The organism is Planococcus sp. VCh962 (assembly GCF_057748275.1).
Genome location: NZ_JBYLHS010000007.1, coordinates 1 through 115,343 on the forward strand (window position 1 = coordinate 1; position 115,343 = coordinate 115,343).

118 protein-coding genes, 1 tRNA gene, 1 rRNA gene, 1 other RNA gene and 2 riboswitches (1 of these 123 running past the window's edge) are annotated in these 115,343 nt (G+C 42.5%); of the genes, 25 read left to right on the top strand and 96 right to left on the bottom strand.

Annotated elements, in window-relative coordinates; all coding sequences use genetic code 11:
- Positions 1-74 (bottom strand): 16S ribosomal RNA (locus AC3AQ9_RS15940); the annotation flags it as partial.
- Positions 75-411: 337 nt separating this feature from the next.
- Positions 412-1,314: a DMT family transporter gene (locus AC3AQ9_RS15945; RefSeq protein ID WP_488308484.1), complete on the bottom strand. Its 903-nt coding sequence runs from the start codon at positions 1,312-1,314 to the stop codon at positions 412-414.
- Positions 1,315-1,434: 120 nt separating this feature from the next.
- Between AC3AQ9_RS15945 and AC3AQ9_RS15950 the strand changes: the two genes are divergently transcribed.
- Together AC3AQ9_RS15950 and AC3AQ9_RS15955 are read left to right on the top strand one after the other, a co-directional pair.
- A complete protein-coding gene (locus AC3AQ9_RS15950) occupies positions 1,435-2,166 on the top strand; it encodes an MgtC/SapB family protein (protein WP_488308485.1) in 732 nt (243 codons plus the stop codon).
- A gap of 12 nt (positions 2,167-2,178) precedes the next feature.
- Complete coding sequence (locus AC3AQ9_RS15955; protein ID WP_488308486.1) at positions 2,179-3,174, top strand: cation diffusion facilitator family transporter; 996 nt, start codon at positions 2,179-2,181, stop codon at positions 3,172-3,174.
- Between the two features lie 38 nt (positions 3,175-3,212).
- Here AC3AQ9_RS15955 and AC3AQ9_RS15960 read toward each other — a convergent pair whose 3' ends face one another.
- The 4 genes from AC3AQ9_RS15960 to pruA form a co-directional block, all read right to left on the bottom strand.
- A complete protein-coding gene (locus AC3AQ9_RS15960; RefSeq protein WP_488308487.1) occupies positions 3,213-4,376 on the bottom strand; it encodes an iron-containing alcohol dehydrogenase in 1,164 nt (387 codons plus the stop codon).
- 107 nt (positions 4,377-4,483) lie between these two features.
- Positions 4,484-5,728, bottom strand: coding sequence for a Glu/Leu/Phe/Val family dehydrogenase (locus AC3AQ9_RS15965; protein ID WP_488308488.1), 1,245 nt, complete (start codon positions 5,726-5,728; stop codon positions 4,484-4,486).
- An 83-nt stretch (positions 5,729-5,811) separates the two neighbouring features.
- A complete protein-coding gene (locus AC3AQ9_RS15970) occupies positions 5,812-7,005 on the bottom strand; it encodes an ornithine--oxo-acid transaminase (RefSeq protein WP_488308489.1) in 1,194 nt (397 codons plus the stop codon).
- Positions 7,006-7,082: 77 nt separating this feature from the next.
- Positions 7,083-8,627, bottom strand: coding sequence for an L-glutamate gamma-semialdehyde dehydrogenase (pruA, locus tag AC3AQ9_RS15975; RefSeq protein ID WP_488308490.1), 1,545 nt, complete (start codon positions 8,625-8,627; stop codon positions 7,083-7,085).
- A gap of 139 nt (positions 8,628-8,766) precedes the next feature.
- Here pruA and AC3AQ9_RS15980 point away from each other — a divergent pair, with 139 nt between their 5' ends.
- Entirely contained in the window at positions 8,767-10,080 is a 1,314-nt protein-coding gene (locus AC3AQ9_RS15980; protein ID WP_488308491.1) for a sigma 54-interacting transcriptional regulator, read from the top strand.
- Positions 10,081-10,131: 51 nt separating this feature from the next.
- Here AC3AQ9_RS15980 and yugI read toward each other — a convergent pair whose 3' ends face one another.
- Together yugI and AC3AQ9_RS15990 are read right to left on the bottom strand one after the other, a co-directional pair.
- On the bottom strand, positions 10,132-10,506 hold the full coding sequence (gene yugI, locus AC3AQ9_RS15985) for a S1 domain-containing post-transcriptional regulator GSP13 (RefSeq protein ID WP_300992142.1): 375 nt from the start codon (positions 10,504-10,506) through the stop codon (positions 10,132-10,134).
- Between the two features lie 87 nt (positions 10,507-10,593).
- Complete coding sequence (locus AC3AQ9_RS15990; protein WP_488308492.1) at positions 10,594-13,209, bottom strand: RNA polymerase sigma factor; 2,616 nt, start codon at positions 13,207-13,209, stop codon at positions 10,594-10,596.
- Between the two features lie 149 nt (positions 13,210-13,358).
- Here AC3AQ9_RS15990 and AC3AQ9_RS15995 point away from each other — a divergent pair, with 149 nt between their 5' ends.
- Together AC3AQ9_RS15995 and AC3AQ9_RS16000 are read left to right on the top strand one after the other, a co-directional pair.
- Entirely contained in the window at positions 13,359-14,699 is a 1,341-nt protein-coding gene (locus tag AC3AQ9_RS15995) for a sodium-dependent transporter (protein ID WP_488308493.1), read from the top strand.
- 90 nt (positions 14,700-14,789) lie between these two features.
- Positions 14,790-15,011, top strand: a complete 222-nt coding sequence (locus AC3AQ9_RS16000) for a helix-turn-helix domain-containing protein (protein ID WP_488308494.1) — start codon at positions 14,790-14,792, stop codon at positions 15,009-15,011.
- Between the two features lie 38 nt (positions 15,012-15,049).
- Here AC3AQ9_RS16000 and AC3AQ9_RS16005 read toward each other — a convergent pair whose 3' ends face one another.
- A complete protein-coding gene (locus AC3AQ9_RS16005) occupies positions 15,050-15,310 on the bottom strand; it encodes a DUF1871 family protein (RefSeq protein WP_488308495.1) in 261 nt (86 codons plus the stop codon).
- A gap of 304 nt (positions 15,311-15,614) precedes the next feature.
- Positions 15,615-16,331 carry a peptidylprolyl isomerase gene (locus AC3AQ9_RS16010; RefSeq protein ID WP_488308496.1) on the bottom strand — a complete coding sequence of 239 codons (717 nt, stop codon included), beginning with the start codon at positions 16,329-16,331 and terminating at the stop codon, positions 15,615-15,617.
- Positions 16,332-16,458: 127 nt separating this feature from the next.
- Between AC3AQ9_RS16010 and AC3AQ9_RS16015 the strand changes: the two genes are divergently transcribed.
- The 8 genes from AC3AQ9_RS16015 to mnhG all read left to right on the top strand — a co-directional run bounded on the left by AC3AQ9_RS16015 (position 16,459) and on the right by mnhG (position 23,652).
- Positions 16,459-17,688 carry an MFS transporter gene (locus AC3AQ9_RS16015; RefSeq protein WP_488308497.1) on the top strand — a complete coding sequence of 410 codons (1,230 nt, stop codon included), beginning with the start codon at positions 16,459-16,461 and terminating at the stop codon, positions 17,686-17,688.
- Positions 17,689-17,897: 209 nt separating this feature from the next.
- Entirely contained in the window at positions 17,898-20,312 is a 2,415-nt protein-coding gene (locus AC3AQ9_RS16020) for a Na+/H+ antiporter subunit A (protein ID WP_488308498.1), read from the top strand.
- Entirely contained in the window at positions 20,299-20,721 is a 423-nt protein-coding gene (locus AC3AQ9_RS16025) for a Na(+)/H(+) antiporter subunit B (protein WP_488308499.1), read from the top strand. Before AC3AQ9_RS16020 ends, AC3AQ9_RS16025 begins: the two co-directional genes overlap by 14 nt.
- Positions 20,721-21,068, top strand: coding sequence for a Na(+)/H(+) antiporter subunit C (locus tag AC3AQ9_RS16030; RefSeq protein ID WP_488308500.1), 348 nt, complete (start codon positions 20,721-20,723; stop codon positions 21,066-21,068). Before AC3AQ9_RS16025 ends, AC3AQ9_RS16030 begins: the two co-directional genes overlap by 1 nt.
- Positions 21,061-22,542, top strand: a complete 1,482-nt coding sequence (locus tag AC3AQ9_RS16035) for a Na+/H+ antiporter subunit D (protein ID WP_488308501.1) — start codon at positions 21,061-21,063, stop codon at positions 22,540-22,542. Before AC3AQ9_RS16030 ends, AC3AQ9_RS16035 begins: the two co-directional genes overlap by 8 nt.
- Positions 22,543-22,548: 6 nt before the next feature.
- Complete coding sequence (locus tag AC3AQ9_RS16040; protein WP_488308502.1) at positions 22,549-23,028, top strand: Na+/H+ antiporter subunit E; 480 nt, start codon at positions 22,549-22,551, stop codon at positions 23,026-23,028.
- Entirely contained in the window at positions 23,025-23,306 is a 282-nt protein-coding gene (locus AC3AQ9_RS16045) for a Na(+)/H(+) antiporter subunit F1 (protein ID WP_488308503.1), read from the top strand. Before AC3AQ9_RS16040 ends, AC3AQ9_RS16045 begins: the two co-directional genes overlap by 4 nt.
- Positions 23,307-23,325: 19 nt before the next feature.
- A complete protein-coding gene (gene mnhG / locus AC3AQ9_RS16050) occupies positions 23,326-23,652 on the top strand; it encodes a monovalent cation/H(+) antiporter subunit G (protein WP_488308676.1) in 327 nt (108 codons plus the stop codon).
- Between the two features lie 39 nt (positions 23,653-23,691).
- On the opposite strand, the gene AC3AQ9_RS16055 is transcribed toward mnhG, so the two are convergent.
- Positions 23,692-25,185, bottom strand: a complete 1,494-nt coding sequence (locus tag AC3AQ9_RS16055) for a leucyl aminopeptidase (protein WP_488308504.1) — start codon at positions 25,183-25,185, stop codon at positions 23,692-23,694.
- Positions 25,186-25,333: 148 nt separating this feature from the next.
- Between AC3AQ9_RS16055 and AC3AQ9_RS16060 the strand changes: the two genes are divergently transcribed.
- Positions 25,334-25,810 (top strand): divergent PAP2 family protein, encoded by a 477-nt coding sequence (locus tag AC3AQ9_RS16060; protein ID WP_488308505.1) that lies wholly within the window; start codon positions 25,334-25,336, stop codon positions 25,808-25,810.
- Between the two features lie 47 nt (positions 25,811-25,857).
- Here the strand turns inward: AC3AQ9_RS16060 and AC3AQ9_RS16065 are convergent, their stop codons facing one another.
- The 6 genes from AC3AQ9_RS16065 to AC3AQ9_RS16090 form a co-directional block, all read right to left on the bottom strand.
- Entirely contained in the window at positions 25,858-26,187 is a 330-nt protein-coding gene (locus tag AC3AQ9_RS16065) for a YuiB family protein (RefSeq protein ID WP_488308506.1), read from the bottom strand.
- 663 nt (positions 26,188-26,850) lie between these two features.
- The gene (locus AC3AQ9_RS16070) at positions 26,851-26,976 is read right to left on the bottom strand and encodes a YuiA family protein (RefSeq protein WP_488308507.1); all 126 of its coding nucleotides are present in this window, start codon (positions 26,974-26,976) and stop codon (positions 26,851-26,853) included.
- Between the two features lie 142 nt (positions 26,977-27,118).
- Entirely contained in the window at positions 27,119-27,616 is a 498-nt protein-coding gene (locus AC3AQ9_RS16075; RefSeq protein ID WP_488308508.1) for an NUDIX domain-containing protein, read from the bottom strand.
- A 55-nt stretch (positions 27,617-27,671) separates the two neighbouring features.
- Positions 27,672-28,886: an NAD(P)/FAD-dependent oxidoreductase gene (locus AC3AQ9_RS16080; protein WP_488308677.1), complete on the bottom strand. Its 1,215-nt coding sequence runs from the start codon at positions 28,884-28,886 to the stop codon at positions 27,672-27,674.
- Between the two features lie 328 nt (positions 28,887-29,214).
- Entirely contained in the window at positions 29,215-29,577 is a 363-nt protein-coding gene (locus AC3AQ9_RS16085; RefSeq protein ID WP_488308509.1) for a HesB/IscA family protein, read from the bottom strand.
- A 119-nt stretch (positions 29,578-29,696) separates the two neighbouring features.
- On the bottom strand, positions 29,697-29,933 hold the full coding sequence (locus tag AC3AQ9_RS16090; protein WP_300992117.1) for a NifU family protein: 237 nt from the start codon (positions 29,931-29,933) through the stop codon (positions 29,697-29,699).
- 83 nt (positions 29,934-30,016) lie between these two features.
- Here AC3AQ9_RS16090 and AC3AQ9_RS16095 point away from each other — a divergent pair, with 83 nt between their 5' ends.
- Positions 30,017-30,343, top strand: a complete 327-nt coding sequence (locus AC3AQ9_RS16095; RefSeq protein WP_488308510.1) for a YuzD family protein — start codon at positions 30,017-30,019, stop codon at positions 30,341-30,343.
- Between the two features lie 277 nt (positions 30,344-30,620).
- On the opposite strand, the gene AC3AQ9_RS16100 is transcribed toward AC3AQ9_RS16095, so the two are convergent.
- Together AC3AQ9_RS16100 and AC3AQ9_RS16105 are read right to left on the bottom strand one after the other, a co-directional pair.
- Positions 30,621-31,943: an MFS transporter gene (locus tag AC3AQ9_RS16100; RefSeq protein WP_488308511.1), complete on the bottom strand. Its 1,323-nt coding sequence runs from the start codon at positions 31,941-31,943 to the stop codon at positions 30,621-30,623.
- A gap of 861 nt (positions 31,944-32,804) precedes the next feature.
- Positions 32,805-33,872 (bottom strand): NAD(P)/FAD-dependent oxidoreductase, encoded by a 1,068-nt coding sequence (locus AC3AQ9_RS16105; protein ID WP_488308512.1) that lies wholly within the window; start codon positions 33,870-33,872, stop codon positions 32,805-32,807.
- Positions 33,873-34,023: 151 nt separating this feature from the next.
- Here AC3AQ9_RS16105 and AC3AQ9_RS16110 point away from each other — a divergent pair, with 151 nt between their 5' ends.
- Positions 34,024-34,260: a YuzB family protein gene (locus AC3AQ9_RS16110; RefSeq protein ID WP_300992112.1), complete on the top strand. Its 237-nt coding sequence runs from the start codon at positions 34,024-34,026 to the stop codon at positions 34,258-34,260.
- Between the two features lie 20 nt (positions 34,261-34,280).
- Here the strand turns inward: AC3AQ9_RS16110 and AC3AQ9_RS16115 are convergent, their stop codons facing one another.
- From AC3AQ9_RS16115 to AC3AQ9_RS16160, 10 genes are all read right to left on the bottom strand, one after another.
- On the bottom strand, positions 34,281-35,045 hold the full coding sequence (locus tag AC3AQ9_RS16115; protein WP_488308513.1) for a TIGR01457 family HAD-type hydrolase: 765 nt from the start codon (positions 35,043-35,045) through the stop codon (positions 34,281-34,283).
- Positions 35,032-35,490: a DUF86 domain-containing protein gene (locus tag AC3AQ9_RS16120; protein WP_488308514.1), complete on the bottom strand. Its 459-nt coding sequence runs from the start codon at positions 35,488-35,490 to the stop codon at positions 35,032-35,034. The genes AC3AQ9_RS16115 and AC3AQ9_RS16120 overlap by 14 nt, the downstream gene beginning before the upstream one ends.
- 85 nt (positions 35,491-35,575) lie before the next feature.
- On the bottom strand, positions 35,576-35,902 hold the full coding sequence (locus AC3AQ9_RS16125) for a YutD family protein (protein WP_488308515.1): 327 nt from the start codon (positions 35,900-35,902) through the stop codon (positions 35,576-35,578).
- Between the two features lie 15 nt (positions 35,903-35,917).
- A complete protein-coding gene (gene lipA / locus AC3AQ9_RS16130) occupies positions 35,918-36,841 on the bottom strand; it encodes a lipoyl synthase (RefSeq protein WP_488308516.1) in 924 nt (307 codons plus the stop codon).
- A 154-nt stretch (positions 36,842-36,995) separates the two neighbouring features.
- Complete coding sequence (locus AC3AQ9_RS16135; protein ID WP_488308517.1) at positions 36,996-37,127, bottom strand: methionine/alanine import family NSS transporter small subunit; 132 nt, start codon at positions 37,125-37,127, stop codon at positions 36,996-36,998.
- A 16-nt stretch (positions 37,128-37,143) separates the two neighbouring features.
- Entirely contained in the window at positions 37,144-38,664 is a 1,521-nt protein-coding gene (locus AC3AQ9_RS16140) for a sodium-dependent transporter (protein WP_488308518.1), read from the bottom strand.
- 192 nt (positions 38,665-38,856) lie between these two features.
- The gene (locus AC3AQ9_RS16145) at positions 38,857-40,434 is read right to left on the bottom strand and encodes a Na+/H+ antiporter NhaC family protein (protein WP_488308519.1); all 1,578 of its coding nucleotides are present in this window, start codon (positions 40,432-40,434) and stop codon (positions 38,857-38,859) included.
- A gap of 116 nt (positions 40,435-40,550) precedes the next feature.
- Positions 40,551-40,733, bottom strand: a riboswitch (Lysine riboswitch).
- Positions 40,734-40,803: 70 nt separating this feature from the next.
- A complete protein-coding gene (locus AC3AQ9_RS16150) occupies positions 40,804-42,147 on the bottom strand; it encodes a bifunctional metallophosphatase/5'-nucleotidase (protein WP_488308520.1) in 1,344 nt (447 codons plus the stop codon).
- Positions 42,148-42,160: 13 nt separating this feature from the next.
- Entirely contained in the window at positions 42,161-42,988 is an 828-nt protein-coding gene (locus AC3AQ9_RS16155; protein WP_488308521.1) for a sulfite exporter TauE/SafE family protein, read from the bottom strand.
- Entirely contained in the window at positions 42,988-43,848 is an 861-nt protein-coding gene (locus tag AC3AQ9_RS16160; protein ID WP_488308522.1) for a DUF72 domain-containing protein, read from the bottom strand. Before AC3AQ9_RS16160 ends, AC3AQ9_RS16155 begins: the two co-directional genes overlap by 1 nt.
- 238 nt (positions 43,849-44,086) lie before the next feature.
- Here AC3AQ9_RS16160 and AC3AQ9_RS16165 point away from each other — a divergent pair, with 238 nt between their 5' ends.
- Complete coding sequence (locus tag AC3AQ9_RS16165; RefSeq protein WP_488308523.1) at positions 44,087-44,764, top strand: DNA alkylation repair protein; 678 nt, start codon at positions 44,087-44,089, stop codon at positions 44,762-44,764.
- 75 nt (positions 44,765-44,839) lie between these two features.
- Here the strand turns inward: AC3AQ9_RS16165 and AC3AQ9_RS16170 are convergent, their stop codons facing one another.
- The 19 genes from AC3AQ9_RS16170 to AC3AQ9_RS16260 all read right to left on the bottom strand — a co-directional run bounded on the left by AC3AQ9_RS16170 (position 44,840) and on the right by AC3AQ9_RS16260 (position 63,319).
- Positions 44,840-45,025, bottom strand: a complete 186-nt coding sequence (locus AC3AQ9_RS16170; RefSeq protein WP_488308524.1) for a hypothetical protein — start codon at positions 45,023-45,025, stop codon at positions 44,840-44,842.
- A 183-nt stretch (positions 45,026-45,208) separates the two neighbouring features.
- On the bottom strand, positions 45,209-46,606 hold the full coding sequence (gene sufB / locus AC3AQ9_RS16175; RefSeq protein WP_488308525.1) for a Fe-S cluster assembly protein SufB: 1,398 nt from the start codon (positions 46,604-46,606) through the stop codon (positions 45,209-45,211).
- 20 nt (positions 46,607-46,626) lie between these two features.
- Positions 46,627-47,067: a Fe-S cluster assembly sulfur transfer protein SufU gene (gene sufU, locus AC3AQ9_RS16180; RefSeq protein ID WP_488308526.1), complete on the bottom strand. Its 441-nt coding sequence runs from the start codon at positions 47,065-47,067 to the stop codon at positions 46,627-46,629.
- Positions 47,057-48,286, bottom strand: coding sequence for a cysteine desulfurase (locus tag AC3AQ9_RS16185; RefSeq protein WP_488308527.1), 1,230 nt, complete (start codon positions 48,284-48,286; stop codon positions 47,057-47,059). The genes sufU and AC3AQ9_RS16185 overlap by 11 nt, the downstream gene beginning before the upstream one ends.
- Positions 48,286-49,590, bottom strand: a complete 1,305-nt coding sequence (gene sufD, locus AC3AQ9_RS16190; protein WP_488308528.1) for a Fe-S cluster assembly protein SufD — start codon at positions 49,588-49,590, stop codon at positions 48,286-48,288. Before sufD ends, AC3AQ9_RS16185 begins: the two co-directional genes overlap by 1 nt.
- Before the next feature lie 18 nt (positions 49,591-49,608).
- Positions 49,609-50,394 carry a Fe-S cluster assembly ATPase SufC gene (sufC, locus tag AC3AQ9_RS16195; protein ID WP_488308678.1) on the bottom strand — a complete coding sequence of 262 codons (786 nt, stop codon included), beginning with the start codon at positions 50,392-50,394 and terminating at the stop codon, positions 49,609-49,611.
- A gap of 264 nt (positions 50,395-50,658) precedes the next feature.
- On the bottom strand, positions 50,659-50,814 hold the full coding sequence (locus AC3AQ9_RS16200; RefSeq protein WP_300992094.1) for a YuzK family famiily protein: 156 nt from the start codon (positions 50,812-50,814) through the stop codon (positions 50,659-50,661).
- Positions 50,815-51,008: 194 nt separating this feature from the next.
- The gene (locus tag AC3AQ9_RS16205; RefSeq protein WP_488308529.1) at positions 51,009-51,539 is read right to left on the bottom strand and encodes a hypothetical protein; all 531 of its coding nucleotides are present in this window, start codon (positions 51,537-51,539) and stop codon (positions 51,009-51,011) included.
- 101 nt (positions 51,540-51,640) lie between these two features.
- Positions 51,641-52,813 (bottom strand): dicarboxylate/amino acid:cation symporter, encoded by a 1,173-nt coding sequence (locus tag AC3AQ9_RS16210; RefSeq protein ID WP_488308530.1) that lies wholly within the window; start codon positions 52,811-52,813, stop codon positions 51,641-51,643.
- A 293-nt stretch (positions 52,814-53,106) separates the two neighbouring features.
- Complete coding sequence (locus AC3AQ9_RS16215; RefSeq protein WP_488308531.1) at positions 53,107-53,925, bottom strand: MetQ/NlpA family ABC transporter substrate-binding protein; 819 nt, start codon at positions 53,923-53,925, stop codon at positions 53,107-53,109.
- 40 nt (positions 53,926-53,965) lie between these two features.
- The gene (locus AC3AQ9_RS16220; protein ID WP_488308532.1) at positions 53,966-54,634 is read right to left on the bottom strand and encodes a methionine ABC transporter permease; all 669 of its coding nucleotides are present in this window, start codon (positions 54,632-54,634) and stop codon (positions 53,966-53,968) included.
- Entirely contained in the window at positions 54,627-55,652 is a 1,026-nt protein-coding gene (locus tag AC3AQ9_RS16225) for a methionine ABC transporter ATP-binding protein (protein ID WP_488308533.1), read from the bottom strand. Before AC3AQ9_RS16225 ends, AC3AQ9_RS16220 begins: the two co-directional genes overlap by 8 nt.
- Positions 55,653-55,735: 83 nt before the next feature.
- A riboswitch (SAM riboswitch) is annotated at positions 55,736-55,840 on the bottom strand.
- Positions 55,841-55,978: 138 nt separating this feature from the next.
- The gene (locus AC3AQ9_RS16230; RefSeq protein ID WP_488308534.1) at positions 55,979-56,284 is read right to left on the bottom strand and encodes a thioredoxin family protein; all 306 of its coding nucleotides are present in this window, start codon (positions 56,282-56,284) and stop codon (positions 55,979-55,981) included.
- Between the two features lie 5 nt (positions 56,285-56,289).
- Entirely contained in the window at positions 56,290-56,628 is a 339-nt protein-coding gene (locus AC3AQ9_RS16235; RefSeq protein ID WP_488308535.1) for a hypothetical protein, read from the bottom strand.
- Positions 56,629-56,764: 136 nt separating this feature from the next.
- Entirely contained in the window at positions 56,765-57,145 is a 381-nt protein-coding gene (gcvH, locus tag AC3AQ9_RS16240) for a glycine cleavage system protein GcvH (protein ID WP_488308536.1), read from the bottom strand.
- Between the two features lie 78 nt (positions 57,146-57,223).
- Entirely contained in the window at positions 57,224-57,577 is a 354-nt protein-coding gene (locus tag AC3AQ9_RS16245; protein WP_488308537.1) for an arsenate reductase family protein, read from the bottom strand.
- Between the two features lie 92 nt (positions 57,578-57,669).
- Positions 57,670-59,451, bottom strand: coding sequence for an acyl-CoA dehydrogenase FadE (locus AC3AQ9_RS16250; RefSeq protein ID WP_488308538.1), 1,782 nt, complete (start codon positions 59,449-59,451; stop codon positions 57,670-57,672).
- Positions 59,452-59,730: 279 nt separating this feature from the next.
- A complete protein-coding gene (locus tag AC3AQ9_RS16255) occupies positions 59,731-60,906 on the bottom strand; it encodes an acetyl-CoA C-acetyltransferase (RefSeq protein WP_488308539.1) in 1,176 nt (391 codons plus the stop codon).
- Between the two features lie 28 nt (positions 60,907-60,934).
- Complete coding sequence (locus AC3AQ9_RS16260) at positions 60,935-63,319, bottom strand: 3-hydroxyacyl-CoA dehydrogenase NAD-binding domain-containing protein (RefSeq protein WP_488308540.1); 2,385 nt, start codon at positions 63,317-63,319, stop codon at positions 60,935-60,937.
- Positions 63,320-63,523: 204 nt separating this feature from the next.
- Here AC3AQ9_RS16260 and AC3AQ9_RS16265 point away from each other — a divergent pair, with 204 nt between their 5' ends.
- The 3 genes from AC3AQ9_RS16265 to AC3AQ9_RS16275 all read left to right on the top strand — a co-directional run bounded on the left by AC3AQ9_RS16265 (position 63,524) and on the right by AC3AQ9_RS16275 (position 64,923).
- A complete protein-coding gene (locus tag AC3AQ9_RS16265; protein WP_488308541.1) occupies positions 63,524-63,844 on the top strand; it encodes a thioredoxin family protein in 321 nt (106 codons plus the stop codon).
- 63 nt (positions 63,845-63,907) lie between these two features.
- Positions 63,908-64,372 carry an STAS domain-containing protein gene (locus AC3AQ9_RS16270; protein ID WP_488308542.1) on the top strand — a complete coding sequence of 155 codons (465 nt, stop codon included), beginning with the start codon at positions 63,908-63,910 and terminating at the stop codon, positions 64,370-64,372.
- A gap of 29 nt (positions 64,373-64,401) precedes the next feature.
- The gene (locus AC3AQ9_RS16275) at positions 64,402-64,923 is read left to right on the top strand and encodes a C39 family peptidase (protein WP_488308543.1); all 522 of its coding nucleotides are present in this window, start codon (positions 64,402-64,404) and stop codon (positions 64,921-64,923) included.
- Here AC3AQ9_RS16275 and AC3AQ9_RS16280 read toward each other — a convergent pair.
- The 11 genes from AC3AQ9_RS16280 to AC3AQ9_RS16330 form a co-directional block, all read right to left on the bottom strand.
- Positions 64,885-65,808 carry a 5'-3' exonuclease gene (locus AC3AQ9_RS16280; protein ID WP_488308544.1) on the bottom strand — a complete coding sequence of 308 codons (924 nt, stop codon included), beginning with the start codon at positions 65,806-65,808 and terminating at the stop codon, positions 64,885-64,887. The genes AC3AQ9_RS16275 and AC3AQ9_RS16280 overlap by 39 nt on opposite strands.
- A gap of 187 nt (positions 65,809-65,995) precedes the next feature.
- The gene (locus AC3AQ9_RS16285; protein ID WP_488308545.1) at positions 65,996-67,492 is read right to left on the bottom strand and encodes a glycine betaine uptake BCCT transporter; all 1,497 of its coding nucleotides are present in this window, start codon (positions 67,490-67,492) and stop codon (positions 65,996-65,998) included.
- A gap of 361 nt (positions 67,493-67,853) precedes the next feature.
- Entirely contained in the window at positions 67,854-69,161 is a 1,308-nt protein-coding gene (locus AC3AQ9_RS16290; RefSeq protein WP_488308546.1) for a CitMHS family transporter, read from the bottom strand.
- Between the two features lie 454 nt (positions 69,162-69,615).
- The gene (locus AC3AQ9_RS16295) at positions 69,616-70,584 is read right to left on the bottom strand and encodes a tripartite tricarboxylate transporter substrate binding protein (RefSeq protein WP_488308547.1); all 969 of its coding nucleotides are present in this window, start codon (positions 70,582-70,584) and stop codon (positions 69,616-69,618) included.
- A gap of 87 nt (positions 70,585-70,671) precedes the next feature.
- Positions 70,672-71,346, bottom strand: a complete 675-nt coding sequence (locus AC3AQ9_RS16300; protein ID WP_488308548.1) for a response regulator — start codon at positions 71,344-71,346, stop codon at positions 70,672-70,674.
- A 17-nt stretch (positions 71,347-71,363) separates the two neighbouring features.
- Entirely contained in the window at positions 71,364-72,965 is a 1,602-nt protein-coding gene (locus tag AC3AQ9_RS16305; protein ID WP_488308549.1) for an ATP-binding protein, read from the bottom strand.
- 188 nt (positions 72,966-73,153) lie between these two features.
- Positions 73,154-74,224, bottom strand: a complete 1,071-nt coding sequence (locus tag AC3AQ9_RS16310; RefSeq protein WP_488308550.1) for an aldo/keto reductase — start codon at positions 74,222-74,224, stop codon at positions 73,154-73,156.
- A 529-nt stretch (positions 74,225-74,753) separates the two neighbouring features.
- Positions 74,754-74,924 (bottom strand): hypothetical protein, encoded by a 171-nt coding sequence (locus AC3AQ9_RS16315; RefSeq protein WP_488308551.1) that lies wholly within the window; start codon positions 74,922-74,924, stop codon positions 74,754-74,756.
- A gap of 50 nt (positions 74,925-74,974) precedes the next feature.
- A complete protein-coding gene (locus AC3AQ9_RS16320) occupies positions 74,975-75,340 on the bottom strand; it encodes an NUDIX hydrolase (RefSeq protein ID WP_488308552.1) in 366 nt (121 codons plus the stop codon).
- Positions 75,341-75,470: 130 nt separating this feature from the next.
- Positions 75,471-75,773, bottom strand: a complete 303-nt coding sequence (locus AC3AQ9_RS16325; RefSeq protein ID WP_488308553.1) for a hypothetical protein — start codon at positions 75,771-75,773, stop codon at positions 75,471-75,473.
- A gap of 533 nt (positions 75,774-76,306) precedes the next feature.
- Positions 76,307-78,088: an AIPR family protein gene (locus AC3AQ9_RS16330; RefSeq protein ID WP_488308554.1), complete on the bottom strand. Its 1,782-nt coding sequence runs from the start codon at positions 78,086-78,088 to the stop codon at positions 76,307-76,309.
- A 187-nt stretch (positions 78,089-78,275) separates the two neighbouring features.
- Between AC3AQ9_RS16330 and AC3AQ9_RS16335 the strand changes: the two genes are divergently transcribed.
- Positions 78,276-78,506, top strand: coding sequence for a helix-turn-helix domain-containing protein (locus AC3AQ9_RS16335; RefSeq protein WP_488308555.1), 231 nt, complete (start codon positions 78,276-78,278; stop codon positions 78,504-78,506).
- Positions 78,507-78,519: 13 nt separating this feature from the next.
- Positions 78,520-79,725: an MvaI/BcnI family restriction endonuclease gene (locus AC3AQ9_RS16340; protein WP_488308556.1), complete on the top strand. Its 1,206-nt coding sequence runs from the start codon at positions 78,520-78,522 to the stop codon at positions 79,723-79,725.
- A 7-nt stretch (positions 79,726-79,732) separates the two neighbouring features.
- Here AC3AQ9_RS16340 and AC3AQ9_RS16345 read toward each other — a convergent pair whose 3' ends face one another.
- Together AC3AQ9_RS16345 and AC3AQ9_RS16350 are read right to left on the bottom strand one after the other, a co-directional pair.
- On the bottom strand, positions 79,733-81,118 hold the full coding sequence (locus tag AC3AQ9_RS16345; protein WP_488308557.1) for a DNA cytosine methyltransferase: 1,386 nt from the start codon (positions 81,116-81,118) through the stop codon (positions 79,733-79,735).
- A 125-nt stretch (positions 81,119-81,243) separates the two neighbouring features.
- Positions 81,244-81,669: a very short patch repair endonuclease gene (locus AC3AQ9_RS16350; protein WP_488308558.1), complete on the bottom strand. Its 426-nt coding sequence runs from the start codon at positions 81,667-81,669 to the stop codon at positions 81,244-81,246.
- A 285-nt stretch (positions 81,670-81,954) separates the two neighbouring features.
- On the opposite strand from AC3AQ9_RS16350, the gene AC3AQ9_RS16355 reads away from it, so the two are divergent.
- Entirely contained in the window at positions 81,955-82,332 is a 378-nt protein-coding gene (locus tag AC3AQ9_RS16355; RefSeq protein ID WP_488308559.1) for a DUF1413 domain-containing protein, read from the top strand.
- A complete protein-coding gene (locus AC3AQ9_RS16360) occupies positions 82,329-82,523 on the top strand; it encodes a hypothetical protein (protein ID WP_488308560.1) in 195 nt (64 codons plus the stop codon). The genes AC3AQ9_RS16355 and AC3AQ9_RS16360 overlap by 4 nt, the downstream gene beginning before the upstream one ends.
- A 211-nt stretch (positions 82,524-82,734) precedes the next feature.
- On the opposite strand, the gene AC3AQ9_RS16365 is transcribed toward AC3AQ9_RS16360, so the two are convergent.
- The 16 genes from AC3AQ9_RS16365 to AC3AQ9_RS16440 all read right to left on the bottom strand — a co-directional run bounded on the left by AC3AQ9_RS16365 (position 82,735) and on the right by AC3AQ9_RS16440 (position 98,463).
- Complete coding sequence (locus AC3AQ9_RS16365; protein WP_488308561.1) at positions 82,735-83,496, bottom strand: hypothetical protein; 762 nt, start codon at positions 83,494-83,496, stop codon at positions 82,735-82,737.
- 333 nt (positions 83,497-83,829) lie between these two features.
- Positions 83,830-84,309, bottom strand: a complete 480-nt coding sequence (locus AC3AQ9_RS16370; RefSeq protein WP_488308562.1) for an HNH endonuclease — start codon at positions 84,307-84,309, stop codon at positions 83,830-83,832.
- 671 nt (positions 84,310-84,980) lie between these two features.
- Positions 84,981-85,955, bottom strand: coding sequence for a tyrosine-type recombinase/integrase (locus tag AC3AQ9_RS16375; protein WP_488308563.1), 975 nt, complete (start codon positions 85,953-85,955; stop codon positions 84,981-84,983).
- Positions 85,956-86,113: 158 nt separating this feature from the next.
- Positions 86,114-86,467, bottom strand: a transfer-messenger RNA (tmRNA) gene (gene ssrA / locus AC3AQ9_RS16380).
- A gap of 82 nt (positions 86,468-86,549) precedes the next feature.
- Positions 86,550-87,014, bottom strand: a complete 465-nt coding sequence (gene smpB / locus AC3AQ9_RS16385) for an SsrA-binding protein SmpB (protein WP_488308564.1) — start codon at positions 87,012-87,014, stop codon at positions 86,550-86,552.
- Between the two features lie 54 nt (positions 87,015-87,068).
- Positions 87,069-89,396 carry a ribonuclease R gene (gene rnr, locus AC3AQ9_RS16390; protein WP_488308565.1) on the bottom strand — a complete coding sequence of 776 codons (2,328 nt, stop codon included), beginning with the start codon at positions 89,394-89,396 and terminating at the stop codon, positions 87,069-87,071.
- Positions 89,397-89,421: 25 nt separating this feature from the next.
- Positions 89,422-90,168: an alpha/beta hydrolase gene (locus tag AC3AQ9_RS16395; protein WP_488308566.1), complete on the bottom strand. Its 747-nt coding sequence runs from the start codon at positions 90,166-90,168 to the stop codon at positions 89,422-89,424.
- A gap of 478 nt (positions 90,169-90,646) precedes the next feature.
- Positions 90,647-90,874: a preprotein translocase subunit SecG gene (gene secG / locus AC3AQ9_RS16400; protein WP_036808196.1), complete on the bottom strand. Its 228-nt coding sequence runs from the start codon at positions 90,872-90,874 to the stop codon at positions 90,647-90,649.
- Positions 90,875-90,972: 98 nt separating this feature from the next.
- Entirely contained in the window at positions 90,973-92,268 is a 1,296-nt protein-coding gene (eno, locus tag AC3AQ9_RS16405; RefSeq protein WP_488308567.1) for a phosphopyruvate hydratase, read from the bottom strand.
- 16 nt (positions 92,269-92,284) lie between these two features.
- Positions 92,285-93,817 carry a 2,3-bisphosphoglycerate-independent phosphoglycerate mutase gene (gene gpmI / locus AC3AQ9_RS16410; protein ID WP_488308568.1) on the bottom strand — a complete coding sequence of 511 codons (1,533 nt, stop codon included), beginning with the start codon at positions 93,815-93,817 and terminating at the stop codon, positions 92,285-92,287.
- Positions 93,810-94,571 carry a triose-phosphate isomerase gene (gene tpiA / locus AC3AQ9_RS16415; protein ID WP_488308569.1) on the bottom strand — a complete coding sequence of 254 codons (762 nt, stop codon included), beginning with the start codon at positions 94,569-94,571 and terminating at the stop codon, positions 93,810-93,812. The genes gpmI and tpiA overlap by 8 nt, the downstream gene beginning before the upstream one ends.
- A gap of 14 nt (positions 94,572-94,585) precedes the next feature.
- The gene (locus AC3AQ9_RS16420) at positions 94,586-95,767 is read right to left on the bottom strand and encodes a phosphoglycerate kinase (RefSeq protein WP_488308679.1); all 1,182 of its coding nucleotides are present in this window, start codon (positions 95,765-95,767) and stop codon (positions 94,586-94,588) included.
- A gap of 112 nt (positions 95,768-95,879) precedes the next feature.
- Positions 95,880-96,884, bottom strand: coding sequence for a type I glyceraldehyde-3-phosphate dehydrogenase (gene gap, locus AC3AQ9_RS16425; protein WP_488308570.1), 1,005 nt, complete (start codon positions 96,882-96,884; stop codon positions 95,880-95,882).
- Positions 96,885-97,928 (bottom strand): sugar-binding transcriptional regulator, encoded by a 1,044-nt coding sequence (locus tag AC3AQ9_RS16430; RefSeq protein WP_488308571.1) that lies wholly within the window; start codon positions 97,926-97,928, stop codon positions 96,885-96,887.
- Positions 97,929-98,036: 108 nt separating this feature from the next.
- The gene (locus AC3AQ9_RS16435; RefSeq protein ID WP_488308572.1) at positions 98,037-98,267 is read right to left on the bottom strand and encodes a glutaredoxin family protein; all 231 of its coding nucleotides are present in this window, start codon (positions 98,265-98,267) and stop codon (positions 98,037-98,039) included.
- Positions 98,268-98,391: 124 nt separating this feature from the next.
- Positions 98,392-98,463, bottom strand: a tRNA-Arg gene (locus tag AC3AQ9_RS16440).
- A gap of 174 nt (positions 98,464-98,637) precedes the next feature.
- Between AC3AQ9_RS16440 and clpP the strand changes: the two genes are divergently transcribed.
- Positions 98,638-99,240, top strand: coding sequence for an ATP-dependent Clp endopeptidase proteolytic subunit ClpP (gene clpP, locus AC3AQ9_RS16445; RefSeq protein ID WP_488308573.1), 603 nt, complete (start codon positions 98,638-98,640; stop codon positions 99,238-99,240).
- 102 nt (positions 99,241-99,342) lie between these two features.
- On the opposite strand, the gene AC3AQ9_RS16450 is transcribed toward clpP, so the two are convergent.
- The 19 genes from AC3AQ9_RS16450 to lgt all read right to left on the bottom strand — a co-directional run.
- The gene (locus AC3AQ9_RS16450; RefSeq protein WP_488308574.1) at positions 99,343-99,600 is read right to left on the bottom strand and encodes an HPr family phosphocarrier protein; all 258 of its coding nucleotides are present in this window, start codon (positions 99,598-99,600) and stop codon (positions 99,343-99,345) included.
- A 60-nt stretch (positions 99,601-99,660) separates the two neighbouring features.
- Positions 99,661-100,611, bottom strand: coding sequence for a DNA-binding protein WhiA (gene whiA / locus AC3AQ9_RS16455; RefSeq protein WP_488308575.1), 951 nt, complete (start codon positions 100,609-100,611; stop codon positions 99,661-99,663).
- A 22-nt stretch (positions 100,612-100,633) separates the two neighbouring features.
- On the bottom strand, positions 100,634-101,629 hold the full coding sequence (gene mgfK, locus AC3AQ9_RS16460) for a gluconeogenesis morphogenetic factor MgfK (protein ID WP_488308576.1): 996 nt from the start codon (positions 101,627-101,629) through the stop codon (positions 100,634-100,636).
- A gap of 4 nt (positions 101,630-101,633) precedes the next feature.
- Entirely contained in the window at positions 101,634-102,515 is an 882-nt protein-coding gene (gene rapZ / locus AC3AQ9_RS16465; protein WP_488308577.1) for an RNase adapter RapZ, read from the bottom strand.
- Positions 102,508-102,993 carry an NUDIX hydrolase gene (locus AC3AQ9_RS16470; protein WP_488308680.1) on the bottom strand — a complete coding sequence of 162 codons (486 nt, stop codon included), beginning with the start codon at positions 102,991-102,993 and terminating at the stop codon, positions 102,508-102,510. Before AC3AQ9_RS16470 ends, rapZ begins: the two co-directional genes overlap by 8 nt.
- A 637-nt stretch (positions 102,994-103,630) precedes the next feature.
- Positions 103,631-104,584 carry a thioredoxin-disulfide reductase gene (gene trxB / locus AC3AQ9_RS16475; protein WP_488308578.1) on the bottom strand — a complete coding sequence of 318 codons (954 nt, stop codon included), beginning with the start codon at positions 104,582-104,584 and terminating at the stop codon, positions 103,631-103,633.
- A 67-nt stretch (positions 104,585-104,651) separates the two neighbouring features.
- The gene (locus AC3AQ9_RS16480; RefSeq protein WP_488308579.1) at positions 104,652-106,178 is read right to left on the bottom strand and encodes a tetratricopeptide repeat protein; all 1,527 of its coding nucleotides are present in this window, start codon (positions 106,176-106,178) and stop codon (positions 104,652-104,654) included.
- Between the two features lie 78 nt (positions 106,179-106,256).
- A complete protein-coding gene (gene hisIE / locus AC3AQ9_RS16485) occupies positions 106,257-106,886 on the bottom strand; it encodes a bifunctional phosphoribosyl-AMP cyclohydrolase/phosphoribosyl-ATP diphosphatase HisIE (RefSeq protein ID WP_488308580.1) in 630 nt (209 codons plus the stop codon).
- A complete protein-coding gene (gene hisF, locus AC3AQ9_RS16490) occupies positions 106,883-107,635 on the bottom strand; it encodes an imidazole glycerol phosphate synthase subunit HisF (RefSeq protein ID WP_488308581.1) in 753 nt (250 codons plus the stop codon). Before hisF ends, hisIE begins: the two co-directional genes overlap by 4 nt.
- The gene (gene hisA / locus AC3AQ9_RS16495; protein WP_488308582.1) at positions 107,629-108,357 is read right to left on the bottom strand and encodes a 1-(5-phosphoribosyl)-5-[(5-phosphoribosylamino)methylideneamino]imidazole-4-carboxamide isomerase; all 729 of its coding nucleotides are present in this window, start codon (positions 108,355-108,357) and stop codon (positions 107,629-107,631) included. Before hisA ends, hisF begins: the two co-directional genes overlap by 7 nt.
- The gene (gene hisH, locus AC3AQ9_RS16500; protein WP_488308583.1) at positions 108,326-108,979 is read right to left on the bottom strand and encodes an imidazole glycerol phosphate synthase subunit HisH; all 654 of its coding nucleotides are present in this window, start codon (positions 108,977-108,979) and stop codon (positions 108,326-108,328) included. Before hisH ends, hisA begins: the two co-directional genes overlap by 32 nt.
- Entirely contained in the window at positions 108,976-109,566 is a 591-nt protein-coding gene (gene hisB / locus AC3AQ9_RS16505; protein WP_488308584.1) for an imidazoleglycerol-phosphate dehydratase HisB, read from the bottom strand. The genes hisH and hisB overlap by 4 nt, the downstream gene beginning before the upstream one ends.
- Positions 109,567-110,844 carry a histidinol dehydrogenase gene (gene hisD / locus AC3AQ9_RS16510; RefSeq protein WP_488308585.1) on the bottom strand — a complete coding sequence of 426 codons (1,278 nt, stop codon included), beginning with the start codon at positions 110,842-110,844 and terminating at the stop codon, positions 109,567-109,569. It abuts the gene before it with no gap.
- A complete protein-coding gene (gene hisG, locus AC3AQ9_RS16515; RefSeq protein WP_488308586.1) occupies positions 110,841-111,467 on the bottom strand; it encodes an ATP phosphoribosyltransferase in 627 nt (208 codons plus the stop codon). Before hisG ends, hisD begins: the two co-directional genes overlap by 4 nt.
- Positions 111,460-112,623, bottom strand: a complete 1,164-nt coding sequence (locus AC3AQ9_RS16520; RefSeq protein WP_488308587.1) for an ATP phosphoribosyltransferase regulatory subunit — start codon at positions 112,621-112,623, stop codon at positions 111,460-111,462. Before AC3AQ9_RS16520 ends, hisG begins: the two co-directional genes overlap by 8 nt.
- A 289-nt stretch (positions 112,624-112,912) precedes the next feature.
- Positions 112,913-113,425 (bottom strand): acyltransferase, encoded by a 513-nt coding sequence (locus AC3AQ9_RS16525; protein ID WP_488308588.1) that lies wholly within the window; start codon positions 113,423-113,425, stop codon positions 112,913-112,915.
- The gene (gene ppaX / locus AC3AQ9_RS16530) at positions 113,422-114,075 is read right to left on the bottom strand and encodes a pyrophosphatase PpaX (RefSeq protein ID WP_488308589.1); all 654 of its coding nucleotides are present in this window, start codon (positions 114,073-114,075) and stop codon (positions 113,422-113,424) included. The genes AC3AQ9_RS16525 and ppaX overlap by 4 nt, the downstream gene beginning before the upstream one ends.
- The gene (locus AC3AQ9_RS16535; RefSeq protein WP_488308590.1) at positions 114,072-115,007 is read right to left on the bottom strand and encodes a nucleoside recognition domain-containing protein; all 936 of its coding nucleotides are present in this window, start codon (positions 115,005-115,007) and stop codon (positions 114,072-114,074) included. The genes ppaX and AC3AQ9_RS16535 overlap by 4 nt, the downstream gene beginning before the upstream one ends.
- A gap of 14 nt (positions 115,008-115,021) precedes the next feature.
- Positions 115,022-115,343, bottom strand: partial view of a prolipoprotein diacylglyceryl transferase gene (gene lgt, locus AC3AQ9_RS16540; protein ID WP_488308591.1) — the final stretch only. Its footprint extends 491 nt past the window's final position; the window shows 322 of its 813 coding nt (coding positions 492-813); its start codon lies beyond the right edge, outside the window; it ends in the stop codon at positions 115,022-115,024.

The following is a 115,343-nucleotide window of genomic DNA, read 5'->3' on the forward strand; positions in this document are numbered from 1 at the left end:
TGGTTCCGCTCGACTTGCATGTATTAGGCACGCCGCCAGCGTTCGTCCTGAGCCAGGATCAAACTCTCCATTATAGAGATTTGACTTGCTCAAATCTTGACTGGCGTCTCGCCATCCCGGAGGATGCGCGAGTCGCTTTGATCTGGTAACCCTGATCAGTAATGTGTTTGCTCGGATCGCTTTGCGACGATCCTCGCAGACAATTCGTTGTCGCGCCAAGGCGCTCCAACCATTGTTGTTGACGTTTTGCTGTTCAGTTTTCAAGGTTCATGTTTTTCATTTTGTAACGCCGCACTCATTGGCGACTTTATTAATATATCCTACTTCCGAAACGTTGTCAATACTATTTTAAAATATTTTTTTCGCTCGTCTTAAGGACATGTATAAATATAAACCGCCTGGCGGATAAAATCAACCCTTTTTCTTAAAAAAGATTGATTTTATTTTTTCGTAATCAGAAACAAATAGAATGATCCCCGCCAATACAACACTTCCGCCCACAATCTGACTTAAAGTTAATACCTCTCCCAATATGAAATAAGCTAATATAGCAGCTCCTACTGGCTCAAAAAGAATGGCAATTGAAATCACATTTGTACTCACCCACTTAAGCGCCCAATTAAATAATGAATGCCCCAACAAGTTTGGAATAATTGCTAGCAATAAAAACCACATCCACTCAGACGCCGGATAAGGACCGAATGATTCCCCTTTCAATATGATATAGAAGAATAATGTTAATGTGCTAAAACTATAAACCACAAAAGTATAAGTAATTAACGATAGCCTTTTCCTTACATCCTGTCCAAATAGAAGATAACCGGTTATTAAAGCACAGGCAATCAAAGCCAATATATCTCCATACAATGCTGATCCACTGATTTTGAAATCTCCGTATCCAATTAAAACACTTCCTAATACCGCTATCATTCCCGACAAAAGAGTCTTCAGTGAAATTCGCTCTTTGAAAAAGAAATAGGTACCGGCAAAAGCAAACAACGGCTGCAAAGTAACGAGTACAGTAGAACTTGCCACAGATGTATAGTTCAATGATTCAAACCATAAGATAAAATGAAAAGCTAAGAAAACACCTGCAACCGAAGTGAAAATCCAATCTCTTTTGCTTAGCTTAGTGATTTCATGGGTATATTTCATAAAGAAGATTGGGCTCATGATAAGAATTGAAAATAACATCCGGTAAAATGCTGTAACGCCAGAGTCTGCAGATGTCATTTTCACAAAAATCGCTGAGAGAGCAACTGAAAAAACACCGATGATAATAGGGATAAAGGGATGAATCGCTGGTCTTTCCATATAAACGCCTCTTTTCTATAATAACTTCTTTCGGAAAATACATATTGTATTTCACACTTTAAATAGTGTGACACGTCCAATCTTCTTTATCAATACTGGAAACGAAAGGAGGCTAAAGATGTGGATCTTTTTTCCGCTCTTGAAGTTTTATCCCTTGAAACTTTTCTGAAATTATTCTTAGCCGCTTTATTAAGTTTAATTATCGGCTTAGAAAGGGAATTAAAAAGAAAGCCCGTCGGTTTAAAAACGAGCATTGTCATCGCTACCTTCAGTTGCCTGTTAACCATCATTTCTATTGAGTCTGCATATATAGCAGAAGGGAGCGAACATGCAAACGTAAATATTACGATGGATCCACTTCGCTTAGCAGCTCAAATAGTTTCAGGTATCGGTTTTCTTGGAGCTGGCGTCATTTTGAAGCGCGGCAATGATTCAATCTCAGGGTTAACAACCGCAGCGATGATTTGGGGAGCTGGCGGAATCGGAATTGCGGTAGCAGCGGGTTTCTATATCGAGGCTGTTGTATCTGTGCTAATTATTCTGATTGGGATTGAACTCCTCCCTCCCTTGCTTTTCAAATACGGCCCGAAACGCCTGCAGATGGTTGAAGCTAACATCAAGCTTATTGTTACTGAAAAAAGCGCAATCTCTTCAATAGTAGAAGAAATTAAAAATGTTGGCGTAGTGATCGAGGCTCTTTCTATTGCTGATCACTGGGAAAAGGACGAATCGCCGAGGCATGAACTGATTATGCGGACTTCCTTTTCCCAAGACAAACAAACACTTTTTCTTTATCAAACGATCGGATCGATCCACTACGTTGACCAAGTGACGATCGAGTTAATTAACTAAGGAGGAAATGGAATGACAGAATTTCTCGGATTACTTAAGAACGGAAACAAACCATCGCTGTACGCAGCCATCACCAATACGTTTATCGCAATTATGAAAGGTGTTGCTTTCTTTTTCACAGGGAACGTAGCAATGTTTGCAGAAACAATGCACTCTATCGGAGATGCAGCAAACCAATATTTTGTCTTCATCGGATCAGCTTTATCAAAAAAAGCGCCTACCAAACGATTTCCTAATGGATTCGGCCGGTTACTGAACATTGTTCTTCTTGGTGCAGTCCTGATAGTCGGGATTATGGCTTATGAAACTATCGTTGAAGGCTGGCATCAATTGACTCACCCGGTTGAAGCGGAAGGATTTATCATCAGCGTTGTTGTTCTATCAATTGCAATTGCATTAGAATCTTTCGTTCTTTATAAAGCCGGAAAAGAAATTCTTCATGAAGCCGGCGTTAAAGGAGGAGCCTTAGCTCCATTGACTACAAGCTTTGCTCATTTAAATAGAGCAAAGCCTGCAACGAAACTTGTGTTTCTGGAAGACCTAGTCGCAACTGCTGGCGGCGTTCTCGCTTTGGTCGCTGTATTGATCGCCCATTACACAGGCTTCCTTGCAGTTGAAGGTGCTGCATCGATTGCGATCGGGTTAATGATGTTTTACGTGGTAATGAAAGTGTTTCTTGAGAATGCACGAGGTGCTATTGGGGAAACCGATGAACAAATGGTCAACCATATCGCCCACTTGCTGAGTGAGCATCCGGATGTAAGGGATATCCGCAAGCTGGAAGTTATAAAAGAAGGTGAATTTCTTCATGTAGAAACGAAAGTTGAAGTTAATCCTTCCTTAAGTGTCGTAGAAGCAGACCAACTTCAAGATCGTATAGCCGAAGTGCTGCTAAGTCAGCCAAGTGTCAATGACGTTGTCGTGTCATTAGATGCAGATGACGGAGTAAAACACTGGACGCATGTAAGTAAACGCCCTGAATCCATGCCTCCTGTAACAGAATATTAAAAAAAGCTTGAGCGCTATTTTATGCGCTCAAGCTTTTTTTATAGAGATGCCTGAAGTATTTCTTTTACATCATTATCTTTTAGCTTGGTGAAGTTTCCAAATTCTCCATAAACCATTGCTTTTTCAACCATTAAATCGATTTTAGAATCATCGATTTCATAATCAATCAAACGTGTTGGTGCTCCTAGGGATGTCCAGAAATCCCTTAAACGATCAATTCCTTCATATGCCGTTTCTTCTTCTGTCTTCCCTTCCGGATTCACATCAAAGACACGGACGGCCAATTGAGCAAATCTGGAAGGATTAACTTTCACGTTATGCCGCATCCACTGCGGGAAAAGAATCGCAAGTCCGCCAGCATGCGGAATATCATAGACTGCGGACACTGCATGTTCGATATTATGCGTAGCCCAGTCTCCGTTATAGCCCATCTGCAAGAAATTATTCAACCCCATCGTACCGGCGAACAAAATCGTTTCCCGGTGTTCGTAGCTTTGAAGATCTTCCATTAATTTTGGAGCAGTTTCAATTACTGCCTTTAAAACACCTTCACACATACGATCTTGGACCGGTGTATTGGTGGCATTATTAAAATATTGTTCAAAAATATGCGACATCATATCAACAATTCCATAAACCGTATGATTTTCCGGCACTGACATAGTATATGTCGGATCTAAAATTGAAAATTTCGGGAAAGAGAACGGGCTGCCCCAACCATATTTTTCTTGTGTTTCTTCGTTGGTAATTACAGAGCCAGCATTCATTTCAGAACCTGTCGCTGCAAGTGTCAACACCGTTCCGAATGGCAAAGCACTTTTCGGCTGTGCTTTCCGCGAAACAAAGTCCCAAGCGTCGCCTTCATATGTAGCGCCACATGCTATCAGTTTAGTGCAATCGATAACTGAACCGCCGCCAACTGCCAGCAGCATGTCGATTCCTTCTTTTTTACAGATTTCGATTCCTCTTCGTGCTGTTGAAATACGGGGATTCGGCTCAACTCCTGATAATTCGAAAATTTCAAGCCCTGCTTCACCGAGAGTTTGCATCACTTCATCGTAAATACCGTTTTTCTTGATGCTCCCTCCACCGTATACGACTAAAACTTTTTTTCCGTATTTAGGCAATTCCTTCTTTACTGCTGCCAATTGCCCTTTACCAAAAATTAACTTAACAGGATTATAAAACGAAAATGCATTCATTTTTCAACCTCCTTTTCAAATTCTATTATGTCCATTTAATGAAAAAAACGCAAAAATTTAGATTAAAAAAACCGTTTGGGAAAATCCCAAACGGTTCATCTTCAGTATTACACCCAGCCACGGAAGCGAGCGGCTTCTGCAGTTCTGCGGGCACCGACCATATAGGCAGCTAAACGCATATCAATATTGCGTGTAGTGGCTACATTGTATATATTTTCAAATGCATCAACTAATTTTTTAGTCAACTTTTCGTCAACTTCTTCTTGTGTCCAGTAATAACCTTGGTTGTTCTGTACCCATTCAAAGTAAGAAACGGTTACTCCACCAGCACTTGCCAATACATCAGGAACCAGCAGGATTCCACGATCAGACAAGATTTTTGTTGCTTCTGCTGTAGTAGGGCCGTTTGCCGCTTCTACAACGATCGAAGCTTTAATGTTTGGCGCGTTTTCTGCAGTGATTTGGTTAGAAATCGCAGCAGGAACAATGATGTCACAATCCAATTCAAACAACTCTTTATTGGTGATTGTATTCTCGAACAATGTAGTCACTGTACCAAAACTATCGCGGCGATCAAGCAAATATTCGATATCCAAACCATCTGGATCATGAAGAGCGCCGTAAGCGTCGGAAATACCAACAATTTTCGCCCCTTGATCATGCAAGAATTTCGCTAAGAAACTGCCTGCGTTCCCGAAACCTTGAATAACGACTCTTGCGCCTTTCATTTCCAAACCGCGTTTTTTAGCAGCTTCATTAAGAACAATCGTTACGCCTTGAGCTGTTGCTTTGTCCCGGCCTTGAGAACCACCAAGAACAATCGGCTTTCCGGTAATAAACCCTGGAGAGTTGAATTCATCAATTTTGCTGTACTCATCAAACATCCAAGCCATAATTTGAGAGTTTGTAAAAACGTCCGGTGCTGGGATGTCTTTGTTCGGTCCTACGATTTGGCTAATAGCCCGAACATACCCACGGCTCAATTTCTCAATTTCATGCATAGACATTTCACGAGGATCGCAAATGATTCCGCCCTTACCACCACCGTAAGGCAAATCAACGATACCGCATTTAAGCGTCATCCACATTGATAAGGCCATAACTTCTTCACGGTTTACTTCAGGGTGGAAACGAACTCCCCCTTTTGTCGGTCCTACTGCGTCATTGTGCTGTGCACGGAATCCAGTAAACACTTTTGTTTTTCCATCATCCATACGTACTGGAATCCGGACTTCCATAATTCGCATCGGTTCTTTCAGAAGTTCATACATCGCTTCTTCATATCCAAGTTTATCCAATGCAGTTTTAATAACGTTCTGCGTTGAAGTCAACAAATTCAAGTTTTCAGCCATTGTTTTAATTCGCCTCTTTATATTTATAGTTATAACTCCGCAACTAGTGTAACATAATTAACTTTACATTTGTCAGTCAGTTCTTATTTTGAGAAGACTTTTTGAATACGCTCAATTGCCCAGTCCAGATCTTCTTTCGAAATAATAAGTGGAGGAGCAAAGCGGATAACTGTGTCATGAGTTTCTTTGCACAATAAACCAAGTTCTTTTAACTGTTCGCAATAAGGACGAGCCGCTTCTGTCAGTTCCATTCCGATGAATAAACCGCGTCCACGCACTTCTTTAATAGAAGAATGATCAATTTCACGCAATTTACTCATGAAATATTCTCCTAACTCAAGCGAACGATCTGCTAATTTCTCATCTTGAAGCACTTCCATAGAAGCAATGGAAACAGCACATGCTAGCGGGTTTCCACCAAAAGTTGAACCGTGTGAACCTGGGTTGAAGACACCTAGGATTTCATGGTCAGCTACTACGCAAGAAATTGGGAATACTCCGCCACCCAATGCTTTTCCTAGTATGTACATATCCGGATTTACATCTTCCCATTCACATGCAAACATTTTACCTGTCCGTGCAAGACCGCATTGAATTTCATCAGCAATGAATAATACATTGTTTTCACGGCAAAGTTCTCTTGCTGCTTTTAGGAAGCCTTCTTCTGGCATGATGATTCCAGCTTCGCCTTGGATTGGTTCGATCAAAAATGCTGCAGTGTTCGGAGTGATGGCATTTTTCAACGCTTCTAAATCTCCGAATGGAATCAAGTTGATGCCTGGTAGCATTGGCCCAAAACCTCTGCGGTATTCAGGATCTGATGATAATGAAACGGCGGTCATTGTACGGCCATGGAAGTTCCCGTTGCAGGCAATAATTTCTGCTTGGTTTTCTTCAACGCCTTTTACATCATAAGCCCAACGGCGAGCTGCTTTGAAAGCGGTTTCCACAGCTTCCGCACCCGTGTTCATTGGCAATGCCATTTCCTTGCCTGAAATTTTGCAGATCATTTCATACCATGGAGCAAGCATATCGTTATGGAATGCACGAGAAGTTAAAGTAACACGGTCTGCTTGATCTTTTAATGCCTGAATAATTTTAGGGTGACGATGGCCTTGGTTCACTGCAGAGTATGCTGAAAGCATATCCATGAATTTGTTGCCTTCTGGATCTTTTACCCAAACGCCTTCTGCTTCAGTAATAACGATTGGTAGTGGATGGTAGTTATTAGCACCGTACTTTTCTGTTGTTTCAATAATTTCCTGTGTTTTTGTCATGTTATTTCCTCCTTTTTTTAAAAAAGGCAGACGAATCGTCTGCCTTATTTTGAATTATTATAACATTTACCGAATAATTATAACATCTCTGAAGTTGTTTTTGCTTGCATATGAAGAGTTAAGTAATCCGGGCCGCCTGCTTTTGAATCGGTACCAGACATATTGAATCCGCCAAATGGCTGGTATCCAACGATTGCGCCTGTGCATCCACGGTTAAAGTAAAGGTTACCCACATGGAAATCTTCACGTGCTTGCTCTAGGTGTTCGCGGTTGTTCGTGATAACTGCTCCAGTTAAACCGTATTCCGTGTTGTTAGCAATTTCAATCGCTTCATTGAAATCTTTTGCTTTAGAAATGCCGATTACCGGACCAAAAATTTCTTCTTGCATGATGCGTGATTTTGGATCTAGGTCAGCAATAACAGTCGGGTTAACAAAGTAACCTTTAGAGTCATCGCCAGTTCCGCCTACTACTAGACGGCCTTCGCCTTTTCCAATTTCAACATAGTCCATGATTTTCTTGTATGCTGCTGCATCAATTACTGGTCCCATAAAGTTGCTTTGGTCAACCGGGTTTCCGATTGTCAATTCTTTTGCCAATTCGATAACGCGATCCAACACTTGGTCGTACACATCTTCAACAATAACTGCACGTGATGCTGCAGAACATTTTTGTCCGCTGAATCCGAATGCAGATTTAACGATGGTTTGAGCTGCAAGTTCAAGGTCAGCTTCTTTATCCACGACCATAGTATCTTTCCCGCCCATTTCAGCGATTAAACGTTTCATCCAGATTTGCCCTTCATTTACTTTAGAAGAACGTTCTGCGATGCGAAGACCAACTGCACGTGAACCTGTGAATGAGATAAAGCGAGTTTGTGGGTGATCAACAAGGTAATCCCCTACTTCAGCTCCTGGTCCTGGGATGAAGTTGACAACGCCTGCTGGCATTCCCGCTTCTTCTAGAACTTCAATGAATTTGTAAGCAACAACCGGAGTTGTAGAAGCCGGCTTCAATAGAACTGTGTTTCCAGTTACCATTGCCGCTACCGTTGTACCAGCCATGATAGCGAAAGCGAAGTTCCATGGAGAAATAACTACGCCCACTCCCAAAGGAATGTAGTCGTAACGGTTATATTCACCTGGACGGCTCATAACAGGCATGCCGTCTTTTAAACGAAGCATTTGGCGCGCATAATATTCAAGGAAATCGATTGCTTCAGCTGTATCCGCATCCGCTTCGTTCCATGGCTTACCTGCTTCTTTTGTTAAAAGAGCTGAGAATTCATGTTTGCGGCGGCGAATAATAGCTGCTGCTTTGAATAGTACATCTGCACGTACTTCAGGCTTTACTTTTTTCCAAGTTTTGAATGCTTCAAGAGCTGATTGCATCGCTTTTTCAGCTAGTTCTTTATTAGATTTAGAAACGCGGCCAACAATTTCTTCTTTGTCTGCCGGGTTGAATGATACGATTTTGTCTTCGGTCATTACACGCTCTCCACCGATGATCAATGGGTAGTCTTGGCCTAAATAAGCTTCAACTGTCTTCAAGCCTGCTAAAAAGGCATTGCGGTTTTCTTCGATCGAAAAATCTGTAAATGGTTCATGTTTGTAGGGAATCATGTGAATCCTCCTTGAGTTTGATAGTTGCGCAAAAAAAATTTGCACTTCTAATATCTTTACATATATAATAATGCAAAAGATTGTTGCATTAATCAAGTATTTTCTATCAAAAAGCTAAAATAATTTTGAGGTGATAAAATTGACCAATGAAGAAATGGACATGACGCCTTTTTTGAAATTTGCTGCTGAGCATGTGGCAGTAGGCATTCATGCAGTCGATCTGAAAGGCAAGACCATTTTATATAATAATAAAATGAAGGAAATTGAAGGATTCGACTTTGAAGAATTAATGGACCGCTCCCTTTTGGAGATGTTCCGTTTTGAACAGCATGAAAGTACGCTTCTTCAAGTGCTGCAAACAGGTGAAGCCGTTTTTAACGCAAAACAAACTTACTGGAATCGTAAGGGGCAGCAAATCACCACCCTCAACGATACTTATCCGGTTTACTCGAAAGGGAAGTTAATTGGAGCAATTGAAATGTCCCGTGACGTCACGACGCTTGAGAAAGTTGTATATCAGCCATTGAAAAAATATGAAGAACCTATTACATTCAACAGCATTACTGCTGTCTCGGACAGCATGAGAAAAGTGCTTGAAACTGCTGAAAAAGCAGCGATGACCAAGTTGCCAGTATTGCTGATCGGTGAATCCGGCACTGGAAAAGAATTGATTGCTGAAGCCATCCACTGGGCCTCTTCGTCAAAAGGACAGTTGTATACCCTTTACTGCCATGGCACAAATGGAAAATTGATCGATCAATTAAATAAGGATTTGACCGGAAAATCCGGTGGCACAATTTATTGTGAACGCATCGATTTACTGTCACGGCCTTTGCAAATTCAGCTACTAAGAATGGCTCAGGAACAAATGAATGGCGACACGTATTTTATTGCGAGTGTTGGCGAAGACCCGGTTGAACTGATTTCTTCTAAAAAATTAGTAAAAGAGCTTTATTACTTCTTTTCAGCGATGACCATTAAACTGGAGCCACTGCGAAACCGCAAAGAAGATATATTGCCATTCATCGAAGATTATTTGTCGCGCCACCGCATGAATTTTGGAACTATGATCAGTGGCATTGATGACGAAGTAAAAAACCTTTTTATGGCGTATGACTGGCCTGGGAACCTGAAAGAACTTGAACTTCTTTTGGATGAAACCACTTCGCTGATCACAACCCAGGAATATATCAGCTTAAATTTGCTCCCGCAACATTTCAAGTCTAAAACTATGAATAAGACCACTTTAACCCCTGAAGATTTCATTATCCGTTCTGGCAAGGAATTATTGCCGCTGGAAGACTATTTATTTGAAGCGGAAATGTATTATTTGCAAAAAGCGATGGATCTTCATGGGGGTAATGTGACAAAAGCGGCAGCGGCTCTCGGTATGAGCCGACAGAATCTGCAGTATCGTTTAAGAAAAATCAAAAAAAACGAAGCACAGACATAAAGTCTGTGCTTCGTTTTACGTTGGCGACCTAAACGGCCGTTTCCGCTTTTCTTATTGCCCTGAACGTTTGATCCATTCTTGCATTTTGTCTTTCAATGAGTTGAATCCTTCAGAATCGTTTTCGTTCACGTGTGATTGAAGTGATTGTTTTGGTTTTTCAGTGCGTTGAGCTGCTGGTGGCTGCTCTTGAAGTGCACGGATTGATAGGCTGATTTTTTTTGATTTTTCATCAACTTCCAATACTTTTACGTTTACTTCTTGGCCTACTGCCAAATATTCGCTAACTTCTTTTACGTAGCCGTGAGTGATTTCTGAGATGTGGACCAATCCTTGAGTTTGATCGTCCAATGCTACAAACGCTCCGTATGGCTGAATTCCTGTTACTTTACCTGTTACTGTGTCGCCTGCTTGATATGTTTTTGTCATGTTCTACCCGCTCCTATACTTATCTAATTATCCTGTACACCTATTGGCATCTGTATATTATAGCACAGTAATAGCCATGTAGTAAAATCAGTACATATTTATATCGCCAATTTTCCAGCCATCCTCAGTTTTCACCATGGTCAACTGATTGCTGATTTGTGAGGTCCCGGTAATGGACTCGAAATTAAGCTGCCCCATCTCCCGCGGGCTATCATAACCGTAATAGGCTGATTCTGTAAAGAAATTTAAGTAATTGACCTCGAATAAAGGAAGTACTCCTCTTTGCGAAAGCTGGCTTTCAAACAATTCCGGCTGTTGATTTTGAATCGATTCTTCAGATAAAGCCAACATCGTTTTCACGTCCCCTTTTTCTCTCGCCAGCAAAAAAACTCCGCCAATTTCACCTGGCGACGCTTTGCGCAGAACACTTTCATCATGCCCTGCAGAAAATGACGCATAAAGCAGTTCTACAGTCTTCAAAAAAGCGTTTTCTTTGTCGGTCAGATCATACGCTTCATACAAATGGTATTGCAGCAGCCATGTTTGTTTGCCAGCAGTAACAAGTGTCGGGTTATTTTGCATCATCAACTGCTCTTCCTTGTAGCTCAAATAAGGCTGCAGGTATAAATTCCCGCCTATCCTGTATACGCTGTTTTCAGGTACTTCCAAAGCCCATAATTTTTCTTCAAAGCTCGGCTGCTGTCTCCAAGTCAAAAGAAATTCATCCAAAGCAGGTTTGGTTTCAGTATCAGCCGTTAAATGCCAAATGGTTACAGCATCTCCAAGCTGATTGGCATAATCAAAAAGAAATAAAATATCCAAAGGCGGTACTCCCTCAAGCAACTTCCGGTCATGATTTTTGGCAAATGCTTCGTAAAGATGAATGATCGGAGCGGAATCGAATTGCTCCATTTTCACCTGTGCCGGCTCTGCTGTCATATCACTGTTCGGCAATCTCTTGGCCAGCTCCCCTTCTTTTTCCAATTCAATAGCTTTCATCAAATCTTCATAAGCCAATGCATCATAACTTTCTGAATGCTTCCAACCGCTTGCTTCCATTTCATTCAAAATCGGCAACATGATATAAATCATCGGATTTTTGGTATGCATCGTCAATTCTTTCCAGACCCGCTGGTATTCTGATTTAACAACCCCTTCTTTATTAAATACTTGTTGATTCTCACTGCCTTTTAAGATCATCCAAAATGCTTGCATGAAAATCGAGGCGTAATCCTCAAAAATTTTGCTCGAGCGCTGTTCCATAATCAGCGCTTCTTCCATCATCATGAGTGAATAAGCCATCCCTTCCACAGGCATAAGCAAGCCTTTATCATCAAAATAAGGTTCATTCATCATTAAATTAAGATGACTGTTGGAATGTATATAATTGCTTAAAATATCATTGGAGTAAAAAGTTTCCATTACCCTTCTTGTGATAAATCGATTTTCTGTCGGATGTTTTGTTATTGTCAGACCTTGCTCCCATAACCCCTCTACTAGATGCTCGATTTCTTCCGGAAAATCTTCATTATTAGCCACTAGCTTCTCAGCAGACATTTCCCCATTGACCGTGACATTCGACATCTCGGAAGCATATAACTCCAGAACCTTTTCGTTTGCCGCTATTAACTCTTTTGTTTTAACTCCATAATTATAAAGAAACGCTTCTACTTCTTCTCCTGTCAAATAAGCATTCGTTAATCCCAGCTCCATGCCTTTTGGGGTTTCAATCTTCAAGAGCAGCTTGTTTACTTCGTGCTGCATTTTCTTCGGTTCGTCTTTCATTTTCTTTATATTTTCTTTCCCTAAGATTCTTTTCATTGCCGCATCCGCTTCTTTAACATAAGCAAATTGCTCGAAAATTTCCTCATCCACCCCAAGACGCTCCGGAGAAGATGCACGGATAGCACTATATTCTGCACGCCAGTCTTTCACCATCTGATCAGTGACAATTTCTGCTGCATCATTCGAAGTTGAAGCGTTGATATTCGGATTCGGGTCATTCAATAGAAAAGATGCCCCAACAACACCCGAGATGAACAATCCTGCGGAAGCAAGCAAAACCATTGTCCGTTTGTTGCCACGCCTTTTCGTGCCAGTGTTTATGATGGTATCCTCGTTAAAGTTTTGTTGATCCTTTGCAAATAAATTTTTTTCACTAAATGAAACAGGTATTCTAGCATAGGATTTGCCAACAAATTCTAACCTCTTCTCAACCACTGCTTCATCCATTAATCCTAATCGATGGCTTAGGAAAGTCCGGGCTGCAAGCACTTTTTCGTTAATCTGCTGCTCTTCCCCTACGATCTCACTAACTTCCCGCAAGCTTTTCCCATTAAAATAAATCAAAGTAAAGGGAATGCGGTGCTGCTCATCCAACTGTATGATTGCCTCATGGGTTTCTCTGTCTTCTTCAAATCGAAGCGCTTCCGTCTCCAAAACCTCGACAGTCTTTTGCCGGTATTCAACAAGCAATCCAATGGCTGCCTGCCATAATCTTTTATCTGCTTCTTCATTTCGGATGGCATCCAATAAAGAATAGATTTCTCGGAAGACCGCCACCTGATAAGCTTCAACTGCAGCTAATGGAACACCATTTTGAAATCCGAATCTGCCGATCAGAATCTGATTGGCCCAACACCATTCGCTAAAGGCTTTACGGTCACCGGCTTTTGCGCGTACCAACAATTCATTTGTTTCCACTAACGCCCCTCCCTTTTTATTGAACTATTCTAACATTTCCTTTTTTTGTTTATTATACACGAATAAAAACCTAGCAAATTATTTAACGCTATTTTTTTTATTATTCCTCGTGTAGAATAATAAAATGTTTGATTATTAGGAGTGAAGAAATGCATAAACGAGAACAATGGACTTCCAAAATCGGTTTTATCCTTGCGGCCGCAGGGAGCGCTATCGGATTAGGCGCAATTTGGAAGTTTCCTTACGAAACCGGTTCAAACGGCGGCAGTGTTTTTATATTAATGTTCATTGTCAGCACGATCGCCATCGGCTTGCCCATACTGATTGCCGAGTTTGTTATTGGCCGGCGTGGCCAGGCTGATGCTGTTACCGGATTGAAAAAACAAGCACCAGGAAAGAAATGGTTTTTGATCGGCTGGTCCGGTTTCTTCTTTTCTTTTATGATTTTGTCTTTTTACAGTGTCGTCGGTGGATGGATTTTATCTTATTTAGGACGTTCCGTCCTGCTGCAGCTTTCTAATTTAGGCGACAATGATTTTGCAAATCTGTTTAATGGGATTATTGGTAACCCAGTAGAAGTTTTGATTGCACAAGGTTTGTTTATGTTTTTAACAATTTGGATTGTCCAAGGTGGGGTTCAGGCAGGGATTGAACGCGCCAGCAAAATTATGATGCCGGCATTGCTGCTGTTCTTCCTGGTGTTGATGATCCGTTCATTGACACTTGATGGTGCTTTAGAAGGCGTTAAGTTTATGTTCGTGCCGGATTGGTCATTCTTTACATTTGAAACTGCCTTAACTGCTCTAGGCCAGGCCTTTTTCTCGCTGAGTGTTGGGGTCGCAGGTATGATCACATACGCTTCTTACTTATCAAAAGAAGAAAACTTGACACGTTCTGCTCTCAGTGTCGTTTCGTTGAATATTATCATCTCTATAATGGCTGGCCTTATTATTTTCCCGGCGGTCTTTGCCCTCGGCTATTCGCCTGACCAAGGACCCGGACTGGTCTTCATCATTCTCCCAGCGATTTTCGATCAGCTGTTTATGGGTGAATTTTTGCTGATCATTTTCTTTGGACTTATGCTGTTTGCAACCTTAACCTCTTCTATCGCCATGCTGGAAATTGTCGTATCGATTGGCGTAAAAAACAAATACGAACGCCGCCGCAAATTAGCATGGATATACGGCTTGATGATTTTCCTTGTTGGTATTCCAAGTGCCTTGTCGTTCGGCGTCATGTCAGAACCGTTTTTATTCGGTTATATATTCTTTGATTTCATCGATATCCTGACCAGTAAAATCGGTTTGCCGCTGGGAGCTCTTTTCACTTCCATTTTTGCCGGCTATGTATTAACGAAAAAAGACAGCGCGCTGGAATTGGAAGGCGAATCTACCTGGTTTTCCATTTGGCGCTTCCTGGTCCGATATGTTGCACCAGTTGCCATCATCGTTGTCTTTATCCAAGGCATTCTGGATGTATTCTCAAAATAAATACCTTAATATGCCTTAATTTGATTTATCGAAATGGTGAGATTATGGTATGATTTCAATTAGCAATTGAGATATTATGCAAAGGAGTGTATGAATTTGAGAGAAGATTTGCACGCCCAATTAAAATTCCTTCGGGAAGAGCGCCGTTTGTCTTTGGATGAATTGGCATTAAAAGCACGCGTTGGCGTCGCTCGCATCCAAGCTTATGAATCAGGGGAAGAAACACCATCCGTCCAAACCATTCTAAAGCTATCAAATGCATTAGAGGTTCCAGCTTCTAATTTGCTGGATTCTTTGGAAACATCCAAATAAAAAAGCTTTCGGCTGTATTAGCCGAAAGCTTTTTCTTTTTAAATAATGCTTTTTGCTTCGAATTTCAAAGCAATTAATTTATAAGAAATTTCGACGCATCTCTCAAGCGGAATCCACTTTTCAAAAGAAAATTCATAAATTCGTTGAATCTGCTTTCCTAAGTCGGATGGGTGATCCAATAAGTGCAATTGAGCTACCACATCGACAATTTCTGTCCCGTATAGCTCCTCGCCTAGCGAAAAAGGGTCCCATTCCTTAAGGATTCTGGCTGCGCGTCGATTCATTTCACTGGTTTCCATTTAGTTTCACCTGACATTTCTGTATTGTTAAGAGCTATGATATCATAGAAAACAAAAAAGAAAAGAGCGTTATTCCCGGGTAATGTTGAAGTGGTCCTGGAATGCCGGCGTTTTATAGGGCCTAGTCTTAAAATCCCTCCTAGTTTATATGCTTATTTCAGTATGATGAAGGCAAATAGGCCATAACGATAATTTTCTGAACAACAAGAGAAACGTTTGAACATCTATTTCCGAGGAGCGATAGCGCTACTAACTTAATAAAGTAAAAAAAGAGGGAATCTCCTTTTGGAAGATTCCTCTTTTTTTATTGCTGTAGAATTTCGATCGATTCAATGACAATGTCTTCGACGGGTCTATCTTGCTGCGTTTCTGCAGCAGCGATTGCATCGACTACATCCATTCCTTCTATTACTTGGCCGAATACTGTATGGGCACCGTCAAGCCAAGGTGTTCCACCCATTTCGCTATAAGCTTTTTTCACTTCTTCGGGATGATCAGCAGGAATATTGCCTTCCGGAACTTGACTTGCCTGTACGATGAAGAACTGGCTGCCATTTGTTCCTGGGCCAGCATTCGCCATTGACAGCGCTCCCCGGAAGTTATACAAATGATCGCTGAACTCATCTTCAAAAGGTTCACCGTAGATGCTTTCTCCCCCGCCTCCTGTACCGGTCGGATCACCGCCTTGCAGCATGAAATCTTCAATTACCCGATGGAATATGAGTCCGTCATAATAACCTTCTTCAGCATGTGTAAGAAAGTTTTCCACTGCTTTTGGAGCCAATTCAGGGAACAGCTTGATTTGGATGGCACCTTTTGATGTATTCATTTGTACCAAGGCTTCGTTTGGTGCCACTTCTTCAGATAACTGAGGAAAACCTTCTACCGTTTTCGTTTCTGAAGCAGTTTCTGAAGATGTTTCTGTTTCTGTCGATGTTTCTTTTTTTGGTGTTTCGTTTTCTGCATTGCAGGCAACTAAAAAAGCAGCTGCTAATACGGTTAGCCATAATTTTTTTATCATCTCATTCACCCCGCTTTATTTTAGCATAAAGTTTTTTGAAAACATATGTAATTCACCTTACTTTTTTCGTGTGACGAAATACATTATAATAGAACCAGATTCACGGTTCAGAAAGAAGGGGTTCCGGATGAATGCACAAAAAAAGAATTTCTTTATTATTATGTTCTCCAATTTCCTGGTAGCCGGCAGCACAACGATGATCATGCCTTTTTTATCTCTTTATATTGAAACACTTGGCAATTATTCAGAGGCGTATGTTCAGCGATGGGCGGGACTTGTTTTCGGGGTTACGTTCGTTGCAGCATTATTCATGTCCCCTGTTTGGGGAAGAATTGCCGATAAATATGGCTATAAACCGATATTGATCATAAACGGATTCGGGATTGCCATCAGTATTTTCCTGATGGGGACTGCTGATTCAGTTCATGAACTATTCTTCATCCGTCTGTTTATGGGTGTGGTGACTGGATTTATCCCTACATCACTCGCATTTGTCAGTTCACAAACACCTAAAGAGGAAGCCGGCAAGACACTTGGCACCCTTCAAATGGGCAGTGTTTCGGGCACATTATTCGGTCCGGTGATCGGTGGATTGATGGCCGATACGTTCGGTTTTATCTACACATTCATCATTACGTCTGTTGTTATTGGCATTGCCGCGTTGCTGGTGGTAGTTGGCCTGAACGAAATCAAACGCGTCCAGAAAAAAGATGCCCATGTGTATGCACGAAAAACGATTATCCAAGGTATTCTAAATCATCGGTTATTATTTAATGTCATGATTATTACTTCATTGATCCAAATCGGCAACTTTAGTATTCAGCCGCTATTGTCATTGTATGTCGCACATTTAACGGACGGTTCACAAGTTGCTCTTTTAGCAGGTATAACTTTCAGTGCGACTGGTGTTGGCAATTTGCTGTTCGCTCGCCGATGGGGACGACTTGGTGACCAGATCGGTTATGAAAAAGTTTTGACTTTTTTACTGATCCTCGCGTTTGTCTTTATCGTGCCGCAAGCATTTGTTACGGAGCTTTGGCAGTTAATAATTTTGCGTTTGCTATTTGGTATTGCAGTCGGCGGAATGATTCCAACCACGACCGCGCTCATGAGAAGAGAAGCACCTATTGAAATCCAAGGAGAAATCATGGGGTACAATACAAGTTTCCGTTTCTTAGGAAATATTATTGGCCCGATGTTCGGAGGAATTGTCAGTGGATTTATCGGCATTCCTTCAGTCTTTATCGTAACGGGCTCATTATTCTTAGTTTCATTTCTATTTTTAAAATACACCACTTCAAAGCCCGAACAGGATTTTGAGGATGTCTTGCTCGAACAAGAACTGAAATCCATGTAAAAAAGCCGATTTTCTGTTGAAAATCGGCTTTTTTTATTATTTTTTTCAAAGTCACAAATTTTTCTTAATTGAGTTTCTTCCTATTTCAAATAAAGTGAAAAATACAGAGCCAATAGAGGGTGTTCCGATTCTTACGGTGCAAATTCTCTCCATGTACGTTATAATTTCTCTAGAAAGTCATCACGTATCCACTTGAAAGGAGGATTCATTTGTCACTTGTGTTTTTGATTTTCTTACCAATAGTTGCAGCCCTTTTTGTTCCGCTGCTGTTTAAAAAAATCGGCCAAATTCATACCGGCTGGTTTGTTTTAATTGTTCCAGTGATTTTATTTATTTATTACGCTTCGCTTCTTCCTGCTACAATGGATGGCGGCACGCGAGTTTCGGAATTCCAGTGGATTCCATCACTCGGCCTTTCATTCATTGCCTATCTAGATGGATTGAGCCTCTTGTTTTCGATGCTGATTACAGGCATCGGATCTCTCGTCGTATTGTATTCAGTATTTTATCTGGATAAAAATCGCGAACAACTACATAATTTCTACGTCTACTTACTGATGTTCATGACTGCCATGCTGGGCGTAGTCCAATCAGATCACTTGATTTCCCTTTATCTTTTCTGGGAACTTACGTCAATATCTTCATTCTTATTGATTGGCTACTGGTATACGCGCGATCGTTCACGGTTCGGGGCACTAAAGTCGATGATGATCACAGTTTTTGGCGGACTTATGATGCTCGGTGGATTTGTGCTACTCAGTATCATGGGCAATACTTATTCAATCCGGGAACTTGTTTCCCAGGCGCCTGAACTTGTTAACCATGAGTTCTTCATTTGGGCTTTGGTATTAATCTTGCTTGGTGCATTCACAAAATCCGCCCAGTTCCCATTCTATATCTGGCTGCCGGATGCGATGGAAGCGCCGACTCCTGTAAGCGCTTATTTGCACTCCGCTACCATGGTAAAAGCGGGTCTTTACCTGGTCGCCAGATTTACGCCTATTTTCGCTGCTTCGGGCACTTGGATTTGGCTCGTTACCGGAGTTGGGTTGTTTACCATGTTCTGGGGTTCGTTTTTTGCATTAAAGCAAAAAGATTTAAAAGCGATCCTCGCTTTTTCTACAGTTTCTCAGCTGGGATTGATCATGAGTTTACTGGGTGCTTCCGCACTCGGCTTCCATGTGGAAGATGCAGCAGGAACGGTCTTTAAATATGCCGCGTTCGCAGCAATTTTCCATTTGGTCAATCACGCAGTATTTAAAGGCAGCCTGTTCATGGTAGCTGGAATTATCGATCATGAAACCGGCACACGTGACATTCGCAAACTGGGCGGTTTGATGAGCATCATGCCAATCAGTTTTACACTGGCCATGATCGGATCGTTTTCGATGGCTGGCATTCCCCTTTTTGGCGGATTCTTAAGCAAAGAGATGTTCTTGACGGCAATGCTTGCCATCACTGAATTCAATTTATTCTCTCTGGATGTATGGGGTGTACTGTTTCCTGTACTGGCATGGATCGGAAGTGTCTTTACGTTTGTTTACAGCTTCTATTTCGTGTTCTATACTTTTGCCGGCAAGCACAAACCGGACGAATTGCCGAAACACGCACACGAGGCGCCGATCGGCATGCTGATATCCCCTGCTATTTTAGCAGCGCTTGTCATCACCATATTCTTTATCCCGAATTTGGTTGGTGATTGGATTGTCAAACCCGCAGTATTGGCCATTCAACCATTTATGTATAGTTCTCCGGAAGAAATTGATATCCATGTCTCAGCTTGGCATGGTGCCAATACCGAATTCTTCATGACACTTGGAATTTTTGCTGTGGGTGGCTTGTTGTTCTGGTCATTCCGCAAATGGAAACGGGCATATGACGCATTTCCGGATACCGTTTCACTCAATCGCTTATACGATACCTTTATGTACTTAAGCGACGGTGGGGCAAACCGCTTTTCCGCTGTTTACATGACCGGATTTATCCGCTCATACCTTGTTTATATGTTCGGTTTCCTGGTGCTTATCATCTTAAGCACATTGGTTCTTACAGAAGCCTTTGTTCTTGATTTGACCAATTCGGCACCGATCGGGATTTATGAGATTGTTATCGTCGCTGCCCTTGTTGGCGGCACCATGACGATCCTTGCCGCGAAATCGAGATTAACAGCCATTATCGCACTTGGGGCTGTCGGCTATTCAGTTGCATTGTTCTTCGTCATTTTCCGTGCTCCGGATTTGGCATTGACCCAATTGGTGATTGAGACTATTTCAGTAGCATTGTTCCTTTTGGCTTTCTATCATTTGCCAAGAGTCAGCAAAAAAGAAGAACGGATGGGCTTTAAACTCGGCAATGCAGTAATTGCCCTGGGAGTGGGTGTAACAATGACGCTCGTCGCCCTGGCTTCCCATTCGCAAAAAATCCTGCCTTCGATTTCAGAATACTACAAGGAAACCGTTTATTCTGAAGCAGGCGGCGGAAATATCGTCAACGTTATTTTAGTCGATTACCGTGGATTTGATACACTTTTTGAGATTACTGTTCTTGGAATCGCTGGGATTGCGATTATCACCATGATCAAACTCCGTTTAAGCAAAAAGGAGGGGCAGCATGAAAACAAATGACGTGATGCTTCAAACCGCTACCAAAGTCGTGATTTTTATTATTTTGATGTTTGCTGTCCACATTTTCTTCGCCGGCCATTACACGCCTGGCGGAGGGTTTGTCGGCGGACTCCTGACTGCAAGTGCCATTGTGTTGTTGATGTTGGCCTATGATATCGAAACAGTGAAAAAGATCATACCATTCAACTACGTGATGATGACGTCAATTGGATTATTGATAGCACTGGCTACTGCAGGTGCTTCAATCTTGTTCGATGTTCCGTTCTTCACTCATGCTTATGACTACTTTGATTTGCCATTACTTGGTGAGACATCTTTGCATTCTGCTGCTTTGTTTGATTTAGGTGTATATTTGGTTGTTGTTGGTGTTACGATGACCATTATTCAAACGATTGGAGAGGATGAATAATGGAAATTATTATGTCAGTTGTCATCGGCTTCTTGTTTATGGCAGCTGTATACTTAATGCTTTCGAAAAGTTTGATCCGCATTATTATCGGTACCGGTTTGCTTAGCCACGGCGCCCATTTGCTGCTTTTGACGATGGGCGGGCTTGACGGGACGGCTCCTCCTGTAGTTGCTGAAGGAGTCAGCACTGCAGATTACGCCGACCCCCTTCCGCAAGCGCTTATTTTGACAGCGATTGTTATTTCTTTTGCAGTAACGTCGTTCTTCCTGGTCCTTGCTTACCGCTCCTATCAGGAGCTTGGCACCGATAACGTGAATTTAATGAGAGGAACTGAAGACTATGAGTAACTTACTTCTATTTCCTGTCTTAATTCCGTTGCTATTTGCTGCAATTTTGCTGTTTTTCCCTAAAAAGATCCGCATGCAGCGCGTTATCGCTGCTGTAGGTGCCGGATTGGCATTAATCGCAGTTTTGTTCTTAATAGCTAAAGTAGAGACAGATGGCATCCAAGCTGTAACACTAGGCAGCTGGGCTGCACCTTTTGGCATCACCATGGTATCTGACCTGTTTTCTGCACTGCTTGTACTTAGTGCAACGGTCATTACCTTGTTCATCATTTTTTACAGCTTTCCGACAATCGGGGCTGCAAGAGAGCAATCTTATTATTATCCGGCTGTTCTCTTTCTGTTGACAGGGGTCAACGGTGCTTTTACAACTGGTGATATTTTCAACTTATTCGTATTCTTTGAAGTTTTGTTGATGTCCTCTTATATGCTGATTGTCCACGGCGGAGAAAAGCCTCAATTACGGGAAAGCATCAAATATTTGCTGGTTAATATTATTTCTTCCGCTTTCTTTGTAGCCGCTGTTGCTTATTTGTATTCTGTTACAGGTACATTGAATATGGCTGATTTAGCTGTAAAAATTCCGCAGATTGAAGCTACAGGAATCTTAACGGTCATTGCCGTCATGTTTCTTGTCGTATTTGGCTTCAAGGCAGCCATTTTCCCATTGTATTTCTGGCTGCCAGGTGCTTATTATGCACCGCCAATCGCTATTCTAGCGTTATTCGGCGCTTTGCTGACTAAAGTTGGGGTTTATGCGATCATGCGTACCTATACGTTGTTTTTCACCATGAATACCGAATTTACCCATGAATTATTAGGGATTATTGCCATTTTGACAATCTTGGCCGGCTGCGTCGGCGCGCTTGCCTATTTTGATGTAAAGAAAATTATTATTTACAACATCATTATTGCAGTTGGCGTCATTTTGTTCGGCGTTTCGCAATTGAATGAAGCTGGGGTCGAAGGGGCCATCTTCTATTTGATTCACGATATGTTGATCAAAGCAGCTTTATTTTTCCTGGTAGGTATTATAGCGGTCATTTTTGGAACTTCAAACTTGCGCCAAATGGGAGGATTAATGAAAACATATCCTGCTCTTGGGTGGATATTTTTGATTACCGCTTTCGGATTGGCCGGTATTCCCCCACTTAGCGGATTCCCTGGTAAATTACTGATTGTCCAGGGCGGTTTTGAAGGTCCCCAGTTCTGGGGCAGTATTGTTATTCTTGCGACGAGCTTACTGGTGCTTTTAAGCGTCATCCGGATTTTCGTTTACGCTTTCTGGGGAGAACCGGTTGAAACCGTATCCCTTAAAAAGTCGACTTACCATAAAATGCTGATTCCTTCAGTGATTTTGGTTGCGCTCACTGTATTGCTAGGTGTCGGTGCTGAATTGTTCATGCCTTATATCAGCGGTGCAAGCGAAGTTCTATTAAATCCATCCATCTATATAGATGCGGTATTAAAGGAGTAGATGAAGATGGCATTGCAAATTTTACTTAATTTCTTTTTAGCCGGAGTTTGGATGTTCATGACTAACGCATTTACTCCCACAGGTTTTATAGTTGGATTTATCGTGGGCTTGCTGCTCCTTATCATGATGCGCCGATTCTTTTCCCACCGGCTTTACACGGCACGGGTCTGGGCAGTCATTTCTCTGTTCTTCCTGTTCCTGAAAGAGTTAATCCTTTCAAGCTTTTCAGTATTTAAGCTTGTTATTCAGCCTCGTTTAAATATTCATCCAGCAATATTTGAGCTGGAGACCGAGTTGAAACATGACTGGGAAGTGACTTTGCTTTCCGCTTTGATTACATTAACGCCTGGAACTTTGGTTGTCGGTATTTCAGATGACCAAAAACGGCTTTACATTCATGCCATTGATTTTGAAGATATTGATGATGCGGTCTCCTCAATTAAAAACACGTTCGAACGTGCTATATTGGAGGTGAGCCGGCCATGATGATGTTTTATTGGGTTTCTCTTATGATTATCAGTTTTGCTTTTGCCGGCTTGCTGTACCGCTTAGTAAAAGGACCTACCGTTGCAGACCGGGTCGTTGCACTTGATGCGCTAGGGGTGGCCCTAGTTTCAATTGTGGCTTTGTTATCGCTCATTACTGGAACAGAGTTTTTTATTGAAATTATTCTGTTATTGAGCATATTGTCTTTCATAGGGACAACTGCTTTTGCGAAGTTTATAGAGAGAGGAGAGATTTTCGATCGAAACAACAATCGTTAATATCCTCATTATTGTTTTAATCAGCACAGGAGTCATTTTCAGTGCCGTTACAGCACTTGGGCTGGTTCGGCTTCCTGATGTCTATACACGGACGCATGCAGCTTCTAAGAGCTCTACACTTGGGGTGATGTGTATTCTGGCTGGAACGTTCATTCATTTCTGGCTGATTGAAGATCACTTTAATCCACAGCTGATCATCGCAATTGCTTTTCTGTTCATCACTTCTCCTGTAGCGGGACACTTGATCGGCCGGGCCTCGTATATGTCCGGCATTCCATTGGCTAAAGAAACCGTACGGGATGATATGAAAGCTGCTGTCGAAAAAAAGTTAGACGAAAAGAAATAAAACGAGCCGTCAAGCAAACTCTGCTTGACGGCTCGTTTTTCATTGCTCTTCTGCCATTCTTTCAACCATCATGGCCAGCGTCCGGACCATCGCTCCAGTACCGCCTTGTGGCCCTAAATCGTGGCTGGATGCTGCATGGGAAGTTCCCGCTATGTCCAGATGGATCCACGGAGTATTGTCAACGAACTCCCCGACAAAACCGCCGCCGAAAATCATATGGCCATCGCGGCCAGGAGAATTATTCAAATCCGCAACATCGCTTTTGCGGATGCGTTTTTTGTCGCGTTCCGTAAGCGGCATTCTCCAGACAAACTCTCCAGTTTCCAGTGCCGCTTCCATAAACGTTTCAAAAAAGGCTTCATCGTTTGTCAATGCACCCGTTTTGTCATTTCCTAGCGCAATGATTACGCCGCCGGTCAATGTAGCGACATCAATAATATGCGTTGCTCCCAACTGTTTGGCGTACGTTACAGAATCAGCCAATACCAAACGGCCCTCGGCATCTGTATTCAAAATTTCAATCGTCTTGCCGCTCAGCGAAGTGATGACATCATCCGGCTTGAATGCATTGCCTGACACCATGTTGTCCGTAGACGCGATGACGGCCACGACATTTTTCTCCGGCTTCAATTCACCGATTACTTTCATTGCCCCGAGAACCGCAGCAGCGCCGCCCATATCGCCTTTCATCCCGACAATGCCGTCTTTCGGCTTTAACGAATAGCCGCCTGTATCAAAGGTAATCCCTTTTCCGACGAGTGCAAGTGGATGTTCAAAACCTTCGGTCGCTTTGTATTTCAAGACAATCAAACGCGGTTCTTCGACAGAACCTTGATTGACTGCAAGGATTGCACCCATGCCCAGCTCTTCAAGTTCTGCTTTACCGAGAATATCCGTTTCAAAACCATACGTTTCTCCCAGTTCTTTAGCATAATCAGCAAGAGCCGTGGCAGTCAAAAGATTGCCGGGCATATTTACGAGGGTTCGAGCTTCATTTACCGATTGGCCGAATACTTGTCCGATAAATGCAGAAGCCTGCATCTCTTCAGCGTCTTCAGCGGTCAAAATACTCAAGGACTCGAGTGAAACTTCAGCTTCATTGGATGAGGTTTTATAATCATCAAAACGGTACGTCCCCATCGTGATTCCCTCAGCAGCCAAGTATGCTGCGTCTTCTGCAGCAATGCTGTCATTCTGGAAAGAATCCAAATAAATGGCTGCGTGTTTGATTTTCTTCTTTAACAATTCTTTGCCCACATGTCCAAAAGAAATGCGCAAATCGTCTTCCGTCAGTTTTTTCCGGTCATTCAGCCCGACAAATAACACACGTGGAATAGAGCCTGATAGGGTTGGATAGATAACCAACGAATTGGAGTCGAAAGACAAATCTTTTTTGGTCCATTCCTCCAACTTGCCGTTAAAGCGTTCTGAAAACTCGCTCCATCCTTTGCTGTTTTCCGGATGGCGGCTCAATCCGACCACTAAGATTTCTGCGTCAACCTTCACTGCATCATTCTGTATTCTAAGTTCCATTAATATCCCCCTCTTTTCGGCTTTCTTTCTAAGTTTAGCATGTAATACGATTAGCGAGTAGTTCGGAATGCGAAATGAATCGTCCAAAAGCCCAGCTGCCTATTATGTTATACTTACCAAATATACCGTTTTGAAAGGTTGTGAAGTTTTGGAGATTTTCTCTAACTTGCCTCTTATGATTGCGTTATTTGCTATCTTGTTTGCTCAGCTGGTAAAAATTCCAATACAGTACATCGTTTTCCGCAGATTGGAATGGAAATTGTTCACTTCAACAGGAGGCATGCCAAGTTCCCATTCTGCGGCCGTCACTTCCCTGACCACTGCTGTTGCTTTCGAACATGGTGTTGATTCCACTATTTTTGCTGTATCTACCGTCTTTGCTGTCATAACCATGTATGACGCAACGGGTGTCCGTTTCCAAGCAGGCCAACAAGCCTTGACGATCAATAAAATGCGGAATGATTTCTACATATTCATGGATGAAACAAGAAAATGGCCACAGAAAAAAGAAGAGGAAAAAATAGAAGAATTAAAGACCTTGCTTGGACATAAACCAAGTGAAGTCCTAGTAGGTGCTATCACCGGGATTGCTATATCCTTTGTCTTTTATGGACTGCTAACATAAAAAATCCGCCAAACCGGAAAAACGGTTTGGCGGATTTTTTAAACCTATTAAAACATTTGATAACCCATTTTGCGTAAAACCTTCATCACAATCCCCGATGTAATTGCACCAGCAAAACCAGCCAATAACACCGCAATATCGCTGCCAGTCAAAGAAGTCAGCGTATTGCCCAGCATTGAAAAAGATTCACCTGGATTAATGAAATAGTCAAAAAAGCTGACGTCATCAATAATCAATAACACAACAATCGGATAAACAATTGCCATGAGCCATGTCATGCGCAACAGCATATTCAGCAAAAAACCGATGCCGAAAAACATGACGAAAAATAAAAGGACCGAAATTATTAATTGAACAATACTGAATGATGTATTCATGAATTCTAACCTCCGATATTCCTTTCATCAGTTTACCCGAAATACCACAGGCTTTCAACGAAGCAAACCAGAATTCATCGCTTTGTCAAATGTTGAACGAAAAGCGGAGACGCCTGTCTAGTCCCGACTGGCGCTGGAGGGCTTGCCGGTAATGGCGTAACTTTGCCATTGCCGGCAAGACCGAAGCGACCCGAGGGACTAGGCGACGGAGCTGGACAGCAAGAAAAGCGGAAATGGCCGGTAAGGTTCGACAGGCATAAGATGGACCGGCGAAGCGGCGTTCTTTGCCGCATAGCTGGGACAGCTTATGACTCGAGAACCTGGCCATTGCAGCTGAACACTAAGAAAAGCGGAAGCGTCTGTTCAGCTCCGACGGGCGTAAGACGGTTTGGCGAAGCGGCATATCTTCAGCCGCACACTCTTGAAAAGTAGAAGTGCCTGTTCAGCTCTGACAGGCATAAGACAGACCAGTGAAGTGGCGCATTTGCCACACAGCTGGGATGGCTTATGACCCGAAGAGCTAGGCACTGAACTAGACACCGAAGCGGCTTACGACCCAAGGAGCTAGTCGCTGCAGCTGGACATTAAGAAAAGCGAAGTGCCTGTCCACTAAAACAAAAAAAGGCACCTATGGAGTTTTCTCCACAGGTACCTTTAAGAAAGTCATTTTTTACCGGATCCTGAACAGCGGGAGCACGTTTCTGAACCGCCCAAACGCAATTGGAAATAACCTAGGCCTGCACAATACGGGCATTTGTTAGCAGGTATTGCTTTTTTGAAAAATGTCATTCGAAACACCTCCCCCTGTTATTGTTTGTAATATTCTGATAATATAACACGTGAAATATCATTATGCAACTATAGAAAAAGGCGATGTAAACGGATACATCGTCTTTTTTCTTTCTTATACATCTTATATCTTTGTTATACTCTATTTCTTAAAAAATAACTTATATGTAGAATAGCCAAAAACGTCTCCAGGATTGACGTCCTCAATTGCTTGAAAGCCTTCCTCTAGAACATAATTCACCATTTCCTGCAGCATAACGGATACTGAATCATCTTTTGCCAACTCATCTGGCGACAGCCACGCCGCTTCGTACAATTCCGATAATTGGGCTTTGATCGGTTGATTTTCATCGATCGCTTTTAATAGAAAAATAGCCATATTATCGCTAATTTCTTCTCTTATCACACCCGTACGGAATCCGATCATTCCTAGCAAACCGCAATCGATGCCTGTTTCTTCTTTGACTTCCCGTAATGCCGCTTGATCAATCGTTTCATTAGCCATTACAAAACCCGCTGGCAGAGACCACTTGCCATGCAAGCCACCATACCTCTTTTTCACTACCAGCCACTGTTTCTTAGAATTGACCACCAACCCTGCAGCTCCCAGCCATATATTGCCCCGTCTATGTTTTGTCATCAGCTATTCTCCTTTAACAAAAAAAGCCCCCGCAAGCGGGAGCTGTTGATTTTGATTACAGAACGTTAAACTTACCTTTTTTCATGACTAGACCAGCGCCGCCTACTAAGAATAAAGCGCGGTTGTCGATCATTTTCTTCATGAATGAAGCACGTTTTCCTGTGACTTTTTTGCCGAATACAACACCGATAGCATCGTCTTCGCCTAAAGAACATACAGTTCCTTTTAAGTCAGGAACAAATGGATGTGTGTCTTCGCCTTTAATCAAGGCGTTGATGTTTTTCGCTACTGTTTCACCTTGCTGCATAGCAATCTGTGCAGTTGGCGGATAAGGGCGGTTTGTTTCTTCGTTGATCATCAATGCGCAATCTCCTAAGATGAAAACATCAGAAAGTCCAGGAGCACGAAGATCTTTGTCCACTTTTACGCGGGCACGCATGTTTTCAATTCCTGATTCTTCAATCAGTCTGTTTCCGCGTACACCTGCAGCCCAAACGACAGTGCCAGCTTTGATGAACTCGAAGTTATCATCGCCTTTTTTGATGTTAACGCCTTCTGGAGTCGCTTCAACAACCGGAGTTCCGATCGAGAATTCAATTCCTTTAGATTCCAGTTTGCCAACTGCGTAGCTGACAAGCTCCGGATCAAAGCCAGGCAAGACCATTGGTGCTGCTTCAACACATACCACACGAACTTTTTCACGCGGTACGTCGAACTCTTTGCAAAGTTCCGGTACACGATTAGCAAGTTCCCCTAAGAACTCGATTCCTGTAAATCCTGCTCCGCCAACAACGATTGTCAAGCGGCTATCGTCTTTCTCTTCTTCTGCAGACCAGTTAGCGAATTGGAATTCGATATGCTCACGAATATAACGCGCTGCTTTTACGTTTGCGATTGAAAGAGCGTATTTGTCAAGACCAGGAATTCCGAAGGTTTCTCCTTCGAATCCTAAAGCGATTACAAGATAGTCATATGTAAATACGCCGTTATCAGTTGTCACTTTTTTGCCATTTACATCAATCGCTTCAACTGTTGCTTGAACGAACTTTGTTTTGACGCTGTCGATTACATCTTTGATATCGTAACGGACTTGCTCAGGAAGCAAGGTACCAGCAGCCGCTTCATGAAGCCAAGTGCTCTCGTAATGGTATTCGTTTTTGTTGATCAATGTAATGTCTGCGGCATCTGTGCCCAGAACTTTCTGCAAGTTTACTACAGTAGTTAAACCACCATAACCTGCTCCTAATACTAAAATTGACGGTCTTTTCACCACAATCGCAACCACCTTCAAATTTTTTTTAACCGGTATACAATAAATACGAGTCGTTTTTTAATCCTTAAAACTCCTACACTCTATATTAGCCCTTTTACATATTGTTTTCAACTGACAAATCACTGCCAATAAGGTTTATACATAAAGTGTGAAGGATTTATTACAGAAAGCCACAAGTGAAGCAAAAATCTTTGGCATTCTACGGATTTTAGGCAAAACCATTAAGATGTTCCACTGAAAAATCCTAAACGCCTTTTCTGTTGCCAAATAAAAAAGCCTCTCAATCAAAAGAGAAGGCTTTGTTATTAAAACTATTAAATGCCGATCAGCAATTTTCAGGTGTCCCTGCTTTTTGAGCAGTCCGGAATGAAGTTCCGCACCCACATGAAGCAATGGCATTTGGATTTTCAATCGTGAACCCGCCGCCCATCAAAGATTGCTTGTAATCAACAACCGTCCCCTTTAGGACAGGGGCATCTTCTTTTGCAACCAATATCCGGATGCCGAATTGCTCTAATAAATCATCACCGGGTCCTTGTTCTTTCTCAAAACCCATTCCATAAGTCAATCCGCTACAGCCTCCGCCTTTTACAGCTACACGAAGGAAAGAATCTTCTTCTTCGTTGTGGCGCATCATTTCTTTAACCTGAAATGAAGCTGCTTCAGTGATCTCAACTACTTGTGTCATACGTATCACTCCTCTTTTGTCATCATAGCAATAAACCTTTGCTCGCTTCAAGTGAACAAGCTTGGTCGGAATCCTATCTATATGAACCAAAAAAGGGACCAGTAATGGGCCCCTTGGCATTAAAATACTTGTTCTACTTCCACAACGCCAGGAATTTCTTCCATTAACGCGCGCTCAATTCCCGCTTTTAATGTGATGGTCGAACTTGGGCAGCTTCCGCAAGCCCCAAGAAGACGAAGTTTTACAATTCCATCCTCTATATCAACGAGTTCACAGTCTCCTCCGTCACGCAAAAGGAATGGACGCAATTTATCTAGGACTTCCATTACTTGGCTTTCCATCATAGCTTCAGTCATTTATATCGACTCCTTTCATTATAATCATTATAATGTGATTGAGAGGAAAAAGCCACTAATGAATTCACAGGAGGTTCACCCAAATGCCAAAAGAAATATCGATTGAAGTTTACGGAACCGAAGTTATTTGTGCCAGCTGTGTCAATGCCCCTTCATCCATTGATACGTATGAATGGCTGGAAGCTGCTATTTCACGCAAATACAAAGACCAGCCATTTTCAATTACCTATATCGACATTGAGAAACCACAAACCGAAGAGCATAAGAAAGACTATGCACAGCGCATCCTGGACGACGAATTTTTCTACCCGCTTGTACTGGTTGAAGGAGAAGTTGTCGGGGAAGGTTACGTCCAGTTAAAACCTGTATACAAAGAACTTGAAAAACACGGCTTTAAAGCAGAAGCATAAAAAAGCGCTCATTTGAGCGCTTTTTTATTTTCCCCCTCGATTATGCCATTTGTTCAGTTTATGTTCACTCTCTATTCTTTCTCCCCATCCATAGAAATAGAAAAGCATCCGACCGATTCGATTGGATGCCTTTGCATCTACGTTAACGCTCACAGGTATAACTACGTTTACGCCGAACTTCACTAAGACATCGCCATATTCAGTTTGATCAAGTTCAACTCTTTCTATCTTTTCCACTCTTTTTAAACGATTCGCTCTTTTAAAATCGCGATGAAACTCAATTTGAAGCCTCAGCAGCTTGCTCTGCTAGTAGTCCACTCTGACGATTCTTCTCTAGTTTCAATGTGAAAAGTGTGATTAGACTGACAAGCATGAAGCCAGCAATTACGAACATGCCTTCTCTTAACTCTACAACCCCCAGCAACATCGGTCCTATGAAACCGCCCATTGCAGAAAGTGAACTTACTAAAGCGATGCCTGCTGGTGCTGTTGATTGCGTAAAGAAGAACGTTAAATACGCATAGAAAGAACCCGATATTCCATACAATCCTGCAGAGGTGATTGATAGCATTAAGACCATTAATGGTGCAGTCGGTACTAGCGCACAACCAATGAGCCCGACCATGGCAATTGACATACACCCAATTAAGTGCTTTTTATAGGAATTTGTTCGGTCTGCGTTCCATCCAACAAACAGAATTGCCGGAATGGCGATGAGGGATGGAATCATGGCCAGCCAGCCAATTTCTATGTTCGTCGTTGATGATGAAGATAAGGATTTAAGAATTGTCGGCATCCAATAGGACAATCCGTTAACCGCGACAAAGCCCGCCATATTAACGAGTGACAACTTCCAAACCTTCGAATCTTTCAACATGGCAAGGTGTGAAGTTTTATTGACCAATGAACTCAGTTTTCTCTCCTGTTCTAATTCGCCTTCAAGCCATGTTTTCTCTTCGGTCGTTAACCACTTGGCATCAGCCGGTTTATTTGTCATGTAAAAAAGAACGACAATTCCCAATAAAACAGCAGGTATGCCTTCTAAAATGAACATCCATCTCCAACCGGCTAAACCACCCCATGAAATGGTGTCGATAATCCAAGTTGACAGCGGCGCACCTATCAATGCACTCAATGGCAAAGCAATAAAAAAGACAGCGGTTGCTTTCCCTCTTTCACGTGCTCTAAACCAATAGGTTAAGTAAAGAATAATACCCGGTGTGAAACCTGCTTCAGCCACTCCAAGTAAAAAGCGTAATATATATAAATGGGTAGCAGATTGTGCAAATCCAGTTAATACGACGATAATCCCCCAAGTAATCATAATCCGGGAAATCCATAGTTTTGCACCAAACTTTTTTAACATCAAATTGCTTGGAACTTCAAACAGGAAATAACCGATAAAGAACAAACCTGATAACAAACCGAATACTTCAGCCGTTAAAGCTAAATCTGCATTCATCTCCAAGGCCGCAAATCCAAGATTGATCCTATCCAAAAAAGCAACCGCATATAAAAGTAAAATAAACGGCAAAATCCTTCTCATCGTTTTCTGAACCGTTCTTTTTTCAATCGCAGTAATTGAGTGTGTTTGATCCATTTCTTCCCCTCCACTTCAAATCAACTATTGGCATATGCATGTGCTTTTTCAAATATATCCCTATTGGCCAGCAAAGATTTTTGTTAGAAACCTTAGATTTACTTGGAGTTTCACCCTTTTTCTACATGTTGCATCGAGAAGTAGCCAAAGCCTCACTCGGCAAAGGGAAACAACATCCCTCTCAGATATGTATCCGCTTTCAATTCTCTCTTCGCAAGCTTTTTCATGCTAAAATAAAAGGATTTCGTATTAATATTCACCTCTTATTAAGAATGAATACATGGATTAAAATGAAAAACCTATAACATCTCCGCCCCTTTCCCTTTTTCTTCGTTTCCTCCACGCCGCCACAAGCAAACTTTCCAAAAAATTCAAGCTATACTGCTACTTTACGATTTTAACCACTTTAGTTCTAGAGTGTTAATTGTTAGTTTTTCATCGAAAACTCCACAACAATTTTATAGTTTTTTCCAAGAAGGCATTTAAAAGCCTAAAATCCCATAGAGTTTTTTAATTAAATAAAAAAAAAAACCTTAAACACTTATGTGTTTTAAGATCTTTTACGAAAATCATGCTGTTTTGGTATTTTGGAAGAGCAATTCTTGAAGATGCCCGAAGCTGATGTGGATTTTGATACGAATTGAAAAAAATTGAGACATAAGGATACCCAGGCGCCCAAAACAACTATACCCACATTACGATAAAAATGAAAAAAGAAGCCACCTAACAAGTTTTCACTCGCTTCGGCAGCCTCTTCCCTATCAAAAATCTATAGATTGTATGCGGCTTTTGTGTAAAGCGCCGAGAAATCCGAAAGGGATTCCCTATTGTCCCTCAATAAAACTAGGTTTAGGCAACTTCTCAGCCATTATGCCATTTATACATCCAAAGCACTCCGGATTTCATCAAACGGGCAATCCGGCCGGTTACCGTCCGGTCTGCCAAATAAGCGAAACCTTGTTTTTTCCCAAGTGATCCAAGGAATCCTTTAAGCTGGATTTCCGGCATTTTCTCAGGCAATGGTTCATTTCTCCAAACTGATTTCAGCACTTTAACGATTTGTTCTGCTTGTTCCTCAGCTAGCTGAGCGGACGGCGCCATTGGCAAAGCCGCACAATCTCCGACTACATATACATTCTCATAATTCGGCACTTGATGGTATTGATTCAGGACAATGCGACCGCCGCTGTCACTTTCAACGCCTAATTCACGCACAACTTTTACCGGCTGAATTCCTGCCGTCCATACAACTGCGTCCACCGGGATGGTTTCTTCATGGTTGTAGAGTAGATTCGGTTCCACTTTTGTAATGTTGGAACTCGGAACTACTTCCACATTGTTTTTGTCAAACCATTTCTTGACGAAGTTACTCAAGCGCTCCGGGAAATCCCGCAGAATCCGAGGGCTTCGGTCAAACAGTTTGATTTGAAGATCCTGTCTGCTTTCACGCAATTCACTGGCTAATTCGATGCCGCTAAGACCTGCTCCGACCACACCAACAACAGCTCCGGATGGAAGCCCCAATAAGGTTTTAAAAGTTTCACGAGTTTTGCCGATCGTCTGGATGCTGTACGTAAATTTGTCCGCACCTGGCACGTTGTGGTATTTGTCTTCACAGCCCAATCCGATCACCAGATCATCGTATTCGATGCGCTCATCATTCTCCAAAACGACGCATTTCCCGTCCAGATCAATCTTCTCGATTTCCCCATGAACCAATTTCAAGCGGTCGCTTTCCGGGAAAGGCACACGCACTTCATGATCAGATGCCGTTCCTGCAGCGAGTGCATAAAACTCTGTTTTCATACTATGGAATGGTGTGCGATCGATTAAAATAATTTCAGTATCCAATGGAAGGTTATTTGGCAACAAGCGAAGCAGTATTCGCATATTCCCATATCCTCCGCCAAGTAAAACCAATTTTCGCATAAAAATCTCCCTTTTCATCCGTCTGTCTGCACAATTTCTCAATTATGAGTATAGCGGATTGTGATAACTTTCACAAGCCATTATATCGAAATCAATTAATTGACTATCGCTATAAAAAAAGGTAGGATTTCGTAGTAGTGAGGTGACCAAAATGAAACCGATTGTGGAATTTTGCATCAGCAATATCGCAAATGGATCACAAGAGACTTTTGAAAAACTAGAACGCGATCCTAACTTGGATGTATTGGAATATGGCTGTTTAAGCTACTGCACAAAATGTTCAGAATCCCTATACGCACTTGTAAACGGTGAAATTGTAGAAGCCGATTCTCCTGAAGAATTGACTCAAAAAGTCTATGAATTTATAGAAGAAAACCCTTTATTTTAAGCCGTTGAAAAACGGCTTTTTTATATGTTCCAAAACCCGAGATTTTCAAGCAAATGAGTTGGCTGAACGTCTTTTTTTATGACGTCTTCCATCGGAGTGACTCCTGTATTGACATGGACGGTGTCGATTTCAAAATGGACACCCGCCAAAATATCCGTATCATAATTATCCCCGATCATGACCATATCGCTTTTATCAAAAGCATGTTCATACAGGATGGCATCAAGCATATGCCCTTCCGGCTTGCCGATGTAGATAGGTTCAATTCCCGTAGAGGCAGAAACAAGCGTCGTAAATGCCCCGTTCCCCGGCACCAGTCCTCTTTCTGATGGAAAAGCCAAATCACGGTTTGTGGAAATAAATACCGCCCCTTTCCGGATTTCAAGACAGGCTGTTGCCAGCTTGTCATAATTTACACCAGGATCGATTCCCATTACTACTATGTCTGCATCCTGCTCTACACGTGTGATGCCTTCTTGTTCCAATGCCTGACTGAGTCCATCAGAACCGATCATATAGACAGTTCTATTTGGATACCAGCGCTTGATGTATTTGGCAGCGGCGATAGCGGAAGACATGATTTGGGATTCAGCTGTCTCAATGCCGAATCTTGCAAGCTTCTGATTGAGCTGCTGTTGTGTCATCGATGCATTGTTCGTCACAAAAAACGGTTCAATTCCTTTGAGCTGCAGCCGGTGGACGAACGCAACCGCTTCTGAAATCGGCTCGGTCCCCCGGTAAACCGTGCCGTCCAAATCAAGGCAATAAGCTTTATAATTTTTCATTTGTAGACTCCGGCAGAAATGCTGAAACTGGGCCCAGTTCATGTTCTAAATAATATTCAACTTTCGGTCCGAAATTCTTCAGTGGTTCGAGATGGCCACCAATTACAGTCACCAGTTTTTGATGGTCCACTTTCATGAATTCACGCACCAGCATTTTCCGCAATTCAATAACTTCTTTCAGTGGTTCATCCATTTCTGCAGTAATCACTTTTTCATCAACTAATATGTCTATAATGTCTTCATAACTTCCAGGATCCCGCATAATAAAACCATCAATCATTGAATTCCCTACATCAATGATTGATTCGATTATATTGTTTGCAAGGCGTTCCAAGGCAAGCTGGTCGACAAAAGAAGCCCATTCTTTCTTTTCTTCATATAATTCCACCAGTGAAGACATATAACCCACTGTCTCAGTAATTTTATTTCTATCTATAAAATACATCTAAAACCCTCCATTAAACAAATGCTCAATTCTTATTTTTCTCTTCTTTATCATATCATATGGACATGGAAAAACCCTCGCCAGATTATGAATCTGTTTCGAGGGTTTCCATTTGCTGTTCTTCGACCGGCGCTTGAGCCTTGCCTATTTTTTTAATGACAAAATAAGCGCAGCCAAAATTGCAATATTCATATAAATAATCCTGCAAGGTGCTGATTTTGGTGTCATAAGTCGCTTTGTGGTTGGAATCTTCAAAAAAACCTTTCAAGCGCAGCTGGCCATATCCCCAGTCGCCTAATATATAATCGTATTTCGCCAGGATTTCACTGTAGCGGTTTGTCAACGCTTCCAGCTGAAATCCGTCTCGATAATCGATTATGATATCATATTCCCATTGATCTAATGTAATCATTTTCGTCACCACCCATTAGCTGTTTGAAACAGCTGCTTGTATATCTCCAAGACGTTGGCGCTCTTTTGCTGCTGCATTGACCTGTTCATCGGCGTGGTAGCTGCTCCGTACCAGCGGTCCTGCCTGGCAGTGCGAGAACCCTTTATCCATCGCAATTTCCCACAATTCCTTAAACTCTTTCGGTGAATAGTATTTCTGCACCGGCAAATGCTTTTTAGAAGGCTGCAAATACTGTCCAATGGTCATAATGTCAACATTGTTCGCGCGCAAATCGTCCATCACTTCGATGATTTCCTCTTTTGTTTCACCCAATCCAAGCATCAATGATGACTTTGTCGGAATTTCCGGACGAATTTCTTTAGCACGCTTCAATAATTCAAGAGAACGATCATAAGTGGCACGGGCTCTAACTCTTGGAGTCAGCCGGCGCACCGTTTCAATATTATGGTTCAAAATATCAGGTTCTGCAAGCATTAAGCGTTCCAGGTTTTCATACACACCGCCCATATCAGAAGGCAGAACTTCCACTGTTGTAAATGGATTCAAGCGTTTAATGGCACGCACAGTTTCAGCGAACACTTCCGATCCGCCGTCTTTCAAATCATCCCGGGCCACTGCTGTAATTACCGTATGCTTCAAGTTCATCAATTGCACAGACTTTGCTACACGTTCCGGCTCTTGCAAGTCCAGTTCATTCGGCAATCCTGTCTTAACTGCGCAGAAACGGCAGGCACGGGTGCATATCGCCCCTAAGATCATAAACGTCGCTGTTCTTCGGGTGCCCCAGCATTCATGGATATTCGGGCATCTGGCTTCTTCACAAACGGTATTCAGATTATTTTCCCGCATCATTTTCTTCAAATCTGTGTAGTTTTCATTCGTGTTGAGCTTAATCTTTAACCAATCGGGCTTTCTTAGATGTTCCTGTTTACCTGACACGCGCATCGTCCCCATTCTATTTGGCTTTATGTATGATTATTGTTCCCTTCCAAATGTACCATAAAGAATCAATGCTCACAACATAGCAAAATCTTCCATATCTTACTTAAAGTAAAAAACCCGGAAGCGTTTATGCTTCCGGATTTCTGTGTTTTTATGCGTTTTCATTTGCTCTGCTTGCTTTGAGTGCTCTGCTTGTGCTGACGGCATGCATGATACTTGCAGCTAAACCGCCCCAAATAATGATCATACCGATAATCATGACTACAATTGCACTAGTTGACATACTTTGTGCCCCCTTATTATTTGTCTTCTTCAAATTGTGCATGATCTTTATGCCATTTGCCAATTGAGAAGAGAATTCCGAGTACGATAGCCGCCAGTGCTACCGTTGTGCCGCCAAACATGATGAATGTATCTGAATAGCCCTCGTAGTTCCCCGTCTCGGTATCAAACTCTTTAAGAAGGTTCGTTTTCAGCAAGCCGAACATCATATAGCCCAAAACGATTGGGGTTACGATGCCCAAGCAGAATTTCCACCAAGCACCGAGACGAATATCCGAGATAGCGTTTGCATGCCCTTTAAGCAAATCAGCTTTGCGGAACACCCAAACAATCAAGATCACTTCCACTAAGCCGATAGCCGCCACACCGAATTGGTTGATAAAGTAATCGGCAACATCGAGGAAGAACAATCCGCCTTGTGTAGCGAATAGAATCGAAATAATAGCTGCTAATCCACCACCAAATGCAACCGCTTTATTTCGCGAAATTCCAAACTTCTCAGAAAATCCTGCTACATACGTCTCCGTAATCGAAATCAATGAAGTTAATCCGGCAAGCGTCAGTGAAAGGAAGAACAATGCTCCAAACAGCCCGTTAAAGCCTGGGAATTCATTGATGATTTGCGGGAACACAACAAATGCCAGCCCTACACCCGCTGCAGCAACATCCGCAACTGCAACTCCCTGCTGGTTTGCCATAAAACCTAATGCAGCAAACACACCGATACCAGCTAGTAATTCAAAAGCTGAGTTCGCAAATCCGGTAATGAATGCATTATTCGTGATATCTGATTTCTTCGGCAAATAACTTGCATAAGTGATCATAATCGCGAAAGCAATTGAAAGACTAAAGAAAATATGCCCATAAGCCGCTACCCAGACGGTCGGATCCAATATGGCATCGAAATTAGGCTTAAAGAATGCATCAAGTCCAAGAGATGCTCCGTCAAGAGTGACAGCCCGTATTACTACAATAAGGAAAATGACCACTAAGGTCGGAATGAAAATCCGGTTCGCAAGCTCAATTCCTTTTTTAACTCCAGCAAATAGAATGCCAAGTGTTATCACCCAGACAATTGCCAGTGGAATAAGTACTCCCCATACAATTCCGCCGGTCTGGCCAGGTGTAACAGTTAATTGAAGAAAGTTATTAAATAAGAAACCTTCTGTATCTTCTCCCCATGCCTGGTTGAATGAGAAAATTGTGTAACGCATAGCCCAGGCGATAATAACCGCGTAATAGGTGGAAATGACAAATGAGACAAAGATTGCCCACCATCCCATCCATTCCAGTTTTTTTCCGCTCATTCTAAAGAATGATAGTGGAGCCGATCCACGGTATTTGTGGCCGATGGTGAATTCCATGATTAAAATAGGTATCCCTGCCGTCAGCAGAGCGAATAAGTACGGTATAAAGAATGCTCCTCCACCATTTTCATAGGCCACATACGGAAAACGCCAAATATTTCCCAGACCTACAGCCGATCCCACAGCCGCCATAATAAAACCGGCGCGCGTACCCCATTGCGAACGTTCCATTTTCCTTCCTCCTTGTTTTCTTCCATTCTCTTTCCAGAAAAATAGGAAGTTTGTATATTTTCAGATTATTTACTAATCTAAAAATAGTATAACGAGGGGGCAGTTCAAAGTAAAGATAATTTCTTAAAGTTTTTATAAAAAACTATTTCTACAATAATAAAAAAGCAGAGAACTAGTTCTCTGCTTTTTTTATCATAGCATTTTAGCGCGTTTTTCTAGTATGGTGGTTCTTCGAGACCATACAGTGAATAATATCAAGAGAATAACGATTACTGTACCTAAGGAGAAAATCAGCGATCCAGTAAAGCCTATGATGATATACCCGATAGAAGCAATGAAAGCCGCTGTCAAAGCATAAGGAAGCTGTGTCAGTACATGATCCATATGATTGCTCCCTGCCCCTGTTGAAGAGAGGATGGTTGTATCTGAAATCGGTGAACAATGGTCACCAAATACCGCACCGGCCAGAACCGCAGACAATGCCGGCAATAAGAGTTCAGGTGCAGCTTGGGCCATGATATTCCCAGCAATCGGTAAAAGAATGCCAAATGAACCCCATGAAGTGCCTGTTGAGAACGCCATAATCCCTGCCAGCACAAACAATAGAACCGGCAGAATTTCTATTGGAACATTGTTCTCAGTAACAATTTCAGAAAGGAAAATCCCTGTTTCGAGCGCTCCAATCAGATAACTTAATGACCATGCAAAAATCAGGATGAAGACGGCTCCTGCCATGGATTTAACTCCGGCAACAATCCCTTTTCCAATCCAAGTCGCACTCGCTGTTTCATTACGTTTCATTTGAAGTACATAAAGAATAATTGAAGTAAGGGCTCCTAGTAGCCCACCTATCATCAGTGAGGCTGGTACATCTGTGTTTTCAAAAATCAGCCAAATATCAGCGACCTGGCCGGCATTTTGGTATCCTGTCCAAACCATCGCACCGATTGTTCCAGCAACTAATAATAGAATCGGCAAAAGCAGATCACGGACACGTCCATGTGAATGTGACGGAAATTCTTCTTTCATTTCACCAGGTATCACTTTGTTTGGATTAAACAATTGACCGTCAACGATTGCCAGGGTCTCATGTTTTTTCATGGCTCCAAAGTCCACATCCCGTATCGCCACAAAAAAGACGATAGCCAAAGTGGCAATGGCGTAGAAGTTCATCGGCGCCATCCAGACAAAGGCTTCCAAAGCTGAGGACTGGACATAGGTCTGTTCAGCCAAAATAGTTGCTATGATACCGATAATCGCTGCTCCCCAGCTGGATACCGGTGAAATTACACAAACTGGAGCAGCAGTCGAATCGATGAAATATGCAAGTTTCGCGCGTGAAATTTTGTAGCGATCGGTAATCGGTTTAGCCACTTGTCCAACAGCCAAAGCGTTAAAATAATCATCGATAAAAATGACCATTCCGAGAATCACCGTAAGGACTTTTGCGCCTCTTCTCGATTTGATACGCTTGGATGCCCATTCAGCGAAAGCAAGGCTCCCTCCTGATAAGCTGACAAATGCAGTAATAATGCCCAATAAGAATAGGAACAAAATAATGAAAACATTATAGGCATTAAAGCCTTCGTCCCAAAAAGTGATGGCAAATGAGTTAAACAATTCCCGCAGAGCTTCCAGTGGGGCGAACGAAGTCAAGATGAGCGCTCCTGCAACGATTCCTGCCCCAAGTGACAGCAGTACACGGCGGGTCAGCAACACCATGACAATCGCAATGATTGGCGGTAAAATCGAAAAAATTGTATTTTCCATGGAAAAGATCCCTCCTGTTTTTATTAGGATGGAAGAGAAAGAAAGAAAAAAAGCTGACCGCGTCCAAATGGATACAGTCAGCTTTCTACAATTCGTCTGTGCTTCAAAACATCAAACAACCCTGTAGCTCTTCGTCTATGATTCAACACAAACGACAGTGGCATTCTTATTCAGAATACCCCCAGCTCTTTTTTCAGTGACAGCAAAAAAAGAACTTCGGCAAAACTTCCTTTTGGATGTGTTCAACGTTGTCACACTCGCACATCGGACTTATAAGTTTTGCAGCCTCTACCCATCAATTTTTAATTCTTAGTAAGCATAGCCCAATCTTATTACAAAATCAAATGTATGTTAACTTTGAATTTTCTTTCATTTCAAGGCTTTGCTGCGAAAATATTGGCTAAAGACATCCCGCAGAAATTCAGGCATAAAGTACTTTTTCGGAGCTCGTTTCAAGGAAGGGAAAAAGTAGCCGAAAGTGAACATATCCAAAGTAACCAGCTGGAAAACTTCTTCATGCCCTGCAATCTTTCCGCCAACAAGCAATTGGTGGTTTTTCATTTCCAAATTGATGCGGATGATATTGCCGAAGACCGCACCGCGAAATCCCATGCCTTTCAATTCGATATTGGGCCATTCCGCATTTAGCGACTGCTGGTAGATTTCTTTCAGTTCAGCGCCTGTCAGACTGATGAGACAAGGATTAATTGGATGAGGAAGCATTTTATGAAAATCATATCGGGTCGTTTCCCCTACAGGCATATCTTCCATAAATAATCCGGCATTGAATAAGGCACAATCAGCTCCTGAGAATTCGAGCAATGCTTCTCCGAACAATTTAGCCAGCTGGGAATCTTTGAACCATTCCGCTTTCAGTTCATCTTCATTAAAAAAGACCAACTCATTCAATTGCTCTTTCCCTTGCTCAATCAACGCATCATTAAAGTCTTCGTCCGATCCGCGAAGTGAGGCCGTTTCAATTAACTCAGCTTTTTTCTCTTGTATGGCCGGTTCAATTGTTACATGGCCGATATACATGCCGAATTTGCCGGCAGCACCGAGCAATGTGTCGCCAATCAGTTTTCCTTCGTGGAAAATATGGTGGGTATGGGCTCCCAGAATCACATCGATTTCCGGGCATAATTCCGCCAAATACTCGTCTTCTTTCACACCTAGATGAGAAAGGCAGACGATAAGGTCCGCTTCATCTTTAATGGCTTCAACGGCCTCTATAATGGCATCTTTGGCATCGGTGATTACCCATCCGAGCCGTTTGTAGAAAGGTGTAAACTCAGCCGTTGCACCGACCAGCCCAATTGTCAATCCAGCCTTGGTTTTCAGCAGCCGGTAAGGTTTTGCCCAGTCCGGTCGTTGGCCATCCGGTTCGTATAGATTGGCCACAATCACATCGAAATCCGCCTGCACATACAATTCTTCCAATTCTTCTTTTGACAGGGTTATACCTTCATTATTGCCTATGGTGACGGCATCGTACTCAGCATCGTTCAATAATTCTACGTTGCCTTTTCCGGAAGTCCCTTCAGTGTATGGATGAGACCGGTCCACATGGTCTCCGATATCAAGGATTAAACAAACATCCCCTTCTTCCTCATGCCACTGTTTTCGTTCACTCAATAAATTTTTGATGCGAGGCCAATTGGAAAAATGGCTGTGCAAATCGTTTGTATGATAAATATGAATGGTTTCACCCATAACTTACACCTCTTTAAGAACTGAATAATCCTTCGTAAATCGATCGCAGCCCCAATAATAATAAAGCAATCCGCAAAATAGCCACGAGCGTTTCTGATTTAAGTTTTTTGTTTAACGCCGCTCCTACCTTTGCACCTACATAAGCTCCCGGTACAACGGCCAAAGTGTATATCCATGGAATATTGCCTAAAGACATATGGGTTATAGAGTTTACAATCGACGACAAAAAGACCATAAACATAGATGTTCCGACAGCAACATGAGGCGGAAACAAAAACAATAAAATCATAGCAGGCACCATAATCGATCCTCCGCCAATTCCAAACAATCCAGAAGCAAATCCTACTGCAAAAGTTAGCAGCAGAGCCGCCCACACTGGATATCCATAAATATATTCTTGGTTCATGGAATCTTTAAACCTGATTTTCCTGCCATTATTAACAAACCAATGCACTTTTTTTAACTTATTGCGCACCAAAAGCAAGATAGAAAGAAAGACCAGTAAGATGCCAAAATATAAGTTAAAGGAAGGCAAATCCAATCCTTTATTTACAAATGCTCCAATAATGGTTCCAGGAACGCTCCCTGCAAAAAAGATGAAGGCGCTCCTATAATCGACCGTTTTTACTTTCATATATGAGAGCGTCGAAGACAATCCGGTAAAAATCATCATAACTACAGAAAGCCCGACAATTTTCTGCGGGGTCAATTCCGGGAAAAAAGTAAAAGCTGTCCCAAGAAAAAGCATAGACGGCACTAAAATCACTCCTCCGCCTAAGCCGATCAAGGCACCGACGATTCCTGACATTAAGCCAACAATCGCGATTAATATAAATTCCATTAAAATTCTCCTTCAAATAAGTCCAATTGCTTTTCGCTTAGCCCTTTAAATTGCAAATCATTCATTTGCTGAAATTCTTTTGCATCTCCTGCGGCATGGCCTCCGGAGTTATTATTGAAAATCACATAAACATGATCTGTCGTTTTTTCCAACTCTGCTACCGCTTGGCTGATTTCTTGAAGTTCCTGTTGGTTGTAGTCGTATAAATAGCGGACTTCCCGCCATTTTTTAGCATTGCCGGTGTTCAGCCAGCCGTGTACATTTCGGCCATGCAGACGCAGCAATACTTTATCTTCACGTGTTGATATAGGCACTAAAGGGATAGAGCCATCTCCAGCCTGCGGCTCATCACATACTGAATGAATCAAGTTGTTTTCTTTTAAAAATTCTATCGTTTTATCCCGCAATTCCGGCGCATACCAAGATTGATGGCGAAACTCGATGGCTAAGTCAAACTCTGCAAGGCGCGCGGTAATTTCACGAATTTGCTCTACATTGTCCCGCCGGCAATCAAACCAAGGTGGAAACTGAAGAAGCACCATCCCTAATTTCCCTGCCTCTTGTAATGGCCGGATTGATAAGCGAAACGCTTCAAACATTTCATCCCGGCTGGCAAACGGATTTTCCCCACGCTGATGGCCGGTCATGCCTTGATATGCCTTCACGACGAACTGGAATCCTTCCGGTGTCTCATTGATCCATTTACGGATATTGCGTTCCGGCTGGACTGCATAGAACGATGAATCCAATTCAACAATTGGAAAATGTGCGCTATAATCAATCAATCTCTCTGTTTTCTTTGATCCTGGGCTATAGACATCCGGATGATCGCCCCAACCCGTCAAACCTACATAAATCATCGTCCCGCCTCCATTCTTCGTTGTTATTTTATGATAGCATAGAAAAAAAAGAACGTCTTTTTTTAGGACTGCTCTCCTATTGAATAAAAGAATTCTATTCCAGAATTTTCCCGTTAATTTTTCCCAACGACTGTGCTACACTTTTTAAAAAGCACATGCCGATCTTAAAATTCCTGAAAGTTTGTAACAGCTGAAATCTTCAGTACAAAGTATATAAATATTAGGAGCTTAAATAACGATGGAAAAAGAATGGGACCATAAAGGAATCATTGAGAAATTTGAAGCCAGCCGCAACGAGGAATTGGCTGTACCGATGGCTGCCTATATGAGAAATCAATTCCCTTTTCTGGGCATTAAAACACCTTTGCGAAATGCATTGCTGAAGGAGCAGTTTTTGGAATACCAATTGCCAGACCCAGCGCGATTAGCGGAAGAAGTATTAAAAATCTACAATCTGCCGGAACGCGAATATCAGTATGCCGCCATCGCTTTGCTTGAAAAAATGAAAAAGCACCTATCGGTGAGTGATTTGCCTTTTCTGCGTCAAATGATTGAAAGCAAGTCCTGGTGGGACAGTGTCGATTCCATCGCTCCTCGAACTCTCGGCCATGTGATTCAGACAGAAAGGTCTGCCGGAACTCCCAGCATGCTTGTATGGTCCGAAGCTGAAAATATGTGGACGAACCGGGCTGCAATCCTTCATCAATTGAAATTCAAACAACATACAGATATAGACGTACTAAGCCGCATTATATTGAAGCATGCCGCTTCTCCTGAATTCTTTATCCAAAAATCCATTGGATGGGCGCTGCGAGAATATGCAAAAACCGATGCGGACTGGGTGCGCTCTTTTGTCTTAGAACACGAATTGATGCCCCTCAGCAAACGAGAAGCGCTGAAAAACATCCACCAGTAAAAGCCCGGCGCATAAGCGCCGGGCTTTATTAGCTTTTGCATTTCAATTGTGAAGCATACTGCTCCACTCATTCTGTTAGAAGAGTCCACCCAGGCCTTTTTCGCCAATGATAGATTTTGCAGATTCGAACAGTTCTTTCTTTTCATTTTCGTCAATTTTTCCATCTTCATGCGCTTGTTTGGCTTGCTCCATCACTTCTTTTGCTTGCCCCAAGTCTGCGTGGCTAAGTTTTTCTTTCAATGCATCGAATGTTTGGCTCATGTCCAGCATTCCTCCTTGAAATTTACTTACTTAGCCTGTTTACCCCTTAACTAAATTATAAAACTGTAACGATTTTTTCGGGATACACCTAAAAATGTTCACTTCTTTGTCATAAAATGGCAAACTCCATAAAAACAACCCTTGGCATGAACGAAGTCATACCAAGGGTTGTTATCAAATTCATTAACCGATAGAGCCTTCCATTTCGAACTTGATCAAACGGTTCATTTCTACCGCATATTCCATTGGAAGTTCTTTTGTAAATGGTTCGATAAAGCCCATTACGATCATTTCTGTCGCTTCTTGCTCAGAAACACCACGGCTCATCAAGTAGAACAATTGCTCTTCAGATACTTTCGAAACTTTCGCTTCGTGCTCCAGAGATACGTTATCGTTCAGGATTTCATTGTATGGGATTGTATCAGAAGTTGACTGATTGTCCATGATCAATGTATCACACTCGATGTTTGAACGAGCGCCGTCCGCTTTGCGGCCGAAGTGAACGATACCACGGTACGATACTTTACCGCCTTGTTTCGAAATGGATTTCGAAACGATTGAAGATGAAGTATTTGGAGCCAAGTGAATCATTTTCGCTCCAGCATCCTGGTGCTGTCCTTTACCAGCGATAGCAATCGACAAAGTCATGCCGCGTGCGCCTTCACCTTTCAAGTAAACAGCTGGATATTTCATTGTCAATTTAGAACCGATGTTGCCATCAATCCATTCCATTGTACCGTTGGCATCAACAAATGCACGTTTCGTTACAAGGTTGTAAACGTTGTTAGCCCAGTTCTGGATGGTTGTGTAGCGGCAATAAGCATCTTTTTTCACAATGATTTCAACTACTGCAGAGTGCAGGGAGTTCGTCGTGTAAACCGGTGCTGTACAGCCTTCAACGTAATGAACGCTTGCGCCTTCATCAACGATGATCAGTGTACGTTCGAATTGACCCATATTTTCCGAGTTGATGCGGAAATATGCTTGCAGCGGTGATTCCACTTTAATGCCTTTTGGTACATAGATGAACGATCCACCCGACCATACTGCAGTGTTTAGAGCAGCGAACTTATTGTCTGCAGCTGGAATAACAGTCTGCCAGTATTCGCGGAATAAGTCCTCGTTTTCACGAAGAGCAGCATCTGTATCTTTAAAGACGATACCCATATCTTCCAATTCCACTTTCATGTTGTGGTATACCACTTCTGATTCGTACTGTGCAGAAACACCCGCAAGGTATTTTTGTTCAGCTTCAGGAATACCTAGTTTATCGAATGTTGCTTTGATTTCTTCTGGAACTTCATCCCAAGAAGTCTGGCTGGCTTCAGATGGTTTTACGTAATACGTAATTTCATCGAAGTTCAATGAATTCAAATCGCCGCCCCATTGTGGCATTGGCATTGAATAGAATAATTTAAGAGCTTTTAAACGGGATTTTAACATCCATTCAGGTTCGCTCTTGATACTTGAAATTTCTCTGACTATGTCTTCTGTCAGTCCACGTTTAGATCGGAACACTGAAACATCTTTATCGTGGAACCCATATTTATAATCACCGATTTCCGGCATTTTTTTCGCCATCATCGTTCCTCCGTTCTGTGTTACGATTTTTCTTCGCTCTGCACGCCTTTTTCCATGGCTTTCCATGCAAGAGTAGCACATTTAATACGAGCTGGGAACTGGGAAACACCTTGCAATGCCTCAATATCCCCTAAGTCGATTGAATCATCGTACTCTTTTCCAAGCATCATATCCGAAAAGATATGTGAAAGTTTTAATGCGGTATCTACATCTTTCCCTTTAACTGCTTGAGTCATCATGGAAGCAGATGCCATTGAGATTGAACAGCCTTCACCGTCAAACTTCGCATCTTTGACAATATTGTCTTCGACTTGAAGGGTCAGCTGTATACGATCTCCGCAAGTAGGGTTATTCATTTCGATATTGACACTGTTTGATTCGAGTGCGCCTTTATTGCGTGGCGTCTTGTAATGGTCCATTATGACCTGGCGGTAAAGTTGGTCCAAATTATTAAAAGACATTATTGAAATACTCCTTTGCTGTACGCAGCCCTTCTACCAAACGATCGACATCCGATTCGTTATTGTATACATAGAAGCTAGCGCGTGCTGTAGCTGTCACATTAAGCCATTTCATCAGCGGCTGCGCACAGTGATGACCCGCGCGGACAGCAATGCCACTCATATCAAGAACTGTCGCGACATCGTGGGGATGCACATCATTCAAATTGAACGTTACAATGCCGGCACGTTTTTGAGGATCTCGGGGGCCGTAAATTTCAAGCCCTTCAATACCGCTCATTTTATCCATTGCATAAGCAGCCATCGCATGCTCATGCTGTTCAATATTATGCAACCCAATTTCATTCAGGAAATCAATTGCTGCACCAAGCCCTACTGCTCCTGCGATAATTGGCGTGCCGCCTTCAAATTTCCAAGGCAGCTCTTTCCATGTTGAATCATACAGGCCGACAAAATCAATCATTTCTCCGCCAAATTCAACAGGCTCCATTTCATTCAATAAAGCTTTTTTGCCATACAATACGCCGATTCCTGTTGGACCGACCATTTTATGCCCTGAAAAAGCAAAGAAATCACAATCGAGCTGTTGGACATCAATCTTCAAATGAGGTGCTGCCTGCGCCCCGTCCACTACAAGAACCGCTCCATTTTCATGGGCAATCTGTGCAACTTCTTTTACCGGGTTCATGGTGCCAAGCACATTGGAGACATACACCATTGAAACGATTTTCGTGCGCTCAGTTATTGCTGCCCGCACCTGCTCCAAGGAAATTGTTCCATCGTCCTCAAGTTCAATATATTTAAGAATGGCTCCGCGTTCTTTAGCCAATTGCTGCCACGGAATGATATTGGAATGGTGCTCCATATAAGTGATTACAATTTCATCGCCTTCATCGACGTTCGCTCTGCCATAGCTTTGCGCTACTGTGTTGATGGCAGTCGTTGTACCACGAACGAAAATGATCTCTTCAGTGGAACTGGCATTGATGAATTTCCGGACTTTTTCACGGGCGCCTTCATACTTTTCCGTCGCCCGGTTACCGAGCGTATGAACGCCTCGGTGAACATTGGAGTTGTCAAACTCATAATAGTTTTTCAATGCCTCAATGACTTGTACCGGTTTTTGGGAAGTAGCTGCACTGTCCAGATAAACAAGTGGATGGCCATTGATTTCTTGGTTCAGTATTGGAAAATAGCTTTTTATCTCTTGGTTGATCATTAGCGGACTTTCCTTTCGATAACCTCCGTCAATTGCTTTTTAACGCCTTCGATTGGCAACACATTTACCACTGGTGCCAAGAAGCCGTGAATAACAAGACGTTCAGCTTCCTGTTTTGTAATACCGCGGCTCATCAAATAGTACAATTGAAGCGGATCTACTCGGCCAACCGAAGCAGCATGGCCTGCAGTTACATCGTCTTCATCGATCAAAAGAATCGGGTTTGCATCTCCACGGGCTTTCGGGCTCAGCATCAGTACACGAGATTCTTGTTCCGCATTCGCTTTAGTGGCACCATGTTCGATTTTGCCGATGCCATTGAAAATAGCTGAAGCAGCATCTTTCATAACGCCATGAGTCAAGATCTGGCCGTCTGAGTTTTTACCCCAATGCGTTACTGTTGTGGTAAAGTTCTGTTTCTGTGAACCTCTTCCAACCACCACTGTCTTTGTATCGCCGACTGAATTATCGCCAATCAAATATGTTGTGTTTTCAGAGATTGTATCACTGTCATTCATCATGCCGAGTGCCCATTCGATGCTTGCATCACGTTTCGCAACTCCGCGTCGGTTGATATAAGCCGTAAATCCTTCAGCTAATACATCAACTGCTCCATAAGTGATTTTCGCATTATCTTCCGCAATTACTTCAGAAATAATATTCGCCAAACCGTTCGCTTTCGGAACCGTTGAAATATATGTTTCAACATAAGTCACTTGGCTGCTTGTATCTGCTACCACTAAAACGTGGTTGAACAGCGAAGCATCTTCCTTGTCATGTATAAATACGACTTGGACCGGCTCTTCAACTACGACATTTTTCGGAACGTAAAGGAATACTCCTCCGTTCAAAAGTGCCGCATGCAAAGACGTCAATTTATGCTCTTCCGCTTTAACCGCATCGTTCATGAAATACTTCCCTACAAGGTCCGCATGATCGCGGATAGCCGTGAAGATATCCGTTAAAATGACACCTTGAGATTTCAGCTCATCTGATAAAGATAAGTAAGCTGGTGTATTATTATGCTGGATATAAAGATTTTTCTGTTTCAGGTCCACTAGAGATCTAACTTCTTCAGGCAGCTCTGAAAGAGATGCATAAGCAGCACTATCTGTAGAATGAACCGGGAATTCAGTAAAGTTCCAGCCTGTGATTTTCGTTTTGTCCGGTTTTGGCAACGGCAATACTTCCGCTGCTGCCAGCGCTTGTACACGCAAGTTTGTAAACTCTTCAGGTTCTGACTTCGAAGCCGAGAAGGAACGCACGTCCTGCTCGGTTATTTTTAAATTTGTTTCAACCGTCACGTTAGTTTCCCCTTCCAATTAAGCTTCTTGTCCTACAGTCTCATCTTCAATTCCAAGTTCAGTTTTAATCCAGTCGTAGCCTTCTGCTTCCAATTTATGAGCAAGCTCTTTTCCGCCTGATTTCACTACGCGGCCTTGCATCATTACGTGCACATGGTCAGGAGTGATGTAATTCAATAAACGCTGATAGTGAGTAATGATTAAGCAGCCGAATTCTTCGCTTCTCATCTGATTGATGCCTTCTGCAACAACTTTCAAAGCATCAATATCCAAACCGGAGTCAATTTCATCTAGAACCGCAATTTTCGGTTTGATCATCATCAATTGAAGAATTTCATTGCGTTTCTTTTCGCCGCCTGAGAAACCTTCGTTCAAATAGCGTTGAGCCATTTCCTGGTCCATATCAAGAACTTCCATTTTTTTATCAAGCTCACGGATAAATTTCATCAATGAAATTTCATCGCCTTCTTCGCGGCGGGCATTCATTGCCGAACGCATAAAGTCAGCATTGGTAACGCCTGAGATTTCACTCGGGTATTGCATGCCTAGGAAAAGACCAGCGCGGGCACGTTCGTCAACTTCCATCTCCAATACATCTTCGCCGTCTAGAGTGATTGTTCCTGATGTTACTTCATATTTTGGATGCCCCATGATAGCAGAAGCCAAAGTTGACTTTCCTGTTCCGTTAGGACCCATGATGGCATGAATTTCACCTGTATTAATTGTTAAATTTACACCTTTTAAAATCTCTTTTCCTTCGATTTCAACGTGTAAATCTTTAATGACCAAAGTTGACATGTAAATACCTCCATAAAGTTGATGTTGAATGGCAAACCATTCTTAATTAGTATCATTCTAATCTTACCCGAAAACAACCATAGTAGCAAATCATTAAACCGGACAGTAAATTTAGAAATAAGCTTTTAAAAATACTGCATTTTCCTTCTGCCCTAAACATGATACACATTAAAAAATGAATATTTTTATTTTCAATGGAAAGCTTCTAAATGAGAATATATATCAATAAAAAAACCAGCGCCTTTTGGCACTGGATCTTTCCTTACTATATCAATGACGGTGTACCAGACGTTCTAAACGCGCAGCTACTTGCTGGCCTTGCTGATAATCCTGTTCTCTCCGCTGCTCTACTACTACAATTTTGTCCGTGTCGTTTTGGTATTCATCAATACCAAATCCGTGTACATCTCGAAATGCCTGCTCCATTTTCTCCGTATGCTCTATGCCATTTGAATCGATAGTGAACCATTCCTTTCGAATTTTAAAGTCAATACCATTATACCCTGATCTTTCTAGATAAAACGCCGACATCTTAATTTGTCAGAAAATAGCACTATTGTCATGTATACTGGCAAACAATATAAAAAGGCCCAGCATCTCTTTGCTGGGCCTCTAACTATTTATTTTGCTACTTCTGTGTAGATGCTCGAAGGATTAAGTTCTTGCGCTACCAGCAGTTCGTTGAGTTTTTCATCCGCTTCAGCAAATTTTGCATTTGCCGCTTCGAAATTCGCTTCTTTTGTAAGTTCATCTGCCTTCATACTATACGATTCTTTAATAGAACCTAGAGCCATCTCGATATCCTCTTTTTGATCAGCCAAAGTTTCAGGAATCGCGATTCCTTCTACCGCTGCTGCTGTTTTTTCAGCAGAAGCTTTCGCTGCATCTTTCATTGTTTGCAAGTCAGCGCCTTCTGGAAGAGTGCCTTCCGCCTGGTTTACTTCAAACGTATTCAAATCGGCATCTGTTTCATTGATCGTTTTAGAGACAGACATATAGAAACGCATAAATTCCTGTTTTGCATTGCCTGTTTCTTTAGCTGTTTCTTCGGTTCCTGTTTGTTCTTTAGGTGTTTCTTCCGTAGCAGCTTCTTCACTGCACGCCCCTAAGAAAAGAACCGCTGAAAATCCGAGCGTTAATAATTTCTTCATCCTATTTTCCCCCTTGAATATAAAATCCTTAGCTATAATAGCATAGCTTCTAGAAATCGTATACAGAAGGTGGAATTGCCAAAATTCATTGAATCCTTAAATTATTGCAACGCTTTTTTACCGTTTGCGAAACGATCAACAATCATGGATAAAGCCCCATCACCTGTTACGTTGGTAGCAGTGCCAAAGCTATCCTGAGCCAGATAAAGAGCGATCATCAACGCAACCATTGTGGAATCGAAGCCAAGCATGGCTTCCAACAGGCCGATTGCCGCCATTACAGCTCCACCCGGTACACCTGGAGCAGCAATCATCGTTACGCCCAACATGAAAATAAATGGCAAGAAGCTTGCAATTGTCGGCACATCACCAGTCAAAAGCATAACCCCGATTGCACAAGAAACGATGGTGATGGTGCTTCCTGAGAGATGAATCGTTGCGAACAACGGTACAGCAAAATCCACTACTTTTTCATTAGCACCTGTTTTACGTGCTTGCTGCACGGTCACCGGGATAGTTGCTGCTGACGATTGTGTGCCAAGCGCAGTAAAATATGCAGGCAGCATTGTCTTCAATAAACGAAGCGGATTTTTTTGATTTAACGTCCCCGCTGTAGTGTATTGAATCAATAACATGACCCAATGGAGAATAATAATCATAACGAAAACCACTGCAAAAAGTGTTAAAATTTTAGCGACCGCGCCGCCATACGCCATATTTGCGAAAATACCGAAAATGTGGAATGGCAATAACGGAATGATGACATATTTGATAGTTTTTTCAATAATCGCCTGGAATTCTTCAAAAAACGAAATCATTGTTTTGCTTCCAGTTGAAGCCATCCCGATTCCCAGTAGAAATGCCAGAATAAGTGCTGACATTACGCCGAATACAGGCGGCATTTCTAAAACGATAAATGATGTGGCTAAAGCATTTTCCGGATCATCGATCCCACTCATCGAACCGGCTTTCATAAAGTTCGGAAGTATGCTAGTTGCAGCGAAAAACGCCAGAATCCCTGCTACGATTGTAGATGCATAGGCAAAGAATGTAGCAAGGCCGAGCAATTTTCCTGATCCTTTACCAAGCTGGGCAATACCAGGAGCGATAAACCCGAGGATGATTAAAGGTACGATGAAATTAAGAAAATTACCAAAAAGCGATGTAAATGTGGCAAATATCCGAGCCATCCACTCTGGCGCAAATGATCCAACCAATACTCCTAAAGCGATAGCTACGATAATCCTCGGTAAAAGACCGAATTTAATCTTCATGATGTGTCCTCCCTAGATGAACAACTGTTTTTTTAATATTATATAAAACTATCACATTGGTCCAGTAATTAGAATAGATTCATTAATACGCGGAATTTTTTTATTATTTCGACAAAATAATAATTAATTATTTTGCTTGCGCCGACCGTGTTGGATATAATCAAGCGGTTTCTCCTCTGCAACAGATTCACTACTAAACTTAGCAAAGAAGCCCAAAATAAAAAACTGCAGCCCTTCTCGATCAGTTCGAGTCGGCCTGCAGTTTCATAATATGCTTTTTTACATTTAAGAAATTAGTCGACAGGTACTACTGACCCGCCCCACTCTTCTAAGATGAAGTCTTGGATTTCCTGTGATTTCAGGGTTTCGACTAATGCTTTGATATTTTCGCTGTCTTCATCGCCTTTATTAACTGCGATGATATTGACGTAAGGAGATTCTGAACTTTCAAGTGCAATGGAATCTTCCAACGGGTTCAAACCGGCATCGATTGCATAGTTCGAGTTGATCAACAACGCATCGCCTTCGCCAGCTTCATATAATTGAACCATCAATGCTGCTTCATAGTTCGCATCAAACTCAAGATTTTTAGGGTTTTCCACAATATCCTTCACTTCAGCAGCTGTTTTGTCTATGCCATCTGCCAGTTTGATCAAGCCTTGAGCTTCCAACATTGATAAAATACGGCCATGGTCGGCCACCGAGTTGCTCATTAGGATTGTTGCGCCTTCAGGAAGCTCTTCCAATGAAGCATATTTCTGAGAATAAACACCGATCGGTTCGATGTGGATTCCGCCTGCATTTTCAAAATCGTAGCCAAATTCTTTCTTTTGTGACTCCAAGTAAGGAACGTGCTGGAAATAGTTCGCATCGATTTCCCCTGCTTCTAAATCCTGGTTTGGCAAAATGTAATCTTGGTATGTTTCAATTTCCAATTCAATTCCTTGTTCTTCAAGCAGCGGCTGTGCCTGTTCCAAAATAATCGCGTGAGGTACGTTTGAAGCACCCACTTTTAATGTGCTTGACTCTTCTTCACTTGCTCCGCCGTTGCCGCTTCCGCAGCCAGCAAGTACAAGCGCTGTCAATAATGACCCAGTTAATAATTTTTTCATCTAACTAATCCCCTTTTTCTATATTTTTATAGTTGAGCTGCTAGCGTTTATCTGATTTAGTAGTCAATCGGTCACCAATAAATTGGATTGCGAAGACGATGATCAAAATCAAGATAGTCGCCATCAGCGTAACATCTTCCCGGCTTCTCTGGAAGCCATCAAGGAACGCGAGTGTTCCTAAGCCGCCGGCACCAATAATTCCGGCCATGGCAGTGTATCCAACCAATGCAATCGCTGTAACTGTAATACCCGAAATCAACGCCGGTTTGGATTCCGGCAACAGCACTTTGCGGATAATCGTCCATGTTGTCGCTCCCATTGAACGCGCAGCTTCGATGACCCCTTTGTCAATTTCCTTCAATGCAATCAATACCATACGCGCATAAAATGGAGCTGCTCCAATGATCAAAGCAGGCAAGGCTGCATTCGGCCCACGGATTGTGCCGATAAGAAATTTCGTAAAAGGAATTAGCAAAATAATTAAAATGATGAATGGAATGGAACGGAAAATGTTGACGAATGCCCCTGTCAGCCAATTGACAACACTGTTAGCCCATAATTGCTTTGGTGCCGTCAAAAATAGGACAATTCCCAAAACCAATCCGATGACAAATGTGAAAAATGTCGACATAGCAGTCATGTACAATGTTTCGAGCGTGGCTTCCCACATGCTGTCCCAGTCGACGTTCGGGAATAATGACTCAATCATTTGCCATCACCTCCGTCTGGACATTCTCTGCATTTAAGAAAGCGAGCGCTTCCGATATCTCTTGTTGTGAACCTTTCATTTGTAAAACCAATGTTCCGTAAGCTCCTCGCTGCGTGTGCGATATATTTCCTTGCACAATATTGATATCAACAGGGAACTTCCGGATTAGCTTAGTCAAAATAGGCTGTTCGGTTTGTTCACCGACAAAAATCAATTTTACTAGTTCGCCAGTTGGATAGAGTTCCCGCAGATGTTTGATCGTTTCGTTCGAATCTTCCGTATCGGTTACTTGAGCGACAAAACGCTTTGTAATTTGCTGTTTCGGTGCCTGGAAGACATTCAAGACATCCCCCAGTTCGACGACGCGTCCGCCTTCCATAACCGCCACACGATGGCAAATTTTACGGATAACATGCATTTCATGTGTAATAAGGACAATAGTAAGTCCTAAACGCTTATTGATATCGACCAATAGCTCTAAAATTGAATCCGTCGTCTGTGGATCGAGTGCTGAAGTTGCTTCATCACAAAGCAGCACTTCAGGTTCATTAGCCAGCGCCCGGGCAATGCCGACACGCTGTTTCTGACCACCCGACAGCTGGGACGGATAGGCATGTTCTCTTCCTGTAAGGCCTACCAGCTCTACTAATTCCTGGACGCGTGCATCGCGCTTGTTTTTTGGAACCCCTGCAATTTCAAGCGGAAATTCAATGTTTTCTTTTATGGTGCGTGACCACAAAAGGTTGAAATGCTGGAAAATCATACTGACTTTCTGGCGTGCCTTCCGCAGCTCTTTTCCTGTGCTTGCCGAGATATCTTGGCCATTAATCGTTACAGTTCCTGAACTAGGCTTTTCCAATCCATTCAACAAACGGATCAATGTACTTTTGCCTGCCCCACTATAGCCGATAATGCCAAAAATTTCACCGGATGAAATCGACAGGTCGACATGGTCGACAGCTGTTAAAGTGCCTTTTCCCGTGTCGAAAACCTTCGACAGTTCTTTTAATTCAATCATCCTTTTACAACTCCTAATCCAAAATAAAAACCCTTCTGCGCAGAACTGAGCAGAAGGGTGACCGTGAAAACACGAAAACCGCTCTCTCATCTCCCAGAACCTTCGTTCCGTGTGATTTGGCACCATTTCATTTTCATGACGGTTGCCGGGCTTCATAGGGCACTTCCCTCCACCACTCTAAATAAGAGTTACGATATGAAATTATTGTTCAGAGATTCAATTTACCATGCTCGACATTTTTCGTCAATACATATGTTGAATTAATCATCTTTGCCTTATTCCCAGCGGCTGAAGCGGTGTATCAAAGAGCCTTTCTTTTGTCCAACTTACAGAGACCTTAATTTCTCGTATATATAAGGGACCGACTGGAAGGCGTATATCTTTTCCTTCAGCTGGCCATTTTCTGTAATGAGCAGGCACGGCACACTTTCTACCTTGTATAATTCGGCAATTTCTTGAACATAATTCAAATTTGCTTTGCCCATCGGCATACCTGGAAGGAGCTCTTTTACGACATCCATCATTTTAGAAGCAACTTGGCATGTTCCGCACATCGGTGTATATAAATAATAAGCGGCAATTGACTTTGTATTTTTTTCTTTCAGCCATTCTTTATGTGTCCATTCTTTCATCTATTTCATCCCTCGGTTAATAACTTATTGACTTGAATATTTGCTGAAATCAGCACATCCAGTAAAATCCGGATCGGTGTCGCTGCAACTTCCTTGTAACTGCGGTTGATATAAAAATGCCGGGCTTCAGGAAATTCGCGTTTGACCAGTTTTCGCAACTGTTCACCTGATTTGTCCGCATCTACCAATATGATGATATCTAAGCCTTCATAAGGCAGCAATATCTCTTCAAGCCTCGATGCACTAACTGTACCATTTGTGCAAAGAATCGTCACGGGTTCTGCAATAAGCGGCGCTATTCGGGTTTTATCACTGAGCCCTTCAACAACGATTACTTTATCCATAAGTCAACACCTCGCTGATATATGATGAAAGATAAGGGGGAACGGCTGCTTTCCACTGATTCAGCCGGTAACTTCAGATTTTATAAACTCACCCGGCTAGCAAAAAAAGCGCCAAGTAATAGGCGCTTTTAAAATATTACTCGTTGATCATTTCCTGATATTGTTCAGCTGTCATCAAATCACTGATTTCAGCTTCTTCTGGAGATTCGATTACCACCATCCAAGCATTTTCGTAAGGAGATTCGTTTACGAATTCCGGACTGTCTTCAAGCTCAGCATTGACTTCAATCACGCGTCCGCTAATAGGCGCATAAAGTTCTGAAACAGTTTTAACTGATTCAACGCTGCCAAAAGGCTCATTTCTTTTCAGTTCATCTCCAACTTGCGGCAATTCTACGAAAACGATATCGCCAAGTTCAGCTTGTGCAAAATGCGTAATACCAATACGGGCTGTGCCGCCTTCAACTTTAACCCATTCATGCTCTTTAGAATAACGAAGTTCTTGTGGTGTGCTCATCGAAAACCCTCCAAATTATGTAGTGTACTCAATTTCAGTTTGACATAATACCCATAGAATTACAAGATTTCACTGTTATCACTTCCAAGTATTTTCAAACTCTTCCTCTTTAAAGCCCAGTGTTACTTTTTTCCCGTCCCAAGCTAACGGACGTTTGACAAGCATTCCATCTGATGACAGCAGTGCTAGCTGCTGATCTTCAGGCATTTCCTTCAATTTATCTTTTAGTCCCAGTTCCCGGTACTTCATGCCGCTTGTATTAAAAAACTTCTTTAATTCAAGTCCGCTTTTTTCATAAATTTCGCGAAGTTCAATGGGGGATGGCGGTTTTTCAGCAATATTAACTTCATTATATTCGATCTCATTTTGATCGAGCCATTTTTTTGCTTTTCGGCAAGTTGTGCATTTCGGATATGCATAATATGTAATCATTTAAAAACCTCCTTTTAACCAAGCTTACCAAAATTAGTACCCTTGGTCGATGTAAAAAACGCAGCCCGAAGACTGCGTTTTTGAAGAAGGCATCAAACTACATATTTCTCTGCTTCCACTAATTTAACAGCTGCTTCTCGTTTTTTAGCTATCACGTTATATGGGGTAGAACGCGTCAGTTTCCGCAGTGCCGAAAGCATCATGCGCTGATTGTCGCCTTCCACAGCTGCAAGCAAAGTTTCTTTTGCATCTTTTTCAATCTTATCGAAGGCTTCCTGGCAGTAAATCTGCGTATACAGCAATTTTTGCTGCGCTTTTTCTTCGCCGGATGCTGCAATCGCTTTTTCTGTGCGGAGCACTGCGGATTCCATCGCAAAGACGTTGCTGACGATATCAGCGATGTTTACAAGCACTTCCTGTTCTTGTTCAATCTTTGCACCATAAGTCTGTGCCGCCAGTCCAGCTGCAAGCAAAGCAATTTTCTTGGAGTTTCTCACCAAGTATTTTTCCTGTGCCAACGCTTCTGTTCCAATTTCTTCCGGCATCATCATGAGCAATTCCTCTTGCAATTGCTGGGCATGCTGCAATAACGGAAGTTCACCTTTCATTGCTTTGCGCAGCAAGGTGCCAGGAACCAGCAAACGGTTGATTTCATTTGTTCCTTCAAAAATCCGGTTGATGCGGGAATCCCGGTAAGCGCGCTCAATCTCGTACTCCTGCATGAATCCGTATCCGCCATGCAGCTGAACGCCTTCGTCAACAATATAATCCAGTGTTTCGGTGCCAAAGAATTTATTCATCGAACATTCCACTGCAAATTCTGCAATCGAATCTGCCACCAATTTCCCGTTGGCATGCTCTTCTTCTGTAAAGCCGCTCATGCGGTCTTCAAAAAGGCCGACTGTGCGGTAGACCGAACTTTCAAGAGCATACAATTGAGAAGCCATTGTACCCAATTTTTCACGGGTTAAGTTGAATGAGGAAATTGGCGTTTTAAACTGTTGCCGTTGATTCGTGTAAGGAATCGTAATTTCCAGTGCACGTTTTGAACCTCCGATTGTGCCTACTCCCAATTTGTAGCGGCCGATGTTCAAGATATTAAAAGCAATAATATGGCCGCGCCCTGCTTCACCCAATAAGTTTTCGACAGGTACTTGAGCATCCTGCAAGACTAATGTACGAGTAGAAGATGACTTGATCCCCATTTTCTTTTCTTCCGGTCCAACAGAAACTCCATCATATGCTCGTTCCACGATAAATGCCGAGAATTTCTCGCCGTCTATTTTTGCATAAACGATGAATACATCAGCGAAGCCAGCGTTTGTAATCCATTGTTTTTCGCCGTTTAAGACATAATGAGTGCCTGCTTCATTTAACTTAGCTACAGTTTTGGCTCCCAAAGCATCTGACCCTGAGCTTGGCTCTGTAAGGGCATAGGCAGCGATCAATTCGCCTGTCGCTAGACGCGGCAAGTATTTTTGTTTTTGTTCTTCATTTCCAAAAAGAACGATCGGCAATGATCCAATGCCCACATGGGCTCCGTGAGTAATCGAGAACCCTCCCGCCTTTGACATCTTTTCCGCAATCAAAGCGGAAGCGATTTTATCAAGGCCAAGGCCACCGTACTGCTCCGGTACATCAGCACCGAGTAGCCCGATTTCTCCAGCTGTTTTCAATAAACGCACCGAATGCTCAAATTCGTGGTTTTCTAATTTTTCAACCACAGGCAATACTTCCGTATTCACAAAATCCTCCGTCGTTTTAGCGATCATTTTTTGTTCTTCGGTAAAGTCCTCCGGTGTGAATACGCGGGATAAATCTGCGTCTTCGATTAAGAAACTGCCGCCTTTGATTAACGTCTTAGATTCTGCCATTTTTTATTCCTCCTGGTTTATGGTTAGGTTATATTGAAATGCATAAATTTTTTAATCGATATTCCGCAAAACAGCTTCGCTTGCCGCGGGCGTGACATTAGCCGAAGCCTGCGAGGCTAAGTCTTTACGACGAGCTTGCGCAGGCGCGTCCACGGGCTAGGCGAAGCAAGAAGACAGGCGTTCTTTGCCTGGCTACTTGCGAAAGCCATGCCCAAAGCGGCCTAAGCGGCCTAAGCGGTATACAAAAAGCCATTTCTTCAATTCGACTTACTCAATAATTTACAGCATTTCAAACACGCCTGCTGCGCCCATGCCACCGCCGATGCACATGGTCACCACGCCGAATTGTTTTCCTTGGCGCTTTAATTCACTCATCATCTTCAGCGTCAGAATAGATCCTGTTGCTCCAAGCGGATGGCCTAAAGCGATGGCCCCGCCGTTTAAGTTCACTTTATCGATATCCAGGTTGAGGTGGCGGATAACGCCCAATGATTGGGAAGCAAAGGCTTCATTTAATTCCCACACGTCGATATCTTCAACTGTAAGGCCTGCCAGTTTCAATGCTTTTGGAATGGCAACAATCGGTCCGATGCCCATTACTTCCGGCGGTACGCCGCCAGTTGCAAATGAACGGAATTTGGCAAGCGGCTTTAATCCGAGTGATTCGGCTTTTTCACGGTCCATTACCAAGACCGCTCCTGCGCCGTCTGATGTTTGTGAAGAGTTTCCGGCAGTTACTGTTCCACGGGCTGAGAATGCAGCACGAAGCTTGTTCAAGGTTTGAATGCTCGTGCCGTGGCGGACACCTTCATCCATTTCAAACATGAATGTTTTTTCCTGGTATTTATTGTTGTCATCGACAAAACGCTTGGTGACTTCGACCGGCACGATTTCTTCATCGAATTTCCCTGCCGCAATCGCTGCAGCTGCTTTTTCATGTGACCGGACCGCAAACGCATCCTGGTCTTCCCGGCTAACGCCGTATTGAGTGGCGACCTGTTCTGCAGTGTGGCCCATACTCATATAGTACTGAGGAGCAGTTTCTGCCAGCTTTGAATTTGGCCGGATGACATTGCCCATCATTGGCACCATGCTCATCGATTCAACGCCGCCTGCAATGATGGCTTCTGCGCTGCCAACCATGATCCGTTCAGCCGCATAAGCGATCGACTGCAGACCTGACGAACAGAATCGGTTGACTGTCACTGCTGATACCGTATCCGGCAATCCTGCCAATGCTCCTATATTGCGTGCGATGTTCATGCCTTGTTCAGCTTCCGGCATGGCACATCCCATGATCAAATCATCTATTGGGCCATCATATCCGCCTGCCCGGTTTAATGCTTCCCGGACTACCAATGCGCCGAAATCATCCGGGCGCACAGTAGCAAGTGAGCCTTTTTTCGCTTTGCCGACCGGGGTTCTGGCCCCAGCGACGATTACTGCTTCGCGCATGTGTTTCTCCTCCTTCAATATCTATCGATTAGTTGCGGAGCGGCTTGCCTTTGACCAGCATATGCTGCATCCGCTGCTGTGTTTTCGGTTTTGCAACCAAACTTAAAAATGCCTCGCGTTCTAAATCCAGCAAATATTGTTCATCCACTTTCATGCCATATGGAAGTTTCCCACCGGACAAAACAAAAGCAAGTTTTTTGGCGATTTTCAAATCGTACTCTGTAATAAATCCGGATATGAACATGCCTTCTGCTCCAAGTAAAAGAGTGGCATATCCTGGTTCTCCGGTAACTGGCACTTTTTCGCGAATCGGTGCCTGGTAGCCACTTTCGTACAAAGCAAGTGCTGCCTGTTTTGCATCATAGATCAGATGATCGCTGTTGACGCTGATGCCGTCGTTGAAATTCAGGAAGTTATTTTCACGCGCTTCTTCTGCTGAAGTGGATACTTTTGCCATCGCAATCGTTTCAAATACATTGCTTGCGATATTCTGGTAATCGACCGTTACGCCGTTCGGCAGGCCTTTCAAGTGTTTGATATAAAGTTCCTTGTTTCCGCCGCCGCCAGGAATCAAACCGACGCCCGCTTCCACTAAGCCCATATATGTCTCCATCGAAGCCTGGATATGTGCTGCATGAAGCGCCACTTCCGCTCCTCCGCCAAGCGTCATGCCAAACGGTGCAACCACTACTGGCTTTGAACTGTATTTAATTTTCATTAACGAATTCTGGAAGGTCCGGATGGTAAAATCCAGTTCAAAGATATTGTCATCTTGGGCTTCCATCAAGATCATGCCCAGGTTTGCCCCGACACAGAAGTTCTTGCCCTGGTTACCGATGACCAAGCCTTTATAATTTTTTTCTGTTTCATCTATCGCATAATTGATCATTTGCATAATGTCCAAGCCAATGGCATTGGAGCGCGAATGGAATTCAAGCAGCAGAATCCCATCTCCGAGATCAATCAGGCTGGCCCCTGCATTCGACTTCAAGACCCCATTCTTTTTCTTATAGCGTTTTAAGTCAATCGCTTTTTCGTTGACCGGCACCGGTTGGTAATCGGTTCCGTCGAAGAAATAAAGATCGCCGTTTTCTTCTTTATAGAAGCTTTCATTGCCGCTATCCAGCAAACTTTGGAGAAATGCAGGAATCTCTAAACCTTCCTGCTGCATCTTCTCGGCTGACTTCTGGACACCGATAGCGTCCCATGTTTCAAACGGTCCTTGTTCCCAGCCGAATCCCCATTTCATGGCATTGTCAATGGCCACAATGTCATCTGCAATTTCACCAGTCAACTTGGCTGAATAAAGGAGTGTCGGTGACAGAATGCTCCATAGCAGTTCTCCTGTGCGGTCATTTGCATAAACAAGCGTTTTGACTTTCGCTGCAAGGCCTTTCTGCTGTTTGGCCATCTCTTGTGAAGGCGTTTTCAAATTACCGGCTGGGCGGTACTCCAACGTCTCCGGATCCAGTTCCAGAATGTCTTTGTCTTTTTTAAGGAAGAAACCTTGCCCTGACTTGGCGCCAATCCATCCTTTTTCAAGCATTTTCTTTAGCAATTCAGGCGCTTCAAATACTTTCTGTTCTTCACCGGAAGTTTGGTCATAAACATTTTTCGCTACATGCATGAATGTATCAAGACCCACTACATCCAATGTACGGAATGTCGCTGATTTCGGCCGGCCAATCAATGGCCCTGTAACAGAATCCACTTCCCCGATGGAATATCCGCGGTTCTGCATCTCGCGCAATGTCACCAACAAGCCGTATGTACCGATGCGGTTTGCTATGAAGTTCGGCGTGTCTTTCGCAATAACTACGCCTTTTCCTAAACGGTCTTCACCAAATGCTGTCATAAACTCGAGCACTTCCGGAGCCGTCGTGTTTGCCGGAATCACTTCCAATAGCTTCAGATAGCGTGGCGGATTGAAAAAATGCGTACCTAGAAAATGTTTGCCGAAATCTTCCGAGCGGCCTTCCGCCATGGCATTTATACTGATGCCCGAAGTATTGGAGGACACAATCGTGCCCGGAGTTCTGACAGCATCGATTTTTTCATAAAGCGATTTTTTGACCTCTAAATTTTCCACGATGACTTCGATGATCCAGTCCACGTCTTTCAATTTCTCCAAGTCATCTTCCAGGTTTCCTGGTGTAATCAGCTGCAAATTCTTTTTAGCGGTCAATGGTGCCGGTTTCTGTTTCAAGAGTTTTTGCATAGAAGTCGCAGCAATTCGATTTCTTACCTGAGGATGTTCTAATGACAATCCTTTTGCCTGTTCTTCTTCCGATAGTTCACGAGGAACGATATCCAGCAGTAAAACCGGAATTCCTATATTTGCAAGGTGTGCTGCAATTCCTGAACCCATTACACCTGAACCAAGCACCGCTGCTTTTTTAATTTGGTAAGCCAATGAAAAACCCTCCTCGATTTTTGAATGAACCCTCATTCATTTTTAACTTAAAAAAATAGAACGTTCTCTATATCCATAGTGTAAGTTATTTTCATTGTTTTCGCAATATTTAATCGTTAAAAATTTTAATCTCTCAAGCTCAATCTCTTCCCGAAAAATGAAAGGCATTGTAAACTGATTGAGAGACATTTAGGAGGAGATTTTATGAAACCCATTACATCAACCGAACAATTCAATGAAATTATCGAAGGATCTGAACCTGTAATCGTTAAATTCCAAGCTGGCTGGTGCCCTGATTGCACACGCATGGATATGTTCATCGATCCGATTATCGAAGAATACAAGGATTACAAATGGTTTGACGTGAACCGTGATGAATTGCCTGAGCTAGCTGAAAAATACGAAGTTATGGGCATTCCAAGCTTATTGATTTTCAAAAACGGCGAGAAAACAGCTCACCTTCACAGCGCCCATGCAAAAACACCTGAATCAGTTACCGAATTTTTAGCAAACCAAAAGAAATAGACAACTGTCTATTTCTTTTTTTGCGCTATAATAGAAATTAATAACTGAGATAGAGGTGTCTTGATGGATCCAACGCAAGAAATTAAAGAATTAAAAGAATTAGTTATACATTATGAAAAAGTGATTCAAAATATGTCGGCTCCAATCATTCCTTCGATTTTACCTAATACGATTCTCGTTCCAATTGCCGGTTTTATTTTCCGGAACCGCTTTGAAACGATTCGCACGAAAGTGCTCCAATATGCGGCTGAACACCGGGACATTGAATGTGTAGTTTTTGATTTTACCGGAGTACGAATCGAAGACGTAGAGAAATTTGATTACAACGAATTAGCCTGCGAGCTGACCCAACTGAACAATGCCATTAAATTAATGGGCCTCCGCCCGATTTATGTTGGATTTAATCCCCGTTTTGTCCGGGAGATTGTTTATGCCGGCATTCAAGTGGAATTGGAAGTTTTCAAAACTTTCAGGGCCGCGTTAAAAAAACTTCTTGCGGAAAATGAAAGATCCTTATATTCCATTTAATAGCATCAGAGAATTTCTTTTGGGAGGTATTGAGGCTGAAAATTTTACTTCCATTCGAAGGCAAATCACAATACGATACAGCAATCGATGCAAAAAAGCAGCGGTCTGCCTGTGGGCCCACTACCATTGCAGTTATTCTCAAGCATCATGAAAAAATCGATTATGAAATTGACCAGCTTTATGGTTTGCTTGGCACTACGCCAATCGGCCTCTTCACTTGGCGGCTGTTAAAGAAATTCAAGAAAGTTGCAGGCAGGCGCTATCAGATTGACAAGATCCGCTCATTGGAAACAGTTAAAGACGAACTGCTCGCTGGCCGGCCGCTCGCTTTAAAATTTGACCGTTATTTTTCATTTCATTGGTTCGCCAAACCGGTTTATAAATACCATTGGGTTCCGCTTATCGGTTTTGAGGAAAAGGATGACGATCTAATCTTGTATATTCACGATAACGGAAAAAGAAACCGCCCGAGCAGAATACGGACAGTTTCTTATAATGAAAATAAAAAAGTTTTAACGTTCGTAAGGATCTGCCCGGTCAAAAGGGGATAATTCCGGAATCAGGCTTTTCTCCAATTGGCGCGCCAGCAGTTTCAATTCCTGGCCGTCAAACAGTTCTACCATATCGTTTGTATAATTCGGCACCACAATTTCATCCAGTGTCACGTCGAGCGGGATATCGCATTTGATGACGGCCAATTCTTTAGATAGCAGCAGCATATCCTTATGCTCTTCTATCTTTTTCTTTTGGGCCGGTTTCAATTCCTCAATTGCTGCAAGCACACCGTCGGTCGAACCGTATTTTTGAATAAGCTGCAAAGCGGTTTTCGGTCCGATTCCTTTAACACCCGGATAGCCGTCGCTCGCATCGCCCATAAACGCTTTAACATCCGCAAATTGGTTCGGCTCAATGCCATATTCCTCTTTGAACCGCATTTCAGTATATACATCATATATGTGAAAGCCTTTTTTCATGAAAGCGATTTTCACTGAAGGATTCAGCAATTGCAGCATGTCTTTATCGCCTGTCATGATGGTGAAATCTGCTTTTCCTTGCCATTGTTTAGTAAACGAGCCGATAAAGTCGTCGGCTTCAATGCCTGTCTCTCCGTAATTCTTCCAGCCGAGCTGCTCCGATACTTTCTTCGCCAAATCAAATTGATGCAGCATATCTTCCGGCGGAGCAGGCCGGTTTGCCTTGTAGCCATTGAACATTTCAGTGCGAAACGTCTGAGCTCCCATATCCCAGCACACAGCCAAATGTGTCGGCTTCATCATGGTTTTAGCAGCCAGGACATGCCGTGCAAATCCCTGTACTCCGTTTGTCGCCAACCCTTCAGTCGTACGGAAATACTGTCCGACTGCAGAAGTTGCAAAAAAAGAGCGGAACAACAAAGCCATTCCATCTACTAATAAAACATGCGGTCTTTCAATCATTTTAAATCCTCCATCCTTCATCAAACACTCTCCTCATTATACCTCTTATGCTAGTTTAAGGGTTATTAAAACTCCCCTTCTTCAAGCTGCAGTTCCACGCCCTGTTGAGCCACTGACAATCAATAGAGCTGCTTCTATTAACTGAAGCTTCTTTATTCCCGACAAAAAAACCGCCGAAGCGGCGGTTTTAACGTTTACGTTTGAATACTTTATACTCTGAGCTGAGTGATTTGTAAAACGATCCCATCATTAAGAGCATGATAAATGAGAACGGGAATGCGGCTATGATCAATGCCGTTTGAAGCGCATCCAGCCCTCCTGCCGATAAAAGAATAACCGCAACCAATGATTGGGAAATTCCCCAAGCTAACTTTACTGTATTTGCCGGGTGCAATGAACCGTTTGTCGATTGCATTCCCAATACGAATGTCGCCGAGTCGGCCGATGTGATAAAGAACGTTGAAACCAATAAAATGGCGATAATTGATAAAATGATGCCCATTGGCATTTCATTGAATACACCAAACAAAATCTCAGAAGTCAGTAAGCCTGTTAAATCCACCCCATTGTTTTGCACATTCATAGCAGTCGTACCGAATGTCGCAAACCAGATGAAGGAAATCACGGTTGGCACTACCAACACACCGAAAAGGAACTGGCGGATTGTCCGTCCTCTTGAAATCCGTGCAATAAATATACCGACGAATGGAGCCCAAGAAATCCACCATGCCCAGTAGAAGATAGTCCAACCATCTATCCATGCCCGGTTCTCACCGTCAATCGGCGCTGCACGGAAACTCATGCGGACTAAGTTCTGGAAGTAAGTGCCGAGTGTATCGGTAAACATATTGAGAATTAATAATGTCGGTCCAAGTACAAGGACCAGTACAAACAAAGCAATCGCCAGTACCATATTGGTATTGGATAAATACTTGATCCCTTTGCTGAGTCCACTCCAAGCTGAAGCAAGGAATAAGACGGTCACTACTGCAATGATGATAACCTGCACAGTGAAATTGTCAGCCGGTACTCCATCAAACAGGAAGGCCAATCCTTCATTGATTTGAATGGTTCCGAATCCAAGTGTTGTCGCAACTCCCACAGCAGTAGCGAAAACAGCTATAACGTCTACCAGAACTCCCCAAGGCCCGTTCATCTTATCACCGAATAATGGTTTAAGAGTCGCTGAAATCAGCCCTGGCTCTCCTTTGCGGAACTGGAAATAGGCCAACGCCATAGCAACTACTCCGTAAATTGCCCAAGCATGGATTCCCCAGTGGAAAAAGGTGTAGCGCATGGATTCCCGGAATGCTTCTGCTGACCCAGGCTCAGCAGTCGCCGGATCAATGGCAAAATGGGACAGCGGTTCAGCCGCTCCCCAAAACACAAGACCGATTCCCATACCTGCTGAAAACAGCATCGCTATCCATGTACCAAAGGAAAACTCCGGTTTATCAGTATCTTTCCCCAGTTTGATTTGCCCCATCGGACTGATGAGGAAAAACAGGCAGAACAGAACCATAACCGTTACGATCAATAAATAATACCAGCCGAACGTTGTAGTCAGGAATCCTTCTATATTCCCGGTAACTTCTGCGAAATTTTCTGGTGCTAGCGCTCCGTACCCGACAGCTAATAAAACAAGTACAAGCGAAATCCAGAAAACATTGGTTACTTTCTTCATATAGTATCCTCCTTATCTCTTAACACATTTGTTAATGTTAAAGAACATTGGAATTTAAGTCAAATCACCTTTGTATTTAAAAATGATTTAGAATCCTTAGTTTTTAAGTCACCGTATGATTTAATACTATTTTTTAGAAGTGGTTTAAAAATCGCTTCTGGCATAGCATTATCAGAAAGAAGGTAATGCTATGCCAGAAGATAGGATTCTCCAACAATTACACAACTAGGTCCATCAACTAAACACAATAATTATATTCCCCTTTCGCTTTAAAACTATCCCTTTAATCATCTCCTTCAGAAAATAAAAAACATCGCCATTCAATCGATGGCGATGTTTTTAAACTCTGAATATTGTTGGTTTAGAAAGTGAGAACTCCAAGGGCAAGTGCTGCAAAAATCATAACAAAACACGAGCCTAATGCCCATTTAAAAATGAACTTTTGATGATCCCCGAACTCCACGCCAGCCATCCCAACAAGCAAGTAAGCTGATGCTATTAATGGGCTCATGGCATGGACCGGTTGGCCAAGCAGTGAAGCCCGTGCAATTTCTACCGGGTCTACGCCATAAACTGCTGCAGTTTCAGCTAGAATCGGCAATACGCCAAAATAATAAGGATCGTTTGCCATAAAATAAGTGAATGGAATACTTGTGACAGCTGTAATGATAGCAAAATACGGACCAGCCGATTCTGGTATCACAGCAACCAGACTGTTTGCCATCGCATCAACCATTTCGGTTCCTGATAAGATTCCTGTAAAGATCCCGGAAGCAAACACCAATCCGACTACTGCCAAAACATTTCCTGCATGATTGGATATTCTTTCTTTCTGATCATCCAATTTCGGATAGTTGATCATCAGCGCTATGACAAAAGCAATCATGAACAAAGTCGATAACGGCAGTACCGAAGCCACTAAACAAACGATCAATGTAACGGTTAAAAGAAAATTGATCCAGATTAATTTCGGCCGCTTTGTGTTTTCCATAGCGGCAGTTGCACTTACTTCACTGATAACCAGATTTTCTTCTTTTGAATATTGGATCTCAGCAATCCCTAAACGTTTGCGCTCTTTTTTCCCGAGAACAAATGCTGTAAATAAAGTCCATAAAATTCCGGCCGCCATAACAGGGATCAACGGAGTAAATACATCTGCTACATCAAGCTGAAGTGCAGCAACCGCTCTGGCAGTCGGCCCGCCCCAAGGCGTCATGTTCATGACACCGAATGACAGCATGGCCACACATGTCAGGATGAGCGGGTTCATGCCAATGCGCTTATAAAGCGGCAGCATTGCTGTTACAGTGATCATATAAGTGGTCGTTCCGTCGCCGTCAAGTGCTACAGCCATGGCAAGAACAGCTGTACCGATGACGATTTTCAGTGGGTCGCCTTTAACAATCGCCAGTATTTTCGACACCAGCGGATCAAACAAGCCCGCATCGATCATAATGCCGAAATACAGAATAGCGAACATCAGCATGACTCCCGTCGGTGCGACTTGCTTAATCCCTTCCAGCATCATATCACCGAGGCCTGTCCAAAATCCTCCCAGCAATGCAAATATAATCGGTATCGTGACTAATGCGACCATCGCGGACATCCGCTTGGTGATGACCAAAAACATGAATACAGCGATCATTGAAAATCCTAAAAGTGCTAACATATTTATTCCCCCTCTATTGCTTATTCACTCGTGTCCGGTGCTAAATGAAGTAATAATGCAACAATTTAGATATTGTTTATTAATATAGAATAGCGAGGGGGGAATGTAAACGTTTACAAAATATTGTCATTTAAATACTTTAAAGCTATTTCGTACATTAAAACCATTGTCGGAAAGTTTCATCTTTTATCCAATGAAAACGTATTGAGAATCATAGCTCATTACGGCTATTTTAAAATTAGGTTATGAACCGGAAAACAATAAAACGAGGCTGCCTCAGAATGTGTCTCAGCACTCCGCCAGCCTGCACCAACCGGCGGAAATGCAACACAATTATCTCTGAGTCAACCTCGTAAAAAATCATTACGATATTTTGCAGCCTCTATAAACAAGCTGTAGGGGCCGTAAAAATTTATTTCATTAAATCCGTTTAAACTATTTATTGCCTTTGATGTTATTCATCTTCCCTATGCACTTTCATCAAGTCCTCGTACATTTTACTTTGCTGTTCCAAAAATTTAGCCGTTTCGCCGCTATCCATATAAAAATCTTTCCACATATACTTCTCGAGCGTCTGCTGCCATTGTTCTGTTTTTACCATTTTTTCAAGCACCTGATCCCAAAACTGGATCTCGTCTTCTGTCATATCAGGCGGCCCCATAACGCCGCGCCAATGCTCGAATACCATTTCAATTCCCTCTTCTGACCAGGTAGGGATTTCAGGCAGTTCTTTTAATCTTTCATCAGATGAAATCACGAGTAATTTGACTTGATCGAGATCATAATATTTTTTTGCTTCCGCTAGCGTCATGGTTGCCACGTCTATTTGCTTTTTCAATAACGCATCCACTACGTCTGCACTGTTTTCGTAAATCAGGAAGTCCAGTTCTTCAGGCTGTACTCCAGCTTGTCTGCTTGCCAGTACAAATGACAGCTGGTCGTCATTTCCCAGTCTTGGCGAAACGCCGATTTTATAATCATGGGGTGCAGCTTTCAGGTTTTCCATCAATCTTTTAGCACTGTCCACGCTCGAATCTTTCGAAACCACTACCACTTCCCATTCTGTCGCCAAAATGGCCAGTGGAGTAAAGTCTTTATAAGTCAATTGGCTTTGGCCCAGTAAATGATTAGTGATCAGCAAGCTGGAATTGACGGCTAATACCGGGTCTTTTTGCTGCTGCGTATATTTCCAGCCCAGTTCTCCGCCAGCTCCGACTTTATTCAGTACATGAATATCCGCGTCAACCAAGTTGTCACTTTCCAAACTTTCCTTCATTGCCCGTGCCGTGATGTCCCAGCCGCCACCGATCGACCCGGCAACAATCGTTACTTCATCTGTTGCCAGCTCCTGAGTTTCTTCCGGAGAACACCCTATTAAAAGAATGGCCAAAAATATGGAAATAATCATTATCTTTTTTCTCATTAGCGATCCCTCGTTAACTTCACCAAATTAGCTATGGCGTATTTGATGCCGATTCTCAATTTTCTATTCGAAAAGTACATCCATCAATCATTCTACAAAATAATATTTTCTTTGAGGCCTTCCGACAATCCCGTACTCATGTTTGGCGACACAGACATTCACTGAAACCAGGTATTCCAGATATCTTCTGGCAGTCGTTCGGGAAATGCCCATTTCTTCACTCATTTCATCAATGGAAACGCCTTTCAGCTTTTTCCCTACCTCTTTCACTTTGTCTAAAGTATGGCGGTCTACGCCTGTAGGCAGATCATTTTGCGAGGCTGTTGACTGTTTAGCGGACCCGAAAAATCGGTCGATCATCGTTTGGTCTACTTCTTCCGTGGTGCCAAGCAGCTTTTTCTTTTTTTTATATTCTTCGATGGTTTCCACAAATTTATCCATGGTTACCGGCTTTAATAAATAATTGAAAACACCATATCTGACAGCCTTTTCAAGCATGATTCTTTCGGTTGCAGCAGTCACCATAATCACATCAATCGCCGGATAATTTTCCCGGATTTTCGGCAATAATTCCGTTCCCAGCTCATCCGGCATGTAAATGTCGAGCAACAGCAAATCCACTTCATTCTCACTTAAAAGATCCAGGGTTTCTTTTGCATTTAATGCTTTCCCTACCAATTTTACATCTTTTACTTTTTGCAAAAACTGCTCTTGCACTTGAGCAATCCGGAAATCATCCTCTGCTATAACCACTTTAATCACGGTATTTCCTCCTTGCTTTATCCCATCATCTTTTTAGGGAGGTAGACGGTAAAAATAGATCTTCCCTTTTGTTCATTGTCCACTTCAATCGTTCCGCCCAAGGATTCAACAATGCGCTTCACATTGAACAGGCCATACCCTCTATTTTCGCCTTTAGATGAATATCCCAGCGTAAACAGCGACGCTAGTTTTTCATCTGGAATCCCTTTTCCATTGTCTGTTACTTCTATTATAATATCATTGCCAAGACCCATAATTGAAAACACCACTTTTTTCTCATCCTGATGCTCTACTGCATCAAAGGCATTATCAATCAAATTGCCAATAATGACTACGATATCTGCAGCCTTTATATGGCTCGGCAACGGATCAATATAACTATCGGCATCTACTTCAAAGAGGATTTTCTTTTCCGAAGCTTTTCCGATTTTGCCCAATAAAATAGCCTGGACATTCCCGTCATGAATTTGGTTGAACAAAATCTGGTTTTGGTGCTGGTGCGTGACTGACTCTTTCTGGATAAATTCAAATGCATCTTGATACCTTTCAAGTTGCAGTAAGCCGGATAACAAAAATAACTTATTGGCGTATTCATGTGTTTGTGCACGGAGCCCCTCCGAATACTCACGAACCTCTGTTATGGTATTCATCAGTTTCTTTAATTCCGTTTTATCCCGGAAACTGGAAACTGCTCCTGCCACTTGGCCATTTTCAATAATCGGGATACTATTGAAGATGAAAATCTTTTCGTTAATCAAGACCTCTTCATTGTTGACCGGCTTCCCTGTCCGCAGCACATCCTCTATGTTTATATTTTGAGGAAATTGGTCGATGGGCTGACCTATAAGGTGATTTTCATCTAGATCTAACATGGACTTCGCTGAATGATTGATCAACGTGATCAATCCGTTTTCATCAATCGCTATAATTCCTTCTTTGACCGATAAAAGAATGGCATTTCTTTCCCTATATAAAGCTGCTATTTCATGCGGCTCCAGCCCCAATGTATCTTTTCTAATGCTACTTGCCAGGAAGATGCCTCCGATGATTCCTACTGCCATAACAATTAGAGAAGCAATTATAATAATTCTGATGCGTTCATAGATACTTTGGTATATATCCCTTTCCGAAAACTCGACAGAAACAGTCCCAATGATTTGCGTGTATTCACCGAAATCCGCAATGATTGGCACTTTGCCGATTATCACCGTACCTTGTTCCCGTTCAACTTCAAAATTATTCGAACCCCCAAAAATCAGTGACTGGTAACTGGCAGGGTCATTGCTCTCCTGACCAACCCTTTCCGGATTTACATGTGAATAAATAATTTTGTCACGATCTTCGATCACAATATCCGCCGCATCCACTTGGTCTTTCACTTGTTCTGCAATTGGCCGGAAACGGCCGTCTACATCGTTTTCTCCAATGCCTTCAGTAAGCTCCGGCAAGAGCGAAATCGTCTTAGCCGATTGCAAAGCCAATTGTTCCACTTGGTTTCTGGTATCCACAGACTCCATATAAGCAAAGATACTGGCGAGAAGAATCACGATCAAAAGGATCAGTGCACTGATCAGCCCTAATATTTTTGTTTGCAATGGAATGTTTTTGATTTTGTTCATCAGCATAACTCTTTTCTTAAAATAATGGTTATTTATCCTTGCATTTCTCATCACTCATTATAGCTTATGAGGCTCTAATTAGGGGGGGGGATTTCCTCTTTAAAAATTAAACAACTAAAAAACGCACCGCATCCAGAACTGGTTTAGAATTCTGGTTTTGGTGCGTTTCTTTTTAATAACATGCTTTTTTACTCATCAATTCCCATCGACTGCTTGTATCCTTTCAGATAGGAGATTTCGGATGGGCTTCCCATCTCCGCCGCATTCATGGCACGATGCCACAGTGGATAGATTGGTGCGGGTCTGGCCACCGACTCAATCCGGTCATGCTCGTCCTGCGAAAGCTGAATATCGAAAGAAGCAATGTTTTCCTTCAACTGTTTTTCATTGCGTGCAGCAATGACGATCGGACCGACATTCGGTCGGTCCCTCACCCAGGAATAAGCGATTTGCGGCACGGAAGCGCTATGATTCGCCGCCACTTCCTCCAAAGCATCAATTACCTGGAAAAGACGCTCCTGATCCTGTACCCATGGCTCTGACCATCCACCGCCTTGGCGCGTGTTTTCAGGTGCTTGTTTATTGCGCCCGATTTTCCCGTTCAACAGCCCCTCGCCAAGTGGGCTCCAGATCATCGAACTGATGCCAAGCTCCGCTCCTGCAGGAAGAAGCTCATATTCCGCTTCCCGGGCTTCCGGGGTGTAGTAGATTTGCTGAGTGACGGGCGGAATATAACCCGGCTGCTGTGCGATTGAATACGTTCTCGCCAATGCCCAGCCACTGTAATTCGACACGCCCCAATGGCGGATTTTCCCGGATTTCACCAAGCTCGTCATCGTTTCCACCGTTTCTTCAATCGGTGTCTGTCCGTCCCAGAGATGCGTAAAATACAAATCGATGTAATCCGTCCCAAGCCGCTCTAAAGTTTGGTCAATGGAACTTAAGATATTGTTCCGTGAAGCACCGCGATTATTCGGATTATCACTTAACGGAAATCCCGTTTTCGACGTCAGCAGCACTTCATCCCGGCGCCCTTTGATCGCTGATCCAAGCACGCGTTCCGCATCGCCTTTTGAGTAGAGGTTCGCCGTATCGAACATATTGATCCCGGCTTCCAAAGACACATCAACCATCCTACGGGCTTCATCTTCTTGAACATCGCCAGCTGCTTCAAAACCATTTGTTCCACTGAACGGGATAGTTCCCAGTATGTACTTAGGGACACGCAAGCCGGAATTTCCTAAATAAATGTATTCCATAAAAATCCTCCTATTGAATGAGTATTAGTTTAATTAATGTGGGATATCAGTGGATTACCCTACTATTTTGCTTGTAAAACTGCTTGTAATACAAAATAGATAATTCTTTAACGTTAGAACTGTTTGATATTAAAGACAATTACCACAGAAACAAAAAAAACGCCAAAACCTCATAAAAAGGTTTTGGCGTTTTCTTAAAATCCACTTTCTCCAAATGGAGACGGCGGGAATCGAACACGCTCCTGTTAAAAGTACAGCTATATCAATGTTTTAAAGGGTTTCTACGTACTGTTTTAAAACACTGACCACCGTTTTGACTAGGTTTTAAATAAATCGCTTACGGAGATAAGTTATATTGATTCATATTATAACTTTTATTATAGTAGAAACTCGGCTCATTGATTAGAAATACTGGTAATACTATTATTGCACACCATGCATTATACTCGTTATTTTCAGTTTCCATTGTGGCTGTCTAGTTCTTTTCTACCTCTATTCACCTGATCAATGTTAATTTCCAACATTTCCGCTATGCTTTCCGAAGACATTTCCGGTCTATTTTTTTAATCGTTTTTAGTACACTTTCTTTACCCTCTCTAAATCCTTCTTTTCTTGAACCCGATAAATTCTTTTGAAGGTCAGAAAAGTATTTGTTCTTCAACTCAATTTGACGTTTGGCTTCTTGGCCTTCGCTATCCATGGCACTCCTCTGGCAATCTATAATAAAAGGAATCAGTCAACACGCATGCTTCAATTTTGCTCGATAAATAACTTCAAAAGTGGAGCGGTAATGTTATCGAACTTTGTTTGCTCATCTATCGAAACCCAAGCAACATCGATAATATCGCTGTTGGCGACATGAGTAGAATCCAAGTAGAACTTACCACCTGTTATCTCAGCAATAAAAGTATATTTATTGGCTTTCTCAAATAGCAGTTTCTTAACTACTACGTCATATCCTGTTTCTTCTTTTACCTCTCTAATACATGCCTGTTCTGGTGTTTCACCTTCTTCTATCCCTCCGCCTGGATAATTCCAAACAACGTCTCCCCTTTGCACATATTGTTTAACCATTAAGATATCGTTGTTTTTTAAAATAATAGCCTGTGAAATCATGAGTTCATCTCCATTAAAATGCGGAATAAAGTACCTGTATTAATTAAAATTCATTATTTAATACATCCTATATTTTTGTTATCAGTGAAATGTTAAATACTGTGGTATACAATTTCTTATGTTTGCTCTATTAACTTCGAGCTTTTTCTTTCATCTTCTGAAAAACCCCGGTCAGCAAAACTATTAAACCGAACAGAAAAATGACAGGAAATAAAATAGCCGATAAAGCTACAGCTGCCCAACCACTTTCTTCATATATACCATATAGTTGAGAAACCAACCAGCTAAATAAAGGAGCTACTACAATCATTAATGTAACTCCCCAAATTATCATTTTTGTTTTCTTCATCTTATTTTTACTGATAAAAAATGCAGCCGCTACTCCTAAAGTTAAACCAATCAATATCAACGTAAAAGTGAGTTCATAATTCATTCCGTCTTTACCTCCCTTTATCGTACCATTTCAGTTCTAACCTACTTTAATTTACCATATTATTACAATATCATAATTTTCATATTATATCTTCCCAGTTAAATGATATAGAAACCAACAACTCCAGCGAGAGCAGCGCAGCAAAGAGAGACGAAGATCCTAAACTGAACAAAATGCAGAAAAAGGTTGAAGCCGTATCCTCAGAAAGCGTCCAGGTGCAGCGCAGATCAACAACCTTTAGTAATAAGTCCACAAAAAACGCCAAAACCTCATAAAAAGGTTTTGGCGTTTTCTTAAAATCCACTTTCTCCAAATGGAGACGGCGGGAGTCGAACCCGCGTCCAGAAACTCCGCTACTTGAGCGTCTACGCGTGTAGCTTACTGGTATATCAAGGTTTTATCAGTTAGGGGGTATTACAATATTAAGAACTCAGTCCAATAACATCCTACAACCATTTTACACTTCTATAGTAAAGACCTGCAAATTAGAAATAAAAATAATGATCAATAACAAATACATTTCTCATGAGTTACTATCTTTTCAAGAAGGAACTATATTCAAGTATTGCCTGTCTAGTTCTCGAAAGAAGCATTTTTGAAGAAATTGTTTTTAGAATATCTTCCTGATAACTTGAGTCCCTCTTGAAATAGTTGCTTACACTAGTCACTTCATTAGCAGCTAGAAGAACTCCATATCTTTCTTCAATTATTACAGTCAATTCTACTAGTAGTTCTTTTATCTTCGTATCTAGATCATCTTCTTTATAATTCGAGATAAACTTTCCATATTCAAAAGTTGCTTCACTAAGTACGCTAGGATCATCAACAGCGTCCCTAATGTTATTAATATCCTGATTTTGAACTCGATATAAAATTCCCAGCAAAGCTATTAAAACAAAATTACCATTCTTTAAAATGTCTTTCGCTGTACCTTCTAATATCCCTTCTTCTTTCTTCATTTCATCCGTAATTCTTTTAAAACGACTATAGAGGTCAATCAAGTCTATGATGAAATTTAACTTATCTGGTGAACGTGTATAGTTCTTTTTGAAAATCGAGGCATATACATTACCGCTTTCAAACAATACTTTTTTGTTAGAACGTGCAGTTCCCGGTCTCTGCATTACAAATGCAAGAATTAATTGACCAAACTCTTCATTCTTTATTCTAATCTTGTTGCTTTTTGGTCTCTCTCCACGCTTTACTTGAAAATCGATACCATGAGTACTCAAATCTCTTCTTAAAGTAAGCATTTCGGGTGTATTAGATTTCAAATCACTAGCTTTAATTGGTTTTTGAGAATTAGTCGTCTCGGCAATTTTAGTAAAGAATTGGTTAACATCAGAAGGCTTAGCTTCCTTTTGATAAACCACTTTACAAGGGACGAAGAATTCTTGACTATTTGAGCCTTTGTATTCCCCAAGACGATTTGTGGTTTGTCCACCATTTACAATTGAAAAGTCATAGAAAGTAATTGTATTTCCATCAATCGCAAAATCTTCGGCAGCTACAATTAACCCATTATTGTAAAACCAAAAGTTCTCTCTATCTTTATCTAAAGTTTCATTTATCCCTTTATCGACCAATCTATGCGATATGTATTTTCTAATATTCATGTCAAATAAACCTTTATCTTTGAATAGTTCATACATTTCAATAAGTGACTTAGAACTTAAGTTTACCATCACGCCGTAATTTTCTTGAGATTCGTATTCTAAAAAATTCTTACTCTTATCAAGAGCTGCTTTAAATTCTCTAACTTTTGTCGTAGTATCTTGAATATTTGCAATCTGTGTATTTATTAAAGGCGTGTCCGTAACTTTTATCAAGTCTTCTAAATCGCTTATTGGCGAATTTTTTAGTTTTCTTTCGAAATTCTTTACATCAAAATCACCTAAGTAAAAAACATGATATTCAATTTGGCCATTTTCAGGAAGCCGGTCTAGATTTTCTCTGAGAATCCTTTTTAATTTGCTGCTATAAGCTCCAGTATTATGGTTTTTAAAAGCTTCTACTGTTGTATTCATTTTTCTGATTTCATCGAGAATATCATCCGATGAAAGACTTGAAGTTTTACATTGAACCAGTGATAAAATTTCATCTTCATCGTCATAATACACTAGATCAATCCCACCATCATTCGTTCCATTTGTAAGATGGTCATCAATATTACTAGAAATAGCAGTAAGTTCTTTTTCTTTGTAAAAAATATACTGTAAAGCGAGTATTTCAAAAGCTTCTTCATTTTTAAGTTTCTTGTTTTGAAGCTCAAAGTGTTTAATAATTCGACTTATCTCATTTTGATAATTCCCCATTATTTTCCCTCCATAATTGAAATATTCTTGTCTGGCCTATTTAGCCTACAAAATAAGTATATTGTACTTTTTAGATTTAAAAACGAAAAACTCAAAAAAAAATTGAAAAACCATTAAAATGATCATCTCAGCTAACACATTGCCGGAACTCTTGATTTAAACTTAAATTAAGAAAGAGGTGAAGGTAATGGAAGGTATACAAGATGAATTTGGGAGAAATTTAAGAAATGCCAGAACAGCACTGGCACTGAAAAAAGACCAGAAAGTAACCCAATTCGAAATTTCAGCCGCTACCGGTCTTTCTAGACCAACAATTTCTAGGTTCGAAAATGGAAATGGGAATCCAACTTTGAAACAAATCGCGAAATTGGCTGAAGCACTAGAGGTACATCCATCAAAACTATTTGAAACCGATTAAGGAGGAATTAATAATGAATATTTTTCGCAAACCAGAACATATCGAAGATGTTTTTTGTAAGGCTTTATCGACCAATGACGACAGCGGAAGACACGGGGTTTTGATTCCCGTGTTTGCATATCATCTATTCCCTTCATTCGCCGCTTTCGATCCTGCTCTCCAAGTTAATTATGAAGAGCCAATAACCACTATCTGGCCTCAAATGAATGAGGGAGACACCAAGGCTAGTAAATGGAAGCATTACCACCGGTATCCAGAAAGAAGGATGACTTCTTTGCAACCAGAACTATTGAACAACAAACCTGTTGGAAGCTTGCTTGTAGTGGGGAAATACAAGGACCACTCTGAATATGAATGCCTAGTTATCACGCCAGATAACCCACATTATTTGGAAATCGGATCAAAGTTTTTGCTTGATAATGATAATGAGGACCAGTACTTCACTGGAGCAGCTATTATTCCGATCGAAGAATTTTTGAAGGAAGAAAAAGAAATTTCTCCATTAGACGAGCTGATGGAACTTTTTGAAAATGTGAGTTCTCAAGGCTTTATTGAAACCGAAAAAGATGGGGATACCGGCATTGGATTTACCTTTGAAACACTTCTTGGTATCAAGTCCAACTCTAGTAAGAATCCAGATTACAAAGGCATTGAGATTAAATGTTCCCGATCGAAGAAGCCTAAAGAAAAAAGGACTACCCCTACTGGCAAACAGACTTTATTCTCACTTATTCCAAATTGGGGAACTGTCGGCAACCGACGAGGACTCGTTGAACAGTACGGGAAAGATGATCCACTAAAAGACCGCACTGGTATTTATTGCACTATAAAAGTTCTTCCGAATTCTTATGGATGGAATTTGGAAATCGATGAAGAAAACCAAATTATCCATGTCTGCCACAATGGACAGCGCGTTGTCTATTACACAATGGATGATTTGCGCAAAGCCCTTGAAAGCAAACACGGAGAAAGTGTTTTCATTACAGCTGAAACCAGATTGAATGAAAATAATAAAGAAGAGTTTTACTATGACTCTCTTACCCATTGCAGAGAAGTCCTATTTTCCGAATATCTTGCGTTGATTAAGGAAAACTTGGCTGGCCTCGATTTTGCAATCCATATGAAAGATGGAAAAGTTCGAGACCATGGATTTTTGTGGAGAATGGAAAGCAAGAAGTACTTGCTTCGTTTATTCAAATACGTACAGGAAATCAAATAGCTTTACTTCAAACCAGAGTACTAGCCACAGTATTCTGGTTTTCTTGTCTTAAAGCCATTAGCACTTGTTGGGCAACCGCTTTCGCTAGCAATGGTGGAACTGCGTTTCCTACTTGTGTATACTGAGGAACTTCTACCCTTCTTCTCGGTCCGCCCGTCGTTCTTTTCCCCCTGAAAAGTAAGCTATCATCAAAAGATTGTAATCTTGCCAACTCTCTCACTGTAGGTATGCGATTTTCAAACGGTACAATAAAGTCATCAGGTAAAGTAAGTACTGTTGATGCCGGTGAATTTCTATCATACCGGTATCTATTCCCTTTTTTAGATGTAAAAAGCTTTACGATACTTGCACTAGCTGTTGCGCTTTGTAATGCCTCTGCTAAGCTAGCTAAATCCCTATACTCTTCTTGTGCATTGAAGCATTCCATAAGTAAATCTGGATAATTAAATAGAACATCTTCAATTCCTTCATTTAATATTCTTTGAGTCAAAGCCATGGTATTCTCGCCTTCACGATACAAACTGAAGCGTTGAGTTACAGCTGGGCTGTGTCTTGATACTTCATGGTTCTGAGGAGGTCCTACATGTCCTATTGGCTCTCCAAATTCAATGCCGTTTCTATCAGCCCTTAATACTCTAGGCGTTCTTCCAGCAATCGAATTTAATTGATACTCTGTCAAATCAAAATCTTGGTTTTGAGAAAGAATTAGATCTGATATTGCTTCTTGCACATTTACTATTTCTCTTGATGAATCCGTAAAATCAGGATATTGAATAGGAGTCTGGTCATTTCTATATGCCATAAAAATAGCTCTCCTACGTCTCTGAGGCACTCCAAAATCGCTAGCATCTAGAACTTGGACTGGTAAAACATTGTAACCTATAGCAGTTAATTCATTTTCTAAGATGGTAGTTACCAGTGTTCCATCTGGGTAAGTTGATTCTCTTACCCCAACAAATCCATCTAATGAAGTATTGAGGAATCCTGTTACGTTTTCCATAATCACATACTTAGGTTGTACTTCATCAATTACTCGAATATACTCCCTAAACAACATATTTCGAGGGTCATTTTTAGCCCTCCTACCTGCTAAGCTAAAACCTTGGCATGGTGGACCACCAAAAATCGCATCAATCTCCGGAAGCTCATGACCTTGAAAAATTTGAAGGTTTTGTATTGCATTGAATATAAATTCGCCATCCAAATGTGAAATATCTGTTCTATGGAAGAAAGTATTTTCTCCTTGGCGTAACCCTAGTTGCTCGTGTCTGTGTCTATAAGTGATTTCAACATCTTCACTTATATCACTTGAAAATAATATATGAAATCCAGCTTGGATTAATCCTTCGCTCATCCCACCTGCGCCACAAAATAAATCTATTGCATATGGCATTCAGATCTCCTCCTTGATATTTGTTACTACTTCTCATTATATAGAAAAACCCATGAAAGTCCAGGGCTTCTTTAAGATAAATTTATATTATACACTAGTTTATGGACAAAAGCGGAAAAGCGAACTTAACCTTTTCTCACATCAGCATTCTTAGATTTTTCAATAAATAGTATTAAATCTTCTATCACTTGTTCAAAATCTTCTTTTATCTCATGTTCCCATACCCTTTTAATATTCCAACCTAAATTCTCATAATGCTCATTAACAAGCTGGTCTCTTTTCCTGTTCCGTAATAGTTTTTCTTCCCAAAATTCAGGATTGGTTTTCGGAAGATGACCGTGCAAATCACAAAAATGCCAAAAGCATGAATCAATAAAAATCACAACTTTGTATTTTTTGATAGCAATATCCGGTTTTCCCAATAATGTCTTTTCATTTTTCCTAAAACGGATACCTGCTTTCCAAAGTTCTTTTGAAACTAAATTTTCAAGTTTTGACTGTGATTTTACTGATTTCATTATATTCCTTCTGCCTTCTTCAGAAAATTTCATAAGCCACCTCTTAAGACGTTTTATTACAGTTTACCCGCCCTTTATTAATTTTAACTCGGATGCTTAAGATCAAGTACTTTAAGAGAAGAGTAATACGTCCAACAACATTATAGAACATATGTTCCAATAAGTGCAAATGTCAAACGTGCCTTATTAACCCTTGCTTGATAAGTCTCTCTAGTAAAAGCGTATTTGAAGGAATCGTTTTTTCATTTGTTATCTTGACTCTGGTTAGTTGTAATTGTACAATAACAACAACAACTTGGTGAAGGAGAGAAATCATCAATGAAGACTGTGCGATTTAGTTTATCTGATAAAGAGTATACCTTTGCTTATGATCTTGCTTTAGAGAGCGGATGCGCCAGTATTCCAGAATATTTGAGGCTTATATTATTCAAAGAAAAGCCACAAACAAATGATATTCTCGAAGAGCTACTAGGACAGTTCGAAAAATCAGTAAGAGAAAGAAAAGACGATAAAGAATTTAAAGTCCGCGATTGTTTTGATAAACAAGTCTGGTCAAACATCAGCATTACAGATAGAAGAACATTAGGTAGAATTATTATTCGAAAAGTAGAAAAAGGTGGATGGCTGCCTATTATCGCTACCTCCAAAGAGTCTGGAAATGCTCAATGGTACAAGAAAAGGAGTGAAGAAATTTGAAAAACAAATACATCAACCAACTTCCTGAAGAAATTAAGGCAAATATTTATTCTGAGGTTCGTGGCGCGCTTTATGAAGAAGGTCTAAGAGGAGTAGAGCTACAAGAATCAATTGAGGCTGCCATGGAAAGTAAACTCTATGACTTGGAAGATACGATAGACATTTCAAAATATATTTCAGATGAAATTTGATCTTAGAGAGGTTATACCAAACAACTAATTTACTGAAATTTAATTCCAAGTAATAAAAGATGGGTTTTATTAAAGAACACTAAGGAGGTCTCTTTTCAAAAGCATTTTGATGATTTTACGATCTCTTCAATTTTGCAGTGATTGAAAATTACTATTCAATCACTGCTTTGCTTTGAAGACGAAAAGAAAGATAGATCTCACATATGCAATTTTATTCTTCTGATACTCCTTCTCTTCCACCTTTGAACTTTTCCCTACCAGTTTTAAACTGATGCTCTGCTTCTGAAAGTCCCCATTCAGCAGTATGTTCTTTGTGAATCCACCTTGTACAATAGTTCTTTACAGTGGTGTTATTGATTTCAAAATGCACAAAATGCAGTACCTTCGCTTCATGCAATACTTTGAGGTATTCTATTACCGACCTTCGATTTATTCCGGTATTCTTTACTACTGTATTGATAGATACATAGGATAATGGTCTATTGCTTACGGTATAAAAAATATAGCCAACCATATTAAGATATACAGCAAATATTTTAGGCTTGTAATCACTTTTTAGTGTTACTATTTTATGAATATCATGATAATGGATTTTAGCAAAGTTGAATTCTTCATCTTTGCCAGTTGGTTTGATGAAATAGTTGTTACCATGTTTCAATTCTTCAACCATTTCCCCATTTGTATTTTCATAGATTTCAATATGTCCCATCTGCTGCAATCTTAATAAGGAGGCCTTTGTTCTTGATTTTGTTGAACTCTGTCCAGTACTCATGCCAATAAATTTCATTAGATGATTAACCCCTGTATATGCAACTCCAAGGAAATTATTAGCCATAGACTTGATAACAGCTAAATAATAAACGTCTAGTTCACCATTTTTCCCCAGTTGTTTGGATTCTATAAGTGACTTGGAGATTTTGATAAACGATTCTCCCTTTTCTTGCTGTATTGATGTTTTTGCTTCAGTTACCATTATTGTATTCTCCTTCTTTTTCTTTTCATTTTATTTCATATAATTTCAGAATATGCGTGGCAGTCAAAAGGAAGGCTGCGCCGACCTTTTGGCTGTTACATTTCATCTACTATATTTCTTTTATCTTTTGTTCTTCTATCTATTCCCTGTATGAAACTGCTAGAATAACCAGCAAAATACTATAAGTTCCCAACTTAAGGGGTCACTTATTTTTAGGGTGTAGTATTATTTGAAGACACCAAAATTTCAGGTGTAGTTTATATATCAATCACTAAACTACACCTGTTTTTTAGTGGTCTATTTGCGTAGACACTTTAATAGATGGTGGATCAGTCACTTTAGTTTTACTTCCGTGAAATTAATGCTCCCAATAGTGGTGGTTACCTTATCAAAAAGACCGTCTTTTATCTGTGAAGTGTACTCTTCTAAAAGCATTGGTCCTAAAACTTTTCTGGGCATACCTTTTATAACCTCTATTAGGATTTTAATCCCTTTAGCAACATTACAAGTCTTGCATAATATCCATGCATTGTCTTCGACACTAGCAGTATCAGGACGACAGATATATTGTGGCAACTTATGATCCACTTGCAAGTTAGCAGTACTTTTACAGATTTGGCAGAAGTGTCCGTCCCTGAGAAACGTTGCTTGCTTTTGCTCTTTGGTAAACTCACCGCCGTTAGCACGCCGTCTCTTTTCTCGGTTATTATTACACTCCCTGCAAGCACTTGTTAACCCATCGGTTTTACTTCTGTCCTTACTGAATCCATCTGCTGTTTTACTTTCTTTGCATTTACTGCACGTTTTAATCATATTTCTCGAGCAGGGATTAGACCCTCTCTCTCTCACTTAAATAATCTTGCTACTCTTTCCTCTCTTTCTACATTTAAATTATTTGTTACTACCAGAATGTTAATCAACGCAAAAAAAGGAGCGAATTAAACACTCCCCCCGTTTGAAAACACACTTGTCCCTCTACAAAAAAACAGGCAGATTTATCCCGTTAACTAACATTGTAGAAATATAGAACAAGCATGCCTCCAAATGAGGCGGTAGCATTTAATTCTCTCCTTACATAATTTTCTCGATCATATTATTAATCACTTACTCCATCATAACAGCATGTAGCCTTCGATACAATAGCATTTTTAAATTCCGAATTTTTACTTTTTATATAGTAGAAACTTATACTCTATTGCATAAGAATTCCCCCGCCATAGTCTAAGAGCTTCGTAAACTTATTTGTCTCGTAGATAGTTAGAGAAAACTACACATTATCATTTTTTCAATTGAAGAAAATGCCGTTTTTATCCTTCTCGTATCGGAAAAACATCGTTTAATAGAGTGTGAACGGACGTACCTACCCACTTTCATATAGTAAAGCATCTATAAAATGTGGTATTCACCCCCCTCCTTAATTCTATAAAGAAGTTAATCGCATAAAATTGTTTACGAATAAAAGGTTCAGGTTCAGCCTCATCATATTAACAGAAGGTTCGCAGACTGTTTACAACTTCATCAATATCTAAATGCAAATATTTCGTTGTTACGGCTAAATCAGAATGTCCCAACGCCTTACTTATAAGTGCTATGTTCGCACCCTTGTCTAATAAGTTTTTAGCATATCCCCTACGGATTGCATGTGCATTAATATTTTCAAGTCCGAATCTTTTGGAGTACTTATTGAGTTGTTTAGAAATTGCACAGTTTGACGACTTACTTGTATTCATTGGAAAACCATTCTGAGTGATAAAAATGTTTTTATTTTCTTGGCCATAGTACTGTCTGATGTTCTCATTCAAATGGATTAAATCATTAAACATCTTTGCTAGCTCTTGGGAAATTGGCAACTTAAGAAATTGATGGTTTTTGAGAGTAGATCCGTCCAAGTTAAGAGTCAAATTATCAAAATCAACATGACTTTCTTTTAATTCTCCAAGCGTTCGAATGCGGATACCTGTACTATACATGGTAAGGATCGCAACACTATCCCTAAAACCTACAAAATTCGTCTGGTCAATCAAACTTAGCAAGGTATCAACATCAACTTCATTAATGCCTTTCTTTACTTGCTTATCGATCTTAATATGGATAGAACTCCAAAACTTTTGTTTGAACCATCCATTATTGTAAAACTTACTCAACATAGCCTTGATAGACTTTAACCTTATTAGTTTTGTTTGCTGGGTTACTTGTAACGAACTCAAATAATCATATATCGTATCTATACCAATATCTTCTACAAACTCTAATTTATTGTATTCTACATATTGTTTGAAAATATAACGATAGCTTTCAATAGTTCGTTGCCGATTTCCTGCTACCTGCATTTGTTGGAAAACTATCTCAAGTGCATCGATAATTAACAAACCTTCCTTGTTTTCCTCACTATTTTTCGTCGATCTTCTTACAGTTTCCTTATTTACCGCAAACATGCCGTGCTTTCTTCCTTTAGTCATAATAAAGCCTCCTAATTCAATTTGTATTAGAAGTTATCGAACTGAGTTCGCCAATTATGTAGGAATGAAAAAAGGGATATTGCACAAGAGTCCAACTCCTGTCCAATATCCCTAACTTCCTTAAAACCTTGATACCACTGCATTTAGCAGCAATCTCCAAATGGAGACGGCGGGAGTCGAACCCGCGTCCAGAAACTCCGCTACTTGAGCGTCTACGCGTGTAGCTTACTTATTAGGGTTTCATGCGCCATTCTGCCAGTAAGCAGGCGTCCTGGGCACTAATTTGAGAATCTCTTGCCGGCAGCTCAAATGGCACTGCAAGCCGTATCCCACTAAAGTTGAGCTTTACCCAGCCACATGGGCGATGGATAGATAAAGCAGATCCGAGCTTACGCTGCGAATGCTAGGTTTTGGTTTGTTTTGCCAGTTACTATAGTTACGTTGATGACGGAGCCGATCCTCCGACGCGCGACCCAAGCCCAGATCATCCCTGTCGAATCCGTAACGTCCCCTCATTATAAAGGAACACGGAAAGGCGATTAGCCTTGTGTGCTATATAAATATTATAAGACAATAATGGTCAGACTTCAAGTCTTAACGGTTACGGTCTTTCAAAGCCCGGTCAATTTCACGTTTCGCGTCTTTTTTCTTCAAGTCCTGGCGCTTATCGTAGTTTTTCTTACCTTTACCGATGCCCAGCAGCACTTTGGCATAACCGTCTTTCAAGTACATCTTCAACGGTATGATTGCCGCTCCCTGCACTTTCGATACCCCTACAAGTTCATTGATCTGCTTTTTATGCAGCAACAGTTTCCGGACCCTTGTCGGATCGTGGTTAAAAATATTGCCTTGTTCGTATGGAGCGATGTGCATATTGGAGATCCACGCTTCGCCGTTCCGGATCCGCACAAACGCATCCACCAGCTGCACTTTGCCGTTGCGGGCAGATTTGATTTCTGTCCCTTGCAGTACAATCCCAGCTTCAATCGTTTCTTCAATGAAATAATCAAAGCTGGCTTTTTTGTTTTGTGCGATAACTTTTCCTTCGCCTTTTGCCATGCTGTTTTCACCTCATATGGATTCAAAAAGGGCGGCAGCTAAGCCGCTCCTTTATTATTTCTTTTTGCGTCCTGGACCTTTGCCCTTAGCAACGCCTTCATAAAACTTTTTCTTTTTGTTTTTCGGCTTGCGGGTCGGACCGCCGCTTGCCGGTTTCCCGTCGCGGCCAGGTTTCCGGTCTCCATCTTTTTTCGTTGCACGGATCACTTTAGGCGCGTCTTTTCGTGTACGGCGAACATTTTGTGTCATGCCGACGATTTCGAAGTCAATTGACGATTCTTCCGGTTTCACTCCGATAACACGGATGGCAATTTCATCTCCGATCCGGAACTGGCGGTTGCTGCGCTCGCCAATCATCATCATCTGGCGATCATCGAAACGGTAAAAATCATCTGTCATATTGGAAACATGGACTAGCCCTTCAATCGTATTCGGCAATTCAATGAACAAACCGAAGTTGGTAACAGAAGACACAATGCCTTCAAATTCCTCACCGATTTTATCCGCCATGAACTGAGATTTCTTCAAGGCATCTGTATCGCGTTCCGCTTCGACTGCTCGACGCTCACGTTCAGACGTATGCTCCGCGATTTCGTCCATATTGGCATCCCAGTGCATGATGGTCGCTTTCGACAAATCTTTGTTGATCAGATATGTCCGAATCAACCGGTGCACGACCAAATCCGGGTAACGGCGGATTGGTGAAGTGAAGTGGGTATAGAATTCAGTCGATAAACCGAAATGCCCCAGGCTTTCCGCTGAATATTTTGCCTGCTGCATCGAACGCAGCATCATTGTAGAGATGACCGGTTCTTCCGGTGTGCCTGCGATTGACTCAATGATTTCCTGCAAAGCACGTGGGTGTATCTGGTTGCCTGTTCCTTTGACTACAATCCCGAAATTCGTCACGAACTCGAAGAAGCGCTGCAGTTTTTCCGGCTTCGGATCTTCATGGATACGGTAAAGAGCCGGTACGTCCATATGATGGAAATGCTCGGCAACGGTTTCGTTGGCGGCTAACATGAACTCTTCGATCAAGCGTTCAGATACCGTCCGTTCCCGCACGACTACATCAATCGGATAACCGTCTTCATCAACCAGAACTTTCGATTCTTTAAAATCAAAATCAACCGCTCCGCGGCGCATCCGTTTTCCTCTTAAAATTGCCGCAAGGTCTCTCATCAATTCAAACATCGGAACCAGTTCTGCATATTTTTCTTTCAGTTCCTGATTGTCCTGCTCCAGGATTTCATATACATCCGTATACGTCATACGGGCTGATGTTCTAATGACACTTTGGAAAATATCATGCGACAGCAATTCCCCTTGATCATTGAAAATCATTTCACATGACAGCGTTAAGCGGTCAACTTGCGGGTTAAGGGAACAAATACCGTTTGATAAACGGTGCGGAATCATCGGAATTACCCGGTCCGTTAAATAGATGCTTGTAGCACGGTCATAAGCTTCCCGGTCAATTGCAGAACCATCTGTTACATAATGGCTGACATCAGCAATATGGACACCGAGTTTGTAAGTGCCATCTTCCAGTTTCACCACTTGGACAGCATCATCCAAGTCTTTGGCGTCAGCGCCATCAATTGTCACGATTTTTTCTTCTCTTAAATCGCGGCGGTCTGTTATGTCTGACGGATCGATCTCTTCAGGTACACTGTTTGCCTCTTCAAGTACATCCGGCGGAAACTCCGTTTCAATGCCGTGCTTATGGATGATTGACAGGATATCAACGCCCGGGTCATTTTTATGCCCCAAAATTTGCGTCACCATGCCAGTGGCAGACATGCGCCCTTCAGGCCAGCCGGTAATCTCCACTACCACTTTATGGCCATCAACAGCCCCCAATGTATCTTCTTTGGCAATAAAGATATCCATATTCATTTTCTTATCGTCAGGCACCACGAATCCAAAGCCGCGGTTGTCCTGGAAGGTTCCGACTACTTTAGTCGTTCCGCGTTCCAAAATGCGGATAATCGCGCCTTCCCGGCGGTCGCCTGAAGAAGCTTCAGAAATTCTCACCAGCACTTTGTCGCCGTTGACTGCGCCATTTACTTCTGTTGGCGGGATGAAAATATCGTCCATTCCCGCTTCTTCAGAAGCCACAAAACCAAAACCGCGCTGATGGCCGATAAATTTGCCGCGCATCAGATTCATTCGCTCCGGTACGCCGTAGCGGTTTGCCCGCGAGCGCACAAGCAACCCTTTTTCTTCAAGCTTCACTAAGGTTTTCACTAATTCCTTAAACTCATTTGCATCTTCAAAACCGAATTGCTCTTCTATTTCTTGAACAGTCAAGGGTTTATAGGCGTCTTCACGCATAAACTCCAGTAACCGCTGGTCCAGTGTCATTTCCTTATTTGCCATACTAAATTCCTCCTCTAAGACGGTCTCACACGCTCCAATCGAGCGATTCGAGAAATGCTAAAATGTCTTCATGCAATTGTTGTTTTTCTTTATCGAGCGTTATAACATGCCCGGATTTCTCGTACCATTTGATATTTTTTTGGAAAGATTCTGCTTCATTATAAATGATATTGGCAGAATCGGTGTCAATCACATCATCCAATGATCCCTGGACGACAAAAAGCGGGGCATATACATGATCCACCTGTCCTCTGACATGGCCGATCAATTTCCGCAAATCAGCAAGTGACTCCATTGGAGTTTCTTGAAACTTCTTCATCTCTTCTTCGATAACTTGTTCTTCTTTTCCTTCATACTTCTTGTATTCACGGGCATATTTTAACACGCCTTGATACATCAACTCGGTTGTTTTCATGTGCATAGGCGCACACATCGTGATGAGTCCCTTTACAGGGAATGTATACCCTATCTTTAAGGTAAATACGCCGCCAAGCGACAATCCGGCAACGGCAATTTCCTCGTAGCCTTCTTCTTTTAATTGGTTATAAGCTTTCTCTACATCTTTCCACCAGTCTGACGGTCCTGTAGGGAGCAGTTTTTCCGGCTCGACTCCATGACCCGCATAATGTGGAGCGATGGACGTATAGCCTTGTTTTTCCAGGAAACGCCCGAGCATCCGGACATCCGCTGAATTTCCTGTAAATCCGTGCAGCAATAGCACGGCTCTTGGTCCTGCTTTAAAGAAAAATGGTTTTGGCTGCGATACTCGCATAAAAATCCTCCATTCTTATATACATAAATCAACTTCATTATTTTTTCGGATAATATCTTCTATCGATATTACACAAAATAACTTCACTTTCTAGTGAAAATCTTTATCTTTTCACTTTATAAAATGAGTAACACTTAGTATTTCAAAACATTTATGACCGCAATCTTTTAAGAAGAAAAAGCGGAAGGCGGCGAGGGCAAATATTGTGCTCCTGCATCGCTGCGCTAGCTTCGTCGCAAACGATTCGCGCTAACGCAAATCGTTTCCTGCGGGATAGCGCGTCCAAGTGGGACCCCGCAGGAGCTTGCGACGAGGAGGCTCACGGACCGCCTGCGGAAAGCGTCCGCCTGTCTCTGCATCGCTTCGCTAGCTTCGAGACATGAAAGTGCGCTGCAGCGATTTCTTCACTCTTCATAAAATTATAGCTCTAAAAGAAAACGCCTAACCAGTTATTGGTCAGGCGATTTAATCATCTACATTAAACTTTTGTGACGGCGATAGCCAGAATAAAGAATAAGGCAGCAAGTACAATCGTTACGCGTTGAAGGACTAGGTCCAACCCGCGGGCTTTTTGCTTGCCGAAAAGTTGCTCTGCTCCACCGGAGATGGCTCCTGAAAGGCCTGCACTTTTTCCTGATTGCAATAATACCACAACGATTAAAGCGAGCGATACGATGACGAGTAAGGTCATTAACAACGTATGCATAAATTCCACCTCCTGAAAAGAACTTCCACAACAAGAATAAGTTTACCAAAAACTTCGAACTATGACAATAGCAACAGAAGTAATGGGTCTCTTATACCTTATTTCTTCAAGTTGTAGAAAGTTTTAACGCCAAGATATTTAGCAGTTTCATTCAGCTGGTCTTCGATGCGCAGCAATTGGTTGTACTTCGCAACGCGGTCCGTACGTGAAGGAGCTCCTGTTTTGATCTGCCCTGCATTTGTTGCCACTGCGATATCGGCAATCGTTACATCTTCCGATTCTCCTGAACGGTGGCTGATAACAGCTGTGTAGCCAGCACGTTTCGCCATTTCAATCGCATCAAAAGTCTCTGTCAATGTACCGATTTGGTTTACTTTGATCAAAATCGAGTTTCCAACGCCTTGCTCAATTCCTTGCGCTAATTTTTTCGTATTCGTTACGAATAAATCATCACCTACTAATTGAACACGATCGCCAATGCGTTCTGTCAGCAATTTATGGCCATCCCAGTCATTTTCATCCAGACCGTCTTCAATTGAGACGATTGGGTATTTATTGGAAAGCTCTTCGTACCAGTCAACCATTTCAGCTGAAGTTTTCACTGTATTGTCTCCTGGCAAGTTATATACGCCTTTTTCTTTGTCGTAAAGTTCAGAAGAAGCGACATCCATTGCAAGCAATACATCTTCGCCTGGTTTGTAGCCAGCTTTTTCAATAGCTTCCATAATCGTTTGAAGTGCTTCTTCGTTTGATCCAAGGTTAGGAGCAAATCCGCCCTCATCTCCTACAGAAGTGTTATAGCCTTTTTCTTTCAAGACGCTTTTCAGGTTATGGAAGATTTCTGCTCCCATGCGAACTGCGTGACGGAAAGTTTCTGCGCCGACCGGCATAACCATGAATTCCTGAATGTCCACATTGTTATCAGCATGCTCGCCGCCGTTTAGAATGTTCATCATCGGCACTGGCAATTGTTTAGCATTGAAACCGCCTAAGTATTGATATAACGGAACATCTAAGTAATCAGCAGCTGCGTGTGCTACTGCCATGGAAACACCTAAAATAGCGTTTGCGCCTAAACGGCCTTTGTTTTCTGTACCGTCAAGTGCGATCAACGCCTGATCGATGGAAACTTGGTCAAGAGCTGAGAAGTTGCCTTCGATTTCTGCAGCGATTTCATTGTTAACATGGTCAACTGCCTTCAATACGCCTTTTCCAAGGTAACGGCCTTTGTCGCCGTCACGAAGTTCAACTGCTTCGTGTTCTCCCGTAGAAGCTCCAGATGGTACGATTGCGCGTCCAAATGCGCCGCTTTCTGTGAATACTTCCACTTCGATTGTTGGGTTTCCTCGTGAATCTAATACTTCGCGTGCTAAAACGTCTGTGATAATTGGCAATGAAAACATCTCCCTTTTAATATAATGGTTTTCCGGTCATTTCTTCCGGCTGTTCAACATTCAGTAATTTCAACACGGTCGGAGCCAAATCGGCTAAAATTCCGCCTTTTCTCAACTCCACACCTTTTTTAGTCACAATGACTGGCACTTGATTTGTCGTATGCGCCGTCATTGGCATGCCTTCAAGTGTTACCACTTCATCGGCATTGCCGTGGTCGGCTGTCACAATCGCATATCCGCCTTTGGCATGCAGCGCCTCAACGATTTTGCCTAAACATTCATCAACCACTTCAATGGCGCGGATTGTCGGCTCAAGCATTCCACTATGGCCTACCATATCCGGGTTTGCAAAATTCAAAATGATGGCATCATGTGCGTCATTTTGAATTTGTTCAACCAGTTTGCCCGTCACTTCAAATGCGCTCATTTCCGGCTGCAAATCGTATGTCGCCACTTTCGGGGAATCAACCAATATCCGGTCTTCCCCTGGGAAAACATCTTCTCTTCCTCCGCTCATAAAGAACGTCACATGCGGATACTTCTCGGTTTCCGCAATCCGTAATTGGGTCAGCCCTTTATCGGACAGAACTTCACCTATGGTATTTTCCAAATTCAGCGTCTCATAGGCAACATGCGTCGGCAAATCGTCACTATAGGAAGTAAATGTGATAAATGACAGCTCTGTCGGATGTTTCACACTAAGCTGTAACTCCTCAAACCCTTCACGCACAAAGACGGATGTCAGCTGAATAGCCCGGTCAGGACGGAAATTGAAGAATACGACCGAATCGCCTGTTTCAATTGTAGCAACCGGCTGGCCTTCTTCAACGATGGCAAAAGGCACGACGAATTCATCATGGATGCCTAAGTCATAAGAATGTGTAATTCCTGCGTTAGCCGAGGGAGCCGTCTGGCCTTCGCCATCCACTAAAACACGGTAAGCCTTTTCTACCCGCTCCCAGCGTTTATCGCGGTCCATTGCATAATAGCGCCCGCTGATGGAAGCGAATTTACCGACACCGATTTCTTGCATTTTCTGCTCGGCTTCTTCCACATACTTAAGCGCTGTCTGCGGTCCAACATCACGGCCGTCCAAGAATCCATGCACATAAACACGAGTTAATCCATGAAGTTTTGCCAATTCCAGTAAAGCGAACAAATGCTCATAATGGCTATGCACACCGCCGTCTGACAGCAAGCCCATCAAGTGGAGCGCTTTGCCGTTTGCTTTGGCATGTTCAACCGCTTCTACAAAAGCCGTATTTTGAAAAAAGTCGCCATCGCGGATGGATTTATGAATCCGGGTCAAGTTCTGATAAACGATTCTTCCGGCCCCGATGTTCAAGTGGCCAACTTCCGAGTTGCCCATTTGGCCTTCCGGTAGCCCCACTGCTTCACCTGAAGCTGTCAAAAGGCTATGAGGGTAGCTGTCCCATAATCGATCAAAATTCGGTTTGTTCGCTTGAGAAACAGCATTGCCGAAAGTCTCTTTCCGGCAGCCGAAACCGTCCAAAATAATCAAAGCTACTGGATAGTCTGTATTACGCATGCAATCCCGCCTCTAGTAGTTTTACAAATGATTCTGTTTCAAGGCTAGCGCCTCCAACAAGCGCGCCATCAATATGTTCCATGCCCAACAATTCTTCGATATTGGCAGGTTTCACGCTGCCTCCGTATTGAATGCGGACTTGCTGAGCAATATCTTCATTAAATAATGATGCAACTTTATTTCGGATAATGCCGCACACTTCATTGGCATCTTGTGCAGTAGCTGTTTTGCCTGTTCCAATCGCCCAGATCGGTTCATAAGCAATCACCAATTGCCCGGCTTGCTGTTCAGATAATCCTGCGAGTCCAGCCTCTACTTGTGATTCAACAACTGAGCCGGTTTCACCGCTTTCACGCTGCTCCAAGGTCTCTCCCACACACATAATTGGTGTTAACCCATTATCAAATGCTGCAAGTACTTTTTTGTTTACTGATTGGTCTGTTTCATTAAAATACTGCCGGCGTTCAGAATGTCCGATAATCACGTAGTTCACGTTGATGCCTGCTAATTGGGCAGCACTGATTTCCCCGGTGAATGCACCTTCTTTTTCTTCATGCATAGTTTGGGCGCCTATTTGAAGAGGGCTTGATTCCGTTGAAGCGACGAGCTGCTGCAGATAAAGAGCAGGCGCACAAATGACCGAATCGACTTTGTCTGCGTCCGGCACGAGACCTTTTACTTCTTCTACAAATTCCTTTGCTTCAGAAAAAGTCTTATACATTTTCCAGTTTCCAGCAATAATCGGTTTTCTCAACAATACCACTCCTTCTATTTGTCGGTTAATGCAGTAACACCTGGCAATTCTTTGCCTTCCATAAATTCAAGAGAAGCTCCGCCGCCGGTAGAAATATGATCCATTTGATCAGCAACATTGAATTGTTCCACTGCTGCGGCTGAATCGCCTCCACCAATAACTGTATAGGCTTCTGTTTTTGCCATAGCCTGTGCAACTGACTTTGTACCATTTTCAAAAGAACTCATTTCGAAAACACCCATCGGTCCGTTCCAAATGATCAATTTAGAGTTCATGATGACATCTGAATACAGTTCGACTGTTTTTGGCCCGATATCGAGTCCCATCCAGTCTGAAGGGATCTCATCAATATTGACCACTTTTGTTTCAGCGTCATTGGAGAATTCCTTTGTCACGACAACATCTACCGGCAGATAAAGCTTCACGCCTTTTTCTTGCGCTTTTTTGATAAACGATTGTGCCAATTCGATTTTGTCTTCTTCCAGTAAAGACGTGCCGATTTCATGGCCTTGAGCTTTTGTAAAAGTATAAGAAAGTCCGCCGCCAATAAGCAGATTGTCGACTTTGTCCAGCAAATGGTCAATCACGCCGATTTTATCCTTTACTTTCGCTCCACCGATAATGGCGGTAAATGGCCGCTCTGGTTCAGACAAGGCTTTTCCTAGCACATCCAGTTCCTTTTCCAATAATAGGCCGGAAACGGCAGTCAAGTGCTTGGCTATGCCAGCCGTTGAAGCGTGCGCTCTATGGGCAGCTCCGAAAGCGTCGTTGACGAATAGATCTGCCAGTGCGGCAAACGCTTTAGCCAATTCTTCATCGTTCTTTTCTTCGCCAGGATGGAACCTAACGTTCTCCAATAGGACAATATCTCCCTCGTTCATCGAAGCAATTTCCTGTTCAACTTTTGGCCCTATGGATTCATCCAGGCTCTTCACTTCTTTATGTAATAATTCGCTTAGTTTGGCGCCTGCTGCTGCAAGCCTCATGTCTTCGTTGACTTCACCTTTTGGGCGTCCTAAGTGGCTAGCCAAAATCACTTTCGCTCCGTTGTCAACCAAATACTCGATTGTTGGAATGGCAGCGCGGATCCGTGTATCATCAGTCACTTTTCCTTCCGACATCGGTACGTTAAAATCCACTCGGCAAAATACGCGTTTCCCTTTTAAGTCCACGTCTTTCATAGTCATTTTCTTCAACATGACACTACCTCCCCGTTCGTCTAAAAAAAATAAGGGGCGGGGTAAAACCCCACCCCTTTACCCTCTTCCATTATAGAGGTTCATCGGAAATTAAGCTATAAATTTGGGATTACAATCCTGTTTTATACATGTGAAGAGCAAGGTCGATACAACGTGCAGAGTAACCTGATTCGTTGTCATACCATGAAAGAACTTTCACCATGTTTCCGCCAAGTGCCATTGTGGATGCACCGTCGATTGTAGATGAAGCCGGGTTGCCGTTATAGTCGCTTGATACCAGCGGAAGATCCGTGTAAGCCAAGTAACCTTTCAATTCGTTTTCAGTTGCTTCTTTCAACGCATTGTTGACATCTTCAACAGTAGCTTCTGTTTCAAGTTCTGCCACTAAGTCGATCAATGATACGTTTGGTGTAGGAACGCGGATAGCCATTCCGTCCAATTTGCCTTTTAGTTCCGGCAAAACTTTTGTTACTGCTACTGCAGCTCCAGTAGTTGTCGGAATCATCGACTCTGCTGCTGCACGTGCACGGCGATAATCTTTATGAGGTGAATCCAACAGGATTTGGTCGTTTGTATAAGAGTGAATTGTAGTCATCATGGCATGTTTGATGCCAAAACGCTCATTCAATACTTTAGAAATGCCTGCAAGGCCGTTAGTCGTACATGAAGCATTTGACACTACGTTGTCCGTTTCTGGGTCGTAGCTGTCATGGTTTACGCCCATAACCAATGTTTTCATGTCTTTGCCCGGTGCAGAAACGATAACTTTCTTAGCGCCAGCCTCGATATGTTTAGAAGCCGCATCGGCATCTGTGAATCGGCCTGTTGATTCAAGGACGATGTCAACCCCTAATTCTCCCCATGGAAGAGCTGCAGGATCTTTTTCAGCGAATACACGCATTCTTTTGCCGTTCACGATAAGATCTTCGCCTTCAGCAGAAATCTCTGCATCTGAAATGCCGTGCACTGAATCATATTTCAAAAGATGTGCAAGCATTTTTGCGTCAGTCAAATCGTTTACTGCTACTACTTCCACTTCCGGGTTTTCCATTACCTGGCGATATACAATACGTCCGATACGTCCAAATCCGTTAATTGCTAATTTTAAAGTCATTTAAAATTCCTCCTGTTTTTGAGTTAACTCGATTATTTTTCGTGCCGCACCTTCATCTGTTATCAAAACCGTTTGCTCTGGTGCAATCTTGAAGTAAGAAAGAATTGCTTTAGCTTTCGAACGCCCTCCCGCAACTGCTAAGATAAATGGCGCTTTTTGAACCTGTTCAATCTGAATTCCCGCTGTGCGGATGCGATAAACTACATTTCCATCTTTGTCAAAGTAATACCCGAAAGCTTCACTGACTGCTTCGCCAGCCCGGATCTTTTCAACTTCTTCAAATGACGACTTTCGCTGCAGCGCAATTTCTTCAGCGTTGCCAATGCCATGTACAACGACTTGTGTCTGATCGTACAGCTCCATCATTTCTTTGATCACCGGTTCCCGCATCATCATCTCATATGCCTCAGCACTTAAATGGTCAGGCAGATAAAGTGTTTTTACGGCTCCGCCGGTTTTCTCAGCGAACAAAGAGGCAATCGTATTGGCTTGATGAAGGACATCTTCCCCTAAACCGCCTCTTGCTGCAATAAATTGCAATGAGCTGTCTTTCTTATCGGAAGCTATTTCTTTTGAAATAGCAGCCATTGTACTGCCGCCTGTTACCGCGATTTTTTTATACAGTGGGAACTTCGCTTCCAATAAGCGGGCAGCTTCTTTACCTATATTAGACTTGACTGCTGGAATATCGTCGCTGTTTTGAGGAACGATCAGCACTCTTGATATTCCTAAAATGGACTTCAGCTCTTTTTCCATGTTGGATAAACCAGACACTTCGCGCATAAACTCCTTTAAAGCATTAAGCACTTCAAGTCCCTGTGCAGTAACAACCATTCCAGCAGTTCTTGCTTCAATCAATTGCTGGTTTCGCAAAAGATCTGTTTCTTTTCGGATATCCCGTTCAGTCATTCCGGCAAGTTCACTTAAGGTTCGTCTGCCAATGGGTTGTTCCATTTGAATGGTCTGGAGGATCTGATAACGCTTTTTCAGGAGCTCGGTCATTTCCGGCATCAGCTTTTTCTTCGCTTCCGTTAATGGATCCATTCGTTCACTCCATTTCAAGCTGGACGTTTTTTGTCCCACTTTTAATTTTATTGTCCCACTAGTTTTATTCTAACGAAGGACTAACTAAAATGCAAATAAAAAGAAGCGTTAGAATTCTAACGCTTCCAATAATTCGATATACCCAATGTTTCCATAAATTGCGACTTCCCCGTCTTTTTCAATAACCGGAACCATCAGCATGTATTTTTGATGAATGGCATCATCGCTCTCAATATCCACTTCTTCATACTCGAAAGGGAAATCTTCCCGGACAAGCTCGAGCATCAGTTTTGCTTCATCGCATAAAGGGCAATTTGGACGTGTGTAAAAGGTAATCATTTTAGTTCCTACTTTCTATTCAGATTTCATTTGTAGTTTAAGTTAAACACATTCATTTAAAAGGATTCAAAAAAGCCGACTCCTGTTTCCGCAGGTGCGGAAAAGGAATCGGCTTTTAAAAGTATGCCCTCGGAGAGAATCGAACTCCCATCTTAAGAACCGGAATCTTACGTGTGATCCATTACACTACGAGGGCGTTTTCGCTCTTAACGACTTTTCTATTATAACCATAACAAAAAAACTTTTCAAGCCTATTTTTTTAATTCGTTAGATTTGACCTTCATTGACCAAAATGTGTATGATATTAGTACAGCTGGAAGAACTTTCAGCATGCTTTGCCTATTAACTATTATTAAGGAGGAACTATCTTATGAATTTAATTCCTACAGTAATTGAACAGACTAGCAGAGGCGAACGCGCTTATGATATTTACTCGCGCTTGTTGAAAGACCGCGTTATCATGCTCGGCAGCGGAATCGACGATAATGTTGCTAACTCAATTGTAGCGCAGCTTCTATTCCTTGAAGCTGAAGATCCAGATAAAGATATTTCCATTTACATCAACAGCCCAGGGGGTAGCATCACTGCCGGTATGGCGATTTACGATGTGATGCAGTTTATCCGTCCGGATGTTCAGACAGTCTGCATTGGTATGGCTGCATCAATGGGAGCTTTCCTTCTTGCAGCAGGAACAAAAGGAAAACGCTATGCGCTTCCAAATGCTGAAGTCATGATTCACCAACCACTTGGCGGAGCACAAGGGCAAGCGACAGAAATTGAAATTGCGGCGAAACGCATTTTGCATCTCCGTGAAAAATTGAACGAAATCTTGTCAGAACGCACTGGCCAGCCGTTAGAGGTCATTTCAAAAGATACTGACCGCGATAACTTCATGACTGCTGAACGCGCAGTTGAATACGGTTTGGTTGACCAAATCATCACTCGCAACAAATTGCTGGAAGAAAAAAAATAAGACGAGCCAAGAGGATTCGGGATGAGTTATTCCGAATCCTCTTTTTCTGTTTAATTTTTTGAGAATAGAAAGAGTCCACAGCTGGTTGCTGTGGACTCTTTTTTATGCATCTTTTTCAATAATGGCAGCCAATGCTTCTACTGCCGTTTCTTCATCTCTGCCATCTGCAGAAATTTTGACGATCGTCCCTTTACTGATTGCCAGACTCATAATGCCCATTATGCTTTTGGCGTTTACTTTTTTATCGTCTTTTTCTAAGTAAACATCCGAATTATAACGGTTTGCTTCTTGAACGAACAAAGCCGCTTGCCTTGCTTGTAAACCTGACTTCAATTGAACTTCCACTTGTTTATCAACCATGCTGATCCTCCTCTGAAACTTGACTAAACACTTTAACTTATATGAAAGAAAGGCCGACAATCATTGGCCAATCATTTCTCCTTTTCTCAAGGTTTCGGCAATTTCATCAATTTTTCGCAACCGGTGATTCACTCCGGATTTGCTGACGTTCCCGGTTGATACCATCTCTCCCAGTTCTTTTAAGGTGACATCTTGGTATTCTACACGCAGCCGTGCAATTTCCCGAAGCCGCTCCGGCAGTTGGTCAATTCCAATCATCTGATCGATAAAGCGAATATTCTCCACTTGGCGCAAAGCCGCATCGATGGTTTTATTCAAATTGGCAGTTTCGCAATTCACCAAACGATTGACGCTATTGCGCATATCGCGAATGATGCGCACGTCTTCAAATTTCAATAAAGCAGAATGGGCGCCGGCAATACTGAGAAAGTCAGAAATTTTTTCTGCTTCTTTCAAATAAGTGACAAACCCTTTTTTCCGTTCAATGGTCTTGCCATTTAAGTGGAATTCATTCATTAAATTCACCAAGGAATCTGCATGGTCTTTATAAAGCGAGTAAATTTCCAAGTGATAGGATGATGTTTCCGGGTTGTTAACCGAACCTCCTGCCAAAAAAGCACCACGCAAGTATGCGCGTTTGCAGCAGTTTTTTTCAATTAAGGCCTTATTGATTTCATGTTCAAATTGAAAGCCTTCCGATATAATTGCCAGGTCTTCCAATACATGTTTAGAACCTTCCCTGATTCTGCAAATATAAACGTTGTTCTTTTTCAGGCGCATTTTTTTGCGGACTAGCAATTCTACCGGATAAGCCCGGTAAAAGCGTTTTAATAATGTATAAATCCTACGGGCTATTGCCGCATTTTCGGTTTGTATATCAAGGCTCAATTGCCGATTTGAAAATGATATGGTGCCGTTCATGCGAATTAAAGCAGATAATTCCGCTTTCCCACAACAATCGTCCACTTCGACTTGTGTCATTTCTTTTTTTGTTTCCGAAGCAAAAGACATATCATATTCCCCCTTCCAAGCATCAAAAGTATAAATGCTTTGGATCTTCCTTAATAAGGCCTCCAGTATATTCAAATAGCCATTCTGCTACTTTCATAGGTTCGTGACGGACTGCTTCGCCAAAAATATTCGCGATATCCTGTTTGAAGATTTCAAGACCCATGTTTTGCAGACGCTCTTCATCATATTCGACCGGCCATGCTTTTTGTTTTTTATAGCGTTCCGCAACTCCTTTAGGAACTTGTTCCTTATTGAGCAGAATAGCATCCAGGAATGGTTCACCTACATGATCATAAATCGCCTGGACATGGTCGCAGGCTGTATATTTGTAGGTTTCCCCTGCTTGCGTCATCAAATTGCAGATATATATTTTTTTAGCTCCAGCTGCTACCACTGCTTTTTTGATATCTTTCACAAGCAAATTTGGCAATATACTGGTATACAGCGATCCTGGCCCAACTACTAGGACGTCCGCTTTCATTATAGCCTCTATCGTATCAGGCAAAGTTTTTACATCCTGCGGTTCTAAAAACACTCTCTTTATTGGCTGCAAATACGCCGGAATCTTAGATTCTCCACTGACAATAGTGCCATCTTCAAACTCGGCATGGAGCGTGACCAATTGATTTGCTGCTGGCAGTACTGTCCCGTTGACATTCAACACACGGCTCATTTCCTTTACAGCATGAGAAAAATCCCCTGTGATGTTTGTCAAAGCGGCAAGCATGAGATTGCCTAGAGAATGACCTTCTAAGTCTGGGGAGTGTTTAAATCGGTATTGAAACATTTCTGCCACCAATGGTTCAGCATCTGATAAAGCAGCCATGACGTTTCGAATGTCTCCAGGAGGAGGTATATCTAAATCGTTTCGAAGTCGGCCTGAGCTTCCTCCGTCGTCAGCTACGGTAACGACCGCAGTTAAATCAAGCGGAAACTTTTTTAAACCTCTTAAAAGCGTAGATAGTCCCGTGCCTCCACCGATTATAACAACCCGTTTCCGGCGCAAAGTACTTTCCATGCACTCAGCCCTTTCTTGTTTTGACGTCCCGATGGGTTATGATTGTTTTATTTTGGTTGGCCAATAGTTTTCCATAATACTCAGCAAGCGTTACTGATCGGTGCTGGCCGCCTGTGCAGCCAAAAGCGATCACAAGTTGCGCTTTGCCTTCGTTTTTATACTGGGGAATCATGAAGTCAAAAAGGTCCGTCAGTTTACTGATTAATGTTTGGGTCTCACTCCATTGAAGAACATAGTTGGAAACCGGTTCATCCAGTCCGGATAAAGGATTCAATTCTTCAATATAATAAGGATTCGGTAAAAAACGGACATCAAAAACCAAATCGGCATCAATTGGCATGCCGTGTTTGAATCCGAAAGACATCACGTTCACAGTAAATTTATTGCTTGTTTGCGTAGCAAAATCCGTTACAATTTTTTCTCTTAGCTGTCTAGGCGTCATGGTTGACGTATTATAAATGTATTTCGCCCGTCCTTGCAGGTCCATCAGCATATCACGCTCTTTTTTTATGCCGCCTAGCACTAGGCCACCTGGAGATAACGGGTGTGACCGGCGTGATTCCTTGTACCGGCTGACAAGTGTTTGATTGTCGGCATCAAGAAATAGGATTGTCGTTGATACTTTCGGCTCTTTTGAGATATTGTCAATGGCATCTACCAGGCTGTCGAAAAAGTCTCCTCCTCGTAAATCCATTACTGCGGCAACCCGCTTCATTGATTTGCCGGAATCTCTCATCAACTTGATGAAAGTCAATAATAAGGTCGGTGGCAAGTTATCAATTGTAAAAAAACCCAAGTCTTCGAAACTTTGGATTGCGACTGTTTTTCCGGCTCCCGACATGCCGGTGATTATGATCAATTCAGTTTCATCAGTGTGCTTATCCATTATGCTGGATCCCCTCTTCAGTAGACATTTGAATGCTTTCTTTAATTAATTGGAATTCCGGGGAATAATGAAAAGTCCCGTACTGCATACCCGTTTGGCTAACAGCAAACTGCAGATTTGTGCGGTCTCCTTCTGCCATCGGCAAAAATGCCAAACTTTCAACAGGGTGCCATTCAAGCAATCCCTCTCTCGTTTCTTCAAAAGGTTTGCCGATCAAGCCGGTTGCCAGAAAAGTAAAGAGCATCCACTCATCTACAATCTGTTCTTCTTCTTGAATCATCATGGTATAAATTCCTTTTAAATGCGTTCCAAGCGGCTGGACGCCTGTTTCTTCTGTGAATTCCCTGATCGCCGCTTCGTAAATCGATTCTCCTGATTCCATTTTACCGCCCGGTGCAACGTACCAATCACGCCGGGGTTTTTTTAATAGCAATACTTGTCCATCATGGACCACTAATAAATTTGCGATTCGCTGCACTGTCGACACTCCGTATCTATTGTAAACTCTCTCCATTATACATCTATCCAGGCGTGTCATGCAAAAAAAGAAAAGCGGAAGCGCCCGGTAAGCTCCGACAAGCGCTGGAAGATCGGTTAGTGATGGCGCACTTTGCCATCGCAGACCGGTCTGAAGCGACTCGAGGAGCTGGGCGCTGCAGCTAGATCCAGAAAAGCGGAAAGAGCCGTTTAGCTTCGACAGGCATAAGACGAACTGGCGGAGTGGCGTTTTTTGCCACACAGCCAGGTTGGCTTGTGACCCGAGAAGCTGGCTCTTGCAGCTAGACACTAAGAAAAGCGCAGGTGCCTATACAGCCCCGACAAGCGCTGGAGGGCTTACAGTGAATGGTGCTTTTGCCATTCGCAGTAAGACCGAAGCGACCTCGAGGGGCCAGGCACCGGAGCTGGACAAAGAAAAGCGGAAGCGCCTGAACAGATCCGAAAAGCCTATTTGAAAACGAGCTTTAAATTTTATGCATAAAAAAAGAGGCCGCTCTCCGATTAACTCGAAAAACGGCCTGTCAAAATATCTTTATAAAAAGGGGGTCAATTTACTATTCCTACTTTACCACCCTCTCATGACAAGGGTGTTACAAGCACATTAAAATAGCATTAAATTAGGCTTTAATCCCAATCTTCTCGACCAATTCCTCAATATAATGCTGAACAGCTTGAGCAGCAATGCTTCCATCACCTGTTGCGGTAACAACTTGACGCAGCATTTTTTCACGCACATCTCCTGCAGCATATATTCCTGGAACTGTTGTTTCCATTTTCTCATTGGTCACAACATAACCTTCGTCATTTAAGATTCCTAAATCAGCAAACGGTTTCGTCAACGGCAGCATACCGATATAGATAAATACGCCATCCGCTTTAAATTCCTGTTCTTTGCCGTCTTTTGTAGAAACCAGCGTGACACTTCCCACTTTGCCATTTTCATCATTAATTTCTTTAACCGTATGACTCCAGATAAAATCAATTTTATCGTTTGCAAAAGCCCGATCCTGAAGGATTTTTTGTGCGCGAAGCTCATCGCGTCTGTGGACGATTGTCACTTTATCTGCAAAACGCGTTAAATAAACGCCTTCCTCAACTGCAGAATCTCCGCCTCCGACGACAACAAGATTTTTCTGTTTAAAGAATGCTCCATCACATACCGCACAATAGCTGACACCACGGCCACCTAATTCGCTTTCTCCAGGAATGCCCATTTTTTTATATTCCGCACCTGTTGTAATAATAATAGCGCGCGCTTTGTATTCTTTTGAACCAGCAATGATGGTCTTGTATTCTTCCCCATCAATGATTTCTTTCACATCGCCATAAGCATATTCAGCACCAAACTTTTTCGCGTGCTCGAACATTTTATTCGAAAGGTCTGGCCCTAAAATATGTTCAAAACCCGGATAGTTTTCAATTTCTTCCGTGTTGGCCATTTGGCCGCCAGGAATTCCGCGTTCCAGCATTAATGTTGATAAATTCGCTCTTGATGTGTAAACAGCGGCTGTCATGCCTGCTGGTCCTGCTCCAATAATGATCACGTCATAAGTATTATTTGTCTCAGTCATAATAGGCCCTCCTAAATCTCAGTAGCTAAATCGTATAAGATTACCAGCATTGCAGCAACTTTTTTGCTTATGATTCGAAAAGCGGCAAATACTGGATCAATTCATTGACGTATTTTGTCAATGTAGCTGTCGATATGCCAAAATGCGCGGCAACCGCTTTTTTTGTGACAGAACGGTCTCTTGAAGATCTGACCATATAAGCAACCGAAGCGGCTAAGGCTCTTGGGTTTTTAAATCCATAACGACGCTCAAACGCTTTTTCAACCAGCATAAACCACATTTGGAAAGCGTAGGAGCCTTGTTCCGTTATCATATTTTCCTCTTGATAGAGGATTTCAGTCGCTTCCATTGCTCGCATGAAAGCTCGCTCTTCCGGTATTGCTTCTTTAAATGGATGGCCAAGCGCATACCCAAGCAAATACGTTTCAAGTACAGAAGGCTGGTCAGCTTTCAGCCAATTCGGGTGCGAGACAATTTCCTGTTTATGGACAGACTTTCCTAATAGAAACAGGCCGAATAAACGCTCGCTCTTGTGCGGATGATCCAGTTTTTCCACCAAGTAATCCCGGTTGTGTTCAAGCGCCTCCGGATGTGGCATAGCTGCCTGTTCTGCCCATGGTTCATAGCCATCTTTGCCAGGATCTATTTTCGTCAAATGCTTCCATGCTTGTTTGGCTACATCTTCATGGCCGGAATGATAAGCGGCATGGGACAACCAGAAATAGAACGCCGGGTCACCATCAAACCCGCGTTTTTGAAGGCTCCGCAACCAGCGGTATGCTTCTTTATACTTACCGACCAGCGCAAAAGTGGCACCTAATTTATAGCGGTGCTCAAAAATATAAGGCTGAATTTTCTTCAGCAAATCCAGCACATCTTCAAGTTCATCATTTTTTTCATAATAATGAAAGACCGCCAAATTGCAAAGCGCATGCAGATTTCCTGTATTTCTTCTTAACACATCATGCAATAACGCTTTTGCCATTTCCGTTTCGCCGATATAAAAGTAAGCCAGCGCCAGATTGTTATGTGCTCCCCAGAAGTCCGGCTTTTCTTCAATCAGCGATTCCAGCAACTTGATGGCTTCCAGAAAGTTTCCTTCCTCCATCAAGCGCCGAGCCTTTTCTTGCTGATAAAAATACTCACTGTCTTGAGCTTCTCCATCATCATCTAAAAGCTGCCAGTCTTCCTGCTCTGCAAAATCGATGATTTCCAAAGCTTCTGCCGCATACTGGCCTTGGACATCGCTTTCCACGTATTTCTTCGCAAAATTGCGTGCTTCTAAGAACATCCCCATATGAGCATGCACTTCTGCCAAGAAAAACAAGTTCTCCGTCTTATATGGATCGAGGTCATACGCCGTGCGCAATGCTTCCATTGCTTGCCCGAATTCCTGCATTTCCATGAGCACGATTCCAAATTGAACCCAGATATCCGGGTCTTTAGGGCTCAGTTCTGTAGCACGCTGCAAATACTTATGAGCTTTTGGATACTGTTCCCGCTGCAACTCTTTTAATGCCTTTTTGTAATAATATTCCCCTGATGGAATGAATGATAGGACATTTTCATAGTTTTTCTTCTTTTTATTCTCCAAAATATGCCTCCGAAAAAGTAAAAGGAACGATTGCCATCGCTCCTCTACTTAAATGTGTTGTAATTATAGCATATTTCCTTATTGTTTACCCGCAGTTTTTGTTGCATGACGCTCTTTTAACACATCAATCACTTCGTTAAATCCAACTTTCTGTTCTTGCAGCAGCACCAGGACATGATAAAACAAGTCCGCCGTTTCCATCGCTAATTCTTTCGGATCTCTGTTTTTCGCCGCAATAATTACTTCAGCCGCTTCTTCCCCGACTTTTTTGCAGATTTTATCGACGCCTTCTTCAAATAAATAAGTTGTATAAGCACCTGCTGGCATTTCCTGCTCTCTTTTTTGGATCAATCCTGTCAGCTCGCTGAACATATCTACTTTCGACTCGTTTGCCGTACCGGCAATCGTATTATGGAAACAGCTTTCTTCGCCTGTATGGCAGGCCGGTCCATTCGGAATCACTTCATAGATTAATGAATCTCCATCACAGTCAAGCCGCACTGCCGTCACTTGCTGAGTATTGCCGCTGGTTGCACCTTTGTTCCATAATTCGTTGCGGCTTCTCGAATATAACCAAGTTTCGTTTGTTTCAAGCGTTTTTTGCACAGCCTCTTCGTTTGCATAAGCCAAGGTCAGCACTGCTTTCGTGTCGGCATTTTGAATAATAACAGGAACCAGCCCGTTGCCATCATACTTTATATCATTCATCGGACATTCACTCCTTCTTTCCTTAAATACTCTTTCACTTCAGCAACGCTGGTCTCTTTATAATGGAAAATCGATGCAGCAAGAGCAGCATCTGCATCCACTTCTTTAAATACTTCGGCGAAATGTTCCCGATTCCCTGCCCCGCCACTTGCAATCACCGGCACTTCTACAGCTTCTCGCACCGCTTTTGTCAGTTCCAGATCAAAACCATCTTTTGAGCCGTCTTTATCCATTGAAGTCAAAAGCAGTTCTCCTGCTCCGAGTTCAACACTTTTCTTCGCCCATTCCACGGCATCCCAGCCGGTTTTATTGCGCCCGCCGTGCGTATAGACATCCCAGCCTGCACCATTGCTTTTGGCATCAATTGCCACGACAATGCATTGTGAACCGAAATAATCCGCGCCTTCTTTGATCAGCTCTGGCCGGTCCAGTGCCGAAGTATTCAAGGAAACTTTATCGGCTCCTGCACGCAGCATGCGTTTCATGTCTTCGAGAGAACGGATGCCGCCTCCAACCGTAAACGGGATGGATAATTCCGTGGCCACTATTTTCACTACTTCAATCATCGTTTCTTTGCCTTCGTGGGAAGCGGAAATATCCAAGAAGACCAATTCATCCGCTCCTTGCTTGTCGTAAAAACGGGCAAGCTCTACTGGGTCCCCAGCATCACGAAGCGACACAAAGCTAACGCCTTTGACGACGCGCCCTTCTTTGACATCGAGGCATGGGATAATCCGTTTGGTCAACATGACAGCGCCTCCTCCAGCGTAAAGCGGTTTTCATACAGCGCTTTACCGATAATGACTCCAGCAATCGGGCTCTCGCCGGCTGCCTGTTTGACGTTTTGAATGTCTTCTAAAGAACCGATTCCACCGGATACGATTACTTCTGCTCCTTCTGAATCGACGAGTGTTTTATTGGCATCAATATTCGGTCCTTGCAATGTCCCATCGGTCGCGATATCTGTGTAGATAAAATGCTTGGCACCTTTGGAAACAAAAAAACTGGCAACGTCTTTAGCTGATTGCCCTGAAGTTTCAATCCATCCTTCGGTTGCAGCCATGCCGTTCTTGGCATCAATGCCAATGACGATGCGTTCCGCCCCGAATTCCTCAATGAACGATACGACCAGTTCCGGATTGCGGATTGCCAGGCTTCCGATGATGACGCGGCTAATGCCATTTGATAAATAATGTTCTATATCTTCACGCGTCCGGATGCCGCCGCCGATTTGGATATTGACCGGAAGCTTTGCCGCTTCAATCACCACTTTGTCATTGATCCGGACGCCATCTTTGGCTCCGTCCAAATCGACCATATGGATCCATTCTGTCCCGGCATCCACAAATTGCTTGGCCATCTCAACCGGCGAATCGCCGTAGACGGTTTCCTGTGCATAATCTCCCTGGAAAAGCCGCACGCATTTCCCGCCGCGCAAATCAATTGCGGGATAGATTTGAAACTTGCTCATCTTGATTCCTCCTGACATTTGCAATCCATTGCTCAAGTAGATAATGGCCGAAATCACCGGATTTTTCCGGGTGGAACTGCATTCCTGTAATCAATCCTGAACCTACGACGCCAGGCACATCGATGTTGCCGTAGCTGGCAGTAGCCCATACCTGTTCCGGATCCGTGTTTACCGCTAAAAACGAGTGGACGAAATAGACATGGGTATCCACTTGCAGATCATCCAGCCAATACGGCATGCGGGAAAATTCAAGCCGGTTCCAGCCCATGTGAGGAATGCGGTACGCGCCTTTTTCAAACCGGCGAATCTGCCCTTTCAACAAGCTGAGCCCTTTTGTCGGTTTCACTTCTGAACTGTCTTCATACAGCAGCTGCATGCCCAGGCAAATTCCAAGGAGCGGAATCCCTTTTTGCGGCAATGATTGAATAAAAGAAGACAGCCCTTTGCGGTCCAGCAATTCCATGGCATCCGGAAAGGCGCCGACTCCTGGCAGCAATATTGCTTCTGCTTCAAGCAGCGTCTCCGGATCGTCAGAAAGAATCACTGTGCAATCCAGTTTCTTCAATGCTTGTTCAACGCTGAACAGATTGCCCATGCCGTAATCGATAATTCCGATAATCATGTTAACAGCCCCTTTGTTGACGGTACACCTTTCACGCGGGAATCAATGATTGTCGCTTCATCAAGCGCACGAGCGAGTGCCTTGAAGACCGCTTCGATAATGTGGTGTGTATTGTGGCCGTAGTGAATAATAACGTGGACATTCATACGCGACTCAAGTGCAAATTTCCAAAGAAACTCGCGGACCAGTTCTGTATCGAACGTCCCTACTTTTTCGTTTGGGATAATGCCCCGCATTTCCAAGTGGGGGCGATTCGAACAGTCAACGACCACTTGAGCAAGAGCGTCATCCATTGGAACAAATGCATTGCCATAGCGGCGGATGCCTTTTTTGTCACCCAATGCTTCCTTCACTGCATGCCCAAGGACAATGCCAATGTCTTCTGTAGTATGGTGGTCATCAATATGGGTATCGCCGTCCGCTTTGATTTCCCCGTCAAACAAACCGTGCTTGATGAACAAGTCAAGCATATGGTCCATAAATGGCACGCCAGTGTTGATATCCGCTTTTCCATCTCCATCCAGCGAAAAAGAAATGGCTACTTTGGTTTCATTTGTATTGCGCTTGATTTCAGCTTTTCTCATCATTTATTCTCCTTTTTTCCAGGCACGGGATTCTACTGCACGTGCATGTCCTTCGAGTCCTTCAAGACGTGCGAGGCGGGCAATTTTCGCTTCATTTTGCTGCCAGGCCTGTTCACTGTAATAAACCACACTTGTCCGTTTGACAAAATCGTAGACTGACAAGGCACTTGAAAAACGTGCCGTGCTGTTGGTTGGCAAGACATGGTTCGTGCCTGCAAAATAATCGCCAATCGGTTCCGACGAATAACGGCCGATAAAGATGGCCCCGGCATGCTGGATTCTTTCTGATAAGGCTTCTGCATTTGCCGTCATAATTTCCAAGTGTTCTGGTGCGAGTTCATTCGCAGCCGCAATCAATTCATCCATCGTTTCCCCGACATAAATCATGCCGTGATCATTGATCGCTTTACCTGCAATAGACTGCCGCGGCAGGGTCTCCAGCTGGCGCTCCACTTCAAGCGAGACAGCATCTGCCAGCTGCTGGCTGGTTGTCAGCAGCACGGCACTTGCCATCGGATCGTGTTCCGCCTGCGACAATAGATCTGCCGCCACTTCATCGGCAAAAGCTGTTTCGTCCGCAATGATGGCAATTTCACTTGGCCCTGCAATCATGTCGATCGCGACGTCGCCAAAAACTTGCCGTTTTGCAAGAGCCACAAACACATTGCCTGGCCCTGTGATTTTATCCACTGCTTCGATTGATTCTGTTCCGTATGCAAGCGCGGCAATCGCTTGGGCGCCGCCCGCTTTGTAAATTTCATCAATTCCAAGAATATGTGCTGCAACCAACACTCCATCAGATAATCTGCCGTCTTTTCCTGGCGGAGAAGTCAGTACCACCCGGCCGACACCCGCTACTTGGGCTGGAATGACATTCATCAACACGGAAGACGGATAAGCCGCCGTCCCGCCTGGAACATACAATCCCGCTGAACTGATCGCCGTAACGCGCTGAGCTACATAAGAACCGTCGTTTCTGGTGTTTTTATAGCCCTCTTGCTTCTGGTTTTCGTGGTACTCCCGGACATTGTCCGCTGCTTCCGTCAAATCCTGAAGCAGTTGGGCATCAAAGCGGCCGACCGCCTCCATGATTTCGTCATGGCTGACCCGGATGCTCTCCAATTTGACCCCATCCCATTTTTCGGTGTATGCGAGCAATGCCGAATCGCCGTTTTGCTTCACGTTCTGGATAATTTCTTTGACGGCTGCCAGTTGCTCGGCATTAGCTTCAGCAATCGTTCTCCTGATGGAAATACTGAAAGATAATTGCGTCTGTTTCATGCCTTCGCCTGCTTTCGTAAGTTTTCAACAAGTTCACGGATTCGCTTCTGCTTCAAGCGGTAACTTACAGGATTAGCAATCAGCCGTGACGTAATTTCAACAATCTGCTCATACTCCACAAGGCCATTTTCTTTCAAGGTTTTGCCTGTTGAAACGATATCAACGATGCGGTCCGCAAGACCAATCATCGGAGCCAGTTCAATCGAACCGTTCAATTGAATGATTTCCACTTGTTCCCCTTTGCCTCGGTAAAAACGGGAAGCGATTTTAGGGTATTTAGTAGCAATGCGCGGCGTCACCGGATTCATCTCGGTATTCGGCAATCCTGCAGTCGCGATATAGCATCGGCTAATGCCAAGGTCCAGCAGTTCATGTACGGAACGATCAAGCTCCAGCATGACGTCTTTTCCTGCAATTCCGATGTCCGCTACTCCGTGTTCCACATATACCGGGACGTCCATCGGCTTTGCCAAAATAAAGCGGAAACGTTCATTCGGCGCTTCCACGATTAGTTTGCGCGAGTCATCCAGTTCTTTTGGCAAATCATAGCCCGCTTTAACAAGCAATTCATAGGCTTCTTCAAAAATCCGCCCTTTTGGCATGGCAATCGTCAGTTCATCCATTATTAGCACCTTCCAATCGTCTTACTTCGCTGAACAAGGCACTGAACTCTTCGATTGCGTGTACAGCCGGTGTATATTGAAGCGTTACCCTTGTTCCGGAATCGCGCAGTCCTTGCGCTTGCTCATGCGCCTGTTCTTCAGTGGTTTCATCAAATAATATGAGGATATGCTGTTCTTCCTCTTGATCCGGCGCCATCACTTCCAGCAGCCGGTCAACACGCAAACCAAATCCCGTTGCTCCGACCTGCAGGCCAAACTGTTTCATCAAGCCGTCATAGCGTCCCCCATTGCCTAATGGAAATCCGCTGCCTGCTCCATAGAATTCAAACACCAAACCGGTGTAATAAGTCATGTGGCTGGTAAAAGATAAGTCATAGGTGATGGCTTCCGCCAGCCCGTTCCTTTGGATAATCGTTTGCAGTTTCAGCATTTCTTCATAAAGTCCAGCCTGTTCACCATTAGAAAAATCAATATATGGCTTCCAATGTTCTAATGTAGAGGTGATGACTAATTGTTTAAAAGAAGCCGCTTTTTCTGCATCTTTCATCAGTTCATTGGCCAGTTGTTCGAAACGGACGCTGTTTTTTGAAACGAGCGCAGCCCTGACTACTTCTATCTGATCGTTGTCCAAACCGAAATCCTTTAATATCAATTGCAGCAATTGCGTGTGGCCAATGACGACACGGCCGGATTCGACATTCAATTGGTTTAAGATATTCGATGCCAGAATAATCACTTCTGCATCTGCATATAACGAATCGTCGCCAATCAGTTCGACACCCATTTGCTCAAATTCTGCCGGCCGGCCGCCTTCCCGCTTTTGTGCGCGGAAAACGTTCGAGTAATAACCGAGCCGGACCGGCATTTTTTCTTTCAGCAGTTTTGAAGCTGCCACCCGTGCAATCGGTGATGTCATGTCCGGGCGAAGGACCAGTGTTTCGCCTTGGCTGTCCAATAATTTAAAAAGCGCTTTATCTGGAATAGCAGAAATTTTGCCGATAGTTTCGTAATACTCAAGCGTCGGAGTTTGAAGCAAATCATATCCAGCGCCTTGCATAATCGATGTTCCTTTAGCACGCAGTTCAGCTTTCTTTTTAGCAATAAACGGAAAATCGTCACGCATACCCAGTGGTTTCTCGAACATTTGAATGGTCATTGGAGTCACTTCCTAAAATTGGTTATTTTACTTTAGTTAGTTAGAGTGGTGAAGTAATTTTTATTTTAGCGCATCTTTCTATGGACCGTCAAGGAATAGTGTAAAGTTGAGCAGAAAAAACACTTTTGTGCATGGCTTCGACTGCTTGGGCTTACATCTTCCTATGCGGTGGACTTACGTGCCTTTGCTGGAGAAATTCATGAAAATATTGATTTTTATGCCTCTTTGATTATCAACAGCTGAAAATTCCCTATTCTTTGTAGTAAAAAAACCTGAAAGCACACCGCTTTCAGGTTTTTAGTTGGCGTTCGGCCATTTGTTCAGCTGTATAGATAATCATCATCGGATTTCCACCGACAAAGGCTCCGGCCGGTACGTCTTTATTGACCAGCGTGGCTGCTGAAACAATGGCACCGTCTCCTATTGTCACTCCAGGCAAAATAGTCGTATTCGCGCCGATCAGAACTTCGTCTCCTATTATGACTTCCCCTAACCGGTATTCATTAATCAAATATTCGTGGGCAAGTATGGTCGTATTATAACCGATGACTGAATTTTTTCCGACAGTAATTTTCTCCGGGAACATGACATCCGGCATGACCATTAAAGCAAAAGAAGAATGCTCGCCCACTTTCATATGCAAAAATGTTTTGTAGAGCCAATTTTTCATGGGCAAGAAAGGTGTATAACGGGCGGTTTGGATGATGATGAAATTTTTGACGACTTTCCAAAACGGCACCGTTTTATAGACATGCCAAAGCGAGTTTTGACCGGTAACAAAATGACGCTCTGTGTTTCTCATTGGACTTCTTCTTTCATTAACTGCAGTAAATCACTGATATGCTGCAGCATAAAGTCGGGATTAAAACCGGCTAAAAATTCTTCGCCTTTGACTGACCAAGCAACACCGGCTGTACGGACCCCAGCATTCTGTCCGCCTTCAATGTCATGTGAATTGTCGCCAATCATCAATGCTTCACCCGGTGACGCATTTAATTGTTCCAATGCCAGCAAAATCGGTTCTGGATCCGGCTTCGGTTCTTTTACTTCATCCAGGCTGATGATGACGTCAAAAACGTTTCCGACACCCATCAATTCCAGCCCATGCCTGATTGAAGCTCCTCTTTTAGTGGAAACAATCGCCATTTTCAAGCCGCGGTTTTTCAGCAGCCTTAAGGTTTCAGCAACGCCGTCATATTCAGTCACCAATTCATCATGCAAAGTTTTGTTGATGGCCCGGTATTGCTCAGTCAGTTCTGCTGCGTTATCCGGAGCAATTGCGTTAAACGTCTGTTCAAGTGAAGGCCCGATAAAATGGAGCACATCCTGTCTTTCGAAACGTCCGGGAAAATGCTCATCCAATACCGATTGAAATGTTTGGATGATCAGCTCATTAGTGTCGAGCAGCGTTCCGTCAAAGTCGAATAATAAGGTGTTGATTTCTTTGGTCATGAAGAAAGCACTTCCTTCCGGTTTTCTTCTGTCTTCCGCCATATGTAAGAAACAAAGATCGTTAGGACAAGTGCTGTAACAAGCCTAATGACAAACAATGGCCATATCGGAATACCGAGTGGAACGAAAATGAGTGTATCTTCTACAATGGCATGGCATGCCACCAAAAAGATAAATGCCAGTGTCGCATCTTTTTTGCTGACCCCATCTTCCTGGACTGCCTGAATCATAACGCCCGCTCCCATTGCTAGCCCGAAAACTAAGCCTGATGCCAATGTCAGCGAAGCATTTTTCTGAATACCCAATAACCGAGTCAACGGCCCCATAGAATTGGAGATGCGTTGTAAGTAGCCTTTATCTTTCAAAATCTGAATCATCAGCATCAGCGGAATGACGATCATCGCCAGCTGCAATACTCCGAAAGAAGCTTTTTCAAGTCCGAGCAGGAAAATGCCCATCCAGCTTTCCGGGGCAGCCGCAGCTGCCGGCGCGAAACCATATTGGGCAATTTCACCGCCGCCTTTCCAAACGAGGTTGATGACAATCCCCGATAAAGCGGCCAATCCAAACCGGACTACTAGAACCACCCACAGCTTAACCCCAACTTTTAACGCAACCCCGGTTTCGATAAAAATATTATGTGAAAAAGAAAGCATGACTGCCAGGATAAATACTTCCTTGACTGTGAGTTCCAGGGACAGGATCGCCCCGATGCCCGCGTATAAATTCAAGGCGTTTCCTAGGACCAGTGGAATGGCAGCATCTCCGCTAAGCCCGAAAAGTCCCATGATAGGAGCTACTAACTCTACAATAAACGGCAGAACCGGCGTGAATTGGAGCATTGTAAGCAATAACGTGATCGGGAAAATGATTTTCCCTAATGTCCAAGTCGTACGCAAACCTGCTTTCAATCCATTTTTCAACGTAGACATTCCATTCCTTCTTTCTATTTATCCAAGTAACGTGGAGGATTTTTTAGTTTTACACGACGGTAAATTACGAAAACGACTGCAATAATGATCGCGACTACAGATACCAACTGAGCAGCCCGCAGTTCTCCGATTACATACAAGCTGTCCGTCCGCATTCCTTCAATAAAGAAGCGGCCGACAGAATACCAGATTACGTAGAAAAAGAACATTTCACCGCGCACCAGATTCACCCGGCGCAGCAGCAGCAATATAATGATGCCGACAAAACTCCATAACGACTCATATAAAAACGTCGGATGATAATAAGCACCATCTATGTACATTTGATTGATGATC

Bases quoted from the DNA above. Each gene is read 5' to 3' on its own strand.
- AC3AQ9_RS16520 (WP_488308587.1), bottom strand. From the start codon at position 112,623: ATGACCATTCAAATGTTCGAGAAACCACTGGGTATGCGTGACGATTTT.
- AC3AQ9_RS16210 (WP_488308530.1), bottom strand. From the start codon at position 52,813: ATGAAGATTAAATTCGGTCTTTTACCGAGGATTATCGTAGCTATCGCT.
- sufB (WP_488308525.1), bottom strand. From the start codon at position 46,606: ATGGCGAAAAAAATGCCGGAAATCGGTGATTATAAATATGGGTTCCAC.
- AC3AQ9_RS16165 (WP_488308523.1), top strand. From the start codon at position 44,087: ATGGAAAAAGAATGGGACCATAAAGGAATCATTGAGAAATTTGAAGCC.
- AC3AQ9_RS16345 (WP_488308557.1), bottom strand. From the start codon at position 81,118: ATGCCATATGCAATAGATTTATTTTGTGGCGCAGGTGGGATGAGCGAA.
- hisG (WP_488308586.1), bottom strand. From the start codon at position 111,467: ATGGATGAACTGACGATTGCCATGCCAAAAGGGCGGATTTTTGAAGAA.
- AC3AQ9_RS16255 (WP_488308539.1), bottom strand. From the start codon at position 60,906: ATGCGCGAAGCAGTAATCGTCGCTGGGGCCAGAACCCCGGTCGGCAAA.
- AC3AQ9_RS16295 (WP_488308547.1), bottom strand. From the start codon at position 70,584: ATGAGAAAAAAGATAATGATTATTTCCATATTTTTGGCCATTCTTTTA.
- smpB (WP_488308564.1), bottom strand. From the start codon at position 87,014: ATGGCAAAAGGCGAAGGAAAAGTTATCGCACAAAACAAAAAAGCCAGC.
- AC3AQ9_RS16170 (WP_488308524.1), bottom strand. From the start codon at position 45,025: ATGAGCCAAACATTCGATGCATTGAAAGAAAAACTTAGCCACGCAGAC.
- AC3AQ9_RS16100 (WP_488308511.1), bottom strand. From the start codon at position 31,943: ATGGATCAAACACACTCAATTACTGCGATTGAAAAAAGAACGGTTCAG.
- AC3AQ9_RS16160 (WP_488308522.1), bottom strand. From the start codon at position 43,848: ATGATTTATGTAGGTTTGACGGGTTGGGGCGATCATCCGGATGTCTAT.
- AC3AQ9_RS16370 (WP_488308562.1), bottom strand. From the start codon at position 84,309: ATGATTAAAACGTGCAGTAAATGCAAAGAAAGTAAAACAGCAGATGGA.
- AC3AQ9_RS16135 (WP_488308517.1), bottom strand. From the start codon at position 37,127: ATGTCAACTAGTGCAATTGTAGTCATGATTATCGGTATGATCATTATT.
- AC3AQ9_RS16395 (WP_488308566.1), bottom strand. From the start codon at position 90,168: ATGCGAGTATCGCAGCCAAAACCATTTTTCTTTAAAGCAGGACCAAGA.
- AC3AQ9_RS16435 (WP_488308572.1), bottom strand. From the start codon at position 98,267: ATGATTACCTTTTACACACGTCCAAATTGCCCTTTATGCGATGAAGCA.
- AC3AQ9_RS16315 (WP_488308551.1), bottom strand. From the start codon at position 74,924: ATGGATAGCGAAGGCCAAGAAGCCAAACGTCAAATTGAGTTGAAGAAC.
- AC3AQ9_RS16000 (WP_488308494.1), top strand. From the start codon at position 14,790: ATGAATTTGAGAGAAGATTTGCACGCCCAATTAAAATTCCTTCGGGAA.
- AC3AQ9_RS16085 (WP_488308509.1), bottom strand. From the start codon at position 29,577: ATGACACAAGTAGTTGAGATCACTGAAGCAGCTTCATTTCAGGTTAAA.
- AC3AQ9_RS16090 (WP_300992117.1), bottom strand. From the start codon at position 29,933: ATGACTGAAGCTATGATGGAAAGCCAAGTAATGGAAGTCCTAGATAAA.
- gcvH (WP_488308536.1), bottom strand. From the start codon at position 57,145: ATGAGCACACCACAAGAACTTCGTTATTCTAAAGAGCATGAATGGGTT.
- AC3AQ9_RS16310 (WP_488308550.1), bottom strand. From the start codon at position 74,224: ATGGAATACATTTATTTAGGAAATTCCGGCTTGCGTGTCCCTAAGTAC.
- AC3AQ9_RS16120 (WP_488308514.1), bottom strand. From the start codon at position 35,490: ATGTATTTTATAGATAGAAATAAAATTACTGAGACAGTGGGTTATATG.
- AC3AQ9_RS16225 (WP_488308533.1), bottom strand. From the start codon at position 55,652: ATGATTGAATTAAAAGAACTGTCGAAGGTTTTCGACACGGGAAAAGGC.
- trxB (WP_488308578.1), bottom strand. From the start codon at position 104,584: ATGACTGAGACAAATAATACTTATGACGTGATCATTATTGGAGCAGGA.
- hisIE (WP_488308580.1), bottom strand. From the start codon at position 106,886: ATGAATGATATAAAGTATGATGGCAACGGGCTGGTTCCTGTTATTATT.
- AC3AQ9_RS16200 (WP_300992094.1), bottom strand. From the start codon at position 50,814: ATGGAGCAGGCATTTCGAGATGTACACGGATTTGGTATTGATGAATAC.
- AC3AQ9_RS15965 (WP_488308488.1), bottom strand. From the start codon at position 5,728: ATGGCTGAAAACTTGAATTTGTTGACTTCAACGCAGAACGTTATTAAA.
- AC3AQ9_RS16305 (WP_488308549.1), bottom strand. From the start codon at position 72,965: ATGAACAAAATCAAAAACATTCCATTGCAAACAAAAATATTAGGGCTG.
- AC3AQ9_RS16375 (WP_488308563.1), bottom strand. From the start codon at position 85,955: ATGACTAAAGGAAGAAAGCACGGCATGTTTGCGGTAAATAAGGAAACT.
- AC3AQ9_RS16045 (WP_488308503.1), top strand. From the start codon at position 23,025: ATGATGATGTTTTATTGGGTTTCTCTTATGATTATCAGTTTTGCTTTT.
- AC3AQ9_RS16280 (WP_488308544.1), bottom strand. From the start codon at position 65,808: ATGATTGAAAGACCGCATGTTTTATTAGTAGATGGAATGGCTTTGTTG.
- AC3AQ9_RS15960 (WP_488308487.1), bottom strand. From the start codon at position 4,376: ATGAATGCATTTTCGTTTTATAATCCTGTTAAGTTAATTTTTGGTAAA.
- AC3AQ9_RS15945 (WP_488308484.1), bottom strand. From the start codon at position 1,314: ATGGAAAGACCAGCGATTCATCCCTTTATCCCTATTATCATCGGTGTT.
- AC3AQ9_RS16185 (WP_488308527.1), bottom strand. From the start codon at position 48,286: ATGATCAACCAAGAGATAAAAAGCTATTTTCCAATACTGAACCAAGAA.
- whiA (WP_488308575.1), bottom strand. From the start codon at position 100,611: ATGTCTTTTGCTTCGGAAACAAAAAAAGAAATGACACAAGTCGAAGTG.
- AC3AQ9_RS16055 (WP_488308504.1), bottom strand. From the start codon at position 25,185: ATGGAACTTAGAATACAGAATGATGCAGTGAAGGTTGACGCAGAAATC.
- hisD (WP_488308585.1), bottom strand. From the start codon at position 110,844: ATGAAACAGACGCAATTATCTTTCAGTATTTCCATCAGGAGAACGATT.
- AC3AQ9_RS16205 (WP_488308529.1), bottom strand. From the start codon at position 51,539: ATGAAGAAATTATTAACGCTCGGATTTTCAGCGGTTCTTTTCTTAGGG.
- AC3AQ9_RS16250 (WP_488308538.1), bottom strand. From the start codon at position 59,451: ATGGCAGAATCTAAGACGTTAATCAAAGGCGGCAGTTTCTTAATCGAA.
- AC3AQ9_RS16350 (WP_488308558.1), bottom strand. From the start codon at position 81,669: ATGAAATTTTCTGAAGAAGGCAGAAGGAATATAATGAAATCAGTAAAA.
- AC3AQ9_RS16025 (WP_488308499.1), top strand. From the start codon at position 20,299: ATGAAAACAAATGACGTGATGCTTCAAACCGCTACCAAAGTCGTGATT.
- AC3AQ9_RS16015 (WP_488308497.1), top strand. From the start codon at position 16,459: ATGAATGCACAAAAAAAGAATTTCTTTATTATTATGTTCTCCAATTTC.
- AC3AQ9_RS16110 (WP_300992112.1), top strand. From the start codon at position 34,024: ATGAAACCGATTGTGGAATTTTGCATCAGCAATATCGCAAATGGATCA.
- AC3AQ9_RS16325 (WP_488308553.1), bottom strand. From the start codon at position 75,773: ATGAATTATGAACTCACTTTTACGTTGATATTGATTGGTTTAACTTTA.
- AC3AQ9_RS16145 (WP_488308519.1), bottom strand. From the start codon at position 40,434: ATGGAAAATACAATTTTTTCGATTTTACCGCCAATCATTGCGATTGTC.
- AC3AQ9_RS15970 (WP_488308489.1), bottom strand. From the start codon at position 7,005: ATGACAAAAACACAGGAAATTATTGAAACAACAGAAAAGTACGGTGCT.
- AC3AQ9_RS16355 (WP_488308559.1), top strand. From the start codon at position 81,955: ATGAAGACTGTGCGATTTAGTTTATCTGATAAAGAGTATACCTTTGCT.
- hisA (WP_488308582.1), bottom strand. From the start codon at position 108,357: ATGAGCAAGTTTCAAATCTATCCCGCAATTGATTTGCGCGGCGGGAAA.
- AC3AQ9_RS16270 (WP_488308542.1), top strand. From the start codon at position 63,908: ATGGATCCAACGCAAGAAATTAAAGAATTAAAAGAATTAGTTATACAT.
- AC3AQ9_RS16220 (WP_488308532.1), bottom strand. From the start codon at position 54,634: ATGATTGAGTCATTATTCCCGAACGTCGACTGGGACAGCATGTGGGAA.
- AC3AQ9_RS16365 (WP_488308561.1), bottom strand. From the start codon at position 83,496: ATGGTAACTGAAGCAAAAACATCAATACAGCAAGAAAAGGGAGAATCG.
- AC3AQ9_RS16235 (WP_488308535.1), bottom strand. From the start codon at position 56,628: ATGGATAAAGTAATCGTTGTTGAAGGGCTCAGTGATAAAACCCGAATA.
- hisF (WP_488308581.1), bottom strand. From the start codon at position 107,635: ATGTTGACCAAACGGATTATCCCATGCCTCGATGTCAAAGAAGGGCGC.
- AC3AQ9_RS16450 (WP_488308574.1), bottom strand. From the start codon at position 99,600: ATGGTTGATAAACAAGTGGAAGTTCAATTGAAGTCAGGTTTACAAGCA.
- AC3AQ9_RS16285 (WP_488308545.1), bottom strand. From the start codon at position 67,492: ATGAAGAAAGTAACCAATGTTTTCTGGATTTCGCTTGTACTTGTTTTA.
- AC3AQ9_RS16430 (WP_488308571.1), bottom strand. From the start codon at position 97,928: ATGGATCCATTAACGGAAGCGAAGAAAAAGCTGATGCCGGAAATGACC.
- mgfK (WP_488308576.1), bottom strand. From the start codon at position 101,629: ATGGAAAGTACTTTGCGCCGGAAACGGGTTGTTATAATCGGTGGAGGC.
- AC3AQ9_RS16230 (WP_488308534.1), bottom strand. From the start codon at position 56,284: ATGAAAGAATGGACACATAAAGAATGGCTGAAAGAAAAAAATACAAAG.
- clpP (WP_488308573.1), top strand. From the start codon at position 98,638: ATGAATTTAATTCCTACAGTAATTGAACAGACTAGCAGAGGCGAACGC.
- rapZ (WP_488308577.1), bottom strand. From the start codon at position 102,515: ATGGATAAGCACACTGATGAAACTGAATTGATCATAATCACCGGCATG.
- AC3AQ9_RS16075 (WP_488308508.1), bottom strand. From the start codon at position 27,616: ATGACAAAACATAGACGGGGCAATATATGGCTGGGAGCTGCAGGGTTG.
- rnr (WP_488308565.1), bottom strand. From the start codon at position 89,396: ATGGCAAATAAGGAAATGACACTGGACCAGCGGTTACTGGAGTTTATG.
- AC3AQ9_RS16335 (WP_488308555.1), top strand. From the start codon at position 78,276: ATGGAAGGTATACAAGATGAATTTGGGAGAAATTTAAGAAATGCCAGA.
- hisB (WP_488308584.1), bottom strand. From the start codon at position 109,566: ATGATGAGAAAAGCTGAAATCAAGCGCAATACAAATGAAACCAAAGTA.
- gpmI (WP_488308568.1), bottom strand. From the start codon at position 93,817: ATGCGTAATACAGACTATCCAGTAGCTTTGATTATTTTGGACGGTTTC.
- AC3AQ9_RS16150 (WP_488308520.1), bottom strand. From the start codon at position 42,147: ATGGGTGAAACCATTCATATTTATCATACAAACGATTTGCACAGCCAT.
- AC3AQ9_RS16290 (WP_488308546.1), bottom strand. From the start codon at position 69,161: ATGTTAGCACTTTTAGGATTTTCAATGATCGCTGTATTCATGTTTTTG.
- hisH (WP_488308583.1), bottom strand. From the start codon at position 108,979: ATGATTATCGGAATTATCGATTACGGCATGGGCAATCTGTTCAGCGTT.
- ppaX (WP_488308589.1), bottom strand. From the start codon at position 114,075: ATGACCAAAGAAATCAACACCTTATTATTCGACTTTGACGGAACGCTG.
- AC3AQ9_RS15995 (WP_488308493.1), top strand. From the start codon at position 13,359: ATGCATAAACGAGAACAATGGACTTCCAAAATCGGTTTTATCCTTGCG.
- AC3AQ9_RS16320 (WP_488308552.1), bottom strand. From the start codon at position 75,340: ATGATTTCACAGGCTATTATTTTAAAAAACAACGATATCTTAATGGTT.
- AC3AQ9_RS16140 (WP_488308518.1), bottom strand. From the start codon at position 38,664: ATGGAACGTTCGCAATGGGGTACGCGCGCCGGTTTTATTATGGCGGCT.
- secG (WP_036808196.1), bottom strand. From the start codon at position 90,874: ATGCATACGTTGTTAATGACCTTACTCGTCATCGTATCGCTCGCTTTA.
- AC3AQ9_RS16215 (WP_488308531.1), bottom strand. From the start codon at position 53,925: ATGAAAAAATTATTAACTGGGTCATTATTGACAGCGCTTGTACTTGCT.
- yugI (WP_300992142.1), bottom strand. From the start codon at position 10,506: ATGACAAAAACATATCAAGCAGGCGACACAGTAACAGGTAAAGTAACA.
- gap (WP_488308570.1), bottom strand. From the start codon at position 96,884: ATGACTTTAAAATTAGCAATTAACGGATTTGGACGTATCGGACGTATT.
- AC3AQ9_RS16010 (WP_488308496.1), bottom strand. From the start codon at position 16,331: ATGATAAAAAAATTATGGCTAACCGTATTAGCAGCTGCTTTTTTAGTT.
- pruA (WP_488308490.1), bottom strand. From the start codon at position 8,627: ATGATTCCCTACAAACATGAACCATTTACAGATTTTTCGATCGAAGAA.
- AC3AQ9_RS16245 (WP_488308537.1), bottom strand. From the start codon at position 57,577: ATGATTACATATTATGCATATCCGAAATGCACAACTTGCCGAAAAGCA.
- AC3AQ9_RS16095 (WP_488308510.1), top strand. From the start codon at position 30,017: ATGCCAAAAGAAATATCGATTGAAGTTTACGGAACCGAAGTTATTTGT.
- AC3AQ9_RS16155 (WP_488308521.1), bottom strand. From the start codon at position 42,988: ATGGAATTTATATTAATCGCGATTGTTGGCTTAATGTCAGGAATCGTC.
- AC3AQ9_RS16340 (WP_488308556.1), top strand. From the start codon at position 78,520: ATGAATATTTTTCGCAAACCAGAACATATCGAAGATGTTTTTTGTAAG.
- AC3AQ9_RS16005 (WP_488308495.1), bottom strand. From the start codon at position 15,310: ATGGAAACCAGTGAAATGAATCGACGCGCAGCCAGAATCCTTAAGGAA.
- AC3AQ9_RS16035 (WP_488308501.1), top strand. From the start codon at position 21,061: ATGAGTAACTTACTTCTATTTCCTGTCTTAATTCCGTTGCTATTTGCT.
- AC3AQ9_RS16525 (WP_488308588.1), bottom strand. From the start codon at position 113,425: ATGAGAAACACAGAGCGTCATTTTGTTACCGGTCAAAACTCGCTTTGG.
- AC3AQ9_RS16265 (WP_488308541.1), top strand. From the start codon at position 63,524: ATGAAACCCATTACATCAACCGAACAATTCAATGAAATTATCGAAGGA.
- AC3AQ9_RS16330 (WP_488308554.1), bottom strand. From the start codon at position 78,088: ATGGGGAATTATCAAAATGAGATAAGTCGAATTATTAAACACTTTGAG.
- AC3AQ9_RS16030 (WP_488308500.1), top strand. From the start codon at position 20,721: ATGGAAATTATTATGTCAGTTGTCATCGGCTTCTTGTTTATGGCAGCT.
- sufU (WP_488308526.1), bottom strand. From the start codon at position 47,067: ATGTCTTTTAATAATTTGGACCAACTTTACCGCCAGGTCATAATGGAC.
- AC3AQ9_RS16105 (WP_488308512.1), bottom strand. From the start codon at position 33,872: ATGCGAAAATTGGTTTTACTTGGCGGAGGATATGGGAATATGCGAATA.
- AC3AQ9_RS16115 (WP_488308513.1), bottom strand. From the start codon at position 35,045: ATGAAAAATTATAAAGCTTATTGCCTTGATTTGGACGGCACGGTTTAC.
- AC3AQ9_RS16065 (WP_488308506.1), bottom strand. From the start codon at position 26,187: ATGAATACATCATTCAGTATTGTTCAATTAATAATTTCGGTCCTTTTA.
- AC3AQ9_RS16070 (WP_488308507.1), bottom strand. From the start codon at position 26,976: ATGACATTTTTCAAAAAAGCAATACCTGCTAACAAATGCCCGTATTGT.
- AC3AQ9_RS16535 (WP_488308590.1), bottom strand. From the start codon at position 115,007: ATGTCTACGTTGAAAAATGGATTGAAAGCAGGTTTGCGTACGACTTGG.
- AC3AQ9_RS16125 (WP_488308515.1), bottom strand. From the start codon at position 35,902: ATGATTACATTAGATCAATGGGAATATGATATCATAATCGATTATCGA.
- AC3AQ9_RS15955 (WP_488308486.1), top strand. From the start codon at position 2,179: ATGACAGAATTTCTCGGATTACTTAAGAACGGAAACAAACCATCGCTG.
- AC3AQ9_RS16040 (WP_488308502.1), top strand. From the start codon at position 22,549: ATGGCATTGCAAATTTTACTTAATTTCTTTTTAGCCGGAGTTTGGATG.